The sequence below is a fragment of the Paenibacillus sp. FSL R5-0887 genome, assembly GCF_038002305.1.
Classification (GTDB): domain Bacteria; phylum Bacillota; class Bacilli; order Paenibacillales; family Paenibacillaceae; genus Paenibacillus_AQ; species Paenibacillus_AQ odorifer.
In genome coordinates this window covers 634,387-749,729 of the sequence record NZ_JBBOCE010000002.1, presented here as the reverse complement: position 1 = coordinate 749,729, position 115,343 = coordinate 634,387, and the positions used below count along the sequence as shown (strand labels likewise).

The 115,343-nt window shown below is 45.0% G+C and carries 109 protein-coding genes and 1 riboswitch (2 of these 110 only partly in view); of the genes, 78 read left to right on the top strand and 31 right to left on the bottom strand.

Features of this window, described 5'->3' with window-relative positions; all coding sequences use genetic code 11:
• Window positions 1-346, bottom strand: partial view of an NAD(P)-dependent oxidoreductase gene (locus MKY14_RS21190; RefSeq protein ID WP_340977234.1) — the 5' portion only. It extends 557 nt beyond the left edge of the window; only the first 346 of its 903 coding nucleotides appear in the window; its start codon is at window positions 344-346; its stop codon lies beyond the left edge, outside the window.
• Window positions 347-581: 235 nt separating this feature from the next.
• On the opposite strand from MKY14_RS21190, the gene MKY14_RS21185 reads away from it, so the two are divergent.
• From MKY14_RS21185 to MKY14_RS21175, 3 genes are all read left to right on the top strand, one after another.
• Window positions 582-1,937 (top strand): glucose-6-phosphate isomerase, encoded by a 1,356-nt coding sequence (locus MKY14_RS21185; protein WP_036681734.1) that lies wholly within the window; start codon window positions 582-584, stop codon window positions 1,935-1,937.
• A gap of 146 nt (window positions 1,938-2,083) precedes the next feature.
• Window positions 2,084-2,716, top strand: coding sequence for a YigZ family protein (locus MKY14_RS21180; RefSeq protein WP_076128170.1), 633 nt, complete (start codon window positions 2,084-2,086; stop codon window positions 2,714-2,716).
• 3 nt (window positions 2,717-2,719) lie between these two features.
• Entirely contained in the window at window positions 2,720-3,301 is a 582-nt protein-coding gene (locus MKY14_RS21175; RefSeq protein WP_036681739.1) for a TetR/AcrR family transcriptional regulator, read from the top strand.
• Window positions 3,302-3,447: 146 nt separating this feature from the next.
• Here MKY14_RS21175 and MKY14_RS21170 read toward each other — a convergent pair whose 3' ends face one another.
• The gene (locus MKY14_RS21170) at window positions 3,448-3,849 is read right to left on the bottom strand and encodes a secondary thiamine-phosphate synthase enzyme YjbQ (protein WP_076128168.1); all 402 of its coding nucleotides are present in this window, start codon (window positions 3,847-3,849) and stop codon (window positions 3,448-3,450) included.
• A 208-nt stretch (window positions 3,850-4,057) separates the two neighbouring features.
• On the opposite strand from MKY14_RS21170, the gene cysT reads away from it, so the two are divergent.
• The 7 genes from cysT (at window position 4,058) to MKY14_RS21135 (ending at window position 11,739) form a co-directional block, all read left to right on the top strand.
• On the top strand, window positions 4,058-4,873 hold the full coding sequence (gene cysT, locus MKY14_RS21165; protein ID WP_340977231.1) for a sulfate ABC transporter permease subunit CysT: 816 nt from the start codon (window positions 4,058-4,060) through the stop codon (window positions 4,871-4,873).
• Window positions 4,870-5,667 (top strand): sulfate ABC transporter permease subunit, encoded by a 798-nt coding sequence (locus tag MKY14_RS21160; protein ID WP_076104839.1) that lies wholly within the window; start codon window positions 4,870-4,872, stop codon window positions 5,665-5,667. Before cysT ends, MKY14_RS21160 begins: the two co-directional genes overlap by 4 nt.
• 1 nt (window position 5,668) lies before the next feature.
• Window positions 5,669-6,733 carry a sulfate/molybdate ABC transporter ATP-binding protein gene (locus tag MKY14_RS21155; RefSeq protein ID WP_076104838.1) on the top strand — a complete coding sequence of 355 codons (1,065 nt, stop codon included), beginning with the start codon at window positions 5,669-5,671 and terminating at the stop codon, window positions 6,731-6,733.
• A 317-nt stretch (window positions 6,734-7,050) separates the two neighbouring features.
• Window positions 7,051-8,118 carry a sulfate ABC transporter substrate-binding protein gene (locus tag MKY14_RS21150; protein ID WP_340977229.1) on the top strand — a complete coding sequence of 356 codons (1,068 nt, stop codon included), beginning with the start codon at window positions 7,051-7,053 and terminating at the stop codon, window positions 8,116-8,118.
• Window positions 8,119-8,257: 139 nt separating this feature from the next.
• Window positions 8,258-9,043 (top strand): MBL fold metallo-hydrolase, encoded by a 786-nt coding sequence (locus MKY14_RS21145; RefSeq protein ID WP_076185771.1) that lies wholly within the window; start codon window positions 8,258-8,260, stop codon window positions 9,041-9,043.
• A 312-nt stretch (window positions 9,044-9,355) separates the two neighbouring features.
• A complete protein-coding gene (locus tag MKY14_RS21140) occupies window positions 9,356-9,937 on the top strand; it encodes a GNAT family N-acetyltransferase (RefSeq protein ID WP_340977227.1) in 582 nt (193 codons plus the stop codon).
• A gap of 17 nt (window positions 9,938-9,954) precedes the next feature.
• Entirely contained in the window at window positions 9,955-11,739 is a 1,785-nt protein-coding gene (locus MKY14_RS21135) for an ABC transporter ATP-binding protein (RefSeq protein ID WP_340977226.1), read from the top strand.
• A 71-nt stretch (window positions 11,740-11,810) separates the two neighbouring features.
• On the opposite strand, the gene MKY14_RS21130 is transcribed toward MKY14_RS21135, so the two are convergent.
• Window positions 11,811-12,614, bottom strand: coding sequence for a Cof-type HAD-IIB family hydrolase (locus MKY14_RS21130; RefSeq protein WP_038569149.1), 804 nt, complete (start codon window positions 12,612-12,614; stop codon window positions 11,811-11,813).
• Window positions 12,615-12,626: 12 nt separating this feature from the next.
• The gene (locus MKY14_RS21125; protein ID WP_052096830.1) at window positions 12,627-13,574 is read right to left on the bottom strand and encodes a DMT family transporter; all 948 of its coding nucleotides are present in this window, start codon (window positions 13,572-13,574) and stop codon (window positions 12,627-12,629) included.
• A gap of 228 nt (window positions 13,575-13,802) precedes the next feature.
• Between MKY14_RS21125 and MKY14_RS21120 the strand changes: the two genes are divergently transcribed.
• From MKY14_RS21120 to MKY14_RS21095, 6 genes are all read left to right on the top strand, one after another.
• Complete coding sequence (locus tag MKY14_RS21120; protein WP_076128159.1) at window positions 13,803-14,516, top strand: metal-dependent hydrolase; 714 nt, start codon at window positions 13,803-13,805, stop codon at window positions 14,514-14,516.
• Window positions 14,517-14,575: 59 nt separating this feature from the next.
• Entirely contained in the window at window positions 14,576-16,387 is a 1,812-nt protein-coding gene (locus MKY14_RS21115; RefSeq protein WP_076185762.1) for a cache domain-containing sensor histidine kinase, read from the top strand.
• Window positions 16,380-17,579, top strand: coding sequence for a response regulator transcription factor (locus MKY14_RS21110; RefSeq protein ID WP_076185759.1), 1,200 nt, complete (start codon window positions 16,380-16,382; stop codon window positions 17,577-17,579). Before MKY14_RS21115 ends, MKY14_RS21110 begins: the two co-directional genes overlap by 8 nt.
• Before the next feature lie 189 nt (window positions 17,580-17,768).
• Window positions 17,769-19,100, top strand: coding sequence for an ABC transporter substrate-binding protein (locus MKY14_RS21105; RefSeq protein ID WP_076128153.1), 1,332 nt, complete (start codon window positions 17,769-17,771; stop codon window positions 19,098-19,100).
• Window positions 19,101-19,207: 107 nt separating this feature from the next.
• On the top strand, window positions 19,208-20,083 hold the full coding sequence (locus MKY14_RS21100) for a carbohydrate ABC transporter permease (protein WP_038569153.1): 876 nt from the start codon (window positions 19,208-19,210) through the stop codon (window positions 20,081-20,083).
• Between the two features lie 30 nt (window positions 20,084-20,113).
• Window positions 20,114-20,941 (top strand): carbohydrate ABC transporter permease, encoded by an 828-nt coding sequence (locus MKY14_RS21095; RefSeq protein WP_036681776.1) that lies wholly within the window; start codon window positions 20,114-20,116, stop codon window positions 20,939-20,941.
• A 90-nt stretch (window positions 20,942-21,031) separates the two neighbouring features.
• On the opposite strand, the gene MKY14_RS21090 is transcribed toward MKY14_RS21095, so the two are convergent.
• Window positions 21,032-22,033, bottom strand: coding sequence for a lipoate--protein ligase (locus tag MKY14_RS21090; protein ID WP_076128152.1), 1,002 nt, complete (start codon window positions 22,031-22,033; stop codon window positions 21,032-21,034).
• Between the two features lie 227 nt (window positions 22,034-22,260).
• On the opposite strand from MKY14_RS21090, the gene MKY14_RS21085 reads away from it, so the two are divergent.
• The 4 genes from MKY14_RS21085 to MKY14_RS21070 all read left to right on the top strand — a co-directional run bounded on the left by MKY14_RS21085 (window position 22,261) and on the right by MKY14_RS21070 (window position 25,914).
• Window positions 22,261-23,349, top strand: coding sequence for a pyridoxal phosphate-dependent aminotransferase (locus MKY14_RS21085; protein ID WP_340977225.1), 1,089 nt, complete (start codon window positions 22,261-22,263; stop codon window positions 23,347-23,349).
• A gap of 129 nt (window positions 23,350-23,478) precedes the next feature.
• Window positions 23,479-24,216 (top strand): adenosylcobinamide amidohydrolase, encoded by a 738-nt coding sequence (locus MKY14_RS21080; RefSeq protein ID WP_076218820.1) that lies wholly within the window; start codon window positions 23,479-23,481, stop codon window positions 24,214-24,216.
• Window positions 24,217-24,265: 49 nt separating this feature from the next.
• Entirely contained in the window at window positions 24,266-25,225 is a 960-nt protein-coding gene (cbiB, locus tag MKY14_RS21075) for an adenosylcobinamide-phosphate synthase CbiB (RefSeq protein ID WP_280752592.1), read from the top strand.
• 8 nt (window positions 25,226-25,233) lie between these two features.
• Window positions 25,234-25,914, top strand: coding sequence for a histidine phosphatase family protein (locus MKY14_RS21070; protein ID WP_340977222.1), 681 nt, complete (start codon window positions 25,234-25,236; stop codon window positions 25,912-25,914).
• A gap of 105 nt (window positions 25,915-26,019) precedes the next feature.
• On the opposite strand, the gene catA is transcribed toward MKY14_RS21070, so the two are convergent.
• Complete coding sequence (gene catA / locus MKY14_RS21065) at window positions 26,020-26,679, bottom strand: type A chloramphenicol O-acetyltransferase (RefSeq protein ID WP_340977220.1); 660 nt, start codon at window positions 26,677-26,679, stop codon at window positions 26,020-26,022.
• 142 nt (window positions 26,680-26,821) lie between these two features.
• Here catA and MKY14_RS21060 point away from each other — a divergent pair, with 142 nt between their 5' ends.
• From MKY14_RS21060 to MKY14_RS21025, 8 genes are all read left to right on the top strand, one after another.
• Entirely contained in the window at window positions 26,822-27,370 is a 549-nt protein-coding gene (locus tag MKY14_RS21060; RefSeq protein ID WP_339281772.1) for an AAA family ATPase, read from the top strand.
• Window positions 27,371-27,482: 112 nt separating this feature from the next.
• On the top strand, window positions 27,483-28,934 hold the full coding sequence (gene pdxR, locus MKY14_RS21055; RefSeq protein ID WP_076277713.1) for a MocR-like pyridoxine biosynthesis transcription factor PdxR: 1,452 nt from the start codon (window positions 27,483-27,485) through the stop codon (window positions 28,932-28,934).
• Window positions 28,935-28,947: 13 nt separating this feature from the next.
• Window positions 28,948-29,880 carry a D-alanine--D-alanine ligase gene (locus tag MKY14_RS21050; protein WP_076280087.1) on the top strand — a complete coding sequence of 311 codons (933 nt, stop codon included), beginning with the start codon at window positions 28,948-28,950 and terminating at the stop codon, window positions 29,878-29,880.
• On the top strand, window positions 29,873-31,036 hold the full coding sequence (locus MKY14_RS21045) for an aminotransferase class I/II-fold pyridoxal phosphate-dependent enzyme (protein ID WP_076128136.1): 1,164 nt from the start codon (window positions 29,873-29,875) through the stop codon (window positions 31,034-31,036). The genes MKY14_RS21050 and MKY14_RS21045 overlap by 8 nt, the downstream gene beginning before the upstream one ends.
• 95 nt (window positions 31,037-31,131) lie before the next feature.
• Window positions 31,132-32,193 carry a nicotinate-nucleotide--dimethylbenzimidazole phosphoribosyltransferase gene (cobT, locus tag MKY14_RS21040; protein WP_076104822.1) on the top strand — a complete coding sequence of 354 codons (1,062 nt, stop codon included), beginning with the start codon at window positions 31,132-31,134 and terminating at the stop codon, window positions 32,191-32,193.
• Entirely contained in the window at window positions 32,190-32,738 is a 549-nt protein-coding gene (cobU, locus tag MKY14_RS21035) for a bifunctional adenosylcobinamide kinase/adenosylcobinamide-phosphate guanylyltransferase (protein ID WP_076128132.1), read from the top strand. Before cobT ends, cobU begins: the two co-directional genes overlap by 4 nt.
• Window positions 32,735-33,550, top strand: coding sequence for an adenosylcobinamide-GDP ribazoletransferase (gene cobS / locus MKY14_RS21030; protein ID WP_076128130.1), 816 nt, complete (start codon window positions 32,735-32,737; stop codon window positions 33,548-33,550). The genes cobU and cobS overlap by 4 nt, the downstream gene beginning before the upstream one ends.
• Window positions 33,551-33,748: 198 nt before the next feature.
• Complete coding sequence (locus tag MKY14_RS21025; RefSeq protein ID WP_076128128.1) at window positions 33,749-34,075, top strand: YnfA family protein; 327 nt, start codon at window positions 33,749-33,751, stop codon at window positions 34,073-34,075.
• 1,363 nt (window positions 34,076-35,438) lie between these two features.
• Here MKY14_RS21025 and MKY14_RS21020 read toward each other — a convergent pair.
• Entirely contained in the window at window positions 35,439-37,127 is a 1,689-nt protein-coding gene (locus MKY14_RS21020) for a methyl-accepting chemotaxis protein (RefSeq protein ID WP_076185737.1), read from the bottom strand.
• A gap of 366 nt (window positions 37,128-37,493) precedes the next feature.
• Window positions 37,494-37,539: riboswitch (PreQ1 riboswitch) on the top strand.
• A gap of 10 nt (window positions 37,540-37,549) precedes the next feature.
• Between MKY14_RS21020 and MKY14_RS21015 the strand changes: the two genes are divergently transcribed.
• The 10 genes from MKY14_RS21015 (at window position 37,550) to MKY14_RS20970 (ending at window position 46,120) form a co-directional block, all read left to right on the top strand.
• Window positions 37,550-38,263, top strand: a complete 714-nt coding sequence (locus MKY14_RS21015) for a queuosine precursor transporter (RefSeq protein ID WP_076128125.1) — start codon at window positions 37,550-37,552, stop codon at window positions 38,261-38,263.
• 278 nt (window positions 38,264-38,541) lie between these two features.
• Window positions 38,542-40,023 (top strand): AMP-binding protein, encoded by a 1,482-nt coding sequence (locus MKY14_RS21010; RefSeq protein WP_339281774.1) that lies wholly within the window; start codon window positions 38,542-38,544, stop codon window positions 40,021-40,023.
• Complete coding sequence (locus MKY14_RS21005) at window positions 40,020-41,171, top strand: thiolase family protein (RefSeq protein WP_340977217.1); 1,152 nt, start codon at window positions 40,020-40,022, stop codon at window positions 41,169-41,171. The genes MKY14_RS21010 and MKY14_RS21005 overlap by 4 nt, the downstream gene beginning before the upstream one ends.
• Window positions 41,168-41,569, top strand: a complete 402-nt coding sequence (locus MKY14_RS21000; protein ID WP_076302194.1) for an FAS1-like dehydratase domain-containing protein — start codon at window positions 41,168-41,170, stop codon at window positions 41,567-41,569. The genes MKY14_RS21005 and MKY14_RS21000 overlap by 4 nt, the downstream gene beginning before the upstream one ends.
• Window positions 41,544-41,885, top strand: a complete 342-nt coding sequence (locus MKY14_RS20995; protein WP_076185731.1) for a MaoC family dehydratase — start codon at window positions 41,544-41,546, stop codon at window positions 41,883-41,885. The genes MKY14_RS21000 and MKY14_RS20995 overlap by 26 nt, the downstream gene beginning before the upstream one ends.
• A gap of 2 nt (window positions 41,886-41,887) precedes the next feature.
• Window positions 41,888-42,709, top strand: coding sequence for an SDR family NAD(P)-dependent oxidoreductase (locus MKY14_RS20990; protein ID WP_340977216.1), 822 nt, complete (start codon window positions 41,888-41,890; stop codon window positions 42,707-42,709).
• On the top strand, window positions 42,710-43,510 hold the full coding sequence (locus MKY14_RS20985; protein WP_248547835.1) for an energy-coupling factor transporter ATPase: 801 nt from the start codon (window positions 42,710-42,712) through the stop codon (window positions 43,508-43,510).
• Window positions 43,495-44,352 carry an ATP-binding cassette domain-containing protein gene (locus MKY14_RS20980; protein WP_248547834.1) on the top strand — a complete coding sequence of 286 codons (858 nt, stop codon included), beginning with the start codon at window positions 43,495-43,497 and terminating at the stop codon, window positions 44,350-44,352. Before MKY14_RS20985 ends, MKY14_RS20980 begins: the two co-directional genes overlap by 16 nt.
• Window positions 44,345-45,148 (top strand): energy-coupling factor transporter transmembrane component T family protein, encoded by an 804-nt coding sequence (locus MKY14_RS20975; RefSeq protein ID WP_248547833.1) that lies wholly within the window; start codon window positions 44,345-44,347, stop codon window positions 45,146-45,148. The genes MKY14_RS20980 and MKY14_RS20975 overlap by 8 nt, the downstream gene beginning before the upstream one ends.
• Window positions 45,149-45,154: 6 nt before the next feature.
• Window positions 45,155-46,120 carry an NAD(P)H-dependent flavin oxidoreductase gene (locus MKY14_RS20970; RefSeq protein WP_076302281.1) on the top strand — a complete coding sequence of 322 codons (966 nt, stop codon included), beginning with the start codon at window positions 45,155-45,157 and terminating at the stop codon, window positions 46,118-46,120.
• Window positions 46,121-46,204: 84 nt separating this feature from the next.
• Here MKY14_RS20970 and MKY14_RS20965 read toward each other — a convergent pair whose 3' ends face one another.
• On the bottom strand, window positions 46,205-47,299 hold the full coding sequence (locus tag MKY14_RS20965; RefSeq protein WP_076128106.1) for a M24 family metallopeptidase: 1,095 nt from the start codon (window positions 47,297-47,299) through the stop codon (window positions 46,205-46,207).
• Window positions 47,300-47,524: 225 nt separating this feature from the next.
• Between MKY14_RS20965 and MKY14_RS20960 the strand changes: the two genes are divergently transcribed.
• Window positions 47,525-48,367, top strand: coding sequence for an SDR family oxidoreductase (locus MKY14_RS20960; protein WP_248547832.1), 843 nt, complete (start codon window positions 47,525-47,527; stop codon window positions 48,365-48,367).
• A 25-nt stretch (window positions 48,368-48,392) separates the two neighbouring features.
• Window positions 48,393-48,896, top strand: a complete 504-nt coding sequence (locus MKY14_RS20955) for a GNAT family N-acetyltransferase (RefSeq protein WP_340977214.1) — start codon at window positions 48,393-48,395, stop codon at window positions 48,894-48,896.
• A 17-nt stretch (window positions 48,897-48,913) separates the two neighbouring features.
• Here MKY14_RS20955 and MKY14_RS20950 read toward each other — a convergent pair whose 3' ends face one another.
• Window positions 48,914-49,258 (bottom strand): winged helix-turn-helix transcriptional regulator, encoded by a 345-nt coding sequence (locus tag MKY14_RS20950; RefSeq protein WP_076128100.1) that lies wholly within the window; start codon window positions 49,256-49,258, stop codon window positions 48,914-48,916.
• A gap of 91 nt (window positions 49,259-49,349) precedes the next feature.
• Between MKY14_RS20950 and MKY14_RS20945 the strand changes: the two genes are divergently transcribed.
• From MKY14_RS20945 to MKY14_RS20900, 10 genes are all read left to right on the top strand, one after another.
• Complete coding sequence (locus tag MKY14_RS20945) at window positions 49,350-49,610, top strand: YqkE family protein (protein WP_036681837.1); 261 nt, start codon at window positions 49,350-49,352, stop codon at window positions 49,608-49,610.
• Window positions 49,611-49,838: 228 nt separating this feature from the next.
• Window positions 49,839-50,786 (top strand): ABC transporter permease, encoded by a 948-nt coding sequence (locus MKY14_RS20940; RefSeq protein ID WP_036681839.1) that lies wholly within the window; start codon window positions 49,839-49,841, stop codon window positions 50,784-50,786.
• Window positions 50,787-50,788: 2 nt separating this feature from the next.
• Complete coding sequence (locus tag MKY14_RS20935) at window positions 50,789-51,733, top strand: iron chelate uptake ABC transporter family permease subunit (RefSeq protein WP_036681842.1); 945 nt, start codon at window positions 50,789-50,791, stop codon at window positions 51,731-51,733.
• Window positions 51,727-52,482 (top strand): iron ABC transporter ATP-binding protein, encoded by a 756-nt coding sequence (locus MKY14_RS20930; RefSeq protein ID WP_036681845.1) that lies wholly within the window; start codon window positions 51,727-51,729, stop codon window positions 52,480-52,482. Before MKY14_RS20935 ends, MKY14_RS20930 begins: the two co-directional genes overlap by 7 nt.
• Window positions 52,483-52,604: 122 nt before the next feature.
• Window positions 52,605-53,609, top strand: a complete 1,005-nt coding sequence (locus MKY14_RS20925; RefSeq protein ID WP_282579687.1) for a siderophore ABC transporter substrate-binding protein — start codon at window positions 52,605-52,607, stop codon at window positions 53,607-53,609.
• A 167-nt stretch (window positions 53,610-53,776) separates the two neighbouring features.
• The gene (locus MKY14_RS20920) at window positions 53,777-54,280 is read left to right on the top strand and encodes a sigma-70 family RNA polymerase sigma factor (protein ID WP_036681849.1); all 504 of its coding nucleotides are present in this window, start codon (window positions 53,777-53,779) and stop codon (window positions 54,278-54,280) included.
• Window positions 54,273-55,466, top strand: a complete 1,194-nt coding sequence (locus MKY14_RS20915) for an anti-sigma factor (protein WP_339247060.1) — start codon at window positions 54,273-54,275, stop codon at window positions 55,464-55,466. The genes MKY14_RS20920 and MKY14_RS20915 overlap by 8 nt, the downstream gene beginning before the upstream one ends.
• A gap of 202 nt (window positions 55,467-55,668) precedes the next feature.
• Window positions 55,669-56,175: a metallophosphoesterase family protein gene (locus tag MKY14_RS20910; RefSeq protein ID WP_076128097.1), complete on the top strand. Its 507-nt coding sequence runs from the start codon at window positions 55,669-55,671 to the stop codon at window positions 56,173-56,175.
• 102 nt (window positions 56,176-56,277) lie between these two features.
• Window positions 56,278-56,739: a GNAT family N-acetyltransferase gene (locus tag MKY14_RS20905; protein ID WP_036681853.1), complete on the top strand. Its 462-nt coding sequence runs from the start codon at window positions 56,278-56,280 to the stop codon at window positions 56,737-56,739.
• A gap of 33 nt (window positions 56,740-56,772) precedes the next feature.
• Complete coding sequence (locus tag MKY14_RS20900) at window positions 56,773-57,495, top strand: HAD family hydrolase (RefSeq protein ID WP_036681855.1); 723 nt, start codon at window positions 56,773-56,775, stop codon at window positions 57,493-57,495.
• A gap of 260 nt (window positions 57,496-57,755) precedes the next feature.
• Here the strand turns inward: MKY14_RS20900 and MKY14_RS20895 are convergent, their stop codons facing one another.
• Entirely contained in the window at window positions 57,756-58,862 is a 1,107-nt protein-coding gene (locus MKY14_RS20895) for an FAD:protein FMN transferase (RefSeq protein WP_076128094.1), read from the bottom strand.
• Between the two features lie 173 nt (window positions 58,863-59,035).
• A complete protein-coding gene (locus tag MKY14_RS20890; RefSeq protein ID WP_076128092.1) occupies window positions 59,036-59,968 on the bottom strand; it encodes a glycosyltransferase family 2 protein in 933 nt (310 codons plus the stop codon).
• A 236-nt stretch (window positions 59,969-60,204) separates the two neighbouring features.
• Between MKY14_RS20890 and MKY14_RS20885 the strand changes: the two genes are divergently transcribed.
• The gene (locus tag MKY14_RS20885) at window positions 60,205-60,927 is read left to right on the top strand and encodes a DsbA family oxidoreductase (RefSeq protein WP_076142179.1); all 723 of its coding nucleotides are present in this window, start codon (window positions 60,205-60,207) and stop codon (window positions 60,925-60,927) included.
• Between the two features lie 139 nt (window positions 60,928-61,066).
• On the opposite strand, the gene MKY14_RS20880 is transcribed toward MKY14_RS20885, so the two are convergent.
• From MKY14_RS20880 to MKY14_RS20840, 9 genes are all read right to left on the bottom strand, one after another.
• The gene (locus MKY14_RS20880) at window positions 61,067-62,647 is read right to left on the bottom strand and encodes an oleate hydratase (RefSeq protein WP_076128088.1); all 1,581 of its coding nucleotides are present in this window, start codon (window positions 62,645-62,647) and stop codon (window positions 61,067-61,069) included.
• 157 nt (window positions 62,648-62,804) lie between these two features.
• Complete coding sequence (locus MKY14_RS20875; protein ID WP_036681438.1) at window positions 62,805-63,374, bottom strand: TetR/AcrR family transcriptional regulator; 570 nt, start codon at window positions 63,372-63,374, stop codon at window positions 62,805-62,807.
• Window positions 63,375-63,394: 20 nt separating this feature from the next.
• Window positions 63,395-63,790, bottom strand: a complete 396-nt coding sequence (locus MKY14_RS20870) for a hypothetical protein (RefSeq protein ID WP_076128086.1) — start codon at window positions 63,788-63,790, stop codon at window positions 63,395-63,397.
• A gap of 47 nt (window positions 63,791-63,837) precedes the next feature.
• Window positions 63,838-64,359 carry a hypothetical protein gene (locus tag MKY14_RS20865; protein WP_076128085.1) on the bottom strand — a complete coding sequence of 174 codons (522 nt, stop codon included), beginning with the start codon at window positions 64,357-64,359 and terminating at the stop codon, window positions 63,838-63,840.
• A 153-nt stretch (window positions 64,360-64,512) separates the two neighbouring features.
• Window positions 64,513-65,493, bottom strand: coding sequence for an RluA family pseudouridine synthase (locus MKY14_RS20860; RefSeq protein WP_076128083.1), 981 nt, complete (start codon window positions 65,491-65,493; stop codon window positions 64,513-64,515).
• Between the two features lie 101 nt (window positions 65,494-65,594).
• Window positions 65,595-65,783 carry a CLC_0170 family protein gene (locus tag MKY14_RS20855; RefSeq protein ID WP_076219379.1) on the bottom strand — a complete coding sequence of 63 codons (189 nt, stop codon included), beginning with the start codon at window positions 65,781-65,783 and terminating at the stop codon, window positions 65,595-65,597.
• Window positions 65,784-65,807: 24 nt separating this feature from the next.
• Window positions 65,808-67,031, bottom strand: coding sequence for a Ger(x)C family spore germination protein (locus tag MKY14_RS20850; protein WP_340395142.1), 1,224 nt, complete (start codon window positions 67,029-67,031; stop codon window positions 65,808-65,810).
• Window positions 67,024-68,127 carry a GerAB/ArcD/ProY family transporter gene (locus MKY14_RS20845; RefSeq protein WP_076128078.1) on the bottom strand — a complete coding sequence of 368 codons (1,104 nt, stop codon included), beginning with the start codon at window positions 68,125-68,127 and terminating at the stop codon, window positions 67,024-67,026. The genes MKY14_RS20850 and MKY14_RS20845 overlap by 8 nt, the downstream gene beginning before the upstream one ends.
• Window positions 68,120-69,733, bottom strand: a complete 1,614-nt coding sequence (locus MKY14_RS20840; RefSeq protein WP_139330130.1) for a spore germination protein — start codon at window positions 69,731-69,733, stop codon at window positions 68,120-68,122. Before MKY14_RS20840 ends, MKY14_RS20845 begins: the two co-directional genes overlap by 8 nt.
• 170 nt (window positions 69,734-69,903) lie before the next feature.
• Here MKY14_RS20840 and recQ point away from each other — a divergent pair, with 170 nt between their 5' ends.
• Entirely contained in the window at window positions 69,904-71,739 is a 1,836-nt protein-coding gene (gene recQ, locus MKY14_RS20835; protein ID WP_076193010.1) for a DNA helicase RecQ, read from the top strand.
• A gap of 15 nt (window positions 71,740-71,754) precedes the next feature.
• Window positions 71,755-73,662: a B12-binding domain-containing radical SAM protein gene (locus MKY14_RS20830; protein ID WP_076193008.1), complete on the top strand. Its 1,908-nt coding sequence runs from the start codon at window positions 71,755-71,757 to the stop codon at window positions 73,660-73,662.
• A gap of 1,353 nt (window positions 73,663-75,015) precedes the next feature.
• On the opposite strand, the gene MKY14_RS20825 is transcribed toward MKY14_RS20830, so the two are convergent.
• The 4 genes from MKY14_RS20825 to MKY14_RS20810 are packed head-to-tail and all read right to left on the bottom strand — an operon-like array spanning window position 75,016 to window position 78,569.
• Window positions 75,016-75,966: an alpha/beta fold hydrolase gene (locus MKY14_RS20825; RefSeq protein ID WP_076128072.1), complete on the bottom strand. Its 951-nt coding sequence runs from the start codon at window positions 75,964-75,966 to the stop codon at window positions 75,016-75,018.
• A gap of 27 nt (window positions 75,967-75,993) precedes the next feature.
• Window positions 75,994-76,962 (bottom strand): type I phosphomannose isomerase catalytic subunit, encoded by a 969-nt coding sequence (locus tag MKY14_RS20820; RefSeq protein WP_076193004.1) that lies wholly within the window; start codon window positions 76,960-76,962, stop codon window positions 75,994-75,996.
• 48 nt (window positions 76,963-77,010) lie between these two features.
• Complete coding sequence (locus MKY14_RS20815; RefSeq protein WP_076193002.1) at window positions 77,011-77,613, bottom strand: class I SAM-dependent methyltransferase; 603 nt, start codon at window positions 77,611-77,613, stop codon at window positions 77,011-77,013.
• Window positions 77,613-78,569 (bottom strand): TIGR01212 family radical SAM protein, encoded by a 957-nt coding sequence (locus tag MKY14_RS20810; protein ID WP_076128066.1) that lies wholly within the window; start codon window positions 78,567-78,569, stop codon window positions 77,613-77,615. Before MKY14_RS20810 ends, MKY14_RS20815 begins: the two co-directional genes overlap by 1 nt.
• 324 nt (window positions 78,570-78,893) lie before the next feature.
• On the opposite strand from MKY14_RS20810, the gene MKY14_RS20805 reads away from it, so the two are divergent.
• Both MKY14_RS20805 and trmB read left to right on the top strand, forming a co-directional pair.
• A complete protein-coding gene (locus MKY14_RS20805; protein WP_036679526.1) occupies window positions 78,894-79,073 on the top strand; it encodes a hypothetical protein in 180 nt (59 codons plus the stop codon).
• A 195-nt stretch (window positions 79,074-79,268) separates the two neighbouring features.
• Complete coding sequence (gene trmB, locus MKY14_RS20800; protein WP_036679523.1) at window positions 79,269-79,985, top strand: tRNA (guanosine(46)-N7)-methyltransferase TrmB; 717 nt, start codon at window positions 79,269-79,271, stop codon at window positions 79,983-79,985.
• Between the two features lie 92 nt (window positions 79,986-80,077).
• Here trmB and MKY14_RS20795 read toward each other — a convergent pair whose 3' ends face one another.
• A complete protein-coding gene (locus MKY14_RS20795; RefSeq protein ID WP_076193000.1) occupies window positions 80,078-81,193 on the bottom strand; it encodes an MGDG synthase family glycosyltransferase in 1,116 nt (371 codons plus the stop codon).
• Between the two features lie 51 nt (window positions 81,194-81,244).
• A complete protein-coding gene (locus MKY14_RS20790) occupies window positions 81,245-81,772 on the bottom strand; it encodes a phosphatase PAP2 family protein (RefSeq protein WP_076128062.1) in 528 nt (175 codons plus the stop codon).
• Window positions 81,773-82,176: 404 nt separating this feature from the next.
• Here MKY14_RS20790 and MKY14_RS20785 point away from each other — a divergent pair, with 404 nt between their 5' ends.
• The 4 genes from MKY14_RS20785 to rplT all read left to right on the top strand — a co-directional run bounded on the left by MKY14_RS20785 (window position 82,177) and on the right by rplT (window position 84,845).
• Window positions 82,177-83,415 (top strand): glycosyltransferase family 2 protein, encoded by a 1,239-nt coding sequence (locus MKY14_RS20785; protein ID WP_036679513.1) that lies wholly within the window; start codon window positions 82,177-82,179, stop codon window positions 83,413-83,415.
• Between the two features lie 280 nt (window positions 83,416-83,695).
• Window positions 83,696-84,193 carry a translation initiation factor IF-3 gene (infC, locus tag MKY14_RS20780; RefSeq protein WP_036679510.1) on the top strand — a complete coding sequence of 166 codons (498 nt, stop codon included), beginning with the start codon at window positions 83,696-83,698 and terminating at the stop codon, window positions 84,191-84,193.
• 60 nt (window positions 84,194-84,253) lie between these two features.
• Entirely contained in the window at window positions 84,254-84,454 is a 201-nt protein-coding gene (gene rpmI, locus MKY14_RS20775; RefSeq protein WP_036679507.1) for a 50S ribosomal protein L35, read from the top strand.
• Between the two features lie 31 nt (window positions 84,455-84,485).
• A complete protein-coding gene (gene rplT, locus MKY14_RS20770) occupies window positions 84,486-84,845 on the top strand; it encodes a 50S ribosomal protein L20 (RefSeq protein ID WP_036679505.1) in 360 nt (119 codons plus the stop codon).
• A gap of 130 nt (window positions 84,846-84,975) precedes the next feature.
• Here the strand turns inward: rplT and MKY14_RS20765 are convergent, their stop codons facing one another.
• On the bottom strand, window positions 84,976-85,518 hold the full coding sequence (locus MKY14_RS20765) for an acyl-CoA thioesterase (RefSeq protein ID WP_051491073.1): 543 nt from the start codon (window positions 85,516-85,518) through the stop codon (window positions 84,976-84,978).
• Window positions 85,519-85,827: 309 nt separating this feature from the next.
• Between MKY14_RS20765 and MKY14_RS20760 the strand changes: the two genes are divergently transcribed.
• The 5 genes from MKY14_RS20760 (at window position 85,828) to MKY14_RS20740 (ending at window position 91,132) form a co-directional block, all read left to right on the top strand.
• The gene (locus MKY14_RS20760) at window positions 85,828-86,877 is read left to right on the top strand and encodes a BMP family lipoprotein (protein ID WP_076107271.1); all 1,050 of its coding nucleotides are present in this window, start codon (window positions 85,828-85,830) and stop codon (window positions 86,875-86,877) included.
• 179 nt (window positions 86,878-87,056) lie between these two features.
• Window positions 87,057-88,595: an ABC transporter ATP-binding protein gene (locus MKY14_RS20755; protein WP_036679500.1), complete on the top strand. Its 1,539-nt coding sequence runs from the start codon at window positions 87,057-87,059 to the stop codon at window positions 88,593-88,595.
• The gene (locus MKY14_RS20750; protein WP_076107269.1) at window positions 88,588-89,661 is read left to right on the top strand and encodes an ABC transporter permease; all 1,074 of its coding nucleotides are present in this window, start codon (window positions 88,588-88,590) and stop codon (window positions 89,659-89,661) included. Before MKY14_RS20755 ends, MKY14_RS20750 begins: the two co-directional genes overlap by 8 nt.
• Entirely contained in the window at window positions 89,662-90,618 is a 957-nt protein-coding gene (locus MKY14_RS20745; RefSeq protein ID WP_036679496.1) for an ABC transporter permease, read from the top strand.
• Between the two features lie 184 nt (window positions 90,619-90,802).
• The gene (locus MKY14_RS20740; RefSeq protein WP_076128060.1) at window positions 90,803-91,132 is read left to right on the top strand and encodes a hypothetical protein; all 330 of its coding nucleotides are present in this window, start codon (window positions 90,803-90,805) and stop codon (window positions 91,130-91,132) included.
• 22 nt (window positions 91,133-91,154) lie between these two features.
• Here MKY14_RS20740 and MKY14_RS20735 read toward each other — a convergent pair whose 3' ends face one another.
• A complete protein-coding gene (locus tag MKY14_RS20735; protein WP_036679492.1) occupies window positions 91,155-91,601 on the bottom strand; it encodes a GNAT family N-acetyltransferase in 447 nt (148 codons plus the stop codon).
• Window positions 91,602-92,192: 591 nt separating this feature from the next.
• Between MKY14_RS20735 and ilvB the strand changes: the two genes are divergently transcribed.
• The 5 genes from ilvB to MKY14_RS20710 all read left to right on the top strand — a co-directional run bounded on the left by ilvB (window position 92,193) and on the right by MKY14_RS20710 (window position 101,339).
• Complete coding sequence (gene ilvB / locus MKY14_RS20730) at window positions 92,193-93,935, top strand: biosynthetic-type acetolactate synthase large subunit (RefSeq protein WP_036679490.1); 1,743 nt, start codon at window positions 92,193-92,195, stop codon at window positions 93,933-93,935.
• Window positions 93,932-94,420, top strand: coding sequence for an acetolactate synthase small subunit (ilvN, locus tag MKY14_RS20725; protein ID WP_170914191.1), 489 nt, complete (start codon window positions 93,932-93,934; stop codon window positions 94,418-94,420). Before ilvB ends, ilvN begins: the two co-directional genes overlap by 4 nt.
• A gap of 177 nt (window positions 94,421-94,597) precedes the next feature.
• The gene (ilvC, locus tag MKY14_RS20720; protein ID WP_036679485.1) at window positions 94,598-95,590 is read left to right on the top strand and encodes a ketol-acid reductoisomerase; all 993 of its coding nucleotides are present in this window, start codon (window positions 94,598-94,600) and stop codon (window positions 95,588-95,590) included.
• 102 nt (window positions 95,591-95,692) lie between these two features.
• Window positions 95,693-97,234: a 2-isopropylmalate synthase gene (locus tag MKY14_RS20715; protein ID WP_038569217.1), complete on the top strand. Its 1,542-nt coding sequence runs from the start codon at window positions 95,693-95,695 to the stop codon at window positions 97,232-97,234.
• A gap of 286 nt (window positions 97,235-97,520) precedes the next feature.
• The gene (locus MKY14_RS20710) at window positions 97,521-101,339 is read left to right on the top strand and encodes a collagen binding domain-containing protein (protein WP_340977208.1); all 3,819 of its coding nucleotides are present in this window, start codon (window positions 97,521-97,523) and stop codon (window positions 101,337-101,339) included.
• Between the two features lie 67 nt (window positions 101,340-101,406).
• On the opposite strand, the gene MKY14_RS20705 is transcribed toward MKY14_RS20710, so the two are convergent.
• Both MKY14_RS20705 and MKY14_RS20700 read right to left on the bottom strand, forming a co-directional pair.
• Entirely contained in the window at window positions 101,407-102,552 is a 1,146-nt protein-coding gene (locus MKY14_RS20705) for a response regulator (RefSeq protein ID WP_081386357.1), read from the bottom strand.
• An 83-nt stretch (window positions 102,553-102,635) separates the two neighbouring features.
• On the bottom strand, window positions 102,636-105,734 hold the full coding sequence (locus MKY14_RS20700) for an ATP-binding protein (RefSeq protein WP_076125484.1): 3,099 nt from the start codon (window positions 105,732-105,734) through the stop codon (window positions 102,636-102,638).
• 103 nt (window positions 105,735-105,837) lie between these two features.
• On the opposite strand from MKY14_RS20700, the gene MKY14_RS20695 reads away from it, so the two are divergent.
• From MKY14_RS20695 to MKY14_RS20680, 4 genes are all read left to right on the top strand, one after another.
• Complete coding sequence (locus MKY14_RS20695) at window positions 105,838-106,419, top strand: RNA polymerase sigma factor (protein WP_076125482.1); 582 nt, start codon at window positions 105,838-105,840, stop codon at window positions 106,417-106,419.
• Window positions 106,416-106,868: an anti-sigma factor family protein gene (locus MKY14_RS20690; protein WP_038569222.1), complete on the top strand. Its 453-nt coding sequence runs from the start codon at window positions 106,416-106,418 to the stop codon at window positions 106,866-106,868. The genes MKY14_RS20695 and MKY14_RS20690 overlap by 4 nt, the downstream gene beginning before the upstream one ends.
• Window positions 106,869-106,943: 75 nt before the next feature.
• Window positions 106,944-107,441, top strand: coding sequence for a hypothetical protein (locus MKY14_RS20685; RefSeq protein ID WP_076125480.1), 498 nt, complete (start codon window positions 106,944-106,946; stop codon window positions 107,439-107,441).
• 17 nt (window positions 107,442-107,458) lie between these two features.
• Entirely contained in the window at window positions 107,459-108,550 is a 1,092-nt protein-coding gene (locus tag MKY14_RS20680) for a DUF4097 family beta strand repeat-containing protein (protein ID WP_076125478.1), read from the top strand.
• 76 nt (window positions 108,551-108,626) lie between these two features.
• Here MKY14_RS20680 and MKY14_RS20675 read toward each other — a convergent pair whose 3' ends face one another.
• Complete coding sequence (locus tag MKY14_RS20675; RefSeq protein WP_076125476.1) at window positions 108,627-109,607, bottom strand: aldo/keto reductase; 981 nt, start codon at window positions 109,605-109,607, stop codon at window positions 108,627-108,629.
• Window positions 109,608-109,833: 226 nt separating this feature from the next.
• Between MKY14_RS20675 and leuB the strand changes: the two genes are divergently transcribed.
• The 5 genes from leuB to MKY14_RS20650 all read left to right on the top strand — a co-directional run.
• On the top strand, window positions 109,834-110,916 hold the full coding sequence (gene leuB / locus MKY14_RS20670; RefSeq protein WP_036680106.1) for a 3-isopropylmalate dehydrogenase: 1,083 nt from the start codon (window positions 109,834-109,836) through the stop codon (window positions 110,914-110,916).
• Window positions 110,917-111,107: 191 nt separating this feature from the next.
• Window positions 111,108-111,647: a peroxiredoxin gene (locus MKY14_RS20665; RefSeq protein ID WP_036680102.1), complete on the top strand. Its 540-nt coding sequence runs from the start codon at window positions 111,108-111,110 to the stop codon at window positions 111,645-111,647.
• A gap of 225 nt (window positions 111,648-111,872) precedes the next feature.
• Entirely contained in the window at window positions 111,873-112,280 is a 408-nt protein-coding gene (locus MKY14_RS20660; protein ID WP_036680100.1) for a hypothetical protein, read from the top strand.
• Between the two features lie 391 nt (window positions 112,281-112,671).
• On the top strand, window positions 112,672-113,775 hold the full coding sequence (locus MKY14_RS20655) for an ATP-binding protein (RefSeq protein WP_076125474.1): 1,104 nt from the start codon (window positions 112,672-112,674) through the stop codon (window positions 113,773-113,775).
• 107 nt (window positions 113,776-113,882) lie between these two features.
• A protein-coding gene (locus MKY14_RS20650; protein ID WP_143762367.1) for a leucyl aminopeptidase crosses the window boundary here: on the top strand, window positions 113,883-115,343 show its 5' portion. 45 nt of this gene lie beyond the right edge of the window; the window shows 1,461 of its 1,506 coding nt (coding positions 1-1,461); the start codon lies at window positions 113,883-113,885; the stop codon falls past the right edge of the window.

The following is a 115,343-nucleotide window of genomic DNA, read 5'->3' as shown; positions in this document are numbered from 1 at the left end:
AATGTCCACCGCGCGCTTCTACAGCAGCGGCAATCTCACGAACTAGTCCGGGTGAAATTGTGCTGGAATCAATAATTAGTCCACCAGGCTTCACAGCATCAAGAATACCATCTTGACCATAAAACACTTCACGAACCGAATCATCATTGCTGATCATGGTAATAATAACATCCTTACCCTCAGCCGCTTCGCGGGGCGTGAGAGCAGTCTGGGCACCTTCTGCTTCAAGAGGTTTACACTTGGCTGCCGTTCGGTTGTATACCGTAACCTGAAAGCCGCCACGTAGCAAATTGGAGGCCATAGGCGCACCCATTGTTCCGAGTCCGATAAAACCGATTTGTTTCATTTATATAGCCACCTTCCGTTTTCTTTATTCTATCACGGCACTTTGTCCAGCACCACAGCACACCTATGTCTTTTGATACAGGAAACGCTTCCAAGGAACTTTGGAAAACTTGGTTCTAATGCCCTCTATGTGCCCTAAGACCTTGCCAGTCAAGGCAAATTAAAGTATCCTAATTATAAAGTTGTAACAAGCGGTTTTAAATTTAAAGAGATAAAACAGGAGGTTACCATTACCGATGTCTAAGAAGATTAATTTTGACTACACAAAAGCTCTTTCGTTTTTTAACCAACAAGAAATCGACAACCTTGCCGCCCCAGTTAAGCTAGCACACGAACAGTTGCATAACAAAACTGGTGTAGGCTCTGACTACCTTGGATGGATCGATCTGCCGACAGCTTATGATAAGGAAGAATTCGCTCGCATTCAACAAGCTGCTAAGAAGATCCAAAGCGATTCCGAGGTACTGATTGTAATTGGTATCGGAGGTTCTTATCTGGGAGCACGCGCAGCTATTGAGGCGCTATCGCATTCTTTCTACAATAACCTTTCTAAAGATAAACGCAAAACTCCAGAAGTTTATTTCGCTGGTAATAACATTAGCTCTACATACATCACGCATTTGCTTGATCTAGTAGAAGGTAAAGACTTCTCCGTGAACGTAATCTCCAAATCTGGAACTACTACTGAGCCAGCGATTGCTTTCCGCATTTTCCGCGCTGCTCTGGAGAAGAAATACGGCAAGGAAGAAGCTCGTAAACGCATTTACGCTACTACAGACAAGGAAAAAGGTGCCCTTAAGAAATTGGCAACTGAAGAAGGTTATGAATCCTTCATCATTCCAGATGATGTAGGCGGACGTTACTCCGTATTGACACCTGTAGGCTTGCTGCCGATTGCTGTAGCTGGCATTAACATTGAAGAAATGATGCAAGGTGCTGCTGCCGCTGCGGATGAGTTCAACAATCCAGATGTAGCTACTAACCAAGCTTATCAATATGCTGCAGTTCGTAACGCTCTATACCGTAAAGGTAAAACAACTGAAATCCTCGTCAACTATGAGCCTTCCTTACACTTTGTATCTGAGTGGTGGAAACAATTGTTTGGCGAAAGTGAAGGTAAGGACTTCAAAGGAATTTATCCTTCTTCCGTTGATTTCTCCACAGATCTACACTCCATGGGTCAATTTATCCAAGAAGGTAACCGCAACATTTTTGAAACGGTTATCCAAGTAGATCAAGTAGCTCATCATGTTACGATTGAGAATGATCCGGATGATCTGGACGGCTTGAACTTCTTAACAGGAAAGACTATGGATTTCGTGAATAAGAAAGCTTTCCAAGGTACAATGCTTGCACATACAGATGGTCAAGTACCTAACCTTATCGTTACTATTCCTGATCAAACACCATACACCTTTGGATATTTGGTGTACTTCTTTGAAAAAGCCTGCGGTATCAGCGGATACTTGCTCGGTGTTAACCCATTTGACCAACCAGGCGTAGAAGCATACAAGAAAAACATGTTCGCATTGCTTGGCAAACCAGGTTACGAAAAAGAAAAAGCAGAGCTGGAAGCAAGACTTACTGAATAGTATTGTAGTAGGTTTTACAATAGCTATTAATCACAGAACATTCATACTAATGTAAGTCACCAGGAGCAGTCCATAGGTAATCCAATACCGGGACTGCTCCTGACATTATATGAAGACATCATATGTAAATAAGGACTGGAATAATTATGTTAGAACAATATCAAACGGTCCGCTCTTCCGGCTCAAAGGAAGTTGTGATCCGTAAATCTCGCTTCATTGGTCATGTTATGCCAGTGGAGAATGAAGAAGAAGCTTTGTTGTTTATCGAGGACATCAAGAAGAAACATTGGAACGCAACGCATAACTGTTCTGCTTATGTGATTGGGGAGAGAGACGAAATCCAGAGGCAATCGGACGACGGGGAGCCGAGTGGGACAGCCGGCAAACCGATTTTGGAAGTAATCCGCAATCAGGGAGTTAAAAATGTCGCAATCGTAGTTACCCGTTATTTCGGAGGCATTATGCTGGGTGCCGGTGGGCTGATTAGAGCTTATACGGATGGAGCAGTGCTTGCGCTTGAAGCAGGAGAAGTAATCACCCGTGTACTGAGACGAGAGGTATTCGTAGAGATCGAGTACACTTGGCTGGGCAAGGTTGAGAACGAACTTCGAGGAAGAGGGATTCAGACTGGCGAGACTTTGTTCACCGACAAAGTAACGTTGTTATGTTTGCCGCGAAATGATGAGGGTGAGACTTTTATGGCATGGATAACAGATCTAACCCAAGGGCAAGCCCTGATAACAGAAGGGCGGCGGATTTACTACAGCGAAGGGGATTAGTATATGGCAAGGAGAGCAGTGGAGCAGGAGTTGTCGAGGGAAAGGATTCTAGAGGCCGCTAGGCATCTGTTTATAACCAAAGGGTATCGGGCAATTTCAATGCGAAGTATTGGTCAGCATTTGGGATATAGCCACGGCTCTCTCTATTATCATTTCAAGGAAAAGGCGGAGTTGTTCTACGCTATTGTTGTAGAGGATTTTAATCATGTGGCTGCTTTACTCAGTCAAGTGATGAATAAACCGCCTGAAGAAGGAATGACAAGGGTAGAACAGCTGATTATGGAATTTATTAGATTTGGAATAGATCATCCCTATCAATATGAAATTATGTTCATGATTCGCGATGAGGAATTGCTAGCTTATTGTAGAGCAGAACAGGGACGATGTTTTGATTTATTCTCAAGTATTGTGCGCCGTCATATGAAGGAAGAGGGATATGTGTCTGAGGACTGGCAGAATGTGCCGTTGACAATGTTCTTGTCTGCACACGGATTTATTTCTTATTATATCCAGGATAAAGTATCGTTTGACGATGTGAAAGAGGCAGCGTTAGCTCATATAAAGGTTTTATGTCGCAGCCTTTAAAATGCTGTTTTTTTTATAGATCTTCACTTTAAAGCTGTGCATTGGTATAACACTGCTTCTCTGCTTGATGAAAGTATTACTAGACTCTAGTTATAGTCTAAATGGCCGCTCCGCAGCGATAACGGAAGCGGCCATTTGTATGTTTATTATCCCTCTACTATTTTTAAGAAACATTGCCGGCGTCTAGGTCCATCGAACTCACAGAAATAAATACCTTGCCAACGACCGAGAATTAATTCACCTTCGTGGATGATCAGGGTCTGGGAAGGCCCGGTAGTAATAGATTTAAGATGAGAGGCAGTATTGCCTTCCTCATGCCGATACTTCGGATGCTCCCAAGGGTAGACCTCATCCAAACGCATCAGAACATCATGCTTCACATCAGGATCTGCATTTTCATTAATAGCAATACCAGCAGTGGTATGAGGACAATAAACTACAATCAATCCGTCTTGAACTCCACTTTTTTTCACATAAGAAATGACTTCCCGAGTAATATCACGTAATTCATCCCGCTTTGTAGTAGTGATCTCCAGAGTATGCAACATAATCAATCCCCTTCCTGTGAGGTGCCATTTTTTAGTGTACCTTTGATACATATATTTTAACCCAAATTCACTTGAAAGTAATTGACGGCGGTGAGAAGGATTTGGTAAAGTAGTAATAATATAAAACCAAGTATATAAATAGGAATAATTAATGAGGATTTTGGTTAGTATACCGACCGGTTATCCGGAGGTGGGAGGGCAAAAATCATTGAATTCGCTGCTTAGACACAAAGGCTGGACTTGGGGTTTCCGAACTACAATTTTGCTCTATTTTGTAGTATTGATCGTGTTGCCCATACTCGGGGTCTATTACAACTCTTTTTCTCTTGGTTTTGGCAATTTTGTGGAAAGCGTCAGCGATCCAATTGCTTGGAAGTCGGTGCTGCTAACCTTAAAGCTGGCGATTTTCGCCACTTTAATTAATGTTTTGTTAGGAACTATGATTGCTTGGGTCCTTATTCGTTATCAATTTGCTGGTAAAGCGCTGCTAAACAGTCTGGTCGATTTACCTTTTGCACTGCCAACAGCTGTCGGAGGTTTGATGATTCTACTGCTGCTTGGACCAGGGAGCCTTATCGGCAAAGCAGCTGAGGCACTTGGATTTGAAATTGTTTTTCATCAACCGGCTATCGTAATTGCTATGGTGTTCGTGACGTTTCCATTCGTGATTCGAGCGGTTCAGCCCTTGCTGGAGGAGTTGGATCCATCCGAAGAGGAAGCAGCATATACAATGGGTGCCAAGGGGGCAAGGGTATTCTGGCAAGTTATTCTTCCATCAATGGCGCCTGGGATGATCAGTGGTGGGATGCTCTCATTTTCAAGAGCACTTGCGGAATTTGGTGCAGTGGTACTCGTCGCAGGTAATATTCCGGGCCGTACACTTGTATCTTCTGTTTTTATTTTTGGTGAAGTTGAAAGTGATAATCCGGTCTCCGCCGCTGCGGTTTCTGTTATTCTCTTGACCTTATCCTTTCTCATTCTTTGGCTGATTAATATGCTGCAGATGCGGGGGAGACGCTCATGAGGAAATTATGGATTGCTCTTACTTATTTAGTGTTTTTTCTGCTCATTGCTGCTCCATTAGGAAAAATGGCTATCGGTGCTTTTAGTGAAGGATTTGGTGGTTTCTGGAATGCTCTGACTAGGCCCGAAGCGCTGCATGCGCTCATGATGACTGGGCTTGTTGTGATAGTAGTTACGTTATTAAATACATTGTTCGGTATTATGATGGCTCTGTATCTTGTTCGGGCGAACTGGATCGGCAAGCGTCTAAAAGGATTATTGAACAGTATTGTGGATTTGCCTTACGCGGTATCCCCTGTAATCGGAGGATTGATGATTGTCCTGTTGCTGGGTCCCGATAGTACCTTGGGAGCGATTTTTGAGGGGATTGGACTAAAGATCGTTTATGCGATTCCCGGGATGATCATTGCCACTTTATTTGTTACCTTTCCTTTAATGGTGCGCGAGGTGATGCCGGTGCTTCAGGAGATTGGTTCACAGCAGGAGGAAGCGGCTTCGACATTGGGCGCTCGTAGCTGGACTATTTTTTGGAAGGTAACTTGGCCTTCGATTCGTTGGGCGGTTGTGTATGGTGTCATTCTTACGGTGGCACGTTCACTTGGAGAGTTCGGCGCGGTGCTTGTGGTTTCGGGGAATATTATGAACAAAACCCAGACGGCGACAACTTTAGTCTATCAGGATGTTGAGAATTTTAATGTGACGGCTGCTGGAGGAATAGCGCTAGTTCTGGCTGCATTTTCCGCAGGTCTGCTGCTGTTGATGGAATGGACCAAGAGAAGAAAGGAAGTGCAGTAATATGCATGTAGAAGTGCGGGGGTTAAACAAGCATTTTGGAGATTTTCATGCGGTCAAGGACGTCAATTTCACCATTACAAAAGGTCACCTGATTGGATTGCTCGGCCCAAGTGGAGGCGGGAAAACCTCAATTCTACGTATGCTGGCGGGACTGGAGTCACCGGATACCGGAGAGATTATTTTTCATGGTCAGACGGTGAACAATCTTCCTCCTCAAGAACGTGGGATCGGCTTCGTTTTCCAGAACTATGCACTCTTCAAACATATGACTGTATTTGATAATATCGCTTTTGGCTTAAAGGTTAAAAAGGCAAACAAAACAGCTATCCGCGATCGTGTTATGGAACTTGTGGAGCTTACAGGGTTAAAAGGGTTCGAGAAACGTTATCCGCATCAGCTATCAGGGGGACAACGTCAGCGTGTGGCTTTTGCACGTGCGCTTGCGCCTGAACCACAGCTGCTGCTTTTAGATGAACCTTTTGCCGCTATTGATGCGAAGATCCGCCAGGAGCTGCGCGCTTGGCTGCGTGAACTGATTGAGCGTGTAGGTATCACCTCTATTTTTGTAACCCATGACCAAGATGAAGCGATTGAAGTAGCGGATGAAATTATGATCATTAATCAAGGACGTTTGGAACAAAAGGGTACCCCGTGGGATATTTACAAGGAACCCAAAACACCGTTCGTGGCAACATTTATCGGCGAATCTACGCTGATTGAGAACGCTTCTGAGGTTAAAGGCTTTACAGGTGCGGGGGACGGAAAACCTACCAAAGCGCTGATTCGTCCTGAATATATTGAAGTGGGTAACCTGCATGAGTTCAAGATGGCTTCTGCCACGGAAAAAGGTGTTGTGAAACATCTGCATTTCCGCGGCAGCGAATGGCTCGTTGAGGTTGAAGTAAATGGCCACAAGCTGGTCACCTACCGTTCGTTGGAGAAAGAAACCTTGCAGCCGGGTCAGGAAATCTCAGTACTGGTACATCGGGCTTATCTGTTTAATGATGAGCGCAGCTGGATCCAGGAGAACAACCTGAAAGAAGATCCAATGCCGATTTTTATTTAAAAATAAATAAAATGATTTTCAATTTTTTTTGATAGTAGCGAATGTGATTCGCTAGGATTAGAGGAACTGATGTGAAGGCCAGAAGTAATGAAGTGGAAGTTTGGAACTGTAGGAGCGGAGCGACCGCCTTTGTTTCCGGATTTAATCCGCTGAGGATATAAAATTAATAAATCTGGGAACAACAGCGGCCGAAAGTCCAAACATTCCGCGTAATTACGGCAAATACCGAACGTTGGATACTTGAATTTTAAGTTTCAGCCATAGAGCTACTTTCAAGGAAATATTAAAAATCATTACCTCGAAGGATGTGGGCCGCAATGAATATCAAAAGGAGCAGACAACTGCACGGATGTTTTGCTGCCCTAATGCTGACCATACTCACGCTGACAGTAGTCGGTTGCGGGAATGAGAAGGCAGCTACGACGATGGCAGAGCCTTCGAAGCAAGGGGATGTTACGCTGGTAATTGGCGCATACAGTGTGGCTAAGGATGCGATGCAGGATATTTTGCCGTTATTTGCTGCCAAGTGGAAGGCAGATACGGGTCAGGATATTAATTTTCAGGAGTCTTATGAGGCTTCAGGGACACAGGCGAGAGCGATTGTAGGTGGATTTGAAGCGGATGTGACGCTGCTAGCCATGGAAGGTGATGTCGAGAAGCTAGTTAAGGCTGGACTCGTAGCGCCAACATGGAAAGAGCAGGGTGAACAAGGCATGGTAACACGTTCAGTAGTAGCTCTTGGTACCCGCGAAGGAAATCCCAAAGGCATTCGCGATTTTGCGGACTTAGCCAAGCAAGGGATTAAAGTGTTATATCCAAACCCGAAGACCTCTGGTGGTGCGCAATGGGATATCAACGCGATCTATGGGGCTGGTCTGAAGCTGTCAGAGGAGCAGAAGGGGGCAAAGGATCCAGCAGCAGCCAAAGCTTTTTTGGAAAGCATCCATGCCAATGTAGAGTCTCTGGATAAGAGTGGCCGCGCTTCTATGGCAGCCTTCGAGTATGGAGTGGGGGATGTAATTGTCACCTATGAGAATGAACTGCTGGCTCGGATTGCTCAGGGAGTCAAATACGAAGTCATTATTCCTAAAAATACAATTCTGATTGAGAATCCGGCGGCTGTTGTAGAGAAATATGCGGATGAGCATGGGACACGCATAGCATCAGAAGCACTGGTTGATTTTTTGATAACTCCACAGGCACAAGAGATCTTTGCAAAATATGGCTTTCGTCCCGTGGATAAACAAGTCTATGCTGAGCACAAAAGCGATTACCCTGATCCGGCGGGCCTCTTTGATATTAACTATTTAGGAGGCTGGGATGAGGTGCGAAGCTCACTTTATTCCAAGCGTGGAATTTGGTATCAGGTACTTGCCGGAATATAAGGTAGAGGTATAACAAAAGAGTCATCCCAGCAGTTCATCTGTGGTGGGGATGGCTTTTTTTGGTGGGTCTCTTTAAGATAGAGAGAGGGTAATTTAGATTTATTACTTCGTTGAAGAGAACCTGAAGGAGAGATAGCAGATGGATACGTTGGTGTTTTTGGGTACAGGGGATGCCATGGGGGTTCCTCGGGTATATTGCAGTTGTGAGACCTGTACAGAGGCAAGGGAACAGGGTAAAAATATTCGCCTGCGCTCTTCTGTACTTATAGATAATGGCAGTGACTTTTTAGTGATCGATTGTGGGCCTGACTGGCGGCGTCAGATGGAGGCGCAGGGAGTACGGAATATGCGCAGACTGCTGGTGACACACGCTCATTTTGATCATATTGGTGGGCTGCCGGAATGGGCGGATTCTTGTCGCTGGATGGGATATAAGGGCCAGCTCTATGCCCCAGCAGAAGTGATCCCGATAATAGAGCGGCAATATCCATGGCTGCGCAATCAGATCGAGATGATTCCTTGTGATGAAGGCATAGAGCTAGACGGCTGGACAATTGATACCTGGAAAGTGAACCATGGCAAGAATGGATACTCGTATGCTTTTCGTCTGGAGAAGGAGGGCTATGTATGGGTGTATTGTCCAGATTCCATTTCTCTTGGAGCTGAAGAGACACGCCTGATGCATGGAGCTGACTTGCTGGTATTAGGTACAAGCTTCTATTACGAAGCAGCGGAGTTATCGACTCGTTCTGTATACGATATGACGGAAGCAGCGGAGCTGCTGCAAACTGTGAAGCCTCAAAAGGCAATCTATACCCATATGTCGCATGATGTGGATATGAGAAAATCATATATTTTACCGGAAAATGTTACGCTGGCCGAGACGGGGATGAGAATACCCTTAGGATCTTCGGAGATCAGCTGAAATTTAGATAAAAAGAAAACTCCCTTTTGCTGGAAGGGAGTTTTCTTGATCCTATTTAACCTGTTATATTCCGCCTTGTTGAATATGTTTAATGAACTCTTCAAGCCAATAAATGGAGTGGTCCGCTTTAGTTGAGATATTCACTAAATCAAAAAGGGACATCATTCGGGCAACTTCAGCCTGTTGATGTTCCTTTTGTGATTTCTATTGCATTCAGTATTCAGATCCCCATTTATACTATATAATCAAAAAGCATATCGTATTATTTTTACATATTTAGAATTATTATCATCGCCAAAGGAGGAGTATGAAGTGGCTGACTCCAAGGATCCAATCCTGCTTGATTTTCCCGAGAGTTTTGAAACAGAGAGGCTGCTCATTCGTGCCCCTTTATGGGGAGATGGAGTTAGCATGAATAAGGCTATCCGTGAAAGTATAGATGATTTGAGACCTTGGATGGCTTTTGCTCAAGTAATACCCACATTAGAAGAATCAGAGAAAGTTACTAGAGAAGGCAGACTGGAGTTTCTAAAAAGGGATAAGCTACATATGCGTATTTTTAGAAGGGATACGGAGGGTTTTATCGGCTGCATTAGCCTGCATCATCTAAACTGGGAACTCCGCAATTTTGAGATTGGTTATTGGATCCGGAGCGCCTGTGAAGGCAAAGGATATATGACAGAAGCCGTAAATGGAATCACCAATTTTGCCATACGGGAATTAGGGGCGAATCGTCTCGAAATCTTTTGTAGTGCACGAAATACCAAAAGTGCCGCGGTAGCCGAACGTGCGGGTTTTACCCTGGAAGGGATCCTGCGCAGTGCGAGTCTTGGGTATGACGGGGAACGGCATGACAGTAAGGTGTTCGCTAAGGTTAGAGGTATAGAATTTTAAGTGAGAGGGCTGGTTCTTTGAAGCAGAAAGGCGTATTTTCAAGATTAAGTACATATATGTTAAGGCACAAGCTCTTATATACGATTTTATTATTTACGACTTTATTTGGGATTGTTCTGGATTTAACGATTGCTTGGCTGCTCTCAGTAATTACGGATGCTGCGGTTAGACTCGATGTGAAAGCTTTTAAAGGGCTGGTTATTTTCGGATTAATCTACTTATTAGTGAGTGCAATTAATGGTTTCATCGATCGATATCTCAAAAATAAAATCGCAGCTAAGATCAGAAATGAGCTGCGGTTGGATATGATGCGGCATGCCTTAGCTCTTCCTCAGTCTTATTTTGACCGTAATCATTCCGGGGATTTATTGTCCCGCTTTACTAATGATAATCAATCTGTTGGTAATGCTACAGGCGAGGTAATGATTGATCTAATCCGTAACCCTTTACTAGCCCTCGCGGCATTTGGTTATTTGCTCTATATTAACTGGCTACTGGCATTGATCTGTTTTGCAATGGGGCCTTTGATGTTCCTTACGGGAAAAATCTTTGGTTCAGCGATTCGTGAGAACAGTGTGAAGATTCAGACTAATATGAGCAAGATTACTTCCTTTTTACATGACATTCTAGGCAGTAGTATGGTGTTTAAATCCTTTAGCATTGAACGCAGACTAATGAAGCAGTATCAGGAGCATAGTGAGAATATTACTTCTGAAGAATTGAAGCGGGGAAGAATTGAGGGAGCTACTGGCTCATTCTCCTCTTTTTTGGGAAACTTTACGTTTCTTCTGGCGCTGGTCGTGGCTGGTTATTTTGTGGCAAAAGGATCACTTGAGGTCGGTGCGATGATTGCTTTCATCCAGCTCATGAATTATTTAGTGATGCCGTTCTCGTCATTGCCGGGACTGATCAATTCGATGCAGCAATCACTTGGGGCGGCGGGACGGATCTTTGAGGTGTTGGATAGCCCGGTGGAGGTTGAGACCCTTCCAGAAGTGAAGACTAAGCAACCAGAATTTGAGAGTATGGTTATGTCGTCGATCTCATTCTCGTATCCGGGAGCAGAGAGACAAAGTATAAACAAGATCAGCTTAGAGCTTCAAAAAGGAACACAGATGGCGGTTGTGGGACCGAGTGGTGGAGGTAAATCTACGCTTTTCAAACTATTGCTGGGATTGTATGAACCCGATGAGGGCGAAGTAATAATCAATGGGCAGCGGATCAACGAGATGAGTCTGGCTAAGCTTAGAAGTTATTTTTCCTATGTGCCGCAAGAGGCAGGTCTTTATACAGGAAGCATTCGTGATAATATCCGGAATGGAAATCCAGAGGCGGATGAGCAAGAAATTCTGGAAGCTTTGCGAAAAGCGAATGCCTATGATTTTGTAATGGAATTGCCTGAGGGACTGGATACTGATATTGGTGAGGAAGGCTCACGACTGTCCGGGGGACAACGTCAGCGGCTTTCCATTGCAAGAGCAATTCTGAGAAACGCTCCTATTCTACTGTTGGATGAAGCTACTGCTGCACTTGACAATGAATCAGAAAAACTGGTACAGCAGGCCATTCGTAAACTAATGGGGGACAAAACTACACTCGTTATCGCGCACCGTTTATCTACGATTCAGAACGCTGATATCATTCTCGTGATGGAGAATGGTGAAATTGTGGAGAGTGGAACGCATGATGTACTGCTTGCTGCTGAAGGAAGATATAATGATTTGTACTATTCTCAGCTAGAGCAGGAAGAAGAGAGTGAAATGGGACCCGAGAAAGTGGAATTAGCTTCTACAGGAGTTTGAGTTTTGGAATAAAAAAGGGTGCAGCAACGTCATGAAATATGGCGTTGCTGCACCCTTTTGCTTAAGGAAGTTTAGTTCACTTTATTAAGAATGAATTTATCAATCGCATATTTCACGCCATCGTCATTGTTGCTTAAGGTCACGAAATCAGCAATTTCTTTCAGAGCAGGAATAGCATTCTCCATAGCGACGCCAAGTCCGGCAGCTTCCAGCATCTCATGGTCGTTCCAAGAATCACCTACAGCGATGGTCTCGGAAAGCTCACAGCCGTAATGTTTGGCTAGGAATTCAAGTGCAATGCCCTTGGTTCCTTCATGATGCATGATTTCCAGGAAGTGTGGTTTGGATTTGGTAATATGCACGGAATCGCCAAGCAATTCATGCAGGATTGGAGCCAGCTCATCCAAGAAATCAGGATCATCGATAATTAGCATTTTTGGTGTTTTTTGCGGAACAAGCTTTTCCCAGTCAGGCTCAATAAAATATTGCGTTTTATTCAAGTCCGTATAGTCTTTGATCTTTTGGTTGTCTTCACGGGCATATAGCTTGTCGTCAATGTAAGTTTGCAGATGCAGATTATGCTCCACGCAGTAAGTGAACAGCTTGCGGACTGCATCTTGCGGGACGTAACGCTCATACAGTACTTTTTCATCGAGCAAGTTCTTAACGAGTGCACCCTGGTAAGTAATGATAGGTACGTTTAGTCCAGTTTGACGGGCAATGGCTTGAGCGGAAGCGTAAGCACGGCCTGTAGCAAGGGTTACAACAACACCTGCGGCAACAGCCTCTTCAAGCGCAGTTTGGGTAGCAGGTGTTACTTCCTTGTCGTCATTAATCAGAGTATCATCAATATCAATCGCGATCAATTTGTACATTTGTCTCTCTCCTTATCTCTTTCTAAATAGATGTAATTTGGAAAAATAACTCTTCTTATGTTGATTCTGACCCGGTTCCGGGCTCAGCTCTGCCATAAGCATAGCCCCCAGAATACAACCACAACCGAGCAGAGCGGACAACCCGAGTGTTTCCCCGCCAAAGGCTAAGCCCGTCAGAACGGCAAATACCGGTTCTGTGGCATAAATAATGGCTACCCGTGATGGGGTAGTATATTTCTGACAGGCGGTTTGAATCCAGAAGGCAAAAGCGCTGGTTGGCCCGATGGAGATCAGCAGAGCCCAAAGCACATCTGGGTCCTTAATCAGCTCCCCGCTGTGGGCGAGCGGTGTTGCCCCTTCAAAAATAAGCGAGGCAGCAATACTGAACAGCCCAACGAAAGCAAGCTGCAGAGTAGCTAGCGGCAACGCCGGATAATGAGGTGCATAAACGCCAGTATAGGCTACCTGTAACGCAAAAGCTATGGCACACAGAAGAATCAAGGCATCGCCTTTATTCAAGGATAATGCAGAGCCCGTGAAGGTCAACAGATAAAGCCCGATTGCGGCGAGTGCCGCACTGAACCAAGTGTATCGTGAAATCGCATGCTTCAATAGGGCAAGAGACAGAAAGGGAACTAGGACAACCGATAGCCCGGTAATAAAGCCGGTATTAGAGGTTGTTGTATATAGAAGTCCCATCGTCTGAAAGCCATAGCCCATAAACAAAAAAAGGCCAAGCAGCAGAGAATCGCGTACCATGCGGAAACTAAGCTGTTTCCAATCCTTGCGGTAAAAAATAACTGTGATTAGAGCCAGCAACAGGGCAGCGCCCATAAAGCGGATACTATTAAACGCGAGCGGTGGCAACACCTTGACAGCATTTTGTACAATCAGAAAGGTACATCCCCACATCATCGCCACCAATAGCAGGCTAAAATCGGCTATACGGGAACGCTTCACTACTTAGGTCATCCTTTCTTCAGCAGCTGCCGTCTCTATGTAGACGACAAGGTCAAGTTGTCCAAATTGTATCGTATATTCATGGGGAGGACAAGATAGAAATCGCGTAAAGGCTTATATACTAAGCGATTTCAGCGTTTTATGTAGACAAAAAAACCGGGTCTTGATATACTTCGATAACCGCACATTTGTTCTTGTTTTTGCATCTTAGAAAGGAGCGGTTTCACTATGATGGGCAGATCCCATTTAATTATCAGCACCGGGGTTACCCTATCTGTTATGAGTTTGATGGCCCATGAGATTACAATCCCGGTTATTGCCGTCGCCGCATTAAGCTCGCTCCTGCCAGACATTGATGAACCGAATTCGTTACTGGTACGCAAGGCGATTCCTGACTTTCTGCTCAGGGTACTACAGGTTGCTTTGATAGGAGCAGCGATTTATCTTTATTTTGCAGGAATCGTTGAAAGCCCTTGGAATATTGTACTGGCCCTACTTGTGGGGAGTGTGACTTTCCTGCCGGGAAGAAAGCTGCGGCATCTGGTGATGGTACTAATCGCTACTGCGGTATTTGCATACGGAGGGGCATATGACCCTTGGAACTACATAGTAGCTTGTATACTCGTAGTTACATCACTTGTCCCGCATCGTGGATTGACTCATACCTTATATGCTGTTGCAGGCTGGAGCACTTTATTGTATTTTGCTTCATCGGGGATACAGGATGGTGGCAGTCTATGGATAGCAGGCGGCATGTCTTATGCGCTTCATCTATTAGCCGACTCTCTCACCCAGAGGGGAATTACGCCCCTGCCGCCCATTCCATTTAAGCTGCGTCTAAAGCTAATGAGTACAGGCACGAAAAAAGGTGGAGCTGTAGAGAATGTTTTTATCCTGCTGACACTCGCCCTAGTTGTATATGTATTTATACTTTCTCCTTGAGATTTACGGATATGAAGCACATAATGAATTACCGCTAGAACACACAGGAGGCGGCTGTTATGCGGGGGGATTCCTTAGTGAAGTGGTTTGGAAGATTGCAGATTCGTAATAAAATTATCCTTATTTTTATACCTTTGATCATTTTTCCATTGCTTGCTTTAGGCTTGCTCTCAGGACAGATGTTCAGCCGTTCGATGATCGAAAAGGCTAAGTACAATTTTAAAGATGAATCCAAGCTCATCATGCAGCAAATAGATACGATTGTAAAAAATACGGAGAGTAGTGCCAACATTATAACTACCGACATCCATCGGATGTATGCTGAACGTCCGTTGTTATCCTCGACAGTGGAGCAGACGCGGTTTCGCAATTTAATGCAGAGCCAGCTTTCTATCGATCTGATTATTTTTCCGGATGTTGATTCTGCTGTGTTTGTGGATACGGAAGGCCAGATTTATTCCTCTTACGCCTACGGTAATCCTAACGAGCAGAAGGTATTCACCAGCGATATGCTGGAGAAGGCTAAAGAAAAAGGCAGCTACGGAGTTAACCGTTGGCTTCCCATGGAGCAGAGAGATTATCTGGTTAGTGATCCGGCAGTTCCGGTGCTCACACTAAGTAAAGTCGTGTACAATCTTAAAACGGGCAACCTAATAGGTACATTATTTGTGAACGTAAAAGAAGATGCTCTCTCTGCTTTTCTGGAAACCGCTAGAGAAACCTCTTCGGATAAGAAATATTTTATAGTAGACGGAACGCAAAGGACCGTGTCTACACCTGATAAATCAAAGCTTCTACTGAAGCCTGAGGACAGACTGAACGGCAGTCTTAGGAAGACGGGAAGCTCTGTCTCGGAAATTATCGGCAGGGGGAGCGGGCGAGAGCTGGTCACAGTGACGTATTATGATAAGCTGAATTGGAAGCTTGTGAATACCATTTCGCTGCAAAAGTTAACCGCTGATATTCATCGCAATATAACGTTAACTATATTCGTGGGAATTGGATGCCTGTTACTGTCTCTGCTGCTTGCAGGAAAGCTGTCACAGATTATCGTAAATCCGCTTCTTCAGGTGACGAAGGCGATGCGTAAAGTAAGGGAAGGCGATCTGAATGTCACCTCACCAGTGACTACAGAGGATGAGACGGGGTTGATCTCCACCGTATTCAATTCCATGGTTGGTCGTATCCAGGAGCTGATGCGGACGATTACGAACGAACAAGGCCGGAAACGTGAATATGAACTAGCTCTGATTCATGCCCAGATTAAACCACATTTTCTGTACAACACACTGGATACGATTTATGTACTCAACGATTTGGAGCTTAATGAAGCAGCTCGGGATACGACCAAGGCACTGGCAGACTTCTATCGGGTTGTTCTTAGCAAAGGAAACGAGGTTATTCCACTGTCCGAGGAAGTATCAAATGCAGCTGATTATTTGGCTATTATGCAGGTTCGCAACCCCGACGTATTACGTTACGAGATTAATATCCCGAAATCTCTCGAAGGAGTTAAGGTACCCAAATTGTCCCTACAGCCACTCATAGAGAATGCAATCTACCATGGATTAAAAACAAAGGGTAGTCAGGGGCTTATCTCAATAGAGGCTTATACACACGGAAGAGAAGTTATCATTACCGTGGAGGATAACGGTGTTGGCATGTCCGAGGAGCAGGTGTCCCGGATTGTAGAATACCGCTCACGAGAAGGAAAACCGGCATCCATTGGCATTTACAGCGTTCATGAACGGATTAAGCTGTATTTTGGAGAACCATATGGCCTATCGGTGGAGAGTAGACTGGGAAAGGGTACTGTTATGAAAATGACGATTCCCGGAACGGAAGTGCAGGGGGGCAGCATAGATGTATAAAGTGATGGTTGTAGATGACGAGCCGCTGTTTCGTTATTATATGCGGACCAAGCTGGATTGGAGTAAATATGATTTCAGTGTCTGTGGTGAAGCGTCAAATGGCAGAGAAGCGCTGGAAGAAGCGGAACGGACGAAACCTGATTTGGCTTTAGTGGACATTAGCATGCCCTATATGGACGGTATGGAGCTGGTTACCCGGTTACAGGCCAATGCTCCTGATATGCTGATTGTTTTTGTAACAGGGCACAATGAATTTGATTATGCGCAAAAAGCGATTCGCTTAGGTGTACAAGATTATTTATTGAAACCGTTTAACCAGCAAGAGTTTAACGAGATGATGATCAAGGTGAAGCAGCGCCTTCAGTCACATAAAATAGGTGCACGCAAAGCTGGTAAGCCGGAAATAATTGCAGAAGGGACGGCTTCTAGTAAGCTCTTTCCACTCCAAATGGACGAGCAGAATTCCTCTGAAGGGATAGAGGAGTTCTCCTTTCCATCCAAAGAAATCACTCATCTTGGAATTCAGGATGCCATGCTGATGGCGTTAAAGATGGGGGATGGCGATGCAGCGGCGAAGGACATAAGCAAATTAATTGAGATTCTACGACGCCAGAGAGGGGGAGGCAGCTATTCCTTTACTCTTTTAATGAGTATAGTATCCCTTTGCCTTGCCTATGCTGGAGAAAGAGGGATCAATCCGGAAAGTTTCTGGAAACCAGCAGGTTCATCAGAGCAGCGGCTACGGGAGATGGATAACTGGGATGAGACTGAAAGCTGGATAAAAGGCTTGTACAGTAAAGTCATTGATCAAGGTCGTGAGCACCGCCCCTCTAAGTCGTACAATTTATTCATTGCCGCCAAAGAGTACATCCGGGAGCATTATTCCGATTGTGAGCTGACAGTTGACCAGGTGGCGAATGGCGTGTATGTAGATACCAGCTATTTACGGAAGGTTTTTCGAAAAGAAGGTGGAATCTCTGTACTTGATTTCATTACCTATACTCGTATGAAGCAGGCCAAGGAACTGCTTGCTGGAGGAAATGTGAGACTGTCTGAAATCGCCGGTAAAGTGGGCTATAATGATCCGAATTATTTCAGTAAATGCTTTAAAAAACACTATGGCATGCCGCCGTCTGAATTTGAGCAGCTGGCTGCCCGTTCCCGCCATATTGGCGTTAATAATGAAATTTAATAAACAAATTTGGTGGCGGCTCTCTGGTGAGGCCGCTTTCATTTTGTCCTGTTTATTACCGATTGTGCCCGATATGGCTCTTTTTGGGTCTTCAAGGCTCAAATATAATAGAAACAGGACGATGAAAACGCTAACAAATAGCGGATTCAACTAGCTCCACTAAATAGAGCATCAGAAAGGGGATTCATTATGAGCAACAAGCTATTCAGAACACTGGGGGTTGCAACCGTTTTATCCTTAGCTTTCTCACTTACAGCCTGTGGTGGTAACAATGCCGGAAACGGTGGTTCAACCTCTGAAGATTCCAATACGACCGCTGGGAACACCGATAAGAAAATTCAAATAAAAATTTATGCACAGCATTTTGACGAAGATACTTCAAAGCCATTTGATTATGCCGTAGAGGAATTGAAAAAGGAAATGCCGGAGGTGGAGATTGTACTGGATGAGGCTGTTCAAGATGGCTACCAGAAGCTGAAAACATATGCCGCGACTGGGAACATGCCGGATATTTATGAAACAGACTGGCCTACACTGCAAACCTTCGCCAAATCTAAAAATGTCGAGCTGCTTGATGAATACCAAGCCACCAAAGATTTCAAAGCGAATCTAAACACAGGGAATGAGTCCCGTCTGATTGCCCCAGACGGTCATGTATACGCATTCCCATATACGGGAATCGAATTCCAAATGTTGTTTTACAACAAGGATATCTTTAAAGAGGTAGGCATCGAGATGCCGATCAAGACGATCGATCAGCTGGCTGAAGCGGCTAAGAAGCTTTCTACAGCAGGGTATACACCGCTCTCAATTTTCGCGAAGGAGAAATGGATCACTACTTCTTTTTATAGCGGACTTGTGACTCGTGAGGAGACGAAAGGGTTTGGCCCACTCGAAACGAAGGGAACGACAACATTGCCTTCGCCTTATGTAACAGCAGCAGAACAAATGAAGAAGCTGGAAGAAGCAGGCTTGTTCGACGTCAATGCTACGAATACCAATTATGATCAAGCTTCATCTTTGTTCTACCAAGGAAAAGCTGGCATGTTCGTCAACGGTCAGTGGGAAATCTACAGCAGTGCTGAGAAGCTTGGGGATAAAGTGGATTGGATGTACTGGCCAGCTAAGGACGAAGCGACTTATGAGAACAACAAAATGTACATTAACGGTGCAGGAGGTCCTGGTGGCTTTGCCGTTTCTCCTAGCAGCAAGAATGTTGAGACCGCAGTGAAAGTAGCTAGTTTTATCGCACAAAAATATAGCGAATACAAATATACACAGCTGGGTAGCCCGATCGTAGCGACTAAAGTGGATAAAGAAATGACCGGTGAAGTGCCTGCCATGATGAAAAGAATCGCTGAAGAAGTGCTGCCAAACGTGAAGGGTTACGCCAATGCGGTAAGCAGTGTTCAAATTAAAAATGCACTGGACGACAATACACAAAATATGTTGATCGAAGGATTCTCGGCTAAGCAGTTCACGGATAACATGAACCGAGTGCTGAACAAAGAAAATAAATAATTAGAGAAATAAAATAAATAAAAATTGGTCCATGCCCTGCAGCTCACCCGGATCGAGCCCTTATATCGGGTGAGCAGCTTGGCAAGGAAGGAGTGGAATCTTACCGCATGCATAAATACTTAGGTAATAAGAAAGCCATAATGCTGTTTCTGCTTCCCGCTCTGTTGATTTATAGCGTAGTGATTATCTATCCGGTGCTTCAATCCTTTTATCGTAGCTTTTTCGAGTGGGACGGGCTCAGTACGGCTACTTTTAACGGATTGTCCAACTATGTAGAGATGTTTGATGATCCATTGCTTTTGACATCCCTTCGTAACGGCCTTATTTTTGCACTGGTGCTCGCTGTATTTCAGATCGGATTGGGAACCATTCTTGCGCTTGCCTGTGCCGATCCGCGAATCAAAGGGCGTAAGTTATTGAAAACAGCTTATTTTATCCCCGTAGTTCTGTCGGTTACGGTTGTTTGTCAGCTATGGATTGCCATCTACGATCCGAATAACGGATTGATCAATAGGCTTTTTGAAATTTTGCATATTCCTTATCAACAAAACTGGCTCACTTCTCCAACCACATCCATAATTGCGATTGCCTTTGTTAATGCCTGGCAGTTCATGGGTTACCAGTTCAGTCTTTTATATGCGGGGGTTAAATCTGTCCCTGAGCAGTACATGGAAGCTGCCACGATTGACGGTTGCTCCAAATGGATGGCGCATCGTAAGGTGACGATTCCAATGATGAAGGAGACGTTCAAATTCTGTCTGATCATTGCCATTACTTCAGGAATCGGTGCTTTTGTACAAATGTTGATTATGACTAACGGCGGACCGGGAACGAGCAATTATACGCTTACCTTTATGATTTATCGTTATGCTTTCTTGGAAAGCAACTACGGCTATGCCTGTGCGGTATCGGTTGTGCTTGTCCTTCTGTCGCTTCTGGCCACCATTATTATCAACAAGACATTTGACCGAAATGAAGCATAAGGCAGTACGCCGGAAAGGAAAAGGAACGTTATGAAAAAAGTGAGAGCATTGCTCATACAGCTTCCCTTATGGATTTATTTTATCATTTCCATCTATCCGCTATTATGGATGATTTCTTATTCTCTGAAAAATAACGATGAGATTTTTGTCACCAACCCTTTCGGATTTCCGACTAATTTCCGGATTGAAAACTATGTGGCCGCTTGGTCACAGTTCAATATACCGCGATATTTTACGAATAGCTTGGTAGTCTCTACGATTTCAACGCTACTTATTATCATATTATCGCTGATGTTCTCATTCGCAATTTCCCGGCTGCGGTGGAGATTCCGTGAAGGGGTCAGATTGTATATGACGATCGGAATGTTCATGCCGCTGCAGGTAATTATGATTCCACTTGCTATACTCGTGCGGGATTTACATCTGACTAATACCTACGGTGGGCTGATTGTTCCTTATGTCGCCATTGGATTGCCGTTCTCTTGTCTGGTATTCTACGGCTTTATGAAGGGTATCCCTGGGGAGCTGGAGGAATCCGCTTGTATGGACGGCGCGAATGTATACCGGATGTTTCTGCAGATTATTGTGCCGGTTGTAACGCCAGCTGTCGCAACAGTAGCCATTTTTCAATTCCTGAACAACTGGAATGAATTTTTGCTGGCTTATATTCTGATCTCTGATGAGGGGATGAAAACACTGCCGCTGGGTCTATTGTTCTTCCAAGGCCAATACAGCACTGACTGGGGTGGCATGGGGGCGGTTATGACGATGGCGAGTCTGCCAATGGTTATTGTCTATTTGTTCTTTAGTGAGCAGGTAGAAAGAGCAATGACAGTTGGATCTGCTGTAAAAGGATAAAGCGAAGAGTATTAATTCATGCAAAAGAGGACTTCTGGCGAATGCGCAGGAGTCCTCTTTTTGATTCAAATCATGACCAGTGAATTCATCCTATTCCTCTAGGAAGACCAATCCGATAAAATCCTCCGGCTCAATACGACCGAAATAATGCTTCAAATCGAGATCAGCTAATGCTTCTCTAACCTCAGCCTCGTCATAACGTTTGCCACGAAGTGCATTTTCAACATCTACTACGTCACCGACTCCGAAGAAGTCACCATAGATTTTGATGTCTTTAATGAGGGAATCTTCAATATCCATCCGAATATCAATAATTCCGGCAGGGAATTTGCGCGTGTGTTTAACGTTGCTTTTTGGTGACAGACCGTAGTTCCAGTCCCAGTTCTGGTAGTGCTCCTTGGAGATCTCATTAATTTTGTCCCAGTCGGCTTGTTGCAGCTTGTACTGAGGAACCTCAGAAGGATCCATACCAAAGATCGAACGCAGCAGGCCGGCGCGGAACTCCTCGATCGTCATATCTGTACCCAGCAGCTCTTTGATATTCGCTACACGACTGCGTACGGATTTGGTGCTCTTTGATTTAAACTTCTCTGGATTCACCTTTAGAGAGGCTTGTACATCATCTAAATTAAGATTGAACATCAAGGTACCATGGCTGAACATACGTCCGCGTGTGGAGAACTGAGCGTTACCGGAAATCTTTTGCTCACCAACTTGCAGGTCATTCCGTCCGCTTAGCTCGGCGTTAACACCCATGCTTTGCAGGTAATCGATGACCGGTTGGGTGAATTTCAAAAAGTTATGAAAGGATTGGCCGTCATCCTTGGTAATAAAGCTGAAGTTCAAATTTCCAAGATCGTGATAAACAGCTCCACCGCCGGATAGACGACGTACGACCTGAATATTATTATCTTTTACATACTCTTGGTTAATTTCTTCGATAGTATTCTGGTGTTTCCCTATGATGATGGATGGGCTGTTGATATAAAAAAGCAGGTAACTCTCGTCCATCGGCAAGTGCTTCAGCGCATATTCCTCAATCGCCAAATTGATGGATGCGTCAGTAATCCCTGTGTTATCAATAAAAAGCATAGTGAATTCCTCCGTCGCAGCAAAATTGATTACAACCTTCATTTTAAACCAAAAGCGGTTTTTTAACAAAAGAGATCACATTGTTGAGATTCATGTCGGTTTGAGGGAAGCAGGGGATTTAGCAGATTCCTTCTGCGAAAGCATTGACGTTCTTCCGGCAAAGAGGCAATAATGGTGGCAATGACATACATATCGTGCTAGAGAAAGTAGATAGAGGGAGTGTAATTATGCTTGAAAAATATGGGCATGGCGGTGATTTGTTGACGGCAGCGGAGCTCTATGGAGAAGCTGGGGGCACATTTCTCGACTATAGTGCCAACATCAATCCGCTCGGTCCCCCACCGCAAGTTTTGGAGCTGCTCAGAACAGCACTGTCAACGGTGGTGGCATATCCGGACCCTGGACACCGATGCTTTAAACGCCTACTGGCGGAAAATCTTGGCGTAGATAATAGCTGGTTAACCGTGGGCAACGGAGCAGCGGAATCTATGGCTTTGCTGCTGCTGGCGATAGCTCCGCAAAAGGTTGGCATCGTGGAGCCTTGTTTCTCTGAGTATCGGCAACTTTCCATACAATTTGGCGCTGAAGTATTATCGGTTCAGGGGACAAGGGAACAGCATTTCCGCGCTGGAGTGGAGGAGATTGCCGGGCTGCTGGAACAGGTGGAACTGTTATTTCTCGGACAGCCGAATAATCCCAATGGCGTTCAGTATGCTGTGGAGGAACTGCGCTTGTTAGCGCAGAAGGCTGAAAGCTGCGGGACTTATTTAGCTGTGGATGAAGCTTTTATTGACTTTATCCCGGAGTCAGAGCGAAATACACTCCTGCCGGAGCTGGAGCGGTTTCCGCATACGGTTCTGGTGCGGTCGATGACGAAGTTTTATGCGATTCCCGGCTTGCGTCTCGGGTTTGCGATTTCACATCCGGAGCTGGCGAAGGCGATGAGCGGAAAGCAGGTCACCTGGAGTGTGAACGGCTTGGCGCTGCTCGCAGGGGAAGCCTGCCTTACAAGTGGACGTGACTATGAACAGCGTACGCGTGAGCTTATTGCAGCAGAACGCGAAAAACTGCGGCAGGGTCTTATGCAGCTGGGCTGCGATGTCCCACCGGGAGAAGTCAACTTTCTGCTCTGTGGCTTGCCATCACCGTGGAGCGCGGCTGAGTTTCAGACTAGGCTTGGCCGCGTAGGTATACTAGTGCGCAGCTGCGCTATGTATGCAGGGTTAGGTGCTGAGCATATTCGAGTTGCCGTTAAGGGACATGAGGATAATGCCCGCCTTTTGCTGCAGATGGCGGAGATTCTAGCGACTAAGTGACAGGTGGATGTAGTCTTTAATGACTCTATGTGCGGAGCGAGCTGATAGTGCGATTGGCGGGGCATCCTTTCGCGGATGGTTGTAAGTATTTAATGAAAGAAATGAGCGGTGAAAGGAGCGGGATCGGCTATGGTGGAAGTGAAGATTCCATTTAATCTTACAGGGGGAATCAGGGAGTATCGTCCGGCCGTCTGGCCAGGGCTTGCTCTGCAATGGAAGGATAAGCATCTGCTGCTGGAGCTGCCAGCAGAAGCCGATGGTTTATCGAGCGCGTTCTACGGCGGAGGAATGAACCGGCTGCAGCGGGCCGTCAATTTATATGTTGATCGCAATTACGAATGTAGTGATCCTGTCCAGGATATGGAGAATAAGCTGCGCGATTGGGGTTATCCTTTATCCGGCTGTGCTGGTCTGATGACGGCTGTGCCGCTAGAGCATGCAGCGGTAGCTGAAGAGGACACGGGTTCAGCGGGGATTTTTGTTTGCGTTACAGCCGCCGCAGGAAATGCTGCGCGCGCAGGTGTGGAACGCAATGTGCTGGCTGTGTATCGGCCGGGTACGATTAACATCATGCTCTGCATTGATGGCCGCCTGACACCGGCGGCCATGGTCAATGCTGTGCAGACAGCTGTCGAAGCCAAAGCTGCTGCGCTGGCAGATCTCGGGATTACCGATCCCGAGAATGGCCTGATCGCAACCGGCACGACTACGGATGCTATTGTACTCGCTGTGAGCCAAAGCGGGCGATACAGCGCCGAGCATGTATATGCCGGAACAGCAACCGATCTTGGAGGCGCTATCGGCCGGCTTGTATATAGCGCTGTGACGGGCAGCCTACTGTCGGTGCAGGCAAGGAAGGACAGCTAATGAGAATGGATAGCTGGAGAAGTAGAAGCTTGTTCAGAGGTGATTGCTTGTGACAATCGCTTTGGTGTTGCTTGCGGCTTACGTAATTGACCGGATCGTAGGTGATCCGCGTAACCTGCCTCATCCCGTAATTGGTATGGGCAAAGCAATCACGGCTCTGGAGCGGGCGATCCGTCGTTTATGGTCCCGCCCGCAAAGCCTGCGCAGAGCAGGGGTGTTACTTCCGCTATGTGTGGCGGGCGGTGCTTGGGCACTGACAGCCATCCTGCTATGGCTGCTGTCATCTATCTCACCGTGGCTCGTCTGGATAGCCGAGGTTTGGTTGATTTCAACCACGATTGCCTCCAAGGGACTAAAGGATGCAGGAATGGCGGTGTACGTGGAATTGCAGAAGGGCGATATCCCTGCTGCCCGCAAGGCGTTGGGGATGATCGTGGGACGTGATACGACTTCGCTAGACGCCCCGGAAATTGTCCGTGGAACGGTGGAGACCGTAGCAGAGAACATTGTAGATGCGATTATTTCTCCGCTTTTCTACGCGCTGATTGGCGGTGCGCCGCTTGCTATGGCTTATCGGGCGGTCAATACACTCGATTCAATGGTCGGTTATAAGAACGATAAATACCGTGATCTCGGCTGGGCATCTGCCCGGCTCGATGATGTTGCTAACTTTATCCCGGCACGGATTACGGCATTGCTTTTGGCTCTATGTGCAGGGATGCTTCGTCTGGATTGGCGCAGATGCCTGCAAATGGTGAAGCGGGATGCACATCTACATCCAAGCCCTAACAGCGGTTATCCAGAATCAGCTGTGGCTGGCGCACTCGGCATCCGACTCGGAGGCGAAAATGTGTATCATGGCGTCGCTTCTTTTCGGGCTTATATGGGTGATCCGGTACGTACGATGGAACCGGATGACATCATCCAGACCTCACGGATGATGATGCTCTGCTCTTCAATATTTGTAGGTCTATGCGCGGTTGTGGCATGGATATGGATTGGAGGCTGAGCGTCGGTATGGCAATTCCCTCTATAGAGCTTGAGCTGGTGCTTATCCGACACGGGCAGACGAAATGGAATGTTGAGCATCGTTACCTGGGACATACGGATCTTCCATTGCTTCCTGACGCAAGTGAGCGGTTATCCCAACCTCAGCAGCAGATCTGCCTGCAGGCTGAGTTATCAGGTGGTTTTTGGCGTGTGTTCTGTAGCGATTTGCTAAGATGTCGGGAGACCTTGGCTTTCGGAGCACCTTCACTAGAGCAGGACGCTGTTTACGATCAGCGGCTTCGTGAAATGAACTTCGGAGCTTGGGAAGGCTGCACTTATGAGCAGTTGAAAGATAACTCTCTATATAGACGTTGGATTGATGATCCTTCAAAGGTTACACCGCCAGAAGGAGAATCGTGGACAGCATTCGATGCTCGGTTGCGTAGTTTCCTGTTGGACCTAGGTCAAGCTGCTGTGGCTGCATTTGGATGCTGTGCTATCAAGGAGAAAAAAAGTGAGGTTACATCGAATAGAGTATTGGTAGTGACGCATGGGGGTGTAATCAGGAATTTACTTGCACAGTTAGTTCCTGGTCTCACATTCTACAGTGCAGTGGCTCCTTCTCCAGGGAATGTAATGGTACTAAAAATACTCTGGCAGCATGGACAATGGTCAGCTGATAAAGCTCATATTTTGGAAAAAGGATGATTATATGAAAAAAGGGTTCCACGTCATTAGGAAAACCTAATAGGTGGAACCCTTTATGTTTGAACTATCGTTTGCTTTCAGCAGAATAACATGGTTAATTAGATATTAGGTAATAGGTAACCATTCCTTATAGGTATCTGCACGTGATTGTAATTCATTATACAGCATGCTGGCATGGTAACCGTCGCACACGGCATGGTGGAATTGCCCCGAGATGGGTAATAGTATTTTTTTGTCTTGCTGAAAATATTTCCCTATCGTAAAGATGGGAAGTAGGTAGGTTCCTTCGTTATACACGTTCAGGTTAAAGCTTGTGAAGCTGACCCACGGAATGCTGGAAATAGGGAAGGTGTTCGGCGGTTCGTTTGCTTTAGCGATAAATTGTTTCACGCTTCCGTACATTTTCATATCATCGAGATAACGGTTATAGAAATCATTAAACTGTTCACCGTACGAAGTCCAGATGCTTGAGAAAGTCTTATCATCATCATGGAAAATTGTAAAACTAGGGGACAAGCTATCCCAATAACCTAATCTACCTTCAGAATCAAAACATGTGCGGAATTCACTATGACAGTTCACCACCGTAGTTATCATGTGGATTAGTGCTGGGTACAGCTTAATTCCCTTATGCTTAAGCTCTGACAGTAGAAGGGTGATATCAATATTTACGGTCATGCTGTAGGTGCATCTGACATTGTTTAAATAATGTTCAAAATAGGGTTTTCTACTCCAGTTATCAATGACAATCGGGTTAAAAATCATTTATTATGACCTCCTAAAATTATTTCATTTTTCATTTTAGGAGGTCTGCTGGACTGATTTCACCATATCCTTATCACAATCCCTTGAGAAAGTATTTTGTAACGATGAGTATACCATCAATTGGAAGGGAGATGCATTTATAATGCTGACCGAAAAGTTGGTTATTGAAAAATTGCTTCAGCAAAAGCGTACGAGTGTTGCTTCCAGCGTAGTGATGATGTGCGGTGTAGCGGGGTCGGGTAAAACAACCTTTGCTAAAAAGCTGGAGAAAGAGGGATTCGCCAGACTTTCGATAGATGAAGATATTTGGGCCACGCACGGCCGTTTCGGGGTGGATTATCCAGAGGACAATTATGAGTCCTATAAGGAAGAGTCGGAGATAAAGCTGCGGGGGGAGCTGGTGAATCTGCTTCAGGCAAAACATCATGTTGTTATCGATTTCAGCTTCTGGCAACGTCAGAGACGGAACGATTACAAGCAGCTCATTGAGAGTTATGGTGGCGTGTGGGAACTGATTCACTTAAAGGTCCAGCCGGATGAATTGCGTCAGAGACTGCTTATCCGGAGTGAACGTTTTGACGCCAATGCCGCATTTCCGATTACGGAGGACATATTAACCCGGTTTTTAAATGGTTTTGAGATCCCTTCTGGAGAAGGGGAGCTTGTGATTGAGCATAGATCTGTAACTTGATTTTTTGGGCATTTTTCCTCTTATAGAACCACAGCCGGATTAAAATCCCATGGCTGTGGTTCTTTTTTTAAGCGAGTGATTGTGCCATGATAGTCATGGGGGCGATTGAGAGATGTTTAAGGATTTTAAGCTCATAGCCGGACGGCCGGTGTATATACAAATTAAAGACTATATGAAGCACTTAATCATAAAAGGCGGTCTGCAAGGCAATCAAAAGCTGCCCTCCACACGAGAGCTCAGCACATTGCTTAAGGTTAGCCGCAACTCCGTAATCTCTGCTTATGCAGGGCTTGAGGATGATGGCTTTGCTTATGCCGTGCAAGGGCAAGGAAGTTATGTTGCTGCTACGCCGCCCGGCAGTGAAACGATCTCTTCCTGGACGATGGACTGGAAGTCACGTCTCAATGATCACGCGGTGCTGGCAGAGGAACTGGATATCATGAAGCGCGGGATTCGAGCGGAGAAGGGGACGATCTCCTTCACCAGCATAGCGCCTGATGAGAGTCTTTTTGATCTGGATAATGTGAAGCGGTCCTTTATGGATCGGATGTCGGTGGAAGGCAACGTTCTGCTAAATTACGGCTATGCCAAAGGGTATAAGCCTTTAATAGACTATTTGAAGCAGTATATGGAGCACAAGGGCGTTGAAATGAAAGGCAAGGATATATTGATCACCAATGGCTTTACTGAAGGGTTCGATATTGTATTGTCTGCTCTGAGTAAAAAAAATGGTTCGGTCATTTGTGAGAATCCGACGCATCATACAGCGATCAAAAATTTGAAGCTGAACGGTTTTGAGATCACCGGGATTTCGATGGAGCGTGATGGGATTGATTTGGCGGAGCTGGAGAAAGCATTGCAACAGCAAGCTTTTGACTGTGCATACTTCGTCCCTTCTTATCATAATCCGACCGGAATTGTAATGTCTCCAGAGAAAAGACAGCGGCTAATGAAGCTGATGAATCGCTACCAAGTCCCGGTGATTGAGGATGGTTTTAACGAGGAATTACGATATTCGGGCTCACATGTGGCTCCACTTATCGCAGCAGCAGGCAGCGGCAACAGCGTGATTTATCTCGGCAGCTTCTCCAAGGTATTATTTCCGGGACTACGTGTAGGTTGGGTGCTGGCGGATCAGGAGTTGATCAATTCCCTCGAAAGCGTCAAGCGCGCCCGTACCATTCATACCTCGACGCTGGATCAATCCATTTTGTATCAGTATTTATTGGGTGGTCATTTAGAAAAGTATTTGAAAAAAGCCAGAGCGGAATACAAACGAAAGTATGAATTAACCCTGCAATGCTGCAAGGATTGTATTCCTTATACGGCGCTGTCAGGGGACGGTGGCCTGCATCTTTTTGTAACCTTCGCGGAGGGCTTTAATACAAGGACGCTGTTGGCGGCCTGTCATGAGCAAGGGGTTATTTTTACAGCAGGAGATATATTCTTCACAGACGGTAAGGGTCAAAATACGATACGGATCGGTTTCTCCAGAGTGACGGATGAGGATATCCGCAAGGGGATCGAGATTATTGGCAGAACAGCTCGACAACTAATGGGATAAAGAGGTGCTTGAGATGAAGGTAGGCGTAATTATGGGCGGGGTATCCTCAGAGTATGAGGTATCCATGAATAGCGGTAGAGAAATATTGAAGAATCTAGACCCCAATAAATATGAAATTATTCCAATTGTGATCACCAAGCGTGAGGAGCTTATTGAGCAGGCAAAAGGGATCGATGTCGCACTGCTTGCACTTCATGGAGCTTACGGCGAGGATGGTACGGTTCAGGGAACGCTGGAGACGATGGGGATTCCGTATACGGGCAGCGGGGTTTTGTCTAGCAGCATTTGCATGGATAAAGATCTCTCCAAAAAGCTTATGCGCTGCGCAGGCGTCAATACAGCAGATTGGCTATGCTGGGACAGCATGAAGGATTATTCGGCTGAAGCGGTGGAACGGCTCGGATATCCTGTTATGGTGAAGCCATGTTCAGGCGGCTCGAGTATCGGAATGGAAAAAGTGAGCAGCAGCGAGGAGCTGTTGTGCGCAGTGCAGAAGGCTTTTGCCTGTGATCAGTCGATTTTGATTGAAAGCTACATTCAAGGCCAAGAAATCACCTGTTCTATTCTAAACGGAGAGCTGCTGCCTATTCTGGGAATAACCTCAGCAAATGCCGAGTGGTTCGATTACAGTGCTAAGTATGAAGAAGGCGGAGCAGATGAACGGGTCATTGAATTGCCTGCTGAGGTGCATGAGCGGGTACGCGAGGCTGCCTTGAGCTGTTACAAAGCACTAAAATGTAGCGTGTATGCACGGGTTGATATGCTGCTTAAAGAGGGGATTCCTTATGTGCTGGAGGTGAATACGTTACCAGGCATGACGAAGGCCAGTCTTTTACCCAAAAGCGCGCAAGCGGCAGGCTACACCTTCAGCGGACTGCTGGACGAAATCATCTCCCTTTCCCTAACGGAAAAGAGTGCAAAAGAAGAGGTGTACAGCCATGCATAATGAATGGATTGCTCCACGTGTGCGGGAGATTGCACCCTCGGGGATTCGGGCTTTTTTTGACCTAAGTGCGGGGAATCAGGATATTATATCGCTGGGTGTAGGGGAACCAGATTTCGTTACACCGGAGCATGTAAGAGCTGCCTGTATTCGTGCCTTGAATAATGGGGAAACGATGTATACGCCAAATTCCGGTTTACTGGAGCTTAGAGAGGAGATCGCTTCTTATCTGCACACAAGTTTCAAGCTTCGCTATGAGCCAAACGATGAGATTATGGTTACGGTGGGAAGCAGCGAGGCTGTGGATTTGGCATTACGAGCTTTCATTACACCTGGGGATGAGATTATCGTCCCTTCTCCGAGCTATATCGCATATTCGCCGATTACCCATTTGAACGGGGGGGTTACGGTGGAGGTAGAATCATCGGCCGAGCAGGGGTTTAAGCTTACTGCTGAAGCGTTACGGAAGGTGATTACTCCGCGTTCCAAGCTTCTTATGGTGAATTTTCCGACTAATCCTACAGGTGCAGTAATGACTTATGAAGATTGGCTGCCTATTGCACAGATTGTAAAAGAGAATAACCTACTGGTCATTTCAGATGAAATTTATGCCGAGCTTACGTATGACAGTCAGCATGTCAGCATCGCCTCTCTTCCCGGGATGCTGGAAAGGACGATTGTGATTAGCGGCTTCTCCAAAGCTTTTGCAATGACTGGCTGGAGAGTGGGTTATGCTTGTGGCGATCGAGAATTAATTGCTGCGATGCTAAAAATCCATCAATACACTGCGATGTGTGCCCCAGTGCTCGGTCAAATTGCTGCGATTGAATCATTGCGCAACGGAATGCAGCATAAGGAACACATGAAGCAATGCTTCGATGAGCGGAGAAAGCTGCTGGTTAGTGGATTTCGATCCATAGGACTACCTTGCCATGAACCTGCGGGTGCATTTTATGCCTTTCCTTCCATCGCTCACACCGGAATGAAATCAGAAGACTTCGCTTTGCAGCTGCTCAGGGAGGTCGGTGTCGCTGCGGTTCCCGGTCATGTGTTTGGAGCAGGCGGAGAGGGTTATATTCGCTGCTCCTATGCCGCTTCCTTACAAAAATTGACGGAGGCGCTGGAGAGAATCGAAGATTTTATGAAAGTGAAGTTGTAATTCTAGAAGTCCCCCTCTATCATAGATGGGGGCTTTTCTGCGAATATGAGATAGAATAGGTTATACGGATACATTTAATAGGAGGTCGTAATTATATGCTTTCAGATATTCAAGACGTAATTAAACAAATCATTCCGGCTGATGATCAGTCCATCCTCAAGGCGGAGCATCGGCTGAACATTCTGACCAAACCTCCGGGCAGTTTGGGACAATTGGAACCTTTGGCCGTTAAGCTCGCTGGAATTTCGGGTACGGAGCAGCCTAGTTTCACCAAACGAACAGTTGTTGTGATGGCTGCTGATCATGGGGTGTGCTGCGAAGGGGTTAGCGCATTTCCACAGGAAGTCACGCTACAGATGGCCCATAACTTTCTCAGCGGTGGAGCGGCTGTGAATGTATTGGCACGTCAAGCTGGGGCAGAGGTACAGTTTGTTGATGTCGGCATAAACGGCGATCTTAGTCATGTCGATCTGATTGATCGTAAAGTGCGCCGGGGAACGGATAATATGGCTGTGGGACCTGCGATGAGTCGTGAGGATGCCATGAATGCTCTTCTTGTTGGGATAAGAGTTGCGCAGGAAGCGGTTAAGAACGGCACGGAGATTTTTATAACAGGCGAAATGGGCATTGGGAATACTACGGCTAGTGCTGCCATTCTATGTGCTCTCAAAGGAATAGCCCCTGAAGTAGCTGTGGGACGAGGAACGGGAATTGATGATGAACGTTTACTACATAAAATTGCAGTGGTGGAACGCGCCTTAAAGGTAAATCAGCCGAATTCAGCAGATCCGTTGGATGTGTTATCTAAAGTTGGCGGACTGGAAATCGCTGGCTTGGCGGGACTGATTCTTGGTGCCGCTGCTAATCGGACACCTATCATTTTGGATGGTTTTATTTCGGGGGCGGCAGCGCTTGTGGCAAAAGCCCTTGCACCTGAATCCATCGCTTATATGATAGCGTCTCATGTATCAGGAGAACGGGGACACAAGTTAATGCTGGAGCAGCTTGGGCTTGAACCGCTGCTTAACCTCGGTCTGCGATTGGGTGAGGGAACAGGGGGAGTATTATGCCTTCATTTAATCGAGGCGATCTGCCGCATTTTGAGCGAAATGGCAACCTTTGAAAGTGCAGGCATCTCTGGAGCTGGTCAACGATGAGCATTCTTGTAACGGGAGGTGCACGTAGCGGGAAAAGTGGTTTTGCAGAAAAACTGATACAGTCACTGGCAGATCAGGCCTTCTATGTAGCAACCGGACAGGCTTTTGACGACGAAATGAAGGAACGGATTGCTCTGCATCAGCATCAACGAATGGAAAGTGGTTACGCTTGGGAGACGCTTGAGGAACCGTATGATTTACCAGATCTGCTAAAGCGATTATCGGGGGAAAAAGCGGTGCTCGTAGATTGTTTAACCTTATGGTTATCCAATGCATTATTGGCTGTGGAAGGTTTTGAAAATAGACAAGAGCTTGTTGAGAGTGAAATAACAAGGCTTGAAGACAGTGTGCGTTCTTTTCAAGGCACGCTTATTCTGGTCTCTAATGAGGTTGGCGACGGGATTGTTCCGGAGTATGCGCTTGGCCGATTGTATCGTGATCTGGCGGGACGAATGAACGCCCTGATCGCTCGGCATTGCGAACAGGTCTTTCTAGTAACTGTTGGAATTCCGATTGAGCTGAAGAGCAGGGAGTATCGTTTATGAGGGAGCGTAGGGATGCGGCCGTAGCTGCCTTTCAGTTCTTATCCCGATTTCCTGTAAAAGGTGATCCGGGATTCTCTCCTGAACTGCTGCGCCGGAGTGTAATCTTCTATCCCATGGTAGGCGCAGCAATTGGGCTGTGTGTAGCTGCTGGAGCAGCCCTGACGGGATTGCTTTTACCTGCTTGGCCAGCAGCTGTGCTCACTCTGATTCTGTGGGTAGGCCTCACTGGCGGGTTGCATCTTGATGGCTGGATGGACAGCGCGGATGGTCTGCTCAGCTATCGGCCACGGGAGCGAGCCCTGGAGATTATGAAGGACAGCCGTGTGGGTGCGATGGGCGTACTCGCCTGCGTGCTGCTCCTGCTGTTTAAAGCATCTTTGTTGGCAGCTCTAATCGAAGGCTTCGCCTACTACGAGCTGCCGCTGCTCTTGGTACCAGCGGTCTGGAGCCGCTGGTATATGGTACGGGCAATGGTGCGTTATCCCATTGCCCGTGGAGACGAGGGGCTGGCCGCGAACTTCGCCGGCCTAGCTTCCTCGCATGAGCGGCGCGCGCTGGCAGTCGCCGCGCTGCTCTCGCTGGCCGCCGCCGCTGCGCCACTGGCGCTCGGCGCTGGCTTAGCCGCGTGGCCGCTGCATCTGGCGGCAGCTCTGCTGCTGCCGGTCGCGGCCTTGGCCTGCGGCACCGCGGCTGCACGGCGGATCAGCAGCCGGCTCGGCGGGCTTACCGGCGATGTGTACGGCGCGCTGAACGAGCTGCTGGAGGTTGTGCTGCTGCTAGTGTTATTGCTGCTCCAGCACAATTTAATGTGAGCTCCACGGGGAATATTGAGTAATTTGGTGTAGGTGGTACTACGGATGAACCTTGAGTAATTTGCTGTAGGTAGCTCTAAGGGTGGATCTTGAGTAATTAAGTAATTTGCTGTAGGTAGCTCCATGGGGGAACCTTGAGTACAATTTGTTGTGAGCAACCTTTGCGTTTTTATGAGATAGATAGGGAAGAGGGATGACATGTTATTTGCCATTCTGCTGTTTATAATTGCTGGGCTTGCTGAGATCGGTGGCGGATATTTAGTATGGTTATGGTTGAGAGAATCACGGCCACTTTGGTACGGTTTAGTGGGGTCCTTGATTCTGATAGCGTATGGGATTATCCCTACGTTGCAGAAATTCCCTTCCTTCGGAAGAGTGTATGCGGCTTACGGCGGGGTGTTTATCGTACTTGCGGTCTTATGGGGATGGCTTGTAGACAAGAAGACACCAGACGTATACGACTGGGTCGGAGCTGTTATTTGTGTGATCGGTGTATCGGTCATCCTCTGGGCACCGCGGCACTAGGTTGAGTGAGGTTTGCTTAGCCATAAAAGCGGAATGAAAGCTGAGTAACCTAGTTTTTACTAAGTGAGTAACTTGGCTCCGGACTCAGGAGACCTTATTTGTGATAAAAGGGTTAATTTGGAGCGTTTTCGGACACCAGAGACGCTATTTGAACAAAATAGGCTGAGTCTGGGTTGATTATGAGGCAATAGCGTCTCTCGAGTCCGAAAAAGTCTCCAAATGGCAGTTTTTCGAGTAATAGCGGCATCTGAGTCCGCAAGCCAGCAGCAAATGGCGTGCTGAGTCTAAGTGAGAGCTTCGCGCAAGCTAGCGCATGTAGCCGAGTCTATTGCTGTAGGTAGCATCGACGGATGAACTTTGAGTAATTTGCAGTAGGTAGCATCCACGGATGAACTTTGAGTAATTTGCAGTAGGTAGCATCGACGGAGGAACTTTGAGTAATTTGCAGTAAGTAGCATCCACGGATGAACTTTGAGTAATTTGCTGTAGGTAGCGCCACGGAGGAACTTTGAGTAATTTGCAGTAGGTAGCGCCACGGAGGAACTTTGAGTAATTTGCAGTAGGTAGCGCCACGGATGAACTTTGAGTAATTTGCTGTAGGTAGCATCGACGGATGAACTTTGAGTAATTTGCTGTAGGTAGCATCGACGGATGAACTTTGAGTAATTTGCTGTAGGTAGCATCGACGGATGAACTTTGAGTAATTTGCTGTAGGTAACATCGACGGAGGAACTTTGAGTAATTTGCTGTAGGTAACTTGGCTCCGGACTCAGGAGATCTTATTTGCGATAAAAGGGTTAATTTGGAGCGTTTTCGGACACCAGAGGCGCTATTTGAGCGAAATAGGCTGAGTCTGGGTTGATTATGAGGCAATAGCGTCTCTCGAGTCCGAAAAAGTCTCCAAATGGCAGTTTTTCGAGTAATAGCGGCATCTGAGTCCGCAAGCCAGCAGCAAATGACGCGCCGAGTCTAAGCGAGAGTATCGCGCAAGCCAGCAGCAAATGACGCGCCGAGTCTAAGCGAGATTATCGCGCAAGCCAGCGGCAAATGGCGTGCCGAGTCTAAACGAGAGTATCGCGCAAGCCAGCAGCACATGACGCGCCGATTCTAAGCGAGATTATCGCGCAAGCCAGTAGCAAATGACGCGCCGAGTCTAAACGAGAGTATCGCGCAAGCCAGCGGCAAATGGCGTGCCGAGTCTAAACGAGAGTATCGCGCAAGCCAGCAGCACATGACGCACCGATTCTAAGCGAGAGCTTCGCGCAAGCCTAGCGTAGTATGCCCCCAAGTCTAAGCGAGCCATCGCAAACTAAAAACCCCCGTTCAACACTTTCGTGTGAACGGGGGTTTTAATTTACAAGCGTTAAATCTTAAATTGCTGCACAGCTTCTTGGAGTTTCTTGGCTTGCTCATACAGATGTTTAACGGTTTCTGCATGGCCTTCCAGTTCGACGCGCTGCCGCTCTGAGTTAGCAGCGAGTGTGTCCGCACTTTCTTGCGATCTTGATGTAATTTGTGCAGTTTCTTCGACGGAAGCACTGACTTCTTCTGTACTTGCTGAGATTTGCTGTGTAGCCGCAGATACGGATTGGATGCTGTGATTGATGCTTTGGATAAGAATCAGGAGGTGATTAAAGGCATCACCTGCTTCTGCTACTTTGCCGACTCCAGAGGCAACCTCAGAATTCACGTGGTTCATCTCGGTAACGGAGCGACTCATATCTTCTTGAAGCCCAAGTAGGAAGTCACGGATCTGTTCGTTTGCGTTACGGGATTGTTCAGACAGCTTGCGTACTTCTCCCGCAACAACAGCAAAGCCGCGTCCATGCTCTCCTGCGCGTGCAGCTTCAATTGAAGCATTCAGCGACAGCATTTGGATCTGTTTCGTAATTTCAGTAATACTGTGAACGACTTCTCCGATCATTACTGAACGCTCATTCATGATTTGTAATTGATCCAGCGACTGTAGGGAAGCACGTTCAACCTGGCGCATTTGCAGCACAGCGCTTTGAGCAATTTCATTACCGCCACTTGCTTCAGCGGAAGCCTCACTGATTTGCTCCGTGACTTCATTCGCTGCTGAGGCAATACTTTGAATGCCTAAATTGATTTCTTCCATTGCTCTCGAGTTATCTGATGCACTGCTAGCAATAGTCGTACTACCTTTGCCGATTTCTATTACCGATGAGCTGGAGTGTTCCGCCATATCATTGAGAACCTCAACACGTTCTTTTAAAGAGTTGGAATCCGCAACGACAGTATTAGAGGTTACCAGTACATGTCCAATCATTTCTTTCAGGCGTTGGGTCATCGCTTGGAAGCTTACGGACAACTGTGCAACTTCGTCATTTCCTTTAACTGATAATTCTTCGGTGAAATCTCCCTCTGCGAGCCGGGCACTATAAGCTGCCAGTTTTGAGATTGGACGTGTTATACGCACACTCATGAACCATGCACCAGTTAGGCCGATGATCAACGTCAGAAGTGTGATTCCGGCACTTGTCCATAGAATACTGTCTGTTTTTTCTTGAATGAAGCTTACGTCACTGCTTACACCGATAACCATCGTACTTCCGGGAATACCGATATAAGCTGTTTTATGTATACCATGTGCGTCGCTATATGTATCGCTTAGTCCAGTTTTTCCTTTAGAGGCTTGTTGCATTGCAGAGGATACGGTGACACTTTCTGCCCGTTGCAATTTTGCATCGTGATCTGCGGATAGAATCTCAGCTTCTTTCCCCTTCAGATTGACCAGAAAAATGGTTTCCACTCCATGTTGTTTCCTCTTTTCCTGAAAATAGAACTCGAGATTGGTGGCAGACTGATCGTTCTTATTTAGGGTTTGCTGGGCGTGCATTACGTTGAGATTCTTATATACGTCCTGAGCAGCGGCAGTAAGGATTTTGTTAATCTGCGGCATAACATAGCTGTTGAAGATACTGATAGAGATAAAATAGAAGCTGGTGCTTAACAAAAGAGACGTGAGCAACAGAACAACAAATAATAAACGCGTAAATTTGCGACTGATCGAATGCTTGATACGAAACATATCGTTCTCTCCTTTTTTTATGGACGGTGAGGTCATTTCTTTTTTAGTCTTCACTAGATACTCCATGCCAACTGCTGGAAATTGGCGACCCGAGATATATTCCATAGTTATGTCATATTTCTACTAAATGGATCGGGAATAAGGTGTTTGATACTATTCTATAGAATTAACCTCTGGATGAATAGTGAAAGTTTTGTCCTATAGAGCATTTTTTTCTGAAAAAAATGAATTATTGCTGACTATTTTAGATAATTGGCGAAAAAAAAGAAATGGAACTACCAATTTCATATAAAAATATTATTTTTATGGATTGTTAAGCGCTATTGTGATAGAGTATTAATGTTTTGTTCCGAAAATTTAATATTGTAAGCCGCGGTTCGTAACCATCCCGCGTAAACAAAACTAGGAGGAATTTCAGTAATATGTTTAATTTGCTGTGGGGAGTTTTATTTGTTATTGTCAATTTTGCTTTTTTTCTACTCTGTTACCGCTTGTTCGGGAAAAGTGGAATGTACGCCTGGGTAGGTATTGCTACTGTAATTGCTAACATTCAGGTAGCTAAGACGATTGCTATGCCATTTGATATTGTGATGACACTCGGAAATACGATGTATGTCACTTTATATATGACCAGCGATTTACTTAATGAGAAGTACGGAAGAGCGGAAGCACGTAAAGCGGTCTGGTTTGGTTTCTTCACCTTGCTTATGACTACAGTCATTATGCAGATGGTACTAGTATTTAAGCCGCAGGAGACCGATATCGCTCAGTCTTCTTTGGAGACGATTTTTGGGCTGATGCCTCGACTAGCTTTGGGTAGTCTTACTGCTTACTTCATTAGTCAGTTCCTAGATGTTCGGTTGTACTCTTGGATTCGGAAATATTACAGCACCTCAAGTCAGCTGTGGATTCGTTCCAACGGTAGTACGATGATTAGCTCCTTTGTGGATACACTTATTTTCTGTACCATTGCGTTTGCGGGCTTGTATGACTGGAATGTATGGCTTGAAATTTTGCTTACGACTTATCTAGCGAAGTTCTTACTAACCGCAGTAAGCACACCTATCTTATATATCGCCCGAACCTTTACTTTTGCTGAAGAGGGTTCACCATCATCCGTTCAAAAGAAGGACTAAACAACAATACAGCCAGCGCGTACCGATCATAATCGATGCGTGCTGGCTGTTTTTTCGTTGTAAGATGGACTTAATAGTTACATGAAAGATGTGTACATAAAAATAATATAAAGCTAAAATAAGCTATCGTAGCAATTCTAGCGGGTTAGTTTAACAGGAGCGCCGGCGATGGCGCTTATCACATATCCTTTAGTTTGGGCTGGACTTGCGGGGCAGTCCGATTGAAGAGAATGTATATAATCGGTAGTCACAGAAAATACGAACAGGTGTGATCTAGGATGAATCTAGTAGTTCCTATACTGCGTCATGCAGCACAGCAGCCCGACAGCATTGCCTTAACCCATGACCAAGCAAGTCATACCTATGCCACATTAGTAAAAACGATGCGGAGAATCGCGAATGGCTTACAGCAAAAGGGTCTGAGGCATGACAAAATCGCGATTTTATCTACGAATCGTATTGAATTTGTTGAGGTTTTTTTGGGGGCGATTTATGCGGGCTGTGTTCCCATTCCCTTAGATCCCAAGTGGAGTGCTAATGAACTGCAGGTTATTATAGAGCAGTGCCAGCCGACAATGATTTTTGCCGAGCCGGAAGCCGCAAAGAATCTGACCTTCAAGGATCAAATGATCCAAACATTGACCTTCTCAAATGAACGAACAGGTTCCTATGATCAGTGGCTGGCTGCCCTGAAGCCGGAGGCTGAGTTGGATGAGACGAATGAATTATTATTTATTGGCTTTACTTCAGGCACAACCGGATTGCCCAAAGGTTATATGCGTACCCATTTATCATGGTTAAAAAGCTTTGAGGTCTCGAATATTGCTTTTGAATTGGACGCTATGAAGGATGTTTTGGCACCAGGTCCATTTGTGCATTCCCTATCCTTATTCGCCGTAATGCAGAGTCTATATAGTGGAGCAACCTTTCATATCACACAAAAATTTAGTGCCACGCAGGTGTTAGAGCTGTGCCAGCAAATTCCGGGCGTGGTGCTGTTCGTCGTACCAACAATGATCGAATCCATGATGCAGCAGGCTGTACCTGGGCAGATACAGATTGATGCGATTATTAGCTCAGGTGCAAAGTGGTCGGAGTTGTCCAAGAAAAGGGGCATGGAAGTGTTTGGTGGAGCGCGGCTTTATGAATCCTACGGTTCTTCAGAAGCGAGCTATATTAGTTATTTGAATGTTCTGACCGAGCATAATCCGACCTCTGTAGGCAGACCTTATCCCGGGGTGCAAATTTCCATTCGTGATGACCAGCTCCGGGAAGTCCCTCCTGGGGAGATTGGGCAGCTATATGTGCGTAGTGATATGATATTTTTAGGCTACCATCAATTGCCGAATGAGACAGCAGCAGCTTTTAGAGAGGGATGGCTTGTTTTAGAAGACTATGTTTATCAGGATGAAGCTGGTTATTTATATATGGCGGGACGTTTGAAGAATAAAATCATATCCGGAGGGCTGAACGTTTATCCGGAAGAAATAGAGAGGGTGCTGGAGTTTCTTCCGGAAATAGATGAAGTGATGGTGCTTGGCGTGCCTGACGATTACTGGGGAGAACAGCTGATAGCCCTCGTGAAGTGGAGCGGAGAACAGCATTTATCTGTCGAAGAAATTAAGAATTATTGCCGCCAGTATTTAGCGAGCTACAAAGCGCCGAAGCAGCTGCTAACCCTGGATGAATTTATCTATACAAGCAGTGGCAAAATTGCCCGGCAAGCGATGAAAGACTATGTGAAAAGAGCGATGATATGATAGAAGCAGTAATTGTCATGGCAAAACGTACACCGGTTGGCAGAATGGGTGGCTTATTAAGTACACTTGAGCCGGAGGCATTACTGGCGCCGCTTATTCAGCATATTGTAGCCGAAACGAACTTGCCTAAAGAACTGATCGATGATGTCATTATTGGGAATGTTGTGGGCCCAGGAGGTAATATTGCCCGGGTAGCTGCGCTTGAAGCGGGGCTGCCTGTTTCGGTTCCGGGCGTCACCGTGGATCGTCAGTGCGGATCTGGGCTAGAGGCAATTAATATAGCAGCAAGACTGATTCAAAGCGGCGCTGGTGAGATTTATTTAGCAGGTGGTGTCGAAAGTACGAGCCGTGCTCCATGGAAAATGGCTAAACCACAGACGTTAATGGGGGTTCCACAGCTGTATACCCGTGCACATTTTACGCCTAGCTCTTACGGTGATCCGGATATGGGAATTGCTGCAGAAAATGTAGCTAGGAAATACGGGATTTCTCGAGAAGAGCAGGATCAATATGCCTTAAAAAGCCATCAAAAGGCGGTTCGTGCTCAGCAAAGTGACCGGTTTCAGCAGGAGATAGTACCTCTTCAGGTAGAGGGGCAGTGGGTGAACACCGACGAATGTCCTCGGGCAAATACGAGTCTGGACAAGCTGCAAAAGCTGCCGCCAATTTTTGAAGAAAAGGGTACCGTCACTGCTGGAAATGCCTGTCCTATTAATGATGGCGCAGCGCTTCTATTAATGATGTCTAGTGAGAAATGCCAGCAGCTTAAGCTTACGCCTATTTTGCGGGTCGTGGATGCGCAAGCTGCGGGTGTAGATCCGAACTATTTGGGTATGGGACCTGTACCAGCTGTGCAAAAGGTGTTAAAACGCCAAAAGCTTACCGTTGCCGATTTAGATATCGTAGAGTTTAACGAAGCTTTTGCTTCACAAGTATTGGCATCACTGAACGAGCTTCAAATTCCACAGGAAAAGGTCAATCTTGGCGGGGGGGCATTAGCAATAGGCCATCCATACGGAGCTTCCGGGGCTATTTTAATGACTCGCTTATGTGCTGAAATGCAACATGCCCCTTACCAACGAGGGCTTGCTACTCTGGGAATCGGCGGTGGGATAGGTCTGGCAACACTCGTGGAGGTTATAGAATGAACAGTGTCCGACATCAGATCCATATGACTGCTGAATGGATTTCGGACTATGCACAGAGTATTGAAGCACCCGTGCAGACGATAAATGGAAAGCTGATCGCTCCTGCGACGATGCCTATTATTTTCTGGCAAGACTTCGATATTCCTTGGTTAATCATCGGTGAACCCTTGCTTCACGGCACTCAGAAATTTTCATATCAGGCTCCGATTACGGCGGGGATGATTTTGGATTGTGAATTAGCGTTAACGGGCGAGGTGCAAAAAGAAGGCAGACAGGGTAAACTGACTTTTTACACACATACGCTGGTTTGTAGGTGTGAGGGTGAGCTTATAGTCACCGCAGAAACGGTGTTAATTCGGGTAGGTGATGATCATGATAAAAAAGTGCATAACAGCTGAGGCTATCCGGCAATATGCAACTGCTTCCCAAGATTTGGCGCCTATACATCTAGATGCAGAGGCCGCAGCCAAGGCTGGTTTGGAGCGACCCATCGCACATGGGATGTATCTTATGGGATTAGCCCAATCTTTGTATATTGCTGAGCACCCTACACAGTGGATCACTCAATATGATATGAAATTTCATAAGCCAATAGAGGTCGATAGTGTCGTGATTTTTGATTTTGCAGAGGACGATTGCTTTGTGAAAGTGATCCTTACAACAGAAGCTGGCGATGTTATTGCTGCGGGAGCTTTTGCAGTGAAAGAGGTGTAGTGATGAATAAAGTGGCCTTAATTACTGGAGCAACAAGAGGGATCGGACGTAGTATCGCCATGCAGCTTGGCAAGTCAGGTTATATAGTGGTTGTAAATGGTACGAAACAAGTCTTAATTGATGAGGTTGTGCGCGAGATCCGCCAGGCAGGCGGAGAGGCACTAGGGTACGCTGCTAATGTAGCCGATTCCGTCGCAGTCACTGCCATGGTAGGTGAGGTCATTGCCCGATACGGTCGTATCGAGGTATTGATAGCTAACGCGGGAATTGTGCAGGATCAGAAATGTCAACGTATGACGGATGAACAGTGGAAGAATGTTCTGGATGTGCATTTAAATGGCACTTATTATTGCATTCAACGAGTATTACCACATATGCGTGAAACAGGTGGGGATATCCTGTTGATGACCTCTGCTGCTGGACTAGCAGGTTCCGTGGGTCAGGTGAATTACAGTGCAGCCAAGGCTGGAATACTGGGCATGATGTGGACGCTCGCAGCAGAGCTGAAACGTGACCAGATTAGGGTCAATGCGATTTCTCCAGCGGCATTAACGGATATGACCAGACCTATAATTGACCATTTGAAGGAAAAATATTTCAGTCGTAATGAACCTTTTCCTGACTTTTGGAGAATAGGTGACGCGGAGGCTATTGCTTCCTTCGTGACTGCATTATTGAATGAGTCCGACGCGGATTTAACCGGTGAAATCTTTGCTGTGAATGGATCAAAAGTGACAAAATGGGAGAAGCCTGCACCTGCATTTTCCGAGAATAGCATTGAGGCATTTTTTGCTGCTTGGCACCGTCAAAAGGGGACTGAATAAATGCTTACCTTCGATCAAGTTTGTTTTTATTATAAAAAGGGACAACCTCTCCTGGAGGATATTAGCTTTACGATAGACGCAGGGGAGTTTGTGGCGATAGTCGGGGCGAATGGTTCTGGCAAATCCACTATTGCAAAGCTCATGGACGGACTGCTGCTGCCGCGAAAAGGGACTGTACAATTTAAGAGCTTGGACACAGCAAAACCAACAGATCTTGCGGAGATTCATCAGCAAATCGGTTTTGTTTTTCAGAATCCAGAGGATCAATTTATCACCACAACCGTTATGGATGAGGTGCTTTTTGGTTTGGAGAATATCCGTGTGCCGAGGGAGGAAATGCGCAGCCGATTGGATCATGCCTTACAGGCCGTTCATATGGAGGATTATCTGGAGGCTATGCCACATCAGCTATCTGGAGGTCAAAAGCAACGTGTCGCTATCGCAGCTATATTGGCGATGCACCCGCAAGTCATTATTTTTGACGAGGCTACCTCAATGCTTGATCCCCAGGGAAGACAGCAGGTTCTTTCTATCATGCAAGAGCTGCATCTTCAAGGCCTGACGCTTATTCATATCACCCACCATATGGAGGAAGTGCTTGCAGCAGAACGCGTATTGCTCCTGCACCAAGGACGACTTGAGTTTGACGGCGATCCACTGACTTTTTTTGAATCCATGCCTGTTGCGGACTATCAATTACAACTGCCCTTCGCAGTGCGTGTACATACATTGCTCCATTCAGCAGCACCGCTAACAGCCGATTGGAAGGGGATAATTCGATCACAATGGTCTACCAATTAAAAAATCTAAGTGTGAACTATGCCGATCATGTGGCTTTGCGCAATATAAACTGCACTATTCCTGAAGGCAAATGGATTTCTATTATCGGTCCAACAGGCGCAGGAAAGTCTACCTTTGTCAAAGTGCTGAAGGGCTTGATTCCCACCGTAAAAGGAGACTATTGGATTAACCAGCAGCCTGCCAGCAGAGATGCTAAAGGACGCTTAAAGATTGTCCCCGAGTTGGGTTTCGTTTTTCAATATCCGGAGCATCAGCTATTCGAAACAACGGTGCATAAGGAGCTTGCTTTTGCTCTGAATCAGCAGGGTGCTTCACGTCAGCAAATTACAGAGGCGATTGAAATGATCTTGCCGCAAGTGGGTTTGCCAGAGGGGATTCTCCCCTTAAATCCATTCCAGCTAAGTGGTGGTGAAAAGCGCCGTGTAGCTATTGCCTCTGTACTGATGACAAATCCGAAGCTGCTGATATTGGATGAACCGACAGCGGGTCTCGATCCAGCTAGCCAAGTGTCTTTGCTGAGGCTACTAAAGGAATGGCAGCAACAAGACAATCGCACCATCCTCTTCGTTTCGCATCAGATGGGTGATGTTGCCGAATTCTCAGATGAGGTCATGGTTTTTCATGAAGGTCAGTTAAAAGGGCATCATGATACCAGAACATTGTTTCTGGAAAAGGAAGAATTACTGCTGGAACTTGGACTATCCTTGCCTGAACCCGTACAGCTTTTGAAGCTAGTGGAGGAATTATCTGGTCAGAAGATTGAAGTTGCCAGCTGTAAAGAGCAGGATATCTTCGAAGCGATTTTGCCGATTTGGCATTCGAGGGGGCAAGGGCATGGCTGATTCCGTATTAGTCGGTCAATATGTGGAGACGCATTCGATTTTTCATCGTTTAGATCCTCGTACAAAGCTTGTAAGTATCGTGATGCTCATGCTTAGCTTTATGATGCTTGGTACGGGGCTTAGTTATGTTGTTGCAACCTTTTTTGTATTGGGATTGTTACTACTGTCTAAAGTTCCTGTGCATTTTTTTTGGCGAGGGCTACGGCCGGTATTATTTATTTTATTATTTACTTTTGTTTACAATGCCGTGTTCACCAAGGGGACGATTCTCTGGTCATGGTTTTTTATCGAGGTGACTGAAGAGGGATTGCGGATAGGATTACGTTTTGTATGGCGGATTATATTGCTCATCTTGTTGGCCTCAATTCTGACATTAACTACTAAACCGCTAGACTTAGCTTATGGTCTGGAGAAGCTGCTTGCCCCTCTATCCAAATTGGGGGTACCCGTAGAACAGTTCTCTTTAATGATAGTGATTGCGATCCGTTTTATCCCTACCATCAAGGAGGAGCTTGATCGTATCCTTCTCGCACAAAAGGCTAGAGGTTATGATCTTACAGTATTATCACTGCCTAAACGGATATATGCGTACATTCCGATCATTATTCCTCTGCTCTTCACAACGATTCAACGTGCTGAACAGCTGAGCTATGCAATTGATGCGCGTGCTTATGGGAATGGTAAAGGAAGGACTTCTTTTAAAAGACTGCAATTTCAGCAAATAGATTATCTGGCAGGGGGAGCTACCCTTTTAATTGCCGTGATTCTGCTTTGCTTAAAGATAGGAAAGGTGTAGATGAAGATGAAATGGAACACCCGTATTACGGAGTTATTGCACATAGAATATCCTATTATTCAAGGAGGACTTGCTTATTTAGGTTATGCAGACCTTGCGGCTGCGGTTTCAAATATCGGTGGACTGGGTCAGGTCACAGCAATGAGTCTTCCGGATGCGGAGGCCTTACGTGCAGAAATACGTCGGGTACGAACACTAACGAACAAACCATTTGGTGTTAATTTTGCTATCGGCATGCATGGGATTGGTTATGAAGATCGGGTGCAGGTCGCCATCGAAGAGCAGGTTCCCGTGGTGAGCCTCACTGGAGGGAATCCAGCCCCTATACTGGAAATGTTACAGCCCACCGATATTAAAACACTCGTGCTCGTCTCCTCACGCAGACAAGCCCAAAAAGCTGAACAATTAGGGGCTTCTGCGGTTATTGTTGTTGGGCATGAGGGAGGGGGCCACTTAGGGCGTGACGATGTTGGAACCATGGTGCTCGTTCCCCAAGTGGTTGATGCGGTTAATATTCCTGTGATTGCTTCCGGAGGGATCGGAGATGGCCGTGGATGGATGGCTGCTCATGCACTTGGGGCTGAAGGAATCGAAATGGGCACTCGTTTCGTTGCTACAGTGGAATGTGTTCATGCGGCCGCTTCTTATAAAAAAGCTTTAGTAGAAAGCTCAGAGTCGGATACGGTTGTAATCAAACGTTCTATTGGAGCACCCGCACGAGTGTTACGTAGTGACTACATTGATCAAATTCTTGAAATCGAGCGCGTGACACCGACCTATGAAGCATTAAAAGAGTATATCAGTGGTGCAGCCAACAAGCGCTGGATCTATGATGATATCAAAGAAGAGGGCATCGGCTGGGCCGGTCAAGTGACAGGAATGATCCAAGATATTCCTACAGTCGCGGAGCTGATCGGCAGGATGGTGAAAGAGGCTAAGTTGGTTCGCGGGATGTGGGGAACACAGGTTTGAATTTAAAAAAACACAGAGCGGCGATTCTCTCATTATTGGAGAAATCGCTGCTCTGTGTTTTTGGCTATGGCTTGTAATTCTTTTCTACAAATGAAGAATAGTCAGTTCCTTAGGGAAGCTTGTTAAGGTCTCTGCACCTTCAGCTGTAATAATCAGATCATCTTCGATACGTACACCCGCTAGTCCAGGCACATAAATTCCTGGCTCAACGGTGAACACATTGCCGATCTCGATAATGTCGTCGTTCTGTCCGTGAAGTGATGGATATTCATGAACATCCATGCCCAGTCCGTGTCCGACACGGTGTAAGAAATATTCTCCGAATCCAGCTTCTTCAATTACATCACGTGCAGCTTTGTCGACTGAGCCGAAAGGTGCTCCAGGATTGGAGGCAGCGATCCCAGCTTCGTTGGCAGCCAGCACAGTGTTATAGATAGTGACTAGCTTGTCGTCTACGGATTCAATAGCAAAGGTACGTGTAATATCAGAAGCATAACCATCGGCATACACCCCGATATCAAACATCAGGAAGTCGCCGGGTTGAATGACCCGGTTGCCCGGAACACCGTGAGGCAGGGCAGTTTTCGGACCAGAAAGCACCATAGTGTCGAAGGAAGGGCCGGAAGCGCCAACCTTTTTCATTAGATATTCTAGCTCCGCTACTAGATCGTTTTCTGTAACGCCTGTTTTTACGTGGGTAAGAACGCGGCGCAAGGCTTCCTCAACTAGCTCAGCGGCATGTTTCATGCGCTTAACTTCATCCGGGGTCTTTTTAGAGCGCATGCTGCGCAGCAATGGACCAATATCACTAAACCGTTCAGCTGGAACAGCAGCGGTTAGGTGCTCAAAACGGGCTACTGAGAAATGTTCCTTTTCTATGCCAAGAGTACCTAGCTTACTGCTGCCGAAACAATCTTTTAGCAGGTTATAGGGATTATCAGTGTCAGTGTGAGTTAGAATTTTGGTGACCGAAGAAGCCGCTTGAGCCGCTTCTGCATCCAATGCAGGCAGAATGAGCATAGGCTCTTCTCCGCGTATCAGCAGCAGACCCAGAAAACGTTCATGCGGATCGCTGGCGAAGCCGGTTAAGTAGTAGACATGCTTGGGATCTGTTACGAGCAGGGCATCCAGACCTTCGCCCGCCATTTGCTGCTCTAGGCTTGTCAGAGCATTATTCATAGTTGGTGTTCCCCTTTCAACTTCACGATTAGAACTGCAATATTCCTATTATAGATCAAAAATAGACCAGACGCACCTGACGAACTATAACTATCGTTGGCTAATCATGACATGAAGCTTTTCTTAACCCTACTAGTTGGTGTAACATATCTTTAAATATACTTCTCCTAAGGTTAGGCTGAAGCTTATTCGGGTACGGTTGTTGAGAGAGGAGTGATTCTTGCAATGAGAGGAACAATCGCACTTGTTACCGGAGCGAATTCCGGTATGGGGCTAGCCACAACAGTTGAACTGGCTCGCAAGGGAGCTAAAGTTATTATGGTTTGCCGTAATCGCCAGCGGGGAGAAGAAGCACTTGCTGCCGCCAAACAAAAGAGCCACTCCGAGGATATCGAGCTCATGTTGTGTGATCTGGCTTCACTTGAGAGCATTCGCAGCTTTGCTGAGGAATTCACTATGAAATATCCGATGCTAGACATACTTATCAATAACGCCGGGGTAGTCACGATTAAGCGTCAGCTTACGAAGGACGGCTTTGAGATGGATCTTGGCGTAAATCATTTGGGGCATTTTCTACTTACCAATCTGTTACTTGAGTCGTTGCAGGCAGCAGAGCAAGGCCGTATCATTGTGGTTGCCTCTGGTGCTTACAAGATAGGTGCGCTCCATTATGAAGATCCAACCCTCGCTCGCCGTTTTAATCCTGCAAAAGCCTATGCCCGATCCAAGCTAGCCAATATTCTGTTCACGCGGGAGCTGGCTTCGCGTCTTCACGGAACAAGGGTGACGGTGAATTGCCTGCATCCAGGAGCAGTGGGGACGAATATAGGTGTAAACCGGGAGACTGGTTTCGGCAAGTCGGTACTTAAGTTACTCTCATACTTTTTCTTAACACCTGAACAAGGTGCCGATACAGCGATTTATTTGGCTACAGATCCCGATCTTGGAGAGGTAACCGGTCAATATTATTATCGAAGAAAGATTAAACAACTGTCTCCCAGAGCGCAGAATACAATAGAAGCCGAACGGCTGTGGCTATGGAGCCAGGAGCAGGTCGGCCTGAGTTAATTAATACATTTGGAGGAATTAAGGGATGAATTGGGAGAACAGCAGAATTGAAGATGCAACATCTGCAGACTTAGTAGCTATTGTAGATATTTATAACTCAACGATTGCTGGGAGGATGGTAACTGCAGATCTGGAACCCGTTACTGTTGCAGACCGGGAGAAATGGTTTCTTGAGCATAATAGCCATCACCGTCCCTTATGGGTACTGAAGCAAGGAGATGAAATTGCTGCATGGTTCAGTTTTCAATCCCTCTATGGTCGTCCAGCGTATAATGCAACAGCAGAAATCAGTGTATACGTGAATGAAAAGTTCCGTGGTGGTGGTGCGGGCAGAATTCTTCTGACAGAGGCCATTGAGAAAGCCCCTAGTCTCGGAATTAAGAATCTAGTCGGCTTTGTGTTTGGACATAATGATCCAAGCCTTGGTTTACTGAAAAAGTTTGGTTTTGAAGAATGGGGAATGCTGCCTGGTGTGGCTGAACTTGACGGTATAGAGCGTGATTTAGTCATTGTCGGCCTTAAAATCTAATGCCTCAGATAAAACGCTTACATTTTGAGAGTTGAATTTAGATTATCGGTGTCACAATCGACCCATTCTTTGGACCAACTCTGTAAGTCTCGGATGACTGATTCCAGGGCAAGACCTTTATCCGTCAAAGAATATTGGATCCGCACGGGGGTCTCTGGGAACACTTCTCGAAGAACGATCCCTTCCTGTTCCAGCTCTTTGAGCCGTTCGGAGAGCAGTCTTCCACTGATGGGTAATGCCGCTTCAATTACATTGAAACGTTGGGGTCCTTGAAGGAGCTGGTAGATAATTAAACCAGTCCAACGCCTGCCGATAATATCCATACTTTTTTGTAGCCGGGGACATAAATCATTGGACTTCATAGGTCTCACCTCTTAGTAAACATTATAAACGAAAAGACCAATAACTTAAACAAATTCCAATTTAATTCAGTACTAGAAAGGATGATGGACAGTGGCTAAAAAAAAGAAAATGCCTACCACACCAAGAGCCGCTACGAATGATGGCCCTGCTACGTTAAAAGATCTGCTAAGCAGTGATGTTCTAGGAAAGCTGAAGGCGCAATCTGATGCGTTGAAAGCGGAGGAAAATGACCGTAAAGAAGCTGCCCGTAAGGCAGTGGAAGATCAGCGCAAGGCTGAGCAGAAGCGGTTGGATAATGATTTTGCACATCTGCTGGAGAACAGTAATCAGGATTGGAAGAAATATAAATAAATCCTATAGCTTAGCGCTAAAAATATGGCAAAGATTAAAGAGGCACCCGTTAGGGTGTCTTTTTTTAGGTAACTTAAGCAGATAAGCCTAAGTCTTAATTATTTTAAATTTAAGTATATGAAAGGGTTGACCCTCAAAGTGGGCTTAGGTATAATTTAAAACATTGCGAATGAAAATCATTATCATAAAATCGCATGTGTAAACTATTAAACAGATAAGGAACAACTCATGAAACTAAAATATTTGTCCCTACTTCTAATAGTATTTTCATTTATATCTTTGTTTATAGGCGTTAAAGATATATCCCCATTAGATCTCTTTCATCTTACGGAATCTCAAGCACAGACCTTGCTGGTAAGCCGGATTCCCCGGTTAGCCGCATTGATTATCGCTGGAGTCAGCATGAGTATTGCCGGATTAATTATGCAACAGCTGTCACGCAATAAATTCGTCTCCCCGACTACGGCAGGGACGATGGATTCCGCGAAATTTGGTATTCTCGTATCCCTCATGTTATTCACAGGCGCAACGCCAATGCAGAAATTGCTGGTTGCTTTTGTTTTTGCACTATTGGGCACCTTTATTTTTATGAGAATCTTGGATCGGATCAAGTTCAAGGATAGTATTTTTATCCCGCTGGTCGGACTCATGTTCGGCAACATTGTAGGCTCGATTACAACATTTTTTGCGTATAAAAATGATTTGATTCAGAATATCTCGTCTTGGATGCTTGGAGATTTCTCAACGATTATCAAAGGCCAATACGAATTAATTTATATCAGCATTCCACTTGTCATTCTGGCGTATCTCTTCGCTAATAAATTTACGGTAGCCGGTATGGGCGAGGATTTCTCCGTTAATCTTGGCATGAATTACAAAGCGGTTGTCAACGTGGGATTGGTAATTGTAGCGTTAATCTCTTCTGTTGTCATTTTAACCGTAGGTACGATTCCATTTCTGGGTCTGGTAGTACCTAACATTGTAACGTTGTACATAGGAGATAACCTCAAAAAAAGTCTGGCGCATACAGCCATTCTCGGAGCGGTGTTCCTCCTGTTCTGCGATATTCTGGGCAGGCTCATTATCTATCCATATGAAATATCAATCAGTCTCACGGTAGGCGTCATCGGTAGTGGTCTGTTTATCTACTTGCTGATGAGAAGAAAGGCGAACTAGAGATGAAGACAAAACTAACTATATTATCTATAAGTGCTGTCGCCCTCATCGTCTTGTTTATGACGTATCATGCTTTGGGAAATTGGGACTACGTTCTGCCCAGCCGGGGAAGAAAGCTGGCGGCCATTCTGATTACCGGAGCTGTGATAGCTGTCTCTACCGTAGTTTTTCAGAGCATCACGAACAATCGTATTTTGACACCAAGTATTCTCGGGCTCGATTCCCTGTACATGTTAATCCAGACGTTCGGTGTATATGCCTTAGGTTCATCGAATATGACCTTTATGAATAAAAACATCAACTTCTTGTTCTCTGCGTGTCTCATGGTCCTGTTTTCAGGCGTATTGTATAAGCTAATGTTCCGTAGGGAAGGACAAAATATTTATTTCCTGCTGCTGGTAGGGCTAATCATGGGGACGATGTTCCAGAGCGCGTCTTCTTTTATGGAAGTGCTTATTGATCCGAACGAATTCCTGATTCTACAGGGGAAAATGTTTGCCAGCTTCAACAATGTCAGCAGTGACCTATTGATTCTTTCCACCATTGTTCTGACGCTAACTACGTTGTATTTCTTGCGATTTGTTAAGTATTTGGATGTTATTTCGCTTGGAAAAGATGAAGCCATTAATCTGGGGATCAATTATGACTATGTGGTCAAAAGGCTGCTAGTTATTGTATCTATCTACGTTTCGATCTCGACGGCTCTAGTGGGGCCAATCACTTTCTTAGGTTTGTTGGTAGCTAATGTGGGACACCAGCTGTTCCGTACCTATAAGCATGCCTATCTGATTCCTGGAACGATTCTGCTGAGCATTGTTGCGCTTGTCGGCGGGCAGTTCCTGGTCGAACGTGTTTTTGGATTCAATACTACGGTTAGTGTGATTATCAATTTTGCAGGCGGCGTCTACTTCGTCTATCTGCTGTTAAAGGAGAATAAGTCGTGGTAGAAGTTAAAAATTTAACCAAACGTTATGGCGGAGTAACCGTCGTTGATGATGTGTCTTTGTCCATTAAAAAGGGCGCAATCACCTCGTTTATCGGACCAAATGGTGCGGGTAAAAGTACACTGCTCTCCATGATCAGCAGACTTATCTCCAAAGACGCAGGAGAGGTGCTGATCGAAGGTAAGGAAATCGGTACCTGCAAAAGTAATGAGCTTGCTCGTAAAATATCGGTGTTAAAGCAGTCCAATCATATTAGCGTACGCCTCACTGTGAAGGAGCTCGTTTCTTTTGGGAGATTCCCGTATTCACAGGGGAAGCTGAGTCCGGAGGATCGGGCGTTCGTTGACGAAGCGATTGCTTACATGGATCTCCAAGAGATGCAGGATAAATATATTGATCAGCTCAGTGGAGGACAACGCCAGCGGGCATATATTGCCATGGTTATGGCTCAGGATACAGAGTACATTCTGCTCGATGAACCGCTCAACAACCTTGATATGAAGCATTCCGTCCAAATTATGAAGGTGCTTCGCCGCTTGGTGGACGAGAAGGGGAAGACGATTGTGCTCGTTATCCACGATATTAACTTTGCATCTTGTTACTCTGACTACATTGTTGCGCTTAAAAATGGAAGAGTAGCTTCCTCGGGTACAGCGGATGAAATTATAGATTCTGCAGTTCTTAAAGAGGTATATGACATGGACATTCCTATTGAAACTATAGGAGGCCGAAAAATCGGTGTCTATTTCTAAAAAGGTAACTATTACTATGTGGATATTATTATGACGTAACGTAAGAAGTGAAAGGCGCCAGCTTCTTAACGCATACGCGAATAATTCAAATAGCTTCACTATAAAAATTAGGGGTGAATACATTGAAGAAGAACTTATCTTTACTGATTATGACAGTATTTCTTGCGGTAATCTTGGCGGCTTGTGGCTCCAATAATGCAGCAACTTCAAATAACAACACAGCAGCGGCAGGCAATTCGGAAGCTACTACTGCACCAACAACGGAAGCTACTACAGCACCGACAGAGCTTACTTTCAAGCATGCGCTTGGCGAAACAACTATCAAAAGCAATCCGCAAAAAGTGGTTGTTTTTGACTTCGGTACACTGGATACGCTGGATAAACTGGGTGTAGAGGTGACTGGAGTGCCTCAAAGTAATGTACCGGCTTATCTCTCTAAATATAACGATGCTAAATATGAGAATGTTGGGGGTTTGAAAGAGCCTGACTTCGAAAAAATAAACAGTCTTTCTCCGGACCTGATCATCATTTCCGGCAGACAACAGGATTCTTACGAAGAATTCAGCAAAATTGCACCTACTCTGTATGTGGCTGTAGATAATGCAAACTACATGGAATCTTTTACGAATAACGTGAAAATGCTGGGTCAAATTTTTGGAAAAGAAGCAGAAGTAGAAACTGAGCTTGCGACTATCAATGATTCCATCAAAGCTTTGAATACGAAGGCAACAGCTGATGGCAAAAAAGCACTTGTTATTCTTGCGAATGAAGGAAAAATCAGTGCTTACGGTGCAGGTTCCCGTTTTGGGATTATCCATGATGTGTTCGGATTTGCACAGGCTGATGATAAAATTGAAGTATCCACTCACGGACAAAGCGTATCCTACGAATATGTAGCGGATAAGAATCCGGATTATCTGTTTGTAGTGGACAGAGATGCGGCTGTGAAGAGTGATGGCGGCGAAGCCGGCTCAGCTAAAAAAGCAGTTGAAAACGATCTAGTGAAGAACACAAATGCCTTTAAAAACGGTAAAATCATTTACTTGGATCCTAACTACTGGTATTTGTCCGGTGGCGGTTTAATATCCGTTAGCGAAATGCTCAAAGAAGTTGAAGTTGTTCTGTAAGCAGAGTAGCTTGGTGAATTAAAAAGCCTGTTGGCAGGAGTAATACTCCTTGCCAGCAGGCTTTTTTTCGCTTTTTTCCATGGAATTACTGGTATATTCATACTAGTTGCTAAATTTATCTGTAACTTTTCAGGCTGGGATACGTGGTTAGGTTAAGGGGGGAGTGCATGAAGCGAAAGTCATTGGATGAAATATATCAGATGTATGTGATGGATATTTACCGCTATTTGCGCTCCCTTTGTGGTGATCATTATGCGGCTGAAGATTTGATGCAAGAAACCTTTTATCGCGCTTATCTACATTTGGAGGATTGTAAAGAAGAGAAGATTAAGCCATGGTTGTTCCGTGTCGCTTATAACGCCTTCGTAGATTACAAGCGAAAGGAAGGCCGCAGTACAGTTCAGAGTGAGGATTATTTCAAAAAGCTTGCTCATCCAGATACCACAGAAAGCACACTGCTTCATCAGGAACGTTGGGAAGAGATGAGGATAGCAGTAGGTGAGCTACCGGACAATCAGAGAAATGCACTGCTGCTGCATGATTTTCATGGGCTGAGTTATCGGGAAGCATCGGACATTATGGATGTGGGCTTGTCCCAATATAAGATATTGATCTTTCGGGCCAGACAGAAGCTGCGTGAGGCAGAGCGGAGGAGAAATGAACATGAGTGAAGAGTTTAAGGAGAAGTTAAGAAGGTATGGCGAAGGCACTCTTGCTGATGAGGATAGGGATGAGGTTGAACGTGAGCTAGAGAAGATGGAAGCTTACCAGGCCTATCTGGATGAACTGATGGGCGAAGAAAAGCCGGCTTCAGAAGAGGAGAAGAGCATAAAATTCGGAAAGGGTAAAAGAAACAGACCCGGCAAAGAAAAAAAGATCATCCGCCGTGGCAAGTGGAAAGCACGTATATCAAATACTTTGACGGTGATTTCTGCATTTTTGATTTTTTTGATCGTCAGCAGTATCATCACAGCGGTATTTTATGGCACTGGAGAAAGAGGAGAGACTTACCGTGATGTCGTTTCTTCCGCAATTGCTGTTTCACAGCCGAATACAATCGTCCATTTGAGTAGCGATTCCGGACCGTTTTTTAGTATGAATCTGCAGGGTGAAATAATAAAACAAATTGGTGATGCGCGGATTAATGTTGGAGATTATTCGATGAAGTTTCTATTAGGCTGGCCCAGAATATATAGTTATTCATGGACATATGAACGCAGTGGGACAGGTAATTACTTTATCTATCCCACTGAGAACCAGTCTGCAGAAAATAGGATGGATGACAGCAGTGAGTGGGAAAAACTAGAAAAGCTCCCTGAAGGTACGGTAGGAGAAGCCTATTTGTCTTTTGAACAATTTTTTACGACAGATGAGCTATTGAAGAAGTTTCAGCATAAAAATCTTGAGCTTTTATGGTTCGCAGCAGATACAGGTCCAAGGACACAAGAGCCAGTAATAAATGATCCCTTAGGATTTCCAAGTACGCCCATCTGGCATGCCGATGATATGAAGGTGACACAAGAGTCAAAGAAAAAGTGGGGTTGGTTTGGAGGGGTGACTAGCCGCACGAGTGTTTCTCCATCTGTTGACTCATATGGGGATGGTGAACTTCGTAATGCGAACTTCCTTAAGACACTGCACTTAATGCAGGAGCATAAATCGATCGCCAACAAGGTAATTCCGTTTATTGATCTGGATGACTCCATTAGTTATCTGGAGAAGAACGGAGTTAGGCTGTATGGAGCTGTCGTAACCGGTCCGGTTAAAGAACTGCTCAAGTTAAAGGAAGAAAAATGGGTCAGCAATATTCATGTTGAAGAAGTAAGATTATGGAATTGGCGGGATAGAGAGAACTGAGTTGGGATGCTAAATACTGTAGAAGGTAGTAAGCATAAATGATTTCTTTGGAATTACTTAATGGCAGCCTGATATTCCCTGTGTTAGTGGGGTGTACCCGGCTTTTCTGTGTGGGAGAAGTCACAGAACTTGCTTCTCGTTTAAGCAAATCGTACAATTATTTGAATATGAGATGAGTATGATAGATTAGGAGCTGAGTTATATGAAAGTAGGCGTGGTATCAGATACACATATGACAAGAATGGCTAAGTCTCTGCCCAAAGCACTTGTTGCTGAATTCCGGAATGTAGACTTGATTCTGCATCTTGGAGATTGGGTGAGTATGGGAATCTACGATTTGTTGGCTGAATTGGCTCCAGTGGAAGGGATTGCTGGGAATAACGATGGAATAGAGATCATCGAGCGTTTCGGGGAGCGTAAGCTGCTAACGCTTGAGGGAGTCCGGATCGGAATGGTCCATGGTCATACGCCACACTCCCGCAAAGGAACGGACGGGAATGCGCTGCTTGCTTTTGCGAACGATAAGGTGGATTGTATTTTATTCGGTCATTCGCATCAGCCTTTATTGCGGGAAGAGAATGGGATTCTGCTCTTTAATCCAGGATCGCCAACGGATAAACGACGTGAGAAACTGTATTCCATCGGAATTTTGGATATCGAAGAGGGTAAAGTCAGTGCCCGGCATGTGTTCTACGATTCCAAAGAATAAGAATAATTGTCCAAATGATCTGGCGTTCGCTCCATGGTGCACGGTACGGCTGAAATATACAATAACGTTAAAACGGCCCAAGCCGGAAAGTGAGCGTTGAGGATGAACAACTATCGTATTGAACGTGTGATCTATGATGATTTGGAACGGCTTATCCCATTGTTTGATGAGTATCGGGTATTTTATGGGGCAGTCTCTGATCTGGATGGTGCACGTGCTTTTTTATCAGACCGATTGAAGCTGAACGATTCGGTAATCTTTATTGCGGTGGAGGGAGAAGGCGAGGAGAAACGAGCGTGGGGCTTCACCCAGCTCTATCCCTCTTTTTCATCGGTCTCTATGGAGCGTCTCTGGATATTGAATGATCTATATGTAACTACGGAACTGCGAGGTCATGGGCTCGGCTCCAAGCTGCTGGAAAGTGCCAGAGCTCATGCGCTCGCTACGAATACGAAGGGCTTGTCCCTGACAACAATGATGGCGAATGTGGGGGCACAGCGTTTATATGAAGCGCATGGCTACATTCGGGATGATGATTTTTATACCTATAACCTTTTTTTCTAAAGCTAGAGAGAAAGACGAGTAAGGGGCGTTAAAGTGGATACAAGTAATAAGCTGGCAATCTTTTTTGACCTTGATGATACCTTATATGATCATTTGGTTCCATTTAAAGAAGCGGTGCGTCAAGTACTTAAACCGGATGAGAGCAGTCTGGACTTTGCGGAATTATTTTATAAAGTAAGACATCATAGTGATGTATTATGGCCTATGTATTTACGTGGAGAAATTCCGCTGGAGGAGACAAGGGTACGCCGATTGGAGCTTGCTTTTGCAGAGTATGGTTTACAGCTCGATCGTGATCAAGCCACGGCGGTACAAGCGGCTTACATTGGCCGTCAGTACACCATTCAAATGATAGATGGAGTCCGGGAGCAATTGGAAAGGTTCATTACTGCTGGTCATAAAGTAGGCATCATTACGAATGGACCCAAAGATCATCAAATGAAAAAGATTCGCGGATTAGGTCTGGATCAGATGATCCCCGAGGAGATGATTTTTATTTCTGACGCTGTAGGTCTGGCCAAACCAGATCCGCAACTCTTTTTGCATGTGAATCAGAAGTCTGGCACTTCACCAGACCATTCACTTTATATAGGTGATACCTGGGCTAACGATGTAGTAGGAGCGCTTGCGGCTGGCTGGAAGGTCTGCTGGTATAATCCGAGAGGCAGACAGCCGGCTACGGATCATAAGCCTAGTTATATTTTCACGAATTATAAGGAATTTAGCGAGTTGCCTTTGGTGCTGCAAAAATCTTGATCGGGAATTAATTAGGGAAAACCTCCCTGAAATTAATCGATTAAAGCGCGAAATTGAGGTTATTGGGGAATTCCTCCCTAATAAAACCTAAATAAGCACGGTTATAGCCATATTCGGGTGATTTTTAGGGAGGAATTCCCTAATTATCAGGCTGCTGGGCGATAGTATTCCCTCAGCCACGCCAAAGAACCTTTATCCACAACAAAAGAGCTTGCCTCCCAAAGCCAATAATGGCTTTATGGGGGCAAGCTCTATTTCATTTAATCAGCGAAGCTGTACGTAGGGTCAGTCAGATTCATTCTTTCTTTAATGCCTGGTGTGGCGTAGATTTTGTTGTCATCGGTAATAAAGAAAGCTTCTACATCTTCAGGTAACGACTCCAGATATTTCATGCCTTCTTCGATCCCCATCAAGAATACCCCAGTGGACAAAGCGTCCGCATCTGTTGCATTAGGGCTCATAATGGTCAAGCTTTTGAGACCGTTCTGAGAAGGGTAACCTGTGCGTGGATCAAGAATATGGTGGTAACGAACATTGTCTTGCATAAAATAACGTTCGTAAACACCAGAAGCATCGATGACCTCATCTGCGATTTTAATCGTTCCTAGCTGTGTGCCGCGGCTTTGGTCAGGGTCTTGCAGACCAATATTCCAATCCGTTCCGTTTGGTTTCGTACCTAACGCAATAATACTGCTGCCGCCGAGGTTGATCATTGCACTGTTAAGGCCTTGCTCTTTTAAATAATCAGCGATACGGTCAGCAGCATACCCTTTGCCGATACCTCCAAGATCCAGTACCATATTTTCCTTCAGTAGCTTCACGGTCTTAGCAGCTTCGTCAATTTCAACGTCCCTGTAATTGGTTAGGCTCTTGGCTGCATCGATAGCTGCTGGATCAGGGACTTTATCCCCGCCACTACCGATGTTCCAGAGGTCGATCAGCGGACCAATCGTGGGATCGAATAGCCCGTCCATTTCTTTTGCATATTGCACCGATTGTTTTACAACATCTAAGGTCTCTTCCGAAACGACAACCGCTTCTTTTCCTGCTGCTTGATTGACTGCGTAAACCTCGCCGCCTTCTTTTGTACGGCTAAGCTCCATATCCATTCGCTCCAGCATTTGCTGGATATCATCCATATTTTTTTGGGCTACATTTTCTCCGAACACTTTGATATTCACGACCGTGTCATAGATATAAAAGGTCTGCGAGAGTGACTTGGCTTCGCCTTTTCCTGAAGCTGTTGCGCCACCCGGTGTTTCCGTCGCTTTGTCATCCTTATTTTTAGTAATTAGCCAAGCGCCGACAGCTATGACGACGATGAGGATAACAACGAGGATCAACGTCGTTTTTTTGTTCTTGAACATATTCCACCATCCATAAAGTTAGTTTCTAAAACACATTATTACTATCATACCCTAGATCAGAAGTTGATGGAAATTAATTTCATGGCATATTTAGGTACAACTCCGTCTGCACGAAAAAAAAGCCCCGCAATCTGATTCGGAGCAACGCTGTGGATATAGAGGTAGCTATTAAGCTAATCTAGCATGTATTCACGGTATTTGTTTTTACGAGGATTCATTACGAAAAGGATTCCCTTGGCATAACCGCTAACGGCTTTGAAATTTCGTTTGAGAGTTTCTTTGCCTGTCAGACAGGTTAACGTCCAGATCAAAGCGGCATAATTCATAGGGGGTGCTTTACGTAAGTTGAGCAGATAATAATGATTGATGGCAGTAGCTCTTGCAACAACGCCCGCCTTATCCCGAGAACCCGGCGACTCATGATGAATGATTTTCATAGCTGGGTTAATGACAAGCTTGCCATAACGGCTAGCCAAATGGGACAAGTAAATATCCTCGGCAATGGAGTAACTTGTCATCCAGGGATAGGGTTTCATATCTTGTAATGCTGAGCGCCGGAATGACATATTGCAGCCGTGAAAAAAATCCGTCTCAAAAACCTGCTCTTTCTCTCCCCAGAGGTATAGGGAGCCTGCAAACATGCTTGGGGATAATCTGCCCGGGGATCCGGACATTTGTCCGGTCAGCATGCCAAACAGCCGGCCCGGTTTGCTGCTGCGCATGCCTTTAGCAACCCCGCCTACACCGACAATTGAATCGTCCGCTGCATAAGTATCAAGTAATCGTCGAATATATAAGGAATCATCTAATTCTGCATCATCGTCTAAATGAAGCACAATTTCAGCATTTACTAGTCCAAGTGACTCATAACGGGAGAGCCAGAGACCCGGATTAGTCTTACGATGATATCGAAACTCAGCCTGTGGCAATTTGTTCAGTATGTTACGATAATAGGTTAATCTTTCTACAGGAATCTCACCGTCATCTACAATCCAGAGCTCGATGGAGACATTCTCTAGCTGTGTCTGCTTGCTTATAGATTCTATGCACACTGTAAGGTCGTTTATACGGTTACGGGTAGGTATCACTATAGATACATCATGCATATGGGGATCTCCCTTCGGAATTTCTGATGTTAACTTCATTCTATCTGCCCTGAAGGGGAGCGTATATACCACTTTCGTTTACTTTTTGCTTTAGCATTCACGTCTATAAATGTTATTTTAATAAAAGTTAAGTTTGTAATTTTGAGTTTTTAACTATATAATAGTAAGCGACGTATATTTAGTTATTACTCTTATATAACAGCTACAAATTATCAATAATATTAGGAGGTTTTTTCGTGAGAATAGATATCTGGTCCGATTATGCATGTCCTTTTTGTTATATTGGCAAAAGACGTTTGGAGAATGCACTAAGCCAATTCCCGAACCGTGATCAAGTGGAGGTAGTATTCCGTAGCTTTCAATTGGATCCACATGCAGAGGTAAGTACAGACAAGAGTATTCATGAGCTGTTGGCTACCAAATACGGGATGACCGTCGAAAAAGCAAAAGCAATGAACGCACAACTAGCGGAGCAAGCTAAAGATGTGGGTTTGGAATTTAATTTTGATACAGTGAAGCATACCAACACTTTTGACAGTCACCGACTGAGTCATTTTGCAAGCACAAAGGGAAAAGGCGCAGAAATGTCCGAACGTCTGCTGCGCGCCTACTTTACGGATTCATTAAATCTTGGAGATCGCAGTGTACTGGCTTCACTCGCTGCTGAAGTAGGTCTGGATCAAGCGGAAGCTGCGGCAATGCTGGAAACGGATGCTTTTGCGAATGAGGTTAATGGCGATATTGAAGAAGGAAGCCGTCTTAATATTACCGGTGTACCTTTCTTTGTATTCAACAATAAATATGCTTTATCTGGTGCACAACCAGGTCCTGTATTTACAGAGGTACTGGATACTGTGTGGGCGGAGGAACAAGCAGGGCCAACATTACAAGTGGTTGGTAAGGGGAATTCTGAAGTATCCACCGATGATGGCTGCGCAGATGGATCTTGCAATATTTAAAGTTTAAATTCGAGTAAAACAAAAGAGCTGAGGGAGCCCTCAGCTCTTTTTTGTTTCGATAAAACTGTTCTTTTGTTGCTTCCCACACTCAAAAACAAGCGCTCCCGATATCCGGAAGCGCTCACCGCTGATTGTTGTTTTATCTGAAAGATGTAACAAAGCTTGAGAATAGTGTACGTACATCGTATTGATATTGGTTGATTGGCTCGATAGGCCGTTCGATACCAAGTAGAGTATATACCGCAATTCTCGCTGCTCTCACGGAGTATTCTTCAGTGAATACAACGTCATCTGGAATTTCACAGAATTGTCCAATAAAGGCCAGGTTCGTGGAACCCTCAGGGACAACTTTTGGTCTGTCACTATTGAGTCTAGGCATGAACTGTGAAGTGATATAAGGCATCATGCAAGGAATACAGTTGGCGGTAGCCATGATCTCGTCCTTATGTTCTTCAAAGTGAAGATGACCGATCAATTCTTGCATGATTTCTTCGCCGGTACAATCACACATTCTCTTTTTCACGAAATCCCCAACTTTGTCTGGATACAGTCCGTAACCCCAGAACACTTTAACATGCTCAGGTTGATTGCGGAAATGCGGTTGGTAGGCCAGTACAACGGACATAAACCAGCTCGAATCCTTGAATGTGACCAAAGCGCCTGTGCCGGCACGGTTACGTGTGAAATTTTCCATCAGATCGAAGAATTTGGAGTCATGGAAAGTTACAGTAAAGGACTCCCATTTCGAACCGTCTACATGATCATCGAACGAAGAAGGATTGCCAAGACTTGGTTTCTTGGAAGCGATGTTTTCCCATAATTTCCACGAGCTTCCCTTGCCGTTAAGGCGTGGAGCAGAAGTCATAGAACCAAGGCTGGAGCCTTCGGTCATAGAACCGTTTGTGATAATCACAAGATCATCTTCTTTTACATCAATCACATCTTTGACACCTTCGCGCACTACATTCATTTGGGTTACGGTAATTCCGTCACCTTTTTTGAACTGCAGATCAGTCACTGTACATTTCAGTGTGAAATCGACACCAAATGGTTCAAGATATTTGTGCAAAGGCAGAATGATGGAATCATATTGGTTATAAGGAGTGCGGGTTACACCTTCCAGTGTTTGAATTCTTGGGAATTCATGGAAGAAACGGAGCATATATCTTTTAAACTCTACAGCGCTGTGCCAAGGTTGAAATGCAAAAGTAGTAGCCCACATATACCAGAAGTTAGTTGTGAAAAAGTGAGGGGCGAACCAGTCGTTGATACGCGCTTTCCCCATTTTATCTTCTGGTGTAATAATCAGCTTGCCCATAGCGAGACGATCAGCCATATCAAAACCCATGGACAATACATCTTCTACTTTGCCGTCTTTATTTACTAGTCTGGCGTTTGAGTGTGTTGGATTAGCGGTATCAAAAGCAATAATTTCATCCCGCACAGACAACCCCGGACGGTCGACAGAAGGAATCGTTGTTAATAGTTCCCAGAGATTTTCATAAGCTTCATCGTTGAGCATACGGCCGCCGCGGACAACGTAACCATGTTCAGCGTCACCTGCGCCGTCATTGCTACCACCAAGAATCTTCATCTCTTCAATAATGTGAATGTTTTGTCCCGGAAAATCACAGTCTCTGACCAGGTAAGCAGCGCCCGCTAGGGATGCAATTCCGCCACCGACAAAATAAACCTGTCTATTACCGTACTCTTTTTTCACAATGGTCGCCTCCAAGTAGTTGTTTAAATAATCACACTCTTAATGTAAACCAACTCCTATTTTGAAGGTATAATCAAACTCTTTAGAGTGTCTGGATTTTTGTCATTATGGGTGATCTGTCTAGTTTTTAGACAAAAAAAACCGCTGCAACCAAAGGTTACAACGGATGGTTCTCATATTTGTGTAAAGCTTTCAGAAAATTTCCTTCAATTAGATCACTTAGCTTCTCAATCATATGGTGCGGTTGTTCCTTCATGCCTTCTCTCATCCACTGAATGATTAGGCCTGTGAAGGCGAGCGTATAGAAATTGGCTATAAAATGCTTGTCTTCTTCGCAAACCTCCATCCCGGAGGACAGCTCGTTTATAACCCCCATGATGAGATCGTTTGTCACCTCGTACAGATATGCATCCAGGTGATTTCTGCCTAGTGAATTTAGCGTGTTACAGCAAAAGGATTTATTCCGCTCAATATAGCAGAAGATTCTATAAAAACCGTCCGTCCAAGTGCTGTAGCTGCGATACTGGGCGAGGCTTTCGACAGCCTCAGTCTTATAGATCCAACCTAGCAAATCAAATATATCCTGAAAATGATAATAAAAGGTTTGTCTGTTTAGTCCGCAATGGTCCACTAGTTGTTTAACAGTAATTTTATTGAGCGGTGTATGCTCCATTAGTTCTTTTAAAGAATGGGACAATGCATTTTTGGTTAGAAAAGAATTGGACAACAGCGTTTCACCTCTTCCATTCAAGACTTCGATGCTCGCGTATACAGCAGACGAATACCTTCCGCTAATAAACCCAGTGCAAATCCGGCACATGAAAATAAGGAAAATGCGAGGAAGCCTGCGAGATCCTCCCAACCGGACATCTCTTTGTAGGTGTAGCCCAGCATAAATGCCGCGCCTATGATTATTCCCGCCGTACTAAATACCCAGAGCAGACGTGCTCCGAGCCAGCCTAAAGTGTTGACGATGCCTGCCACTACTACGGAAAAAAGAGCAAAGCGCAGTAAGAGTGTGGTATCCATTTCTTGGGCCAGCATCACAAATCGGTGCAGAGGGAAAAGAAGCCATAGCAGAATGGCATAAACGGTCATCCAGAGAAACCAACTTTTACTTTTGGTAGCAGGCAGGAATTTCATTTCATGCACACCTCTTTTCCCATAGTTCGAACGTTAAAAAGTAGGAATTATACCGTGAAGGATTCCAGTTCTTCCGCACTTTGCAGCAGGTGGCTTAGCAGGTTTGGAATGTCCTCCATTTGTTCTTCTGTAAGTTGTCTTTTGAATTGCAGCTCGATGCAGTTATTGTAAGTTTCACTTTCCTGGCCATATATGAAGCTTAAAGATTGCACAGGCTGGAAATCAGGTCCCCAGATCGCTTTTAGAATACTGTCTATCGCCTGACATTCGTTAGGAATATCTTCGACTTCCATATAAAAGCGAAGTGAAAGATTACAGCCGGGATCCGTATTAGGAACCTCCATGATTTCATCGCTGAGATCTTTCGTGGTCGAAGTGAGCAGGATTTCGGCGGTTACTTTCCTGCCTGCAGTTAATTGGAAGGAGAGACTGAACTCTCTGGACATCAGCGCCATATTCAGAAGGTCGGAGCGATCCGTAACCACCAGTATTCCGTCTAAATTATCGTAGTCATAAATCTGGTTCTCAAAGGCGATCTTAATATTATCGAAAACAGTAGGATGGAACAATAAGGGCACCTTCTTTGTTTATTTATATTGTAACATGATGTGATAGGAAGTTAAAAAAAGACGCCCAGGACCAAATGGACCGGGCATCTTGTGTAGAAGTTACGGCTTCCCATAAGCGGGAAGGCTCGTCAGTCGTGGGTATACGTTCAATTCTTAGTTTGTAGGCGCAGGCGCAGTATATTTCAGGAACGTCTTCGGAATCGGGCTCTCAAAGGTCATCAGTTCTCCAGTGGTTGGATGAATAAAAGAGAGCACTCGAGCATGTAGACCAAGTCTTCCTACCGTTTTGGTCTCTGCCCCATATTTCTTGTCACCTGCGATAGGGTGGCCGATATCTGCCATGTGCACCCGAATCTGATTTTTTCGTCCGGTTTCGAGCTTAACCTCTAGCAAGGAAAAATGGCGGTTAGCCTGAATAAGCTTATAATGTGTAATTGCATGTAGTCCATCGCCTTCATGAGGACTGGAATACATTTTAAGGGTTGAGGTTTCTTTGAGCCAAGAGCTTATCTTGCCTTCAGGTCTTTTAACCGCGCCTTCGACGAGCGCTACGTAAGAACGTTCCTTCACAGTATCTTTCCACGTAGTTTGTAATGCCTGCTGAATCCGTTCGCTTTTGGCAAACATCATTACGCCTGAAGTATCTCTGTCCAAACGGTGTACGACAAAAATCCGATTTTTTGGATTGCTAACACGGACATGCTCCATAAGCTGGCGGTAAGCCGTCAATTCATTTTCTTCCGCAGTGGCGATAGATAGCAGTCCAGCATCCTTTTGAACAATGATCAGATCTTCATCCTCATGAACGATTTTAAGTCCGATCATCTCTGCTGTTTGTACAGGCTTCTCTTGATCAATAGTAACGTTTTGACCCGGATGCAGTTGGAAATTATGCTGTGTAACTACCTTATCATTCACCGACACTTGTCCACGCGATAGGATGGATTTAATCGCATTTCGTCCGCGACCCGTGACGTGGGTGAGTAAGAAGGGCAACAGTTCAGAAGGTTCGTTTACAGTAAAAGACTTGGGTGCTGCGGTTGTTTTAGTTTTATGGTTAAGCTTGCCAGTAGGCTTGCTGTGAGAACGAGTACCTCTTTTGGCTGTTTCTTTAGGATTTCTTCTTGAGTTCATGGATGCATTCTCCGTCCTTTAATATTGTACTCCTCAATATACCATGGGCTGTGAAGAAATACTATGGAGAGGGCAGGCTTGCTGGTTTGGTTTGTAAATGCTCATAAATAGAACAGCTGGGCTAATCCAAGAAGCAGGAATAAACCGAGATATACCCAGCCTAATATGCGGGCATATTTCTTTTCCCGGTGCATGGCATTGACTGCATATATTTTAGTATCCACAGTAAGCAACAGAACACTGGAGATCAGCAGCGCAACAATTACGTAGGTTAGCTGGTGATAGAGCATAGTAGAGCCTCCCATAAACGTCATTTAATTTTGTTTAAGACCTACTCTGTCGATGTGAGTTTTCAACTTAACTTCAATACTGAGATTGGAATACTGCTGCTCCCAGTCATGTTTGTCACGAATATTGGCTTTCCAGTAGGAGGGAGCATATGCACGAATATATTCACCCATGCCAAAGACATCGGAATGCGCTTTTTGAGTTTCTTCGATAAGGTGGTTGAAAATACCGATCACTCTCTTTTGAAAAATATCTTCAATCTTTTCTAAAGAACGGCTGGAATCGATAGGGATATCACTACGTAAATGCTCATCTAGAGCCGCCTCTAAAGTGAGGTTATAAGTGATGTGAGGTTTGCCCTCTTTGAAATGGACCTTCACCCTCGTGAACCGGTCGTTGACCTTGAGCATCACCGGACCGAATTCATCAGCATAAAAAAGATCGGAGTATCCCCCGGGATTAATGCCCTTCATGGACATATATGCGCCAATCTCAATCGGAATCGTCGATCCGACCATCACTCCACCACTAAAGTAAGCTAGGCCTTTAATCATGATATTGTCTTCCTGATGTAATGAGACGTAAGGCAGATAACCACTTTCGCCCCATTTGGATTCTGCTGACCAGAATACACCTATATAATCAGCGGGGAATTTTCCTGATGTTACTGCTTTTTCCATAGTGGAGAGGATGTAAAGGGTCGGCACTCGCTGCAGCGGAGGATTAATATTCATAAATTTAGCAGCCTCCCCTTCGGATACTAGCAGCCAGGTCCGGCGACGAACTTCTGGATTTCGCCGCAAATAATCATTTAAGTCATTCATGCTTTTTTTTGCTATGTCCTCACTAATAATAATCACTCGTAAATGAATTAGATAACGTGGATCAGAAATTTGCTGCTGTAAATTGTTCATGGCGTCATCTAAGGTGTACCCGTACACTTCTACGACCCATACTGGATTTTGATTCACGCCTCCGCCTTCACCCCCACTGCCTGGTCCGAGTGGAACTCTTCCCGGAACCGCAATTTGGGCGGTCACACGGATTTTTGGAAGGTTAATATTTGCGCTTTTAAGATGAGTGGTTTGATCATCATTTATTTTGCTGTCTGGAGGGACGGAATCAATGGATAACCCTAGTACCAATGCACGGTCTTCTATTTCAAGCTGGTCCCAGCACCCTGAGAGTAAGCCAGACATGAGTGAGAGAATAAATATAAGAACTACACGCTTGTAAATTTTTTTATTCATGAGAAATGGCTCCTTTATTTCGGATTAGAGAGACTAACCATAATAAAAGAGGATAGAAGGTCAAAAAAATCAAACCGATTATCGCTGTAATGCTAGCAAATGAATAGACCTGAAATATATTTCTCGGCAAAAGTGAAAAAGTGATGATAAGTGGAAGTAAGAAGCTGGATATTAGGCGGTGATCCTTGTGCCGCAGCACTTGTTGCAGAGAGTATGCAGCTAAGTAGTAGTTCGTAAAGATGGAAGTGAATATAGAAACCACCCAAATTATTATAAAAAGAGCATCAAACCGTTCTAAAAGTCCTGCGCCGATGGATATGGAGCGAGCTGCTTCTAAGGTTGGATAGGAAAGTAATTTGGTTTCTTGAGCTCCAAACATGCCTAAAGTGACCCAAACGATCATTACATAAATGAATCCAATGATACAAAGCGCAACAGTACCTGCTTTAAGGATCTGTTGAGGTTTTTTCATTAAAGGGACCAGCAGGATGATGACAAATGTGCCCTGATAAAGGCCAGCGGACGTAATCGTTCCTTTGGAAAAGCTTGAAAAGGTGGTGTGATTTCCGGTGAGGGGTAGCAAGTTTAGAACATCAACATTTTTCATAGCTACCAAGGCAATTGCTATAACAGATAATAGAATAAAAGGTAAATAGAAAACATGGACATAAGTGAATTTCACAATATTTCTTCGGATTGATAAGGCAACCAGTAGGAGCATTAAGAGAATTACTGCTTCGATGGGTGTCTTTTTAAAGACAACCGCAATACATACTTCTCCGAATTGGCGCATGGTGATCCCGGCAGAGAAAGCAAAAAACAAAGAAATAAAAATGGAGAAAATATCCGCGAGCCCAGTTCCGAGAAGGCGGCGGCTGAATACGAACAACGTTTCGTTCGGGAATTTTCGGCAGACAGCTGCTGTAAACCAGCAACCCAAAAAAGCAACAGGTACACCAGAAGCAGTCACGAGCGGTGCACCACTGTCTCCGGCTTCAGCCATATAACGAGGAATACTTAAGATTCCTATTCCTATAATCGTACTGACGATTACAGCCATGACTTGGATCGTTGTTATGGGGCGGTTACTATTCATCAGCTTCACTTTTCTCCTTAAAAATCAGATCGGTATGCATTTTCGGAATATCCTTAGCAAGAAGATCAGGATCAGGTGTATTAAGAAAGCTTGGGCGGCTTCGCATCCACCATAAAGGTACCCGAACGATACTATCCTTAAGGTCCTTCCATATCGTAGGGACAAAGGGGGTCATGTAGGGAACGCCAAAAGATTCCAGGAATAATAAGTGGTTGATAATAACAATAGTGCCCAGCATTACTCCGTACAGGCCAAAGCAGCCTGCCAATATGATCAATGGAAATCTAAGCATTCTTGAAGAGATTGCGGCATTGTAAGCGGGTGTGGCAAAAGACCCTATGGTCGTTATAGCCACAACAACTACGGTAGTTGGACTCGCCAGACCTGCTGCTACGGCTGCCTGACCAATGACAAGCACACCTACAATAGAAAGAGCCCCGCCAATCATTTGCGGTAGGCGAATGGTTGCTTCGCGCAGCACCTCCATGAAGACTTCCATAATCAGAACTTCCAATACGGCTGGAAAGGGTACGCCAGCTCTTGCACCTGTTATTGCTACGGCGAACTCTGTCGGCAGTAGCTCAGGATTGAAAGAGATAATGGATACATATAAGGCAGGGAAGAAAAGGGAAAATAATAATGCGATCAGGCGGATCATTCTTAGGAGGCTTCCTACGATAAAACGTTCCGTATAGTCATCCATCGTCTGAAAGAATTGGTTGAAAAGTGCCGGGACGATGAGGCAGAAAGGTGAGCCATCTACAAGGATGATGACTCGTCCTTCTAATAAAGAGGCTATAGATTTATCCGGACGTTCGGTTGGCTGAACCTGTGGAAACGGGGAAAGGGGATGATCCTCTATAAATTGCTCGATATACCCCGCATCAAGGATGCCGTCTACATTTATTGCTGATAATCTCTTCATCACCTTTTGAACTAGCCCTGGATCGGCTATTCCTTCGATATAACAAACAGCTACTTTTGAGCGCGTCCGTACGCCAAGAGGGGCAGTTACTACACGAAAATCCGGCGTTTGTAGTCGATAGCGAAGCAAAGAGATATTGGATTCTAAATTCTCTATAAACCCATCACGCGAACCGCGTATAACTTGTTCAGTTTGAGGTTGCTCAATGCTACGATGCTCAATTTTACGCAGATTGAAGTAAAGTGCCTGATCCATTCCATCTATGATTAGAACTACATTTCCATCCAACAAGACGGAGACTAGAGTATTTAGGTCCTTAGTGCGGTTACCTTGTGTGACTTGTACCGTCATACTCCAGATGTAATCAGGTAAATCCTTTAGATCTTTTGGAATTTCTGAGTGGTCGGAGGAAACATTCATTAATGGCTTTAAAACATAGTTCTGAATTTGATTCTGGTCCACCACAGAAGAAAAAAAGATAATAGCCGCATCATATCTACCGTATACCTTGAAGTTACGGACAATAAGGTCGCTGTCTTCTCCAAAGACTTGTCGAATGAAGCTTATATTGCTCTTCAGGCTGGAATCCAATGGCTTTACTGGACGATTGTCCTGGGCAGAGGACTCGTTACGTGCAGGCTTTTGTTTAAAGGAGGTATATTTTTGTTTCCAATTTTGCACGGTCGCTCCACCTTTCTATGAAATCACGCTTATTAAAGCTTGGCTTAAAAGAAGACCTTTTATGTAAATATTTCAAAAGAAGAACAGGGTGATGATAGTTAAGAAGTGTTGCTCATTACACCATTGACCGCTAAACTAAAGATAGAAACGCCTAAGGAGTTATGAGAGATATGAAGATGCAAGCACCTACTATTGAACAGGCGCAGGCTGAGCTGCAAAAATATTACGGTTATCCAGACTTTCGGGATGGCCAGAAAAAGATTGTTCAGAACTTGCTGGAAGGACGCGACACACTGGGAATCCTCCCTACGGGTGGCGGGAAATCGATCTGTTATCAGGTTCCTGCACTGCTCCTGCCAGGGCTGACACTGGTAATATCACCACTGATCTCGCTGATGAAAGACCAGGTAGATGCGTTAACTACTGCGGGTATTCCGGCAGCCTTTATTAATAGCACGTTAAGCGGAAAAGAAGTGAATGAGCGGATTCGGGCTGCCCGGCGGGGCGATTTGAAGCTGCTCTATGTTGCGCCCGAAAGACTTGAGCTGGACTGGTTCCGTCTGGAAATGGCTGAGCTGTCTATTTCCTGCGTGGCTGTTGATGAAGCGCACTGTGTATCCCAGTGGGGACATGATTTCCGGACAAGTTATCTGTCGGTATCTCCATTTGTAGATGAGCTGCCTAAACGTCCGATCCTGGCAGCATTTACCGCCACGGCGACGCCGGAGGTTATGGAGGATATGGTCCGGCTGCTGCGCTTGCGCGAGCCGGGTATTTTCATGACGGGGCTAGGCAGAGATAATCTGGCAATGTCCGTGCTGCGTGGAGAGAACAAGCGGGAGTTCGTTATGGATTATGCGGCTACGCATTCTCACCAGCCGGGGATTGTATATGCGGCAACCCGCAAAGAAGTAGATGATCTGTATCAGAGGCTGCAAGCTTCTGGCATAGCGGCAGGTCGCTATCATGCGGGTATGAACGACCAGGAGCGGGCAGATAGCCAGGAAGGGTTCCTCTATGACGATATCCGGGTCATGGTGGCTACGAATGCCTTTGGGATGGGGATTGATAAATCCAATGTCCGGTACGTAATTCACTACAATATGCCCAAAAATATGGAAGCTTATGTTCAGGAAGCAGGTCGTGCTGGACGTGACGGGGAGCCGAGTGAATGTATTTTGCTGTTTAGTGCGCAGGATATTATGACGCAAAAGTTCCTGATCGAGCAGAATCCACAGGATACTGACCGTAAAGCTAACGAATATCGCAAGCTTCAGCAAATGATTGATTATTGCTATACTACTCGCTGCTTGCGCAGTGCCCAGCTGGATTATTTCGGGGAAGAGCATGGGGACAAGCCATGTGGTATCTGCAGCTCATGTACGGATGAACGAGAGCTAGTGGATATGACCGTCGATGCGCAAAAGATTTTCTCCTGCATCCACCGCATGCGGGAGCGTTATGGTGTAGCGTTGGTGGCATCTGTGCTGAAAGGCTCTCGCAATCAAAAGGTGATGCAGTACGGCTTCGATAAGCTGCCCACACATGGGGCGATGTCGAGCCGGACGGAGAAGGAAATCTCAGAGAGTATCAATGTGCTTATCTCAGAAGGGTATCTTGCCTTGTCGGAAGGCCAGTACCCTGTAGTACGGCTTCAGCCTTTGGCTGCCGAGGTCCTGCGCGGACAGCGTGAGGTGATGCAGCGTGTGGCACGGCCTTCGCGGACAGGTACAACATCCGGTACGAGAGTTCGTAGTCGGGGGCATGACCTGTCGCCATCAGCCGTCAATGAGACTGTCTTTGAGCAGCTGCGTCTTATCCGGCGTGAATTGGCAGGACGCGAGCATGTGCCGTCGTACATTATTTTTAATGATGCCACGCTGCGTGAGATGAGTGTGGTTTGCCCGCAGACCGAAGCGGAAATGCTGAGGGTAAAGGGTGTTGGGGAAGTGAAATACCGGAAGTACGGTAAGGCATTCTTAGAGTTTTTTCAAAATGAAATGTAGAAAAGGTCGTGTAGCATGAAAATCGTCCTGACCACGTTAAACGCTAAATATATTCATACCTCGCTCGCAATCCGCTTGCTAAAAGCGTACAGTGAGCATGAATTTAAGGATATTCATTTGGCAGAGTACACCATCAAAGATCCCGTGATGAATATTGTGTCCGACTTGTTTCAGAAACGGCCAGATGTGATTGGTTTCTCCTGTTATATCTGGAACATCGAAGAGACGCTGAAGCTGATTGGTATTCTTAAGCAAGTGATGCCTGAAGTTACGATTGTTCTCGGAGGACCGGAAGTTTCGTATGAGCCGCTTCATTGGATGAAAAGAGAAGCTGGCATTGATTTTATAGTTAATGGAGATGGGGAAGAGACGTTCCACCATTTGCTGCAGGAGCTAAGGGATGATCGTAAGTTTCACTTTGTGTATGGAGCCGCTTATCGCAAGGGAGAAGAGATCATTGTCAATCCACCACGTCCCAAAAGCGATCTGAATACCCTGCCTACGCCGCATCGTTTTCCTGAGGATATTCCAGATTTGAGTAAACGTATTGTTTATTTTGAGACAAGCCGCGGGTGCCCATTTAACTGCCAGTTCTGTTTATCCAGTATTGAGGTAGGCGTACGTTATTATGATATTGAACGAGTGAAATCCGATCTGCTTTATTTAATACAGAATGGCGCCAAAATCATTAAATTTCTGGATCGTACTTTTAATATCAACCGCAACTATGCGATGGAAATGTTTCAATTCCTGATCGATAATCATCAAGGCTGCGTGTTTCAGTTCGAAATTACCGCAGATATCATGCGGCCTGAAGTTCTGGATTTCCTATCTAAGAATGCGCCTCCGGGTATTTTTAGATTTGAAATTGGGGTGCAATCAACCAACGATGAGACGAATGAGCTTGTTAAACGCCGCCAGAATTTCAAAAAGCTGTCCCGTACCGTAATGAAGATTAAGGCAAGCGGCAATATCGATCAGCATCTAGATTTGATTGCAGGACTACCTATGGAGGATTACAGTACCTTCCGTAAAACTTTTAATGATGTATTCGTTATGGAGCCGGAAGAGCTACAGCTAGGATTCCTCAAAATGCTGCGGGGAACGGGGCTGCGGGCGCAGGCGTCTAAATATGAGTACACGTATATGGAACACGCACCTTATGAAATCCTTAGCAGTCATATGATGCCTTTCTCAGACATTATCCGTTTGAAGCGGCTTGAGGATGTGCTGGAGAAATACTGGAACAGCCACCGGATGGACCATACGGCCAAGTACTTGATCCGTCATGTATTTGATTCGCCATTCGATTTCTTTCAGGAGTTCGGTGACTATTGGGAGGAGAGAGGCTGGCAAAAGATTGGCCATCAGCTGGAAGATCTCTTCACCCGCTTGCAGTCCTTCCTGATAGATCGCGGGACGCCGTCTATGGATGTTATAACTGGCTTGATGAAGCTGGACTATTTTCTTGGACACAAGTACAAGCCGCGCAAAATCTGGTGGGATTTCTTGCTGGATAAGTCGGATTGGTCGAGCTATTTGAAAGATATCGCGGCTAATCCGGGTCAAATTTCTGCCCAGTTAGCAGAAGCAGGACTTAACGAAAGAGAACTGCAAAAGTATACTGTGCTGGAAGTATTGCCATTCTCGCTGGAAGCGGTGCTGGATTCCATCAGCGGCATGCGTGCCGATGAGGGCCTTGAGGATGGTGAAGCTGATATGGCTAATCTGGAGGTGTTGCCTTCGGCAGACTCGCCATTACAGGGAGCAGCAAATAGTAGTTTAGAAGAGACTATGCAAGCAGCAAGCTCGGCTTTAGCTGTAGCGGAGCCCGCTTCCATTAGGGAAGGACGCACGCTACTAATCGTAATGTATCAGCAGAACGAGAGCCAACGCGCTCAGTACTACACACTGCCTTTGTAATAGGCGGGTGGAAGGATAGACCGTTCCTTTATGGGACGGTCTATTTTTTGCCTTGGGCGATAGAGTCATCTGGATTCACAAGTGGCTGGGAAGGGGATGAGGTGGAGCTAGTGGCGATTGAGTCCGCATGTGGTGGAGGAGAGAGATGGTGGGGATAGTGACAACTGGGTCCGAAAGCGGTGAGTAACTCGACGCAGGCGGATCCAGCGGACCTTATACGTGGAATTATCTTGTTTTTTTGATGCTAACGGACCGCATAGTCGCTATTGGCACGAAACACACCCAATATGAACCTGTTTCGCATGAATAGCTGCACTGGAGTCCGAAACCTAGCTCGAAAGGCTATAAATTAGCAAATAGCGTCATCTGAGTCCGGAAGTAGCGGGGAAAGTAATGATGTGTAGTTAGTGACAACTGAGTCCGAAGCGGAGGAGGAAGATGATGATGATGTGTAGCTAGTGACAACTGAGTCCGAAACCTAGCTCGAATGTCTGAAAATAGCAAATAGCGTCATCTGAGTCCGAAAGCGGTGAGTAACCCGACGCAGGCGGACCCAGCGGACCTTATACGTGGAATTATCCTGTTTTTTGGATGCTAACGGACCGCATAGTCGCTATTGGCACGAAAAACACCAAATATGAACCTGTTTCACATGAATAGCTGCACTGGAGTCCGATATCTAGCTCGAAAGGCTATAAATTAGCAAATAGCGTCATCTGAGTCCAAAAGCGGCGGGGGAAGGTGATGATGTGAATCTAGTGACGATTGAGTCTGCAAGTGGTGTAGGAAGGTGATCAGCTGGAGACTGAGTCCGAAAGAAAGCGGAGGAAGAAGGTGATGATATGTAGCTAGTGACAACTGAGTCCGAAAGCGGTGAGTAACCTGACGTAGGCGGACCCAGCGGACCTTATACGTGGAAATATCCTGTTTTTTGGATGCTAACGGACCGCATAGTCGCTATTGGCACGAAACACACCAAATATGAACCTGTTTCGCATGAATAGCTGCACTGGAGTCCGATATTTAGCTCGAAAGGCTATAAATTAGCAAATAGCGTCAACTGAGTCCGGAAGTAGCGGGGAGAGTAATGATGTGTAGCTAGCGACAACCGAGTTTGTACGTGGAGGGGGAGAGCGATGAGCTGAAGACAGCGTCAACTGAGTCCGAAAGTGGTGGCGGAAGTTTATTTACTAAAGTTCAGATGCGCGGAGGAACTGGAGATTGTTAGATTGAGAAGTCTGCTGAGATAAGTTACGCAAACCGCAAAGAAGCGATCTCCCAAATACCGGGAGCATCGCTTCTATGTTGTCTCATTTCTCGTCTCATAAATTCACTAACAACTGCGCTTTTTTCTTAACTTATCTTAGCAACCTCTGAAGGAAGGTGGCGCTCTAACCAGTTGAGCACATCGGCTGTGACTTGATCTCGATTCACTTCATTTAGCATTTCGTGTCTGCCTTCTGGATAGAGTCGGAACTCAACGTCTGACACTCCTCGTTTCTTATACAACTCCGCAAGACGGGGAATGCCTTGACCGTTCATCCCGACAGGGTCCTTATCCCCACCGAATATATAAATGGGCTTACCTGTACATAATGTGCTAAGTGATTCCTCAGTATGGATCTCTCTTAGGAGGTGGAAGAAACCACGGAAAAAGCGTGTTGTACAAATAGCTCCGCAGAATGGATCGGAAATGTACTTATCTACTTCCGCAGTATCGCTGCTCAGCCAGTCAAATGTTGTTCTGACCGGGGAAAAGGCGCGGTTATAGCTGCCAAATACCAGACTGTTCAGCAGTACACTGCGATGATGCTCACCCTTTAGCTTAAGCTGCGCGCTAGCCAGAGATTCTCCAATACGCAGCATACTGCGTGGACCATTTGTCCCGCTTAGGATAAACCCTGAATAGATTTCGTTGCCTTCTTCGCACATGAGTTTTTGACCCAGAAAGGAACCCATACTGTGTGCGAATAAAATGATGGGCTTTCCTTCATGCTTGGAGAGTGCTGCGGCACCTACCTGCAGAAGATTGCGCCGCATCCAATAAAATCCGTCCTCCCCAACATCACCAAGCAGGTTGACTTGACCAGCGGTTCTACCATGTCCCCGGTGGTCATTGGCATATACTGCATAACCAACCCCGGTTAAAGCTTCCGCAAAACGAGCGTAGCGGGCAGCAGTTTCACACATCCCGTGTGAAATTTGCACGATTCCTCTAACTGGCACATCGGACTCAGGTAACCATTCATAGACATGGATGGTTACACCTATGGGATCCGTTAGAGTAAAGCTGTTTTCCTTCATGGTCCATTCCTCCTAAAGGTTCTCGACTTATGGTAAATAAGAGCGAAGCACAGTAGAATGACCCTCGATAGTATAACGGCCTAGGTTGGAAGGAATTAGATAACATTCCCCTGCGGCATAAGGCTGGGAGCCGCCTTCCCAAGTCAGATGTCCGCTGCCTTCGCAGATAACCAGAATAGTGAAGCTGTCTTCTGAAGTGGTGAGATCCCATGAACCATTTACGATCCCTTTTTCGACAATAAAATAAGGTGAAGCGGCGAGCTGCAGCCACTCTCCAGGCACTGCATGATCGGTCTTCATCGAAGTAGCGCCAGCGCCTTCATAAGCTGTAACATTCAGAGAATCCTCGATATGAAGCTCGCGTGGTTTTCCATCTAGACCTGGACGGTCGTAGTCATAAATACGGTATGTAGTGTCGGAATTCTGTTGAATTTCCGCTACAACGACACCAGCGCATAGAGCATGTACCGTTCCGGCAGGGATGTAGAAGGAATCGCCAGCGGAGACAGATACCTCTTGAAGGCTATCCATAACCGTGCCTTTTTCCAGTGCTTCGCGTAATGTTTCACGGTCTACACCTTCTTTAAGGCCGTAGATGATTTTTGCATCTGGCTTAGCGTCTAATACGTACCACATCTCTGTTTTACCCAGTTCACCTTTAGGCAATCCTACATAATCATCCGTAGGATGGACTTGAACGGAAAGGTTGTCGTTGCAATCCAACAATTTGATCAAGAGTGGAAATCTTCCACCAGTTTCTGATATTCCCTTGCTTCCGAACCACTCGTGACCAAATTGCTCACGAATTTGATCCAGACCTTGTCCAGCTAATTCTCCATTAACCACCGAAGATGTTCCATTCGCATGATCGGCAATCATCCAGCCTTCACCAATATGACCTTCTGGTAGATTCAGGCCGAATTTCTCCAGCGCGCGGCCACCCCAGACACGTTCTTTAAACTCCGGTTGAAATTTTAAAGGATATGGTTGTGTCATTCGTAATCTTCCTTCCCAATTACAAGATTGTTTGATTGTTTACAAAGCTTAAGATGGGGAACCTTTTTTCTTCTCGAGGGCAATTACATAAGGTGTGTCCGTGCGCTGCAACTGGCGGTATACAATGCTCTGCGCTACCTTAGGGGAAACAGTCGCAGCCCAAGCTTCAACAGCGGCGGCTTCGAGATCTCCGCCTGCATGGCCAGGATACAGTACAGCCGTAATAATTCCCCCCGGACGCAGCAGCTGGAGTGAAGCTTCCAGGGCTGCAATAGAGCTATCCGGCTCAGTAATGATATTCTTGTCGGCATCGCCTGAAGGCAGATAGCCAAGATTGAACATTACAGCACCAACGGTGCCTGGCCAGTTAGCCGGGACGGCTTCTGCCATTTCGGCATGGCTGCGTTCCAGTAAGGTAACGGCAGAGAGTGAGGAAGTGTCCTCCCGCGTAAGCCGGAGACGTTCTTCTGCCAGCTTCAGCGCCGCAGCTTGAATGTCAAAGCCGTAGACTTCGCCACGAGCTCCGGTTGTTTTGGCTAGAAAAAGCGTGTCAGCACCAGTACCTACAGTTGCATCAATCGCACGGTCACCTAAAGTTAGCCGCTCAGAGATTAATTTATGAGCAAAGCTTAGAACGGACATAAAGCCCATTAGCCCTTCCTCCAATACTTACCCTGCCAAGTATCACGAGCAACAAGCTCATCGTCAATGGCATTTAGCACTTCCCATTTCTTGAGACTCCACATCGGTCCAACTAAGAGATCCCGTGGGGCATCTCCAGTCAAGCGATGAACAATCATCTCAGGGGGCAGAATTTCAAGTGAATCAGCAATCAGCTTCACATACTCGTCCTGTTCCATGAATCGGAGCAATCCTGCTTCATACTGCTTCACCATTGGTGTTTTGCGCATGAGATGCAGAAGGTGAATCTTAATTCCCTGCACATCCATGCGAGCTACAGCAGATACCGTTTCGAGCATCATTTCGTGCGTCTCCTGTGGGAGACCGTGAATGATATGGGTACAGATTCGAATATCGTGACGGCGCAGCTTCTCCACAGCCTCCACATAACACTGCGTATCATGCGCCCGGTTAATAAGCTCAGAAGTGGAGTCATGTATAGTCTGAAGACCCATCTCTACCCAAAGATACGTACGCTTGTTCAGCTCTGCTAAATATTCGACCACATCATCCGGCAGACAGTCAGGGCGAGTAGCAATAGACAATCCAACGACACCAGGCTGCTGCAAAATAACTTCGAAATATTCTCTCAGCTCTTCGACCGGAGCGTACGTATTAGTATAGGCTTGGAAGTAACCGATATATTTAGCATTTGGCCATTTCAGATGCTGTCTGTCACGGACGTTATTGAATTGTGTGACTAGGTCATCTCGGCGGCTTCCGGCAAAATCACCAGAACCTCTGGCACTGCAAAATGTGCAGCCTCCCTTAGCAATGGAGCCGTCACGATTGGGACAGGTAAAGCCTGCATCAAGCATAACTTTGAATACCTTGGTGTTCATGTGTTCACGCATTTCGTAATTCCAAGTATGAAAACGTTTATCTCCCCAAAGTTGCGGAGGAGAAGTGTATTGAAGATTAGACACGAGAAGCCCCTTTCTGAAAATATAATTATGGATAAGATTCCTTATCCTTATATTTTTCTGAGACAGATGGCGTCCTTATCCCAGAGAACGCACAGCCGTTTCTTATAATCCAATACATTGTATCAAAAAACCGAGCTCGGCGTAACATTGACTCCTCATAACGGCATGAAAAATAGGCAGGAAATAAGGCGCTTTCAGCTTGAAAATGCTTACATAGTATGTTATATTCAGAGTGTGAAAAGCTGCTGTGGCATAAAGAAATTCATCCAAGAGTTCATAATTTCGTGTCGTCCGATCCATAATAATAACCGTGAGGTGATAGCAATGAATTCTCAAACGGTATATGCTGAGGGTAAAGATTCGATTGAAGTCCACTTAACACCAGATGAAGCCCTTGCACTAACGGGCGTGGAATTTAACGGCAACCCTAAGATCAAGACAGATGCGCAGCGCAAAATTCGTAGCGCATTCGAAAAAAAGACATTTGCCACAAACACAAAGTAAATCCTGATTTGCCAGACAAGAACGAAATCTATTCCAATATACAACAACGAAGGAATTCCTCTGAACAGCTCATTTAAGAGCTGAACCAGAGAATTCCTTTTTCTTTTTTACCGCAATCCCTTTACTTTTTGGGACAATTTCGGCACAATATTGCAAGTGACAGTTATCGTATAAGAGATAATCGGAGGAATACCTATGCGTTTACGCGGAAGAAAAGGAATACGTGAAAGTTTGGAAGAACAGACGGATTTAGTCATTCTAGATCCTCGGAGTTATAAAGGTGAGTGGTCCAAGCTGTTCGGTAACGATCATCCGATCCATGTGGAGTTCGGAATGGGCAAAGGACAGTTTATCAGCCAAATGAGCTTTAAATATCCTGATATTAACTTTATCGGAGTGGATATGTATGATGAGCTGATCCGCCGTGCTGGAGATAAGGCTAGAGCAGTATGGGAGCCGGCAGGACATGAAACACCGCCTAACCTGAAATTGGCACTTGCAAATATCGATTATGCTGAGGAAGTATTTGCTCCGGGAGAGCTTGAACGGATTTATCTTAATTTCAGCGATCCGTGGCCTAAAAGCAAGCATGCCCGGCGTCGTTTGACACACCCGCGTTTTCTTGACAAATATCGCGGTTTGCTTAGCGATCTAGGTGAAATTCATCTAAAAACAGATTCTCGCAGTCTTTTTGAGTTCTCATTAAATGCCTTTGCGGACTTTGGCTTGCAGATGAAAAATATTTCTTTGGACCTACATGCAGATGGCATCATCAACGAGGATCATATCATGACAGAATATGAGACGAAATTTGTCGGACGTGGCGTGAATATCCATCGTTGCGAGGCAATTGTTGGTGCAGAAGCACTCAAACAGTATCAGGCTACCCGATTGGATAAATATCGGCTGTAGTTACAAAGCACTGCTTCAAATGGCATGCTTCAATAATAAAGCGGCAACTCTCCAAGTAAAGTAGTTTGGAGGCTGCCGCTTTTTTAAATTAACTATTCCAATAATTCAATGATACTCTGAGCACATTGTAAAGGATGGTAGCGCGCAATTTCTTCAAGATGAAGTTTGCGCTTGTTTTGCACATCCTCATAGTTGTTTAAGAGGCGCTCCATCCACATTTCGACAACCTCTAAAGATTCGATGGGTTCTCCGAACCCGGCTGCAGTAAAGTAGCGGCAATTCTCCTCCTCCTGCCCGGGAAGAGGGTGATGGAAGAGCATCGGAATACCTTTTGCAAGCCCTTCACTGCAGGTCATTCCTCCCGGTTTTGTAACCAGCAGATCGGATACCTCCATCAGCTTGTGGATTTCACGCGTAAAGCCGAGTAAGGAGATATTAGGATGATTATAATGCGGGTCTTCTTTCATTTCCTTTAGCAGCTGTTCGTTATTGCCGAGACAGAAAACAATCTGAATCTTGTCACGCCATTCCGCCAGACAAGCATTTACGACTTGGTCGTTCATGATTCCCCAGCCTCCGCCCATGACAAGAACGGTTGGCATCTCCCGCAGATTGAATTGCTCTCGAATCTCCTGCTTTCCGGGATGCTTCCAAAAATTAGGGTGTATCGGTATACCTGTTACCTGAATTTTCGTGGCAGGAATATTTCGGCTGCGCAATTTGGATTTAACCTCAGGTGTTGAAACCAGGTAAAGGTCTACCTCTGGGCTAATCCAGGTTGCATGCGCATCATAATCGGTTATGACGGTGACGAGCGGCACATTTAGGGTAGGATCCAATCTCTTTAGGCGGGACACTACAGCACCTGGAATAAAATGTGTGCAGACAATTACGTCGGGTTTCAGTTGTCTCACAATATTTTTGGAATGCGTATAAAATATACGATGCAAGGCAAGCGTGGTAAGACGATTGAATGATTTCTGGTGACGGTAGACATAACCCATCAATTTTGGCTGTGTCGTTACCGTCTTTCGGTAAGCAGACAGAATAATAGGTGCCATCTTGGGGTTTAAAAAATTTCCAAGTTCTAGCACCTTCGTTTGTAAATTAGGCGATAATTGGCGCAGACTGCTCGACAACGCATAAGCTGCTTGTGTATGTCCGGCGCCAAAACCTTCCGAGAGTATTAAGATTCTTTTTTTACGCAATGTTGATTCACCTATTCTCAAGGGTTTTCCCGGTTATTAACAATAAATGCTTTACATCCATAAGGCTATAGTACCAGCTGCTACGCAGGAACCGATCACTGCGCCAGCTATAACATCTGATGGATAATGCAATCCAAGATAAATACGAGAAAATCCGACAATACAAGCTAGCGGCAGCAGAATAACGGTCAAAGCAGGAAACGCCAGCATATAAGGGACCGTAGAAGCAAAGATAGCTGTAGTATGACCAGATGGAAAAGAATGATCCTTTAATGGATTACGAAAAGTATTGGTTTCCGGTAACGCCAGATAAGGACGCATACGCGGGTACAGTTTTTTGGCGATAGCTACGGGTATATGGCTGACAGCTAGTGCTGTTAAGGCTTGTAAACCTGTAGTTCTCCAAGGCTCAGGAGCTAATACCCATACCAGTATATTGATAACAATCGTGCTTGTAGCTCCACCCAAATGAGTAAGGTAAAAGAGCCAAAAGTTCAAAAAACGATTATGCATTCGTCCGTTGATCCACTTAAAAAGATGCCGCTCCCAGAGATGTAGTTTCATGAATAAATGTCTCATATCTAATTCCCTCCGCTAGTCCGGCTACCGTTAACAGATGTTAATGCAGTAATCCGTTCTATAGCTTAGATCTGTCTTAATCATACTTTTTAAAGGTAGTTCATTTCAAGGAAAAGCTCAGGTTTACACGAAATTTGCCAGTTTTGACTTAGAGCACTATTACGCTTTACAATGATTCAAGCAGACTAAACCTGTTTAAAAGGGTAAGAGATAAATAAGGATTCAAAAAAAGGAATCCATAGAATTCTTTTAAACAGCATATATAAAAATTGTGAAGTCTGCCGAGAATAAGAATACTCTTGGTCTATTGTTAAGGGATGCAACAAAAGGGTCAGAAAGAACGTCAAGCAAGCTAGAGAGAAAAAAAGAACACCAAGAGTGAAAAAAGGGGGCATCAAAAGGTCATGACAGACGCACTGTTTGTTACGCTCCAAGTGATCTTGGCAGCAATCGCAGTCTATCAGTTTACGTTTTCATTATTCGGACTGCACAGGAAAAAGAAAAAAACGCAGTATAAGCCGGAAAAATCTTTTGCCGTACTTGTTGCCGCACATAACGAGGAAGAAGTTGTCGGCGCATTAATGGAGAATCTGAAGCAGCTTAATTATCCATCAGAACTGTACGATGTATTTGTAATTTGTGACAATTGTACAGACGGTACAGCTCGCATCGTTAGAGAACACGGCATGAACGCTTGTGTCCGCACCAATGCAAATCTGAGAGGTAAAGGCTACGCAATAGAATGGATGCTTAAAGAGCTGTGGGCTATGCCGCGGCAATATGATGCTGTTGTCATGTTCGATGCTGATAACTTGGCGCATACTGAGTTCCTGATGGAGATGAATAATGATCTTTGTTCAGGTGCACGGGTAATCCAAGGTTATATCGACACCAAGAATCCAGAGGATTCCTGGATTACAGCTGCTTATGGTATTTCGTACTGGTATATTAACCGTTTGTGGCAACTTTCACGCCATAATTTAAATATGGCTAACTTCCTTGGCGGAACGGGAATGTGTTTTGAGACCACACTTCTTAAAGAAATGGGCTGGGGAGCTACAAGTTTGGTCGAGGACTTGGAGTTTACGATGCGTAGTGCAGCACATGGTGTATATCCTAAGTTCAATTATGATGCAAAGGTATTTGATGAGAAGCCGTTAACCTTCAAGGCTTCCTCAAGACAGCGTCTGCGTTGGATGCAGGGGCACTTCACTGTTGCTCGCCGTTATTTTTTCCCATTGCTTTGGCAAAGTATTAAAGAACGCAGCTTAACGAAGTTTGACCTCGCGCTTTATGGAGCGAATGTATATATTGTATTGCTCACTTTTTTAATGACGGCGGTAATGTGGGTGGATATGGCGTTCTTTAACGGACCGAATATCGCTAACATTTACGGCAGCTTGCCGATCTGGCTCAGCTTCCTAGCTATTGGCGCCAATCTGGTGACTTTTGGTATTGCGATGGCATTGGAGAAGGTTACGTTCAAGAAAGTATATGCTTATCTTGTATTCTTCCCGATCTACTTGATCTCGTGGTATCCGATTACGTTCTATGCGTTCTTCACGCAGAACAATAAGCAATGGAGCCATACCAAGCATACTCGCGTAGTACGACTTGAAGAAGTACAAAGTAAGCAGGTATAAAATTCACGAAATTTCTGCATAAAAGGATTGACACCCCAAATAGTGTGGTGTATAGTATTCAAGTACGCAAATCATAGGGATTGCAAGAAGAAGCACCTGCTTCTCACCTGACTGGCATATTCGCCGGCTGGTTTTGATCTCAATGCTTTATGAATGTTAATGTTCATGAACGTTGATCAAACACGGGGTGTCGGGTGTTACCGGCACCCCTTTTTTATGGAGTTACGTGAGAATAGTTGTTAAAAAGATCCGGAGGTGGAGAGTTATCAGTAAGGAACATATGATCAATGATGAAATTCGGGCCAAAGAGGTACGGTTGGTTGGTGCGGAAGGTGAGCAAATCGGAATTAAACCGATCCGCGAAGCGCTGCAAATGGCGATCGATCTTAATCTGGATCTAGTCAATGTAGCACCACAGGCTAAGCCGCCGGTATGCCGCATCATGGATTACGGCAAGTTCCGTTATGAAACGCAGAAGAAAGAGAAGGAAGCGCGTAAAAACCAGAAGGTCGTTGATATCAAGGAAGTCTGGTTCCGTGCTAACATTGAGGAACATGATTATCAAACTAAGTTCCGCAATGTGATCAAGTTCTTGGGTGAGGGCGATAAAGTGAAGTGCTCCGTACGTTTCCGCGGACGTGAGATTACACACGCGAATATCGGCCAAAAAATCCTCGAACGAGTGAAGAACGAAGTGGCTGATATATCTGTTGTTGAGCGCCAGCCAAAGCTGGAAGGCCGCAGCATGATTATGATTTTGGCTCCTAAAGCTCAATAAATCTGGAGTCACTTGCTTATCTGCAATTTGGCGCCGCATAATATTCAAGGAGGAAACACCATGCCTAAGATGAAAACACACAGCAGCCTGAAAGGCCGCTTCAAAATTACCGGAACTGGTAAAGTAACACGTTACAAAGCTCACAAAAACCACTTGCTGTCCCACAAATCTAAACGCGCTAAGCGCGTTCTGAACGGAAATCCAGTAATGGCCCCTGGGGATGTAAGACGTTTGAAACAAGGATTGGCTAACTTGAAATAGTTTATTACACATTTTTGGGAGGTTTATTAATATGGCAAGAGTTAAGGGCGGATTTGTAGTTCGTCGTAAACATAAAAAAGTGTTGAAATTGGCAAAAGGTTATTTCGGTTCTAAACACCGTATTTTTAAAACAGCTAAAGAACAAGTAATGAAATCGATGGTTTACGCTTACCGCGACCGTCGTCAAACCAAACGTAACTTCCGCAGACTGTGGATCGTTCGTATTAATGCAGCAGCTCGTTTGAACGGTCTTTCTTACAGCAAGCTTGTATACGGCCTGAAATTGGCTGGTGTAGAAGTTAACCGTAAAATGCTGGCTGATCTGGCTGTGAATGATCTTAACGCATTCAACTCCTTGGCTGGTATTGCTAAAGAGAAAATCAACGCGTAAGTGTTGTAATATAACCGAAAAGCACCGCCTGCGGGTTGCCCATGCAGCGGTGCTTTTTTTGTGCGGTAAGATAGGGATGGAGCAGCGTTGACATTCCCTACATAAAAGAAAAAGCTCTGCATCTGCAGAGCTATTCCCAGTACTTTATGGTGTTTAATTGAGCGGCGAGTTTTTTGCTGATATTGCGGCGAACTTTTCGTAGCTCGGAACGTTCATTAGCAGATTCGTTGATCAGCTTCTCTTCGTCTGTCTCTGGGATGATAGCTGGGACCGGAGTAGGCGTGCCATCCTCTTCGACTGCGACAAAGGTTAGGAATGAAGTAGCAGCGACAGCGCGCTCTCCAGTATATAGATTTTCTGAAATGATCTTCACAAACACCTCTATGCTTGTCCGTCCGGTCCAGGAGACGAAGGATTCAAAGCATACGGAGTCAGTAGGGCGAATGGGTCTCAAGAAGTCTACAGAGTCTGTAGAGGCTGTGACGACGTTAGTTCGACAATGGCGCATAGCTGAAATGGAGGCTACTTCATCAATGCCGCTCATAAGCTTGCCACCGAATAATGTTTTGTGATTATTGACATCATTAGGGAAAACGCGTCCGGTTTTGAAGACACGGGATTCACGGCAATATTTGAAGGCCGGTGTTGTTTGTGGATTTATTTCTTCGGTCATGATCTGATAACTTCCTTTCAGTGCAATTACTAAGGAATCATAATAATAGAAAACACTTAAGTGTGCAATAATATTTGTAATGTGTTGGAATACTATACAGAGTAAAATCAGGGTTTCTGACATTAACCAGACATAACTGTAACATGCTATGTCATGGAAAGCGGTTACTTGCTAAAAAGTGCAAATTATTATTGACCTGAGGTCATTTATGCACTGGATTTTAGATTTTATTGCAGTTATAATTTGAACTAATGGAATGTCCAAGCAGAACACAGAAGACATCCAATATTTTAAGGGGGATTACATTCAATGAAAAAAGGTTTAAAGCTATCTCTTGCAATGTTGCTGTCTCTTACAGTCGTTTTGACAGGCTGTGGAAACAACAATAACAACGCCGCTAAAGGTGAAACTAATGCAGGAACCAATGCAGGAACAAACGCACCTAAATCCGATTTCAAATTTGGTATGGTTACTGACATTGGTGGCGTAAACGATAAATCGTTTAACCAATCCGCATGGGAAGCATTGCAAGCTCTTGAAAAAGAAACAGGTAGTGGCGTTAAGTACTTGCAAAGTAAATCAAATGCTGACTATGAGCCAAACCTTAACTCCTTCGTTAAAGATGGATACAACTTGACTTGGGGTATTGGTTTTGATCTTGGCGACGCAATTAAAAAAGTAGCTACTGAGAACCCAAATGCTAACTTGGCTATCATTGATAGCGTAGTTGAAGCTCCTAACGTTGCTTCCGTTACTTTCTCCGAAAATGAAGGTTCCTTCTTGGTTGGTGTGGTTGCTGGTCTGACTACAAAAACTAACAAAGTTGCATTCATCGGCGGTCTGGAAAGCCCTGTAATCAAACGTTTTGAAGCTGGCTTTAAAGCTGGTGTAGCAGCAGTTAACCCTTCAGCTAAAGTAACACCTACTTATGCTGGTGGTTATGACAAACCAGACGTTGGTAAATCTCTTGCGGCTACATTGTATAACGACGGAAACGACATTATCTTCCCTGCTGCTGGACAAACAGGAAATGGCGTATTCAACGAAGCTAAAGCTCGTAACAAAGCAGGCGGTACTAAAGTATGGGTTATTGGTGTAGATAAAGACCAATCCATCGAGTTTGGTACTGACGTTACTTTGACTTCCATGATCAAACGTGTAGACGAAGCTGTTCTTAAAGTTTCTAAAGAAGTAATTGACGGTACGTTCAAGGGTGGTACTACAACCGTTCTTGGTCTGAAAGATAATGGTGTAGGTATTTCTGATACTAAGGACAACGTTTCTGAAGAGATCCTGGCTAAAGTTGAAGAATACAAAAAACAAATCATTGATGGAACAATCACTGTTCCTTCCGAGTAATAGTTAGTCTCCATTTATTGCAATACAATAAGGATCAAAGAATAAGGCCGGTGTTGTGCTGGCCTTATTCCTTGTTAAAGCACTGGTTATGATAAGAGGAACATAGATATACCGCCTTACAAAGGGCGGTACATCCGTGTCTATAAGGTAGTTATATATTCTGTGATGAGGGTGATTCCATGAGTGCTGCGGCTCCTGTCGTAGAGTTGAAGCAAATCACAAAACGCTTTCCCGGTATTGTTGCTAACGATTCCATTAGCTTGACGCTTAAAAAGGGTGAAATCCTTGCATTGCTTGGTGAGAATGGTGCAGGCAAGTCCACTTTGATGAACATTGTATTTGGATTGTATCAACCGGATGAAGGCAGTATTGAAATCGACGGGAAACCGGTTATTATTGATAACCCCAATAAAGCTATTGAGCTTGGTATTGGTATGGTTCATCAGCATTTCAAGCTTGTGGAGCCTTTTACGGTGACCGAGAATATTGTTCTTGGGATGGAGCCGAAAAAAGGTCTTAAAATTGACTATAAATCCGCTGCGGAACAGGTTCGGAAGCTATCGGAGCAATATGGCCTGCAAGTGAATCCAAATGCCGTTATTCATGACATTTCGGTAGGTATGCAGCAAAGGGTAGAAATTATGAAGACCCTGTACCGTGGAGCGGATATTCTCATATTTGATGAGCCGACCGCAGTACTTACGCCTCAAGAAATTACGGAACTCATGGCGATTATGAAGCGGCTTGTTGCAGAGGGAAAATCCATTATTTTGATCACGCATAAGCTTAAAGAAATCATGCAAATATCTGATCGGGTCACCATTATTAGACGTGGGAAAGTAATTGATACTGTGAATACCGCAGAGACCAATCCTAATGAGCTAGCTGAAAAAATGGTTGGGCGTGGCGTAACTTTCAAAGTGGACAAGAAGGCTCCTGAGGTTGGCCAATCTGTACTCAAACTGAAGGATGTCAGCAGTAAGAGTAAAGATGGGGTCTCCGTACTGGATGGTCTTAGCTTTGAAGTTAAAGCAGGGGAAATTCTCGGGATTGCTGGCGTAGATGGTAATGGACAAAGTGAGTTGATCCAGGCCATTACAGGTCTGCGCAAAATTGATTCGGGTTCGATAACCGTGTCTGGCAATGAAATTGCTAATTTATCACCGCGAAAGGTTTCAGAGATGAATGTCTCTCATATTCCTGAGGACCGCCACAAGCATGGGTTAGTGCTTGATTTCACCATGAGTGAGAATATGGTTTTGGAAACCTATTATAAGAGTCCTTACAACAAAAATGGCTTTTTGCAAAATGATGTCATTGATAAGTACGCAGCGAAGCTTATAGAGCAATTTGATGTACGTACACCTTCAATAGAGACCAAAGCACGTTCTTTATCCGGCGGAAATCAACAGAAAGCGATTATTGCGCGGGAAATAGATAAAAATCCGACATTGTTAATTGCCGCACAACCTACACGCGGTCTAGATGTTGGGGCTATTGAATTTGTTCAGAAGCAACTCATAGCTCAGCGTGATCAAGGAAAGGCTGTTCTACTTATTTCCTTTGAATTGGACGAGATTATGAACGTCTCTGACAGAATCGCTGTTATCTATGAAGGGAAAATTGTCGGTGAAGTGTTCCCGCAAGATACGAATGATCAGGAACTGGGTCTTATGATGGCAGGCAGCTTGCAGCGGGGAGGTAAGGCAGTTGAATAAGTTCAAAAAAATCTTCACAACTGACAGCTACATCGTTCCTCTGGTTGCCATCGTGCTTGGTTTTCTTGTGGGAGCAATAGTTATGCTTCTGGGCGGTTATGATCCGATAACTGCTTACTCCGCACTGTTCAAACGTGTGTTTGGTAATTTGTATAACTTTGGTGAAGCTGTGCGCGAAATGACACCATTAATGCTTACAGGGCTAGCCGTAGCTTTCGCATTCCGTTCAGGGATGTTTAATATCGGGGCAGATGGCCAAGTAATGATTGGTATGACAGCGGCAACAGTGGTGGGTATTAAGATGGCAGGTCTGCCATCCTTCCTGCTTGTCCCGCTTGCTGTAATTATTGCGGGTGTCTGCGGTGGTTTATGGGCAGGGATTGCCGGTTATTTGAAAGCAAAACGTGGGATTAACGAAGTTATTACCACAATCATGTTAAACTGGATTGCTCTTTACCTGTCGAATTATATCGTTAGAAACTTTTTGTTGCTTCCAGGACAAAATCGTTCCGAGGATATTCCGGCCTCGCTTTCCATGACCTTTTTGAATTCGATATTTGATAATGCACGTCTACACTGGGGTACAGCTATTGCTCTTGCTGCAGCGGTATTCTTCTATGTGTACTTATGGAAGACCAAGCAGGGCTACGAAATGCGTGCAGTTGGTTACAATCCACATGCTGCCGAATATGCAGGGATGAATGTTGGACGTAACGTTATGAAGGCAATGTTCATAAGTGGTGTATTCGCCGGTCTGGCCGGAGCAGGAGAGGTGCTTGGTGTATTCCATTATCAAGCTATTTTCGCGGCATCGCCAGGATATGGATTTGATGGTATCGCTGTTGCTCTTCTTGGTTTAACACATCCACTTGGTGTTATTCTGGCTGCGATTCTCTACGGTACGCTGACTTATGGTTCTGCGGGTATGAGTTTTGCTGCAGATGTTCCACCAGAGCTTATTCGTATCGTTATTGGTTCAATCATATTCTTTATTGCGGCACAAGGGATTGTGCGCTGGGTGCTTAAGCCCTTTTACTTCAAGCGCAAGAAAGAGAAGGTGTTATAGATGGATCTGCAGACGTTAGGTCAACTGCTTAATACAACGCTTGTTTTTTCCACAGCGCTCATTTTTGCCTCACTTGGCGGCATCTTCTCTGAACGTTCCGGTGTCGTAAACATTGGACTTGAAGGTTTGATGATGTTTGGTGCCTTTGCGGCAGCAGTAGGCGGTTATTATGCTCAGGACGCTGGTATGGGCGAATGGGCTCCTTGGGTTGGTGTACTCTGTGCTATAGCTGTTGGTGTGCTAGGCTCACTAATTCATGCGGTTGCATCTATAACCTTTAAATCTGATCAGACGATTAGTGGTACGGTTATTAACTTTTTAGCTGCAGGAAGCACGCTCTATATGGTAAAGCTCCTGTTTGATGGATCTGCTGAAACTCCGATCATTGACGGATTTAGCAAGGTTGCAATTCCTGGGCTCTCCAAAATCCCAGTGATTGGTGAAGGGATTTTTAATTCCTATCCTACAACTTATCTGGCCATAATACTGGTCATCGTTATTTATTTGGTTCTGTTTAAGACGCCATTTGGATTGCGTTTGCGTGCAGTAGGTGAGCATCCAAGTGCTGCAGATACACTGGGTGTAAAAGTTAATCGGATGAGATATATCGGTGTAATGTTGAGTGGATTGATGGCGGGTATTGGTGGAGCTACAATCACTTTAACAACAACCGGAACCTTTGGACATAATACAATCTCTGGTCAAGGTTTTATCGCCATTGCAGCGATGATCTTTGGGAAATGGAATCCACTTGGTGCCTTTGGTGCAGCGGTATTCTTCGGATTTTCCCAAGCGATCCGCAACTATGTTCAATTGTATGAGTGGTCACAAAATATTCCTCAAGAGTTTATCTTTATGATCCCTTATGTACTGACTATCATCGTGCTGGTAGGGGCTGTAGGCCGATCCTCTGCTCCTAAGGCATTAGGACAGCCATACGATCCTGGTAAGCGATAGAAATGTAACTTTTCAAAGCCGTATTTCCGGTCTTTTCCCGGAAATACGGCTTTTTTATTAGGATCAGCAAGGATAAACATTGAGGCAGGAGGGCAAGTGTACAGGCGAAGGTCCTTTCCATCGAATAGACTGTTTTGTAGATGATGCAAATGAGAGGCGTACAAAACATTTAGGAGGGGATCATATGACTAAGCCAGTTACGAAGAAGCAGGTTATGAGACTCGTAGGTAAGCAGATCATTGCAGTAAAAAAGGACGGTACTCAGGTGACAGGGAAACTGCTTCGTGTATCCGGAAATCGTCTGATATTACAACGCGTAAGTGGTAAAAAAGTACAAACCAAAGCAATCATTCCTTTAGTGTTGTTTGATTTGCTAGCTATTGGTACAGCACCTTATGCTTTTGGTGGTGGCTATGGCGGTGGAGCGCCTTATGGCGGAGGTCCTGGCTATGGTAATCCTTATGGAGGTTACGGGTACGGAGGCACACCCTATCCACCTTTCGGATTCTTTTAAGTTCAGTTGAAATTCGATTTAACTAGATGAACCTTTTCTCCAATTCGTAACAGAAGCTTAGGGATTGATAACGGGCTACGCTGTAGCCCAATTTTTGATAAAAGGCAAGAGCTGCTGTGTTTCCTAAATCGACGGATACCTTAGCCCGATGACATCCGCGTGATAGTGCAAATCGTTCTGCTCGATCCATGAGCATATTCCCCAAGTGTTTGCGCCGTGCTGCGGGTGCTATGGCTAACATATCGATATAAAGTAAATCACCATGCAGCAGGAAATGGACAAACCCCATTGGATCACTCTCATAGTCGGGACAGGCGACTAAGGTGATACCGTGTCCCAGACGACGGGGGATATCTTTTTTGATTTTGGCAATTTCAGTCTTTGGTAAATGAGATAATGGTACAAGCTGTCGCTCGATTAAATCAAGGATAATGACGTCATCCTGCTTGGGTCGACGATAACGGATCATAGAGCGCCCCCTTTCTACGCATTGTCGTACATCATATGTCGGGAGCGTGGTGGGGGTTCCCAGCACGTAGAAGTAGGAGTTGTGACAATATTAAAAATAAGGGTATTGACTTATCCATGTTAGGAATCATATAATGTGTCTAAACATTTTATCGAACATACATGTATCGGCAATGATGAGGACGAAGTTTTAAGGGCTCTTTTGCTCAGAGAGTGTGAGGATCTGCTGCAACCTCCACCGAAATCCCTTATATACGAGCTCACCTCGGAGCTGTTTTCCTGAAAGGTCTACTGGCTAGAGTGGTGGAATTATTAGGGGAAATCGTTTAGTCCGCGTTAGGGACTTCAGGTTACAGAGATTAGGGCCCTTGCCTACATCGATGGATTTTTGTATACCTGATAAGGCGTTGCATCGCGAGATGTAATGCAAACATGGGTGGTACCACGGAAGATCAACCTTTCGTCCCTCACGCGCTAATACTGTGCGTGGGAGGCGAAAGGTTTTTTTGTTTTATAAGGAACCATTTGCTGATGTATAAAGGACGGTCCGTCATTTGCATAATGAATGTTAAATATCGGAGGAGGAATACTGATGAGCGCGCAAATACCGGAATTACGGTCTACTGAGCAGTTAAAAGAAAAATGGATGGAGCCGGAGGTCATTTCCGGTTCCGAGATATTACTCCGCAGCCTTGTATTAGAAGGTGTAGACACTGTATTCGGATATCCGGGTGGAGCTGTACTGTACATCTATGATGCATTGTACGGTTTTACGGATTTCAATCACGTGTTAACACGTCATGAGCAAGGTGCTATTCATGCAGCTGACGGTTACGCTAGAGCAAGTGGCAAACCAGGGGTATGTATAGCTACCTCAGGTCCCGGAGCAACGAATCTTGTAACAGGTATTGCTACAGCATATATGGACTCCACTCCATTGGTTGTAATCACAGGTAACGTATTCTCCAGCCTGATCGGTACAGATGCTTTCCAGGAAGCAGACATTACCGGGATAACGATGCCAATTACTAAGCATAGCTACTTTGTAAGAGATGTTGAGGATCTCCCGCGTGTTATACATGAAGCTTTTCATGTGGCGAATACCGGTCGTAAAGGTCCAGTGTTGATCGATATTCCGAAAGACGTGTCAGCAGCGAAGACGTTGTTCACACCAGTGAAAACAGTGAATCTTCGGGGCTACAATCCTTGTACAGTTCCAAACAAACTGCAGCTTGATAAATTGGTTCGTGCGATTGCGGTTGCTGAACGTCCGATCATCATTGCAGGTGGTGGAGTCATTTACTCCGGAGCACATGAAGCTATGTTCGAATTCGTGAAACGGACAGAGATTCCAATTACTACAACCTTGCTGGGTCTCGGAGCTTTCCCTAGTGCAGAAGAACTTTGGATGGGAATGCCGGGTATGCATGGTACGTATACCGCGAATAATGCGATCCAACAGTGCGATTTGCTCATTAATATCGGTGCACGTTTTGATGACCGTGTTACTGGCAGACTGGACGGCTTCGCGCCAAAAGCCAAAATCGTGCATATCGACATAGACCCTGCAGAAATCGGGAAAAATGTATCACCTGATATTCCGATTGTAGGCGATGTGAAAACGGTATTGGAAATGCTGAATCCTGAGGTTGGCCGCGCATCTAATGCTGATGCTTGGAGAACACAGATTGCTCAGTGGAAGCTAGATCAGCCGCTTCGGTATAAGGATTCAGAAACAGAGCTTAAACCACAATGGGTGATTGAAATGATCAATGACACCACTAAAGGTGAAGCGATTGTTACAACGGATGTTGGTCAGCATCAAATGTGGGCTGCACAATACTATAAGTTCAATCATCCGCGTTCATGGATTACTTCAGGCGGTCTTGGAACGATGGGCTTCGGATTCCCGTCAGCTATCGGTGCACAGATGGCACATCCTGAACGGTTGGTAGTATCGATTAATGGTGATGGCGGCATGCAAATGTGTTCCCAAGAGCTAGCGATATGTGCGATTAACAATATACCAGTCAAAATTGTAGTAATTAACAATCAGGTGCTTGGCATGGTTCGCCAATGGCAGAATCTTATCTATGATAAACGTTACAGCTTTACAGACCTCGCAGGCAGTCCGGACTTCGTTAAGCTGGCTGAGGCCTATGGTGTAAAAGGTCTACGGGCGACGAATAAGGAAGAAGCACGTGATGCATGGCAGAAAGCACTGGAAACACCGGGTCCAGTATTGGTAGAATTCGTTGTTCCAAAAGACGAGAATGTCTACCCGATGGTAACTCAAGGTTCAACCATCGATCATATGCTGATGGGGGATGAATAACAGTGACAAGACATACGATTTCTGTACTCGTAAATGACCAGCCGGGTGTGCTTCAACGGGTGTCGGGTTTGTTCGGTCGCCGCGGATTTAATATTGAGAGTATAACGGTTGGCCAGTCTGAAGAGGTTGGATTGTCCCGGATGGTTATCGTTACTCTTGGAGACCAGCATACGCTTGAACAAATCGAGAAGCAGCTCTACAAGTTAATTGATGTAATTAAAGTCGTTGATCTTGGATCTAAGCCCATGGTTGCTCGTGAGCTGGCTCTGATTAAAGTGAATGCCGATCCAAGTGAGCGTCCGGAAATTATGGGCGTTGTAGAAACCTTCCGGGCTTCAGTTGTTGATATTGGCAGCACTACATTGTTAGTACAGGTAGTTGGAGATACAGTGAAGATTGATGCGATGATCGAGCTTTTGAAACCTTATGGAATCAGAGAGCTGTCTCGCACGGGTATTACGGCTATGGTACGCGGTAACTCTTAAATAGTTTATTTTGCGACTTTAACGGATTACTGCTTGATTGCATTAATCTGATATGATATGAATGAACTTCCCGCTAAAGAGCGGGAGCTTGAGGAGCAGCTAGATCTTCTATGATTCCAGTTCTCTTGAAGCACCCGCTCTTTATGATGGGTCTCAAATTAAAGGAGGATATTGACAATGGCAGTTACAACGTACTATGAACAGGATGCAGAACTTAGTGTATTAAAAGGAAAGACAATTGCGGTAATCGGGTACGGTAGCCAAGGACATGCCCAAGCACAAAACCTGCGTGACAGTGGTCTTCAAGTTGTCATCGGTCTTCGTGAAGGTAAATCTTTTGAAACTGCGAAAAATGACGGTTTTGAAGTATTGCCAGTAGCTGAAGCAGTATCCCGTGCAGATGTTGTGCAAATCCTAATGCCAGATGAAACACAGGCTTCGGTATATAAAAATGAAGTAGAACCAAACCTCAAAAAAGGCGCAGCTTTGATGTTCTCCCACGGCTTTAACGTACACTTTGGACAAATCGTTGCTCCTAAAGATGCAGACGTGTTGCTTGTAGCACCAAAATCTCCAGGTCACATGGTTCGTCGTACTTATGTTGAAGGCTTTGGCGTTCCTGGCTTGATTGCTATCGAACAAGATGCAACTGGAAAAGCTAAAGAAATCGGTCTTGCTTATGCAAAAGGTATCGGCTGTACACGCGCAGGGGTTATCGAAACTTCCTTCCGTGAAGAAACCGAAACTGACTTGTTCGGTGAACAAGCTGTACTTTGCGGTGGTGTATCCGCACTGATCAAAGCTGGCTTCGAAACATTGACAGAAGCAGGATATGCTCCTGAGATGGCTTACTTCGAATGTCTGCACGAATTGAAGCTGATCGTTGACATGGTATACGAAGGCGGATTGTCCAGCATGCGCGATTCTATCAGTAACACTGCTGAGTACGGTGACTATGTAACTGGACCACGTATTGTAACTGAAGATACTAAAAAAGCTATGAAAGCTGTTCTGACAGATATTCAAGAAGGTAAATTCGCTCGTGACTTTATCCTTGAGAACCAATCCGGACGTGCTTTCCTTACCGCTACTCGCCGCAACGAAGCTGCTCACCCAGTAGAAGTTGTAGGTAGCCAATTGCGTGAAATGATGCACTGGATTAAGAAATAATCATAATCATACTTATGATTAAATAGTATTACCTTCAAATGCGGCCGTGACTTTGCGAGCCGCATTTGAGAGTTTCAGCACAATTTTTGGGAGGTGCTTAGCATGCGGAAAATTTATGTGTTCGATACGACACTGCGAGATGGAGAGCAGTCACCAGGTGTGAACCTCAACACGCGTGAGAAAGTGGAGATCGCTTACCAGTTAGAGAAGCTGGGAATTGATCGCATGGAAGCGGGTTTTCCTGCAGCTTCTCCAGGTGATCTAGCTTCTGTTAATGCGGTGGCAAGAGCTGTGAAGAACGTCACGGTAATCGGCCTTTCTCGTTCTAGAGAGACAGATATTGATGCTGTAAAAGAAGCACTACAGGGAGCGCAGGACCCTTGTATTCATATTTTTCTGGCTACATCTCCTATTCACCGCCAGCATAAGCTACGGATGGATAAGGCTCAGGTGCTGGAAACTGCACAGTCTGCTATCCGATACGCTAAAAAATATTTCCCTAAGCTCGAGTTTTCATTAGAAGACGCGGGCCGTACGGAGTATGATTTCATGGCTGAAATGGTCGGCATGGCTATCCGGGAAGGCGCTAATGTTGTTAATATCCCGGATACTGTAGGTTATTTGAATCCTTCGGAGTACGGAGCTATCTTTAAATATCTAAAAGAGAATGTGCCTGATATTGAACGCGTACAGCTTAGTGCCCATTGTCATAACGATCTTGGTATGGCTACAGCAAATACGCTGGCTGCGATTCAGAATGGTGCAGATCAGATCGAAGGAACGATCAACGGTATCGGTGAACGTGCCGGGAACACAGCGATTGAAGAAGTTGCGCTAGCGCTTGAGACACGGGCTGAATTTTTTGGTGCAAAAACATCGCTTACGTTATCTGAGATCTCTCGCACAAGCCGTCTGGTCAGCAAGCTTACAGGTATGGTGGTTCCAGGGAATAAAGCGATTGTAGGAGCTAACGCATTTGCTCATGAATCGGGTATTCACCAGGACGGGATGCTAAAAGAGAAAACTACCTACGAGATCATGACACCGGAGACTATTGGACTTAAAGAGAGCAAGCTGGTACTCGGCAAACACTCTGGACGGCACGCTTTCCGCGATAAGTTGAGTGATCTTGGGTATGATTTGTCCGAAGAAGAGCTGAACACCGCTTTTTCTAGATTTAAGGATTTGGCAGATAAGAAAAAAGAAGTATCAGATGAAGATATTTTGGCTTTGATTGAAGAGAAATTAATTGATACGCCAGAAGTCTTTAAGCTGCAAACGATGTTCGTTACTTATGGTAATGAAGCTGTTCCAACCGCCAAGGTTATTATTGCGGGTCCGGAAGACCAGCCGATTGTAGCTGAGGCCGAAGGTAATGGTTCAGTAGATGCCATCTACAATGCTATTGATAAAGCCACGAATGAGGAAGTTACCCTTGGAGATTATTCGATTAAATCGGTCTCCCGTGGTAAAGATGCGCAGGGTGAGGTTCATGTGGTGCTTTCGCAGGGAGAAGTAGCTGCACAAGGCCGTGGACTTAGCACCGATATTCTAGAAGCAAGTGCCCGCGCTTATATTGATGCGCTGAACAAGCTTCTGGAGAAGCGTAAGACTTACACCAAACGTGATCACGCTAGTCTATAAGATGTACAATGTTATTTTTATTTTCCACTAAGTAGTAAATACGACAGGGATATGCGAGTTATTGCGCATATCCCTGTTTTTTTTGCAATAAAAAGATCTCCAAGACTGCAATAGGACGCTGTTCAGATTATGTATAGATGGACTATTTACAATAGTTGTTAGGTTGCAAATTTATATCATGAGAAAGAGTCAAGGAGGTTAATGCGGGGGAGTAGAGTACGGGATTCAAAGGATAAAGCTTAGGAAAAGCACGATAAACGGAGTGACAAAGGAGGCATTTTTAATAATGTTATCAAAAAAGAAAATTAGCGCATTGCTCGTAGTATTCTTGCTTGTGACGCAATGGGCTTACAGCTTTGGCTTTGGAGTCAATTCGCAGGCATATGCGAGTGGCAACGGTACTGTAATTGGAGATGACCTCATTACTAGTGTTACGCTTGCTGTATACACCGATGATAAATACACAAATACGGTTACAGAAAGCGTATATGAACTTGATTCCTATTCGGAATTGAACTATACATGGTCACTTCCAGATGGGCATGGATATAAGGATGGGTCCACCTATACCTTTGATCTTCCAACACAGTTTGAACTTTATAACGATCTGAATGGTGATCTTATTTTTGACGATGAGCCTGTAGGGACTTATACCGTCGACAAAAATACTAACCGCGTTGTATTTACATTTAATGCTTATATCGAAACTCACGATAAAGTGGGAGGGACTTTCTCCGTAAGGTCGCTTTTGAGCTCCAAGAAAATTACAGGCTCCACGAAGCAAACCCTGATTTTCCCGATACAAGGCGGTACTCAGACTATTGAGCTTAATTTTAAGCCGAAGGTTAGCTCTACTATAGAAAAAGACGGTTCGCCTAAGCCGCAGTATTATAATCCAACAAGCATCGCTTGGACGGTTGATGTGAATAAGGCACTGGAAAGCGTAAAAAATGCAGTTGTCACCGACACACTCCCTGCGGGATTATCACTGAATACGGTATCTATTGCAGTTTATGAGCTTGATGTGAAGGTCGATGGGACTGTGAGTCTTGGCAATCTAGTGGACAGCAGCAAGTATGATGTATCAGGATCCACTTTGGGAGAGTTAAAGCTGAAATTTGCGGATAACCCGCTTACTAAGGCTTACCGGATTGGCTTCACTACGGATATTACTGGTACTGGTGTAGATGCGAAAACCTTTTTGAATGAGGCAGTCTTAACAGGAGAAAACGGATTTTCTAAAAAGGCTAGCACTACAGTTACAGTAGGACGTGGCAAACCACTATCGAAAGAGTCCACCAATTACGATGCAGCGAATCAGGTGATTTCCTGGGCTGTTAATTTCAATTACAATGAAAAAACAATTTTAGCGGCAAATGCTATTTTGAAGGATACATTCAATAACACCCAAGATCTAATTCTCAACTCGGTTAAAGTTTATCCTGTAACGATCGACAGTAATGGCAACGGGGTTAAAGGCGCGGAAATCGCTTCAAGCGAATATACAATAACTCCAACAACTGCACCGGGATTAAATGGTTTTGATCTGAAATTTAACAATGATATAAATTCTGCCTACCGTATTGAATATCAGACAAAGGCAAATGGCAGAGTATTTGATGATGGCAAGATTACGAACAAGATTACTTATGATGGAAAAACAGAAACGGGTTACAGTGATATCAAGCAGCAAATTCTCCATAAAAATTATAGCAACGTTAATTATGCGACTAAGACCCTCGATTGGACTATCCAAATTAACGATGACAGCAAGACTATGGAAAATCTAGTGGTGACAGATACTTTTGGCAATGCTGGATTAAAGCTTGTCCCGGGTACATTAAAGGTTCAACCAACTAAAGGTGGAACTGCTACCGTCCATAGTGTTGTTTACAATGCACATGATCCGGTTGCAGTAAACGATGGATTTGTGATTACTTTTAATGCGCCGATAAATGAGCCTTACACAATTACTTATACAACAAGCTTTAACTATGATTGGCTGGCTCCGGGCAAAACTCAATTCACTAATACAGGTGCACTCGATTGGAAAGAAATGGTTAATGGGGTGCAGGAGTCTAAGCATAAAGAAGCGACCGTAACCTTTAATCCAAGAGATGAGGTTAAAAACAATGGGAAGAAGAGTGGTTCCTACAATGCTGTAACTAAGGAAATCACTTGGAACATTGGGGCTAATTATAATCAGAAAACGTTAAACCAAGCTCAACTGGTTGATACCATTTCAGCTGGCCAAGTTGTAAATATGGATTCTGTCAAAGTGAATAAATGGGAGTATGGAAAGGATGGAAATCCTTCTCCTCAAGCTAGTGTGAATTCCGCGGACTATAAAGTGGAGCTGGATGGCAGTGAGCTTAAGGTGACATTTAATAAAACGATTAATTATGCGTTCTACGTCACTTTCAAAACAACGTTCGCGGATCAAGCGATTGATTCAAATGAAATTAAAAATACAGCTACGTTATATGACGGTGCGAAAGTAGAGTCCGCTAAACTGCAAGCTTCTGTTAATATCCCTCAGGGCGGGGAATACGTTAACAAAGAAGGTGCACAGGATGGAAATAAAATACATTGGACGGTTTACATCAACCGTAACCAATCTTTTGTAAAAGAAGCGGTAATTACGGATATTCCAAGCGACAATCAAATCCTGCTGTCCAATACATTCCATGTCTACAAAACGAAAGTTGCAAGCAATGGGGATGTAACATCGACCAACCAAGAATTGGTGAGTGGTACAGATTATAAGCTGGAAATCACTACGGATAATGACGGAAAAGAAAGCTTTAAGCTTAGTTTCCTGAAGGATATTTCCGAAGCTTATATTTTGAAATATGACTCCCTGATCACAGCACAAAACAATGATAAGGTAACCAATAAGGTTAGTTTCGATGGTAAAAACATCAAAGTAGTTCCAGGTGTAAGCACCGAGGAAATTATCGTTAAGCTCTCTAGCGGCTCCGGCACAGGAAGCGGCGTAAGAGGACCGTTGACGATTACCAAAGTAGAAGACGGGAATACGAGTAAGGTGTTAAGTGGGGCCGTTTTTGATCTGTATCGGGTAGTTGATGCCGATAAGATCTGGATTAAGGAAGGCACTACGGATACAAACGGGATACTTGAATTTACCAAACTAACAGGTGGGAAATATATATTAATTGAGAAAACAGCGCCTGCTGGTTATGTTCTTGATCAAACACCACATGAAGTGACTATTTCTTCGACGACAGGGATAAGCCTTGAGGTAAAAAACAAAGTTCCGACACCAACAGCAACGCCTATACCGACCGTAACGCCCGCACCAACGGTAACACCAACGCCAGCGCCAACAGCAACACCAACGTCGACACCGACAGCAACACCAACGTCGACGCCGACAGCAACACCAACGTCGACACCGACAGCAACACCAACGTCGACGCCGACAGCAACACCAACGTCGACGCCGACAGCAACACCAACGTCTACGCCAGAGGAACCGACAGGTCCTATCTGGACACCATCACCGACACCGACACCGACACCGGAAGTAGTCGTTACTTCTACACCAACAGCAACACCAGTTGTGGTGGCAACACCTTCGCCAACACCGATGGTAACGCCAGTGTCGACGGCAACGCCAACGGTTACGCCAACAGCTACTCCAAGCCAGCCTGTGGCAACTAGTACGCCTGTTGTTCCGCAGGTAACCCCACCTGTGCAGAAAGAGATTACCAATGAAGATGTTCCTATTGAAGGTGAAATTCCACTTGGGGGAGTGCCAAGCTTGGGAGATGAGCCGGGACATGGTAAAGTGACTATTACTAAGGATGGCAAATGGGTCTACACACCTGATCCGGGCTATATTGGTAAAGATAAGTTCACCATTATTGTTACAGATGAGAATGGAAATGAAGAAGAAATCCTCATAGAGATTGATGTGGAGGAAGTACCAAAGGGTACAGTTACTGAGCCGGGAAATAACAGCAATAAACCGACTCAGCTTCCGAAAACAGGAGAAGACAGCGCGTTTCCGATCTACTTGGCTGGTGGTAGTCTGGTGCTTTTAGGGTTTGTCTTAACAAGACGATTCAAACGTAATAACTAGGAAGGTAATAATAAAGACACCCGGTTTTATCCGGGTGTCTTTATTATGTCTTGATAGGTTATTTAGCTCATCGCACTCTATGGTTAAGCTGCTCCCATTGCTCGTACCATTGCTCAACGCTGGCTGGAAGGCCAAGGTTAAGTTCCTTTTGGAACAAATCCTTGAGCAGCTTGTACTGCTCTTCCACAGCGGAACGTTCTCCAATGCTGTCGTAGACCTTCATTAATCCTAAATGCCCTTGTTCAAAATAAGGCTGTAACTGCACTACTCGTTGATAGACAGTAACGGCCTCGGCAATTCTGTTGCTTTCTATATAAAATTGGGCTATGCCCATTGCATGGTGCAACCAAATGGTACGAAGACGTTGCCGCTCACTTTCAGCCCATAAATAATCATAATCGTCATAGTAATCTCCAGAATAAAGCTCGAATAAAACTTGATGCTCCGCACAATTAACTTCACTGATGGTTTCCAGAGCCAGGATACCCTGTTCCCACTTATCTACATCAATCAACATTGATCCGGTTTCAAGGGTATAGCCTTCCCCCCCGCTAAGGTTGCTGATATGCAGGTCGACTTCATTCTGCTTTAAGCATTGCCGGACTTGATAAATTGTTGTATAGAGATGGGTAGAGGCCTTTTTCAGATTGAAGTCTGGCCACAGCAGTTCAATCAGCATGTCTTTACTTACGAAGCGGTTGCGATTATGGAGCAAAAAGGCAAATAACTCTTGGGCCTTAGAGGTTCTCCAACGCAGATTATTCAGAGATTGTCCGCCTCGTTCAAAACGAAGCGATTGAAGACAACGAATGGTTACCTCTTCTTTTGCAATTATGAGTTTTGGTGCAAGTGACAATCTTTCTTCTAACCGCTGGACAGCTTTCAATAGTCGGTCATTTCGCACAGGCTTCAAAATATAATCGAGCGCATTAATCTCAAAAGCCTCCACAGCATAATGGTTATACGCGGTTACGAAGATAATATTTGCATTTGGACAGGCCTCTTGGAGCATCTCCGCAGCTTGAAGACCATTAATTTCAGGCATTTCAATATCAATAAAAATAACGTCAGGATGATAAGACGGAGCCTCTTGAATGGCCTGTGAGGGGTCCGTATAGGAAGCGGCTATATGTAAAGATGGTATTTTTTTTAACATAAACTCTAATTTCACAAGGGCAAGCCGTTCATCGTCAACTAATATTGCCTGAATCATTATTAATCACCACTCAGATATAGTATTTTAGCCAAAATACGTCGAATCCTTACTTGATATTTCGGTTCACAATAGTTTGTCTGTTAATCAGAAGGTTTTCGAAGCGGATTTTTTTTGTCAGAAGGAATAATAAAACTCACAGAAGTTCCTTTCCCTTCGGAGCTTTTAATCTGCAGCCCTTTTCCGTAGACCCGCAACAGCCGTTTATGTGTATTTAAAAATCCGATTCCTCTTGCATCATTAGACGGATTGCTGAGCAACTGCTGGAGTTGTTCGTTTTTCATGCCTTGGCCATTGTCTGATATCGTGATTTCAATATCGCCAGCTTGTTCCTTGATGGTTATGGACACCGTTCCTCCTTGGGAGCGACTCAAAATACCGTGCCGGACAGCATTTTCAACCAGTGGCTGTATAGTCAGGGGCGGCAGCTGAAAATGCAAGCTTTCCTCATAATCCCAAAGAATGGTCATCCTATCTTCAAAGCGCTCCTTTTCTATGTAGAGGTAGGCATGAACAAGCTCAAGCTCTCGTTCAATCGGTATCATAGGCTCAGCATTCAGGAAATTGAAGCTTAAACGCAAATAAGAGCTGAAGGCATCCACAAGGTGACTCATTCTATTAATATCAAAAGAAGCCAGCGCAGATATTGAATTTAATGTGTTGAACAAGAAATGTGGTTGTATTTGCGCTTGAAGATAGGCAGCTTCCACACGAAGCCGTTCGTTTACGGACTGTTTTAGATCTGTTAAGGAGCGTACACGGGCCTTCAGCTCTATTGCATTCATAGGCTTCATTACATAGTCATTTGCACCTGAAATAAAACCGGTATAAATATCTTCCGCTTGGCCTCGTGCCGTCAGAAGCAGAATGGGAAGCTCAGCAATGGTGTAACGTTCACGAATTCTATGCGCCAGCTCATACCCGGACATTTGTGGCATCATTACATCTGTAATAATTAAATCCCACTGAACGGTATCCAGCAATAGTAAAGCATCGTTTCCGCTGGTCACCGTAACGATTTCATAGTCCTTGATGGAAAGTACGTTGGTAAGTATTTTTAGATTAACCGGATCATCATCTACAGCCAGAAGCTTGGGTCTCCTTCCATGGGCTGATGAAACGATACCCGGTGCGGTTAATTTGGATAAAGTGATCATAGATGGCGTGTCTGAGAATTCAGTCATAGAGGGCAGTTCTGAACTCAATACCCGGCTGGTTGAATCGTATAATGGCATTGTGAATGTAAAGGTAGTACCTTCTCCAAGTGTAGAGACTACACTTATTTTCCCGCCGTGAAGTTCAACTAACTGCTTGCTGGTGCTTAATCCAAGCCCGATGCCACCGCTAACTTCGTTCATGCTGGAATCGCCCTGTTCATAGGGCTGGAAAGCTCTGAGCAACGTCTCCTCGTTCATGCCAAGACCCGTATCCGTAATATGAATCTGCGCCGATTTTTTATGAATATCTGCATGGATTCTTATCGTGCCTACAGTCGTATATTTAACAGCATTTTGAAGCAGATTGAACAAGATCTGAATGAGTCTTTTTTCATCAGCCACAATAGAAGGGAATGAATCTGGTATTTCTGAGATTAAGGTTAAAGATTTCCCTTCCGTTAAGAATTTGAACATATCAAGCACACCCACTGCGAAGGATTGGATCTTAAGTTCTCTGAGCTGCAATTGTATATTGCTTTCACGGAGCTGGGATTGATCCCGCAGATCGTCTACCAGAAGGGACATACGTCTTCCAACGGTAATGAGCAGTTTTAAATTCTCAGCATTTTGATGCGTTACAGTATCACGCTCGCTGTCCAGGACAGTTTCGGCAATGTTAATGATACTGTACAGCGGATTTTTTAATTCATGTGAGGTGTTAGCCAAAAAAGCATCCTTTTGTGTAACACTTCTCTGCAGGCTGTGCGCCAGTTTTTCTGTCTCCTTGGTATTCCAGTGATATCGCTTAAATCCAAAAGTCGCAAAGCACAAAAAGGCGATAATTAGATCAAAAGGATAATAGGTAACGTTAACCCAGTTATAATTCTTGAACATTCCCCAAAGTGTGCTGTTAACGATGGCAAACATAGATAACAACAGGAAAATAGAGCCTTCGTAATTTTTAACAATAGATCTCAGAAAAAGAATTACGACACCTAATGCTAAAACTAATAAATTTATGCCGAAAATCAGTGTGTGAAATTCATAATAGTGAACAACGGGTCCAAATAATATGAACAGGATGTCTACTACGGACAGGATGGTTAGGATACGAATACTTTTTATTTTTAAATCCGCGAACAAAAGATGTTTGCTTGTCTGCAGGATAAAAATAAATACAGCAATATAAGAGATAAAAAATAGCTTGAAATTCCATTGATAGTTCAAGGGAAATACGTGCAATAAAAGCCTGTCATCATCTATGAGTACGGTAGTTATAGCGGATATTACCAGTAGAAAAAAATAGATCAACATCTTTTGCCGCAGCCCAATTATATATAAAATAACAGCATATACAGCGTGCAGTATTAGAACAACACATAATAGCAACTGTAGGCTAATAGAGAGCAGTCTTTCCTGTGTTAAAGCTTTTTCGCTGCCAAAAACAATCGTTTTAGAAATTCCTCCCGTTTGGGAAAAGGAATAGTTGGCTACATGGATCACAATTTCAAGTTCACTTTTATCGGTTGTAAAGGATACTGAATAAGGCAGTATGTACGGAATATAGTGTTCTTTACTCTCAGCAGGAGTGCCAGAGCTGTCCAGCCGTTCACCGTTGATATACACTTCTGAAGAGGACCGAGCTCCGGAAATTAGAAGACTATAGGATTGCTTCTTATGATTATCTGTTAGGACACGTAGCCGATAGGAGCCGTAGCCATAAGCAGATTTATCGCTATCGCTAAGGGCATCTTTCCAGTTCCCCGGGACTTGTATATATTTTGCAGGAGCAGCAGTTACAGATTGTTCGTTGAATGAAGGAAGCAGCATACCCGGATAGAACTCCCACTGCCCATTTAAAATAAGGAGTTTGTCCTGATTCCATTGTTTATCCCGTAAATCCAACACACCATTGATCAGTGGTGGTTGTGTGGTGTGCGGAGAAATCTTTACCCATAGGATACGGAATCCAGTGAGTACAATAAGAAACAATGCGATAATTAAGAAGAGTTTTCTTTTAGTCATAGTAGTTAAACATTATTCGACAACAAACTATATATTCCTCTCTTCAGCCTATTTCAAAAAAACCAAAAAAATTTATGTATAGGTTGCAGGGGAGAACGATTGGTTGGCGTCTAACGTTATGAAGGTGAAGGAGGGGAGAAAGCTGGAAGAGGCAGAATGGATTGCTGCTGTGCTGAACGGTCAACATCAAGCCTTTGGGCATTTGGTGACACGTTACCAAGGCATGGTATACAGAGTATGCGTCAAAATCACAGGAGAAGCCGAATCGGCCAAAGATATGGCCCAGGAGGTTTTTATAAAAGCATATAAAGCGCTCCCCTCTTTCAGAGGACAATCCTCCTTCTCGACATGGCTGTATCGGATTGCCTACCGAACCTGTCTGGACTGGAAACGGGCCAACGATAGGGAGTGGAAGTACCGAAGTGCAGCTGATTACACAGAAAATGATTGGGTAACGTCTCAAACTCCGGAGCATGAGGTACTTGAGCAGGAAACATCAGCTGAATTAGGTGAGAATGTGAATAGTCTGGCGGAACCGTACCGGTCGGTCGTCCAGCTGTACTATTTTCAGCGAAATTCCTATCAAGAGATTGCAGAGCAAAAGGGAGTTTCCGTGAAAACAATCGAATCGCAGCTTTATCGAGCCAGACAGATGATGCGTAAACAAAGGGAGGAATGGCGATGAATTGTGCAATAGTGAAGGAATGGATGCCACATTATATAGACGGCCTACTGTCTCCAGAGATGGAGCTGAGTATCCGATTGCACATAGAGTCATGTCCTGATTGCGCAGAGTGGCTGGAGGAAGCCAAAGCAATGTCGGAGCTGTGGTCGGAAATGGATGCTGACAGAGAACAGTTGCAGGCGCAGATGGACTTCCCGGATCTCGCAGCAGATGTTATGACACATATTGAGCAGCTCGAAACAGGGCGCAGATCACGAGCGACTAAGGCAACCAATGTAAGACGTCGTTCTGCCCCAAAAACCTCATGGATTCATTATGGAGTGGCTGCTTGCCTCAGTTTGTTATTGTTGCAGTTTGGGGTATTTGAGAATTTGGCCTATGGCATTACCGAAATAAACGGCCATATGTCGAATTCAGTAACCCAGTGGTTTGGTGGCTTTGGGAGATAGTAATAAAATAATTGATCATCAATAGATGTTTAAATTGGCTAAAGTTTTGCTACCCAAATTTTAGGAGGATGTATTATGATTAAGAAGAGACGTTGGCTCACTTTTATGCTGGCTATGATACCTGGAGTAGGTCATTTGTACTTAGGCTTTAAAAAGCAGGGTTTACAGTTTATGATCGGGGCCTCCTTATGTATAATGTTTATTCCGTCCGAGCCCTTGATCTTCCCGTTTGCCCTGGCGGCGCTGTGGTTTTATCAGTTGTTTGATGCCCTGCAGAAGGCGGCTTGGATGAAAATAACGGCTGCTGAACACGAACGAATGATGTTTCATCCAGACAGCTTCGGAGCCCCTTGGACCATGGGTATGTCCTCTATGCCTGGATATCCACATGAAGAGATCAATCCAGCTTGGGTGGGAATCGGCTGTGTTGTTGCTGGGTTCCTTATGTTGGTAATCACAGCTTTCCCTACCCTTTGGGATATGCTGACTGAGATCAACATCGGCACGATCTTATTATCAGTGGGTCTGATTGCGTACGGACTGAAGATGTTAAGGAACAATACGAGAGCATAAGAAACGGGGATTTAACTATGGGGAGATGGAAAATAGGAAGTTTCACAGCAGCCTTGGGCTGCATTGCCCTTGGTGTCATTATCGTGATGGCTCAGTATGATATGATCAGCTATGAGGTGCTTGGTTTTTTATGGCCGGCGTTGTTGGTCTTATTCGGACTTGAGATGTTGATTAGACTTTTTATCAAATCCGATGTCAAAAGCCGTGTAAGCGGCTGGGCCATCCTGTTAATTATTGTGCTGATCGGAGCAAGTGGTGCTCAGACAGTAATGGCCGGAGGTTCACTCAGCAATCTGATCGGTAATACACATCTAACTCCGCTTAGTGGGAATGTGGAAGTGAAAGAGAATATTACGACGCTCAAAATCGTACTTCCAAGTGGAAAAGTAAAGGTTGAGGGTGTAGCTGGAAGCTCTTTGGATTATGAGGGAAGTTTACTGCTGCCTGGAAAATCGCAAAGTGATGCTGAAAGTGCATTAGAAAAGAAATGGAAGGTTAGTACTGAAGGAGATACACTGATTATGGAGCTCGATACCGATCATAATTGGTTCTCTAACATTCAGTTTGGATTCAATACCAAAAGTCCTTATTTAAATATAAGTGCACCCAATAACCTTGCTGTTGAGGTTGAGACAAGTGATGGCTCTATAGAAGCCTGGAATCTTAAGTCAGGTATAGAGGTTGAGACAAGTAATGGTGCATTAAATATTCATGATATTGTCGGCGAAGTGGATGCGCATACCAGCAATGGGTCACTATCCGTACAGAATATCCAAGGTGAAGTTGAACTTGTGAGCTCTAATGGAGCCATAGTATTGGATAACATTGATGGGGCGTTGTCAGCCAAGAGCAGCAATGGCAAAATTACTATAAACTCAGCAGTGACCGGAAACTGGAAATGTACATCCAGTAACGGAAAGATTATAGTGGGCTTACCGGCCGTGTCGGATGCGAAGATTATTGCAGATACAAGTAATGGCTCGCTGAAGGGGAATGTACCCTGGGATCGGGACGGCGATAGCTATGGTACCGCTGTGCTTGGTAAAGCTACGTATACTGTGGATTTAAGCACGAGTAATGGAAGTGTGACCGTGGACACAGCTGAATAAGTATGAGTAAAAGGGAGCTGAGGCTTCAGCGAATGGATTCTGCTGAGGCCTCAGCTCCTTTTATGATAGAACTTACCTACCAAGCATAGGCTTTAGGGGCTTCACCGCCGGGTCCAGGGAATATTTCATCTAGTCGTTTAAGCACAGCTTCATCTAGTACAATCTCAAGACTGCGCAGCGCACTCTCGAATTGCTCCAGTGTGCGGGGGCCGATAATAGGAGCTGTTACAGCAGGATTAGCCAGTAGCCAAGCAAGAGCGACATTATCCTGTGGTTCTCCCAGCTCCATACATAAGCTGGAAAAAGCCTCAAGCTGGCTCTTGTGCTGCTCTACACGATCTGCATTTCCGCCACTTCGGCTGCCCTCTATTTTTTTGAGTGCATTTCTTCCGAGAAGACCTCCATCGAGTGGACTCCAAGGAATAATACCTAGCCCCAGATGGCGAGCGGCTGGCAAAACTTCAAGTTCAGGAAGCCGACAGGTCAGACTGTATTTATGCTGCTCTGAGACTAGTCCAAGAAAACCACGAGCCTTTGCTTCTTGTTGTGCTATGGCGATATCCCAGCCTGCAAAGTTACTGGAACCGACATAACCAATCTTGCCTTGACTCACAGCCAGCTCGAAAGCCCCCCAGAGCTCTTCCCAGGACGTACTGCGGTCTATATGATGCATCTGGTACAATTCAATATGATCGGTCTGAAGACGCTGCAGGGACCCTTCAAGATGGCGACGAATGATATATGAGGATAATCCTTCTTCATCATTAGGACCATCAAGCTTATCATTCATGGCTCCATAAACTTTGGTGGCTAGTACAACCTTTTCCCGCCGCCCGCCGCCTTGTTTAAACCAGCGTCCGATAATGGTTTCAGTCAGGCCAGAATTTTCGCCCCAGCCGTAAATGTTAGCGGTATCAAAAAAATTAACACCTGCATCCAGTGCAGCGTCCATGATGCGGAAGGCTTCTTTTTCATCCGTCTGTGGGCCAAAATTCATCGTTCCTAGACATAGGCGACTGACCTTCATGCCGGATTTGCCAAGCTTTGTATAATGCACTTCGCATTCACTCCTTTGATAGATGACTTCATAGTAATTGTAAACATCTTCAGAACTAAGAGCAAATATGCTCAGCATTCACGGTGGTGTTCTGATTCTCACTGTTTATAGGCTATACCTATCAGATCAATAGAATCTATATCTTTGTCCTTTACGACTGGGTATGATACAACAATATAAAGAAGAACTATGTCTGTTAGAGCAGAAAACTTGAGGAGTGACTGAGATGAGTGAAGTTAAAAAAATCGCCGTTATCGCAGGGGACGGTATTGGACCAGAAGTTGTAGCAGAAGCGGAAAAAGTATTGAAAGTAACAGAAGAAGTATTCGGTTATGCCTTTGAAACAGAGCATGCATTATTTGGCGGTATCGCTATAGACGAGAAGGGCACTCCGCTGCCGGAAGATACACTTGAAATCTGTCGTAGCGCAGATGCTGTGTTATTGGGTGCTGTTGGTGGACCAAAATGGGATAATAATCCAAAGGAACTTCGTCCTGAAACCGGACTGCTCGGAATTCGCAAAGCACTGGGGTTGTTCTCCAACCTGCGTCCAGCTGTCGTATTTGACTGTCTTAAGGATGCTTCGACTTTGAAGCCTGAAGTCCTGGAAGGCACAGATCTTATGGTAGTTCGCGAACTGACTGGCGGGATTTATTTCGGAGATAAATTGCGCCGTCAAGGAGAACATGGTGAAGAAGCTGTGGACACCTGTGTATATAACGTAATGGAAGTAGAACGAATTGTCCGCCAAGCTTTTGAAATTGCCGGCAAGCGCCGCAATAAACTGGCGAGTGTTGATAAAGCGAATGTACTTGAAACTTCACGTTTGTGGCGTGAGGTTGTGAATAAGATCGCTCCAGAATATCCGGAGGTAGAGGTAGAGCATGTACTGGTTGATAACTGCGCAATGCAGCTGCTGCGCCGTCCATCTAGCTTTGACGTTATCGTTACTGAGAACATGTTTGGTGATATCCTGAGCGACGAGGCTGCTATGCTGACAGGTTCTATCGGTATGCTTGCTTCGGCTTCGATGGGTGACGGCAACTATGGTCTCTACGAGCCCGTTCACGGCTCTGCTCCTGATATTGCCGGACAAGGGCTTGCGAACCCGATCGCAACAATCTTGTCGCTGGCCCTTATGTTCCGCTTAACCTTTGGTTATGAGGATGCTGCTGCTGCAATCGAAGCTGCAGTTGCTGCAGTATTGGATGCAGGGCACCGTACAAGTGATATCGCCGTGGATAAGAGCAAAGCGATCAGTACAACTGAAATGGGCGACCTGATTGTTGCAGCAATCCGCAAAGCTTAATTATTAGTTTATAATGATTATAAATAAATAATTGATCTAATCTTGACTTTGATTTTGTGCGATGATACCATTTGTTTAGTAGACAAGATATTATCGATTTCTGCAAATTTCAATATATTTCAGTATATTTCAGTATATTGAGAGATACAAATGGTACTTTTTCTTACATAATCAGAGGGAGGATTCTAGCAATGGCGGAACGTTTAGTAGGTAGACCGGCTCCCGATTTTACTATGGAAACCGTATCAGGTGATGGTAAGGATTTTGGTAAAGTAAGCTTGTCTGATTATCGTGGCAAATGGCTTGTATTCTTCTTCTATCCGCTTGATTTCACATTTGTATGTCCAACTGAAATCACAGCTCTCAGTGACGCAGCAGCACAGTTTGAAGCACTTGATACAGCGATTCTCGGCGCAAGCATCGATTCGATCCACAGCCACAAAGCTTGGATCAATACCCCTAAGGATTCTAATGGCCTGGGTCGTTTGAATTTCCCGCTTGCAGCTGATATTACGAAACAAGTCTCTAAAGACTATGGCATTCTGATTGAAGAAGAAGGTATCGCATTGCGTGGTTTGTTCATAATCGATCCTGAAGGCGAATTGAAATATCAAGTCGTTAACCACAATGATGTAGGCCGCAGCGTGGAAGAAACACTTCGTGTTCTGCAAGCCTTGCAATCTGGTGGTTTATGCCCAATGAACTGGAAGCCGGGAGATAAGAATCTGTAAATTTTAGACCGTTATCATAGTGATCCTTGATATTCTGATTTCTACCTCCTTGCAGAAAATTTTCTGTAAGGGGGTTTTTTGCTCCAAAAGATCTTGTATATCTAAATAGATTTGAAAATAGGCGCGAAAAGTTATATTATGTCCTCGAGTGGAGGAATCTCCATTGGGGTAATGTAATACAATAATAAACAATCAAAGGGTTATTTCTAAGGAGGGCGAACAAATATGAGCTTTTGCTGTGGAGCGAGTATGGTAGGAACAAAGGGGACCCTAAAACATTATCGCACGCAAGTCCATAATGTTCCCCTGCTTTTTTGTCCGGTATGTCATCGTGTGGAGGTTCACTACAAGGTCGAGAATGAATATGAGATCTTAGCGGAATATGCACATGGAGATGGTGTTACCGACGTGGACTTTCAGGACTATGTCATGGAAGACGAAACTGCAATATTCGAGAATGTCATTAACGTCGAGAGTGAAGATCCTCTAGCCGTTGTACGCAATCAAATCGATATGGCGCTTGACCTGCTAGCTGTAGCTAAACAGATTGAGGATACCAAGTGGGAACGGGAATTGAAAAAAAGGTTAGCTGTGATGAGTCAGCGCCGTCTACGCCTGCAACAAAAGGCATAAGTTTATTACTAATTTTTTGGGCATGCCCCATTTTTCCATGTAAGCCTCCGCAATCGCGGGGGCTTTTTAGCTTTTTATAATCCTTTTTAGCTTTTCGTGATCCTTTTTAGATTGTTTTAAATCATTTAGACGAATAAATAGCGATAAATATAATTTGATGTGATGTTTCATATGTCTTTGGAATCATTTTATGAATTTTTTTACCATTCGACAGTTTCTCCGATTGCGTTGTCTAGTTCTCTTGGATATGATTGGAATATAATTGAACCGGTTGGAAAAAGTGCAACGATTACCGAATGTTCTGGCGGCTTCGTCATACACTCAAATACATAGTAATTTGATGTCGCTTAAGCGTCTTCGTCAAATGCAGTAAAAGGGGGAACTTCGTATCGTGATTAGCCAATATCAAGAAAGTCTTCTATTACCGGGAAGAACCTATCAAACTGGACCTGTGGATACTACATACGAGGATGTTCTAGAGAATATTGACAGCGGAATCATGCTTTTTGATGAAGAGGGAGTTATAAGTTTTGTAAATAAGCAAATGTACGGGATGCTCGAGCTTACCCGTCACTCTCTTGTGGGCTGCACATTTTCCCATCTGCTGTCTAATATTCGACTGAGCCGTTCCAAGAAAAAACAAGTACTGCAGAGCTACAGAGAGATGGTATACAAAGGAAAATCAAATTATGAGTTTCTAGACGAGTATGGCCGTTACTGGAAGGTTACTTTATGCTGCGGAGAGCAAATGAAAGGCTGTTATTTGTTCACTGTCAAGGAAATCTCGGATTATAAGTTAATCGAACAAACGGCTTACCAGAACGATAGCTTGGCTATGCTAGGCAAATTATCCGCATCTATTGCCCATGAAATCCGGAATCCGTTGACCGCGATCCGGGGATTTATTCAACTGCTTCATCCATACTTGCATCAACTGGGGAAAGAGGAATATGCCAAGATTATATTGGCCGAGATCGATCGTGCGAACGATATTATTCATGAATTTCTATCCTCCTCTAAGCCGTCAGTTCCGCAGGTGGGGATGATACCCGTGTCCGCATTGCTTAAGGAGGTTGTTCTCCTTACAGAGAGCGAAGCTTTAATGAAAGGCTGCCAGATCAATCTTCATCCTCTTCAAGAGGACATGGTGATTTCTGGCGATGTCAAACAGATGAAGCAAGTCGTGCTTAATATGATTAGAAATGCAATGGAGGCTGTAGCGGATCGAGAAGATGATTCGATGGGGAAAATCGAAGTTGGTGCCCGCAGAGAAGGCTCTGAGGTCCGTATTTTCATATCTGACAACGGTAAAGGAATGGATATTCGTACACTGGACAGGTTATTTAATCCTTTCTTTACTACCAAGGAGAATGGTACAGGATTGGGTCTTTCCGTAAGTGACCGCATCATCAAAAATCATGGCGGATGCATTTCTGTTAGCAGCAGAGTCAACGAGGGTACTCATTTTGTGATCTCTTTACCACTAATCCATTAGAATAAGTAATAAGAGGCTGATCCCTGCGGAAAATACAGATGCGGAGATCAGCCTTTGCTTATGTTACAATGGGTGTTGGTTTTGGGAAACAAATGGAGGGAATCACAATGAATATAGATTACAACAGTGGTGTTGCCAACAATGTGCAGGGTGATGCCCTTATCCTTATTATTTCTGAGTCTGAGGTCGAAAATGGAGGCTTTTCCGAGGGCTGGGATGACAGAATTCGCCTATTGGGAAAGGCAGGTTTATTTAAAGGCAAGCTTAATCAGACTTATGTACTACCTGCTGAGAATTCATCTGGTTGTCCTGTTGTTATTTTGGTTGGCAGGGGGGACCAACTTCTCACGACTGAGGATCTAAGGCAAATGGGGGCTCAGACAGTTCGTGCAGCACTTCGTTTGAAGGCGCTCAAGCTGATATTTGAAGTGCCGGACAAATTACAGGAGCTTACCGTAGAGAAGGATGTGACTTCTATTGCTTATGCGCTGACGGAGGGGCTAATGCTTGGTTCCTATCGTCGGTCTACCTATAAGCAGGTGCAGTCTTTTTATACAGGCCCAACAGCAGTTGTTTTCACTATAAAAGAGAAATTAGAGGGTACTGCCGGGCGGGATTGGACTCAAGGCATTCAGAAGGGGCTAGCTTTCGGTGAGGCCACGAATTTGGCGCGGAGCTTGACCAACATGCCTGGTAATCTATTGACCCCCTCAGACCTTGCTGTGGCCGCTGTAGAGATTGCTGAGCGATATGGCTTTCCTTCTGAGGTGCTGGACGAACGGGAAATTGAGCAAAAAGGAATGGGCGGATTACTCGCCGTCGGAAAAGGAAGTGTAAACCCTCCACGAATGATCGTCATCCGTTATCAGGGGACAGGGAATTGGGATAATGTAGTGGGGCTTGTAGGGAAGGGAGTTACCTTTGACACCGGCGGGATCTCCTTAAAAAGAGCACCAGGTATGGAAGAGCTGATTAGTGATATGGGAGGGGCAGCGGCTGTACTTGGAGTAATGGAGGCGCTTGGCCGCTTACGTCCACGAATTAATGTCGTTATGGTTATTCCTTCTGCGGAGAATATGCCATCGGCCAATGCTTTTAAGCCTGGAGATGTTATTACCTCCATGAGCGGACGAACGATAGAAGTGTTGAATACCGATGCTGAAGGCAGAATTGTCCTGGGAGATGCGCTGACTTATGCTCGGGAATGGGGAGCGAAACGTATTATCGATGTAGCTACGCTGACAGGCGCTGTGTTGTCCACTTTGGGAGATATAGCAACAGGTGCTGTGACTAATGATGAAGCGTTTCTGGAGCGATTTCTGGCCGCTTCAAGCTATTCAGGGGAAAAGGTCTGGCAGCTTCCGGCATACCCGGAATTTCGTGAAATGCTAAAGAGCGAGGTTGCCGATATCCGTAACACTGCTGGAAGATATGGTGGAGCTACTACAGGCGGATTATTTGTAGGTGAGTTTGCTGAGGGCTTGCCATGGATTCATCTAGATATTGCTGGCACTGCATATGTATCTAAAGAACGTGGAGTTAATCCTAAGGGAGCAACAGGTGTCATG

What these genes read in the sequence shown, in the direction of transcription:
- leuB (WP_036680106.1), top strand. Translation starts at nt 109,834, where the DNA reads ATGAGTGAAGTTAAAAAAATCGCCGTTATCGCAGGGGACGGTATTGGA.
- MKY14_RS20845 (WP_076128078.1), bottom strand. Translation starts at nt 68,127, where the DNA reads ATGAATAGTAACCGCCCCATAACAACGATCCAAGTCATGGCTGTAATC.
- pdxR (WP_076277713.1), top strand. Translation starts at nt 27,483, where the DNA reads ATGTTTAAGGATTTTAAGCTCATAGCCGGACGGCCGGTGTATATACAA.
- MKY14_RS21105 (WP_076128153.1), top strand. Translation starts at nt 17,769, where the DNA reads ATGAGCAACAAGCTATTCAGAACACTGGGGGTTGCAACCGTTTTATCC.
- MKY14_RS21130 (WP_038569149.1), bottom strand. Translation starts at nt 12,614, where the DNA reads ATGTACAAATTGATCGCGATTGATATTGATGATACTCTGATTAATGAC.
- MKY14_RS20820 (WP_076193004.1), bottom strand. Translation starts at nt 76,962, where the DNA reads ATGACACAACCATATCCTTTAAAATTTCAACCGGAGTTTAAAGAACGT.
- MKY14_RS21170 (WP_076128168.1), bottom strand. Translation starts at nt 3,849, where the DNA reads ATGTTGCATACTCTGGAGATCACTACTACAAAGCGGGATGAATTACGT.
- MKY14_RS21070 (WP_340977222.1), top strand. Translation starts at nt 25,234, where the DNA reads ATGGCAATTCCCTCTATAGAGCTTGAGCTGGTGCTTATCCGACACGGG.
- MKY14_RS20965 (WP_076128106.1), bottom strand. Translation starts at nt 47,299, where the DNA reads ATGAATAATGCTCTGACAAGCCTAGAGCAGCAAATGGCGGGCGAAGGT.
- MKY14_RS21025 (WP_076128128.1), top strand. Translation starts at nt 33,749, where the DNA reads ATGTTATTTGCCATTCTGCTGTTTATAATTGCTGGGCTTGCTGAGATC.
- trmB (WP_036679523.1), top strand. Translation starts at nt 79,269, where the DNA reads ATGCGTTTACGCGGAAGAAAAGGAATACGTGAAAGTTTGGAAGAACAG.
- MKY14_RS21005 (WP_340977217.1), top strand. Translation starts at nt 40,020, where the DNA reads ATGATAGAAGCAGTAATTGTCATGGCAAAACGTACACCGGTTGGCAGA.
- rplT (WP_036679505.1), top strand. Translation starts at nt 84,486, where the DNA reads ATGGCAAGAGTTAAGGGCGGATTTGTAGTTCGTCGTAAACATAAAAAA.
- MKY14_RS20920 (WP_036681849.1), top strand. Translation starts at nt 53,777, where the DNA reads ATGAAGCGAAAGTCATTGGATGAAATATATCAGATGTATGTGATGGAT.
- MKY14_RS21050 (WP_076280087.1), top strand. Translation starts at nt 28,948, where the DNA reads ATGAAGGTAGGCGTAATTATGGGCGGGGTATCCTCAGAGTATGAGGTA.
- MKY14_RS20805 (WP_036679526.1), top strand. Translation starts at nt 78,894, where the DNA reads ATGAATTCTCAAACGGTATATGCTGAGGGTAAAGATTCGATTGAAGTC.
- MKY14_RS20760 (WP_076107271.1), top strand. Translation starts at nt 85,828, where the DNA reads ATGAAAAAAGGTTTAAAGCTATCTCTTGCAATGTTGCTGTCTCTTACA.
- recQ (WP_076193010.1), top strand. Translation starts at nt 69,904, where the DNA reads ATGAAGATGCAAGCACCTACTATTGAACAGGCGCAGGCTGAGCTGCAA.
- MKY14_RS20735 (WP_036679492.1), bottom strand. Translation starts at nt 91,601, where the DNA reads ATGATCCGTTATCGTCGACCCAAGCAGGATGACGTCATTATCCTTGAT.
- MKY14_RS21175 (WP_036681739.1), top strand. Translation starts at nt 2,720, where the DNA reads ATGGCAAGGAGAGCAGTGGAGCAGGAGTTGTCGAGGGAAAGGATTCTA.
- MKY14_RS20910 (WP_076128097.1), top strand. Translation starts at nt 55,669, where the DNA reads ATGAAAGTAGGCGTGGTATCAGATACACATATGACAAGAATGGCTAAG.
- MKY14_RS20855 (WP_076219379.1), bottom strand. Translation starts at nt 65,783, where the DNA reads ATGCTCTATCACCAGCTAACCTACGTAATTGTTGCGCTGCTGATCTCC.
- MKY14_RS20860 (WP_076128083.1), bottom strand. Translation starts at nt 65,493, where the DNA reads ATGAACTCAAGAAGAAATCCTAAAGAAACAGCCAAAAGAGGTACTCGT.
- MKY14_RS21155 (WP_076104838.1), top strand. Translation starts at nt 5,669, where the DNA reads ATGCATGTAGAAGTGCGGGGGTTAAACAAGCATTTTGGAGATTTTCAT.
- MKY14_RS20685 (WP_076125480.1), top strand. Translation starts at nt 106,944, where the DNA reads ATGATTAAGAAGAGACGTTGGCTCACTTTTATGCTGGCTATGATACCT.
- MKY14_RS21185 (WP_036681734.1), top strand. Translation starts at nt 582, where the DNA reads ATGTCTAAGAAGATTAATTTTGACTACACAAAAGCTCTTTCGTTTTTT.
- MKY14_RS20915 (WP_339247060.1), top strand. Translation starts at nt 54,273, where the DNA reads ATGAGTGAAGAGTTTAAGGAGAAGTTAAGAAGGTATGGCGAAGGCACT.
- MKY14_RS21180 (WP_076128170.1), top strand. Translation starts at nt 2,084, where the DNA reads ATGTTAGAACAATATCAAACGGTCCGCTCTTCCGGCTCAAAGGAAGTT.
- MKY14_RS21115 (WP_076185762.1), top strand. Translation starts at nt 14,576, where the DNA reads ATGCGGGGGGATTCCTTAGTGAAGTGGTTTGGAAGATTGCAGATTCGT.
- MKY14_RS20660 (WP_036680100.1), top strand. Translation starts at nt 111,873, where the DNA reads ATGAGCTTTTGCTGTGGAGCGAGTATGGTAGGAACAAAGGGGACCCTA.
- MKY14_RS20990 (WP_340977216.1), top strand. Translation starts at nt 41,888, where the DNA reads ATGAATAAAGTGGCCTTAATTACTGGAGCAACAAGAGGGATCGGACGT.
- MKY14_RS20680 (WP_076125478.1), top strand. Translation starts at nt 107,459, where the DNA reads ATGGGGAGATGGAAAATAGGAAGTTTCACAGCAGCCTTGGGCTGCATT.
- infC (WP_036679510.1), top strand. Translation starts at nt 83,696, where the DNA reads ATGATCAATGATGAAATTCGGGCCAAAGAGGTACGGTTGGTTGGTGCG.
- MKY14_RS21085 (WP_340977225.1), top strand. Translation starts at nt 22,261, where the DNA reads ATGCTTGAAAAATATGGGCATGGCGGTGATTTGTTGACGGCAGCGGAG.
- MKY14_RS20740 (WP_076128060.1), top strand. Translation starts at nt 90,803, where the DNA reads ATGACTAAGCCAGTTACGAAGAAGCAGGTTATGAGACTCGTAGGTAAG.
- MKY14_RS21090 (WP_076128152.1), bottom strand. Translation starts at nt 22,033, where the DNA reads ATGCTTTTTATTGATAACACAGGGATTACTGACGCATCCATCAATTTG.
- catA (WP_340977220.1), bottom strand. Translation starts at nt 26,679, where the DNA reads ATGATTTTTAACCCGATTGTCATTGATAACTGGAGTAGAAAACCCTAT.
- MKY14_RS20985 (WP_248547835.1), top strand. Translation starts at nt 42,710, where the DNA reads ATGCTTACCTTCGATCAAGTTTGTTTTTATTATAAAAAGGGACAACCT.
- MKY14_RS20995 (WP_076185731.1), top strand. Translation starts at nt 41,544, where the DNA reads ATGATAAAAAAGTGCATAACAGCTGAGGCTATCCGGCAATATGCAACT.
- ilvB (WP_036679490.1), top strand. Translation starts at nt 92,193, where the DNA reads ATGAGCGCGCAAATACCGGAATTACGGTCTACTGAGCAGTTAAAAGAA.
- MKY14_RS20950 (WP_076128100.1), bottom strand. Translation starts at nt 49,258, where the DNA reads ATGAAGTCCAATGATTTATGTCCCCGGCTACAAAAAAGTATGGATATT.
- MKY14_RS20715 (WP_038569217.1), top strand. Translation starts at nt 95,693, where the DNA reads ATGCGGAAAATTTATGTGTTCGATACGACACTGCGAGATGGAGAGCAG.
- MKY14_RS20765 (WP_051491073.1), bottom strand. Translation starts at nt 85,518, where the DNA reads ATGACCGAAGAAATAAATCCACAAACAACACCGGCCTTCAAATATTGC.
- MKY14_RS21045 (WP_076128136.1), top strand. Translation starts at nt 29,873, where the DNA reads ATGCATAATGAATGGATTGCTCCACGTGTGCGGGAGATTGCACCCTCG.
- MKY14_RS20955 (WP_340977214.1), top strand. Translation starts at nt 48,393, where the DNA reads ATGAATTGGGAGAACAGCAGAATTGAAGATGCAACATCTGCAGACTTA.
- MKY14_RS20690 (WP_038569222.1), top strand. Translation starts at nt 106,416, where the DNA reads ATGAATTGTGCAATAGTGAAGGAATGGATGCCACATTATATAGACGGC.
- ilvC (WP_036679485.1), top strand. Translation starts at nt 94,598, where the DNA reads ATGGCAGTTACAACGTACTATGAACAGGATGCAGAACTTAGTGTATTA.
- MKY14_RS20870 (WP_076128086.1), bottom strand. Translation starts at nt 63,790, where the DNA reads ATGAAATTCCTGCCTGCTACCAAAAGTAAAAGTTGGTTTCTCTGGATG.
- MKY14_RS21145 (WP_076185771.1), top strand. Translation starts at nt 8,258, where the DNA reads ATGGATACGTTGGTGTTTTTGGGTACAGGGGATGCCATGGGGGTTCCT.
- MKY14_RS21095 (WP_036681776.1), top strand. Translation starts at nt 20,114, where the DNA reads ATGAAAAAAGTGAGAGCATTGCTCATACAGCTTCCCTTATGGATTTAT.
- MKY14_RS21080 (WP_076218820.1), top strand. Translation starts at nt 23,479, where the DNA reads ATGGTGGAAGTGAAGATTCCATTTAATCTTACAGGGGGAATCAGGGAG.
- MKY14_RS20700 (WP_076125484.1), bottom strand. Translation starts at nt 105,734, where the DNA reads ATGACTAAAAGAAAACTCTTCTTAATTATCGCATTGTTTCTTATTGTA.
- MKY14_RS20975 (WP_248547833.1), top strand. Translation starts at nt 44,345, where the DNA reads ATGGCTGATTCCGTATTAGTCGGTCAATATGTGGAGACGCATTCGATT.
- MKY14_RS20830 (WP_076193008.1), top strand. Translation starts at nt 71,755, where the DNA reads ATGAAAATCGTCCTGACCACGTTAAACGCTAAATATATTCATACCTCG.
- MKY14_RS20790 (WP_076128062.1), bottom strand. Translation starts at nt 81,772, where the DNA reads ATGAGACATTTATTCATGAAACTACATCTCTGGGAGCGGCATCTTTTT.
- MKY14_RS20745 (WP_036679496.1), top strand. Translation starts at nt 89,662, where the DNA reads ATGGATCTGCAGACGTTAGGTCAACTGCTTAATACAACGCTTGTTTTT.
- MKY14_RS21150 (WP_340977229.1), top strand. Translation starts at nt 7,051, where the DNA reads ATGAATATCAAAAGGAGCAGACAACTGCACGGATGTTTTGCTGCCCTA.
- MKY14_RS21100 (WP_038569153.1), top strand. Translation starts at nt 19,208, where the DNA reads ATGCATAAATACTTAGGTAATAAGAAAGCCATAATGCTGTTTCTGCTT.
- MKY14_RS20815 (WP_076193002.1), bottom strand. Translation starts at nt 77,613, where the DNA reads ATGGGCTTTATGTCCGTTCTAAGCTTTGCTCATAAATTAATCTCTGAG.
- MKY14_RS20935 (WP_036681842.1), top strand. Translation starts at nt 50,789, where the DNA reads ATGAAGACAAAACTAACTATATTATCTATAAGTGCTGTCGCCCTCATC.
- rpmI (WP_036679507.1), top strand. Translation starts at nt 84,254, where the DNA reads ATGCCTAAGATGAAAACACACAGCAGCCTGAAAGGCCGCTTCAAAATT.
- MKY14_RS21010 (WP_339281774.1), top strand. Translation starts at nt 38,542, where the DNA reads ATGAATCTAGTAGTTCCTATACTGCGTCATGCAGCACAGCAGCCCGAC.
- MKY14_RS20755 (WP_036679500.1), top strand. Translation starts at nt 87,057, where the DNA reads ATGAGTGCTGCGGCTCCTGTCGTAGAGTTGAAGCAAATCACAAAACGC.
- MKY14_RS20710 (WP_340977208.1), top strand. Translation starts at nt 97,521, where the DNA reads ATGTTATCAAAAAAGAAAATTAGCGCATTGCTCGTAGTATTCTTGCTT.
- MKY14_RS21060 (WP_339281772.1), top strand. Translation starts at nt 26,822, where the DNA reads ATGCTGACCGAAAAGTTGGTTATTGAAAAATTGCTTCAGCAAAAGCGT.
- MKY14_RS20960 (WP_248547832.1), top strand. Translation starts at nt 47,525, where the DNA reads ATGAGAGGAACAATCGCACTTGTTACCGGAGCGAATTCCGGTATGGGG.
- MKY14_RS20895 (WP_076128094.1), bottom strand. Translation starts at nt 58,862, where the DNA reads ATGTTCAAGAACAAAAAAACGACGTTGATCCTCGTTGTTATCCTCATC.
- MKY14_RS21000 (WP_076302194.1), top strand. Translation starts at nt 41,168, where the DNA reads ATGAACAGTGTCCGACATCAGATCCATATGACTGCTGAATGGATTTCG.
- cobS (WP_076128130.1), top strand. Translation starts at nt 32,735, where the DNA reads ATGAGGGAGCGTAGGGATGCGGCCGTAGCTGCCTTTCAGTTCTTATCC.
- MKY14_RS21160 (WP_076104839.1), top strand. Translation starts at nt 4,870, where the DNA reads ATGAGGAAATTATGGATTGCTCTTACTTATTTAGTGTTTTTTCTGCTC.
- MKY14_RS20970 (WP_076302281.1), top strand. Translation starts at nt 45,155, where the DNA reads ATGAAATGGAACACCCGTATTACGGAGTTATTGCACATAGAATATCCT.
- MKY14_RS21120 (WP_076128159.1), top strand. Translation starts at nt 13,803, where the DNA reads ATGATGGGCAGATCCCATTTAATTATCAGCACCGGGGTTACCCTATCT.
- MKY14_RS21110 (WP_076185759.1), top strand. Translation starts at nt 16,380, where the DNA reads ATGTATAAAGTGATGGTTGTAGATGACGAGCCGCTGTTTCGTTATTAT.
- MKY14_RS20980 (WP_248547834.1), top strand. Translation starts at nt 43,495, where the DNA reads ATGGTCTACCAATTAAAAAATCTAAGTGTGAACTATGCCGATCATGTG.
- MKY14_RS21015 (WP_076128125.1), top strand. Translation starts at nt 37,550, where the DNA reads ATGTTTAATTTGCTGTGGGGAGTTTTATTTGTTATTGTCAATTTTGCT.
- cobT (WP_076104822.1), top strand. Translation starts at nt 31,132, where the DNA reads ATGCTTTCAGATATTCAAGACGTAATTAAACAAATCATTCCGGCTGAT.
- MKY14_RS20825 (WP_076128072.1), bottom strand. Translation starts at nt 75,966, where the DNA reads ATGAAGGAAAACAGCTTTACTCTAACGGATCCCATAGGTGTAACCATC.
- MKY14_RS20940 (WP_036681839.1), top strand. Translation starts at nt 49,839, where the DNA reads ATGAAACTAAAATATTTGTCCCTACTTCTAATAGTATTTTCATTTATA.
- cobU (WP_076128132.1), top strand. Translation starts at nt 32,190, where the DNA reads ATGAGCATTCTTGTAACGGGAGGTGCACGTAGCGGGAAAAGTGGTTTT.
- MKY14_RS20665 (WP_036680102.1), top strand. Translation starts at nt 111,108, where the DNA reads ATGGCGGAACGTTTAGTAGGTAGACCGGCTCCCGATTTTACTATGGAA.
- MKY14_RS21020 (WP_076185737.1), bottom strand. Translation starts at nt 37,127, where the DNA reads ATGTTTCGTATCAAGCATTCGATCAGTCGCAAATTTACGCGTTTATTA.
- MKY14_RS20705 (WP_081386357.1), bottom strand. Translation starts at nt 102,552, where the DNA reads ATGATTCAGGCAATATTAGTTGACGATGAACGGCTTGCCCTTGTGAAA.
- MKY14_RS20905 (WP_036681853.1), top strand. Translation starts at nt 56,278, where the DNA reads ATGAACAACTATCGTATTGAACGTGTGATCTATGATGATTTGGAACGG.
- MKY14_RS20785 (WP_036679513.1), top strand. Translation starts at nt 82,177, where the DNA reads ATGACAGACGCACTGTTTGTTACGCTCCAAGTGATCTTGGCAGCAATC.
- MKY14_RS20890 (WP_076128092.1), bottom strand. Translation starts at nt 59,968, where the DNA reads ATGCATGATGTATCTATAGTGATACCTACCCGTAACCGTATAAACGAC.
- MKY14_RS20850 (WP_340395142.1), bottom strand. Translation starts at nt 67,031, where the DNA reads ATGAATAAAAAAATTTACAAGCGTGTAGTTCTTATATTTATTCTCTCA.